At 49.7% G+C, this 115,343-nt stretch carries 102 protein-coding genes and 4 pseudogenes (2 of these 106 cut by a window edge); 43 read left to right on the top strand and 63 right to left on the bottom strand.

Features of this window, described 5'->3' with window-relative positions:
- On the top strand, nucleotides 1–1,139 hold the 3' portion of the coding sequence (gene dxs / locus ACZ5R2_RS14585; RefSeq protein ID WP_464900059.1) for a 1-deoxy-D-xylulose-5-phosphate synthase. The gene continues 727 nt to the left of window position 1, outside the view; 1,139 of the gene's 1,866 nt are visible here — the last part of the coding sequence; the start codon falls outside the window, past its left edge; the stop codon is at nucleotides 1,137–1,139.
- Nucleotides 1,140–1,285: 146 nt separating this feature from the next.
- On the opposite strand, the gene truC is transcribed toward dxs, so the two are convergent.
- Together truC and ACZ5R2_RS14595 are read right to left on the bottom strand one after the other, a co-directional pair.
- Entirely contained in the window at nucleotides 1,286–2,005 is a 720-nt protein-coding gene (gene truC, locus ACZ5R2_RS14590) for a tRNA pseudouridine(65) synthase TruC (protein WP_464900060.1), read from the bottom strand.
- On the bottom strand, nucleotides 1,999–2,316 hold the full coding sequence (locus ACZ5R2_RS14595; RefSeq protein ID WP_464900061.1) for a YqcC family protein: 318 nt from the start codon (nucleotides 2,314–2,316) through the stop codon (nucleotides 1,999–2,001). Before ACZ5R2_RS14595 ends, truC begins: the two co-directional genes overlap by 7 nt.
- Before the next feature lie 90 nt (nucleotides 2,317–2,406).
- On the opposite strand from ACZ5R2_RS14595, the gene ACZ5R2_RS14600 reads away from it, so the two are divergent.
- Nucleotides 2,407–3,447 (top strand): DUF3549 family protein, encoded by a 1,041-nt coding sequence (locus ACZ5R2_RS14600; protein WP_464900062.1) that lies wholly within the window; start codon nucleotides 2,407–2,409, stop codon nucleotides 3,445–3,447.
- Nucleotides 3,448–3,750 carry a DUF3301 domain-containing protein gene (locus ACZ5R2_RS14605; protein WP_464900063.1) on the top strand — a complete coding sequence of 101 codons (303 nt, stop codon included), beginning with the start codon at nucleotides 3,448–3,450 and terminating at the stop codon, nucleotides 3,748–3,750.
- A 57-nt stretch (nucleotides 3,751–3,807) separates the two neighbouring features.
- Here ACZ5R2_RS14605 and ACZ5R2_RS14610 read toward each other — a convergent pair whose 3' ends face one another.
- Complete coding sequence (locus ACZ5R2_RS14610) at nucleotides 3,808–4,221, bottom strand: GNAT family N-acetyltransferase (protein WP_464900064.1); 414 nt, start codon at nucleotides 4,219–4,221, stop codon at nucleotides 3,808–3,810.
- Between the two features lie 852 nt (nucleotides 4,222–5,073).
- Between ACZ5R2_RS14610 and ACZ5R2_RS14615 the strand changes: the two genes are divergently transcribed.
- Both ACZ5R2_RS14615 and ACZ5R2_RS14620 read left to right on the top strand, forming a co-directional pair.
- A complete protein-coding gene (locus ACZ5R2_RS14615; protein ID WP_464900065.1) occupies nucleotides 5,074–5,361 on the top strand; it encodes a hypothetical protein in 288 nt (95 codons plus the stop codon).
- Nucleotides 5,358–5,807 carry a YaiI/YqxD family protein gene (locus tag ACZ5R2_RS14620; RefSeq protein ID WP_464900066.1) on the top strand — a complete coding sequence of 150 codons (450 nt, stop codon included), beginning with the start codon at nucleotides 5,358–5,360 and terminating at the stop codon, nucleotides 5,805–5,807. The genes ACZ5R2_RS14615 and ACZ5R2_RS14620 overlap by 4 nt, the downstream gene beginning before the upstream one ends.
- A gap of 152 nt (nucleotides 5,808–5,959) precedes the next feature.
- Here the strand turns inward: ACZ5R2_RS14620 and ACZ5R2_RS14625 are convergent, their stop codons facing one another.
- Complete coding sequence (locus ACZ5R2_RS14625; RefSeq protein WP_464900067.1) at nucleotides 5,960–7,549, bottom strand: AbgT family transporter; 1,590 nt, start codon at nucleotides 7,547–7,549, stop codon at nucleotides 5,960–5,962.
- 331 nt (nucleotides 7,550–7,880) lie between these two features.
- Here ACZ5R2_RS14625 and tsaA point away from each other — a divergent pair, with 331 nt between their 5' ends.
- The 4 genes from tsaA (at nucleotide 7,881) to ACZ5R2_RS14645 (ending at nucleotide 10,909) form a co-directional block, all read left to right on the top strand.
- Complete coding sequence (gene tsaA / locus ACZ5R2_RS14630; protein WP_464900068.1) at nucleotides 7,881–8,588, top strand: tRNA (N6-threonylcarbamoyladenosine(37)-N6)-methyltransferase TrmO; 708 nt, start codon at nucleotides 7,881–7,883, stop codon at nucleotides 8,586–8,588.
- A 77-nt stretch (nucleotides 8,589–8,665) separates the two neighbouring features.
- Complete coding sequence (locus ACZ5R2_RS14635; RefSeq protein WP_464900069.1) at nucleotides 8,666–10,381, top strand: proline--tRNA ligase; 1,716 nt, start codon at nucleotides 8,666–8,668, stop codon at nucleotides 10,379–10,381.
- A 130-nt stretch (nucleotides 10,382–10,511) separates the two neighbouring features.
- Complete coding sequence (locus ACZ5R2_RS14640) at nucleotides 10,512–10,718, top strand: YaeP family protein (RefSeq protein WP_264874941.1); 207 nt, start codon at nucleotides 10,512–10,514, stop codon at nucleotides 10,716–10,718.
- Nucleotides 10,718–10,909, top strand: coding sequence for a DUF4250 domain-containing protein (locus tag ACZ5R2_RS14645; protein ID WP_464900070.1), 192 nt, complete (start codon nucleotides 10,718–10,720; stop codon nucleotides 10,907–10,909). The genes ACZ5R2_RS14640 and ACZ5R2_RS14645 overlap by 1 nt, the downstream gene beginning before the upstream one ends.
- Nucleotides 10,910–10,992: 83 nt before the next feature.
- Here ACZ5R2_RS14645 and ACZ5R2_RS14650 read toward each other — a convergent pair whose 3' ends face one another.
- From ACZ5R2_RS14650 to purL, 5 genes are all read right to left on the bottom strand, one after another.
- The gene (locus ACZ5R2_RS14650; protein ID WP_464900071.1) at nucleotides 10,993–11,589 is read right to left on the bottom strand and encodes a HupE/UreJ family protein; all 597 of its coding nucleotides are present in this window, start codon (nucleotides 11,587–11,589) and stop codon (nucleotides 10,993–10,995) included.
- 46 nt (nucleotides 11,590–11,635) lie between these two features.
- Nucleotides 11,636–14,122, bottom strand: a complete 2,487-nt coding sequence (locus tag ACZ5R2_RS14655) for a LamG-like jellyroll fold domain-containing protein (protein ID WP_464900072.1) — start codon at nucleotides 14,120–14,122, stop codon at nucleotides 11,636–11,638.
- Between the two features lie 298 nt (nucleotides 14,123–14,420).
- Nucleotides 14,421–15,494: a S1 family peptidase gene (locus ACZ5R2_RS14660; protein WP_464900073.1), complete on the bottom strand. Its 1,074-nt coding sequence runs from the start codon at nucleotides 15,492–15,494 to the stop codon at nucleotides 14,421–14,423.
- Between the two features lie 308 nt (nucleotides 15,495–15,802).
- Nucleotides 15,803–16,342 (bottom strand): DUF3332 domain-containing protein, encoded by a 540-nt coding sequence (locus ACZ5R2_RS14665; RefSeq protein WP_464900074.1) that lies wholly within the window; start codon nucleotides 16,340–16,342, stop codon nucleotides 15,803–15,805.
- 327 nt (nucleotides 16,343–16,669) lie between these two features.
- Nucleotides 16,670–20,563 (bottom strand): phosphoribosylformylglycinamidine synthase, encoded by a 3,894-nt coding sequence (gene purL, locus ACZ5R2_RS14670; RefSeq protein ID WP_464900075.1) that lies wholly within the window; start codon nucleotides 20,561–20,563, stop codon nucleotides 16,670–16,672.
- A 340-nt stretch (nucleotides 20,564–20,903) separates the two neighbouring features.
- Between purL and mltF the strand changes: the two are divergent.
- Nucleotides 20,904–22,340 (top strand): annotated as a pseudogene (gene mltF, locus ACZ5R2_RS14675) (membrane-bound lytic murein transglycosylase MltF); the annotation flags it as partial.
- A gap of 236 nt (nucleotides 22,341–22,576) precedes the next feature.
- Nucleotides 22,577–22,711 (top strand): hypothetical protein, encoded by a 135-nt coding sequence (locus ACZ5R2_RS14680; protein WP_438460305.1) that lies wholly within the window; start codon nucleotides 22,577–22,579, stop codon nucleotides 22,709–22,711.
- 85 nt (nucleotides 22,712–22,796) lie between these two features.
- On the opposite strand, the gene tadA is transcribed toward ACZ5R2_RS14680, so the two are convergent.
- A complete protein-coding gene (tadA, locus tag ACZ5R2_RS14685) occupies nucleotides 22,797–23,315 on the bottom strand; it encodes a tRNA adenosine(34) deaminase TadA (protein ID WP_464900076.1) in 519 nt (172 codons plus the stop codon).
- A gap of 165 nt (nucleotides 23,316–23,480) precedes the next feature.
- Between tadA and ACZ5R2_RS14690 the strand changes: the two genes are divergently transcribed.
- Both ACZ5R2_RS14690 and fghA read left to right on the top strand, forming a co-directional pair.
- The gene (locus ACZ5R2_RS14690; protein ID WP_464900077.1) at nucleotides 23,481–24,605 is read left to right on the top strand and encodes an S-(hydroxymethyl)glutathione dehydrogenase/class III alcohol dehydrogenase; all 1,125 of its coding nucleotides are present in this window, start codon (nucleotides 23,481–23,483) and stop codon (nucleotides 24,603–24,605) included.
- Between the two features lie 44 nt (nucleotides 24,606–24,649).
- Nucleotides 24,650–25,507 (top strand): S-formylglutathione hydrolase, encoded by an 858-nt coding sequence (gene fghA, locus ACZ5R2_RS14695; RefSeq protein WP_464900078.1) that lies wholly within the window; start codon nucleotides 24,650–24,652, stop codon nucleotides 25,505–25,507.
- Nucleotides 25,508–25,578: 71 nt separating this feature from the next.
- On the opposite strand, the gene ACZ5R2_RS14700 is transcribed toward fghA, so the two are convergent.
- The 5 genes from ACZ5R2_RS14700 to ACZ5R2_RS14720 all read right to left on the bottom strand — a co-directional run bounded on the left by ACZ5R2_RS14700 (nucleotide 25,579) and on the right by ACZ5R2_RS14720 (nucleotide 30,143).
- Entirely contained in the window at nucleotides 25,579–27,138 is a 1,560-nt protein-coding gene (locus tag ACZ5R2_RS14700; protein ID WP_464900079.1) for an AbgT family transporter, read from the bottom strand.
- A gap of 220 nt (nucleotides 27,139–27,358) precedes the next feature.
- Nucleotides 27,359–27,766, bottom strand: coding sequence for a hypothetical protein (locus tag ACZ5R2_RS14705; protein WP_464900080.1), 408 nt, complete (start codon nucleotides 27,764–27,766; stop codon nucleotides 27,359–27,361).
- On the bottom strand, nucleotides 27,756–29,048 hold the full coding sequence (locus ACZ5R2_RS14710; protein ID WP_464900081.1) for a hypothetical protein: 1,293 nt from the start codon (nucleotides 29,046–29,048) through the stop codon (nucleotides 27,756–27,758). The genes ACZ5R2_RS14705 and ACZ5R2_RS14710 overlap by 11 nt, the downstream gene beginning before the upstream one ends.
- On the bottom strand, nucleotides 29,045–29,662 hold the full coding sequence (locus ACZ5R2_RS14715) for a PilW family protein (RefSeq protein ID WP_464900082.1): 618 nt from the start codon (nucleotides 29,660–29,662) through the stop codon (nucleotides 29,045–29,047). The genes ACZ5R2_RS14710 and ACZ5R2_RS14715 overlap by 4 nt, the downstream gene beginning before the upstream one ends.
- The gene (locus ACZ5R2_RS14720; protein ID WP_464900083.1) at nucleotides 29,643–30,143 is read right to left on the bottom strand and encodes a GspH/FimT family pseudopilin; all 501 of its coding nucleotides are present in this window, start codon (nucleotides 30,141–30,143) and stop codon (nucleotides 29,643–29,645) included. Before ACZ5R2_RS14720 ends, ACZ5R2_RS14715 begins: the two co-directional genes overlap by 20 nt.
- Before the next feature lie 115 nt (nucleotides 30,144–30,258).
- On the opposite strand from ACZ5R2_RS14720, the gene ACZ5R2_RS14725 reads away from it, so the two are divergent.
- Nucleotides 30,259–30,669, top strand: a complete 411-nt coding sequence (locus ACZ5R2_RS14725; RefSeq protein WP_464900084.1) for a type IV pilin protein — start codon at nucleotides 30,259–30,261, stop codon at nucleotides 30,667–30,669.
- Nucleotides 30,670–30,706: 37 nt separating this feature from the next.
- Here ACZ5R2_RS14725 and nqrM read toward each other — a convergent pair whose 3' ends face one another.
- From nqrM to bolA, 9 genes are all read right to left on the bottom strand, one after another.
- Nucleotides 30,707–30,940, bottom strand: a complete 234-nt coding sequence (gene nqrM, locus ACZ5R2_RS14730; RefSeq protein WP_464900085.1) for a (Na+)-NQR maturation NqrM — start codon at nucleotides 30,938–30,940, stop codon at nucleotides 30,707–30,709.
- Nucleotides 30,941–30,948: 8 nt separating this feature from the next.
- The gene (locus ACZ5R2_RS14735) at nucleotides 30,949–31,950 is read right to left on the bottom strand and encodes an FAD:protein FMN transferase (RefSeq protein WP_464900086.1); all 1,002 of its coding nucleotides are present in this window, start codon (nucleotides 31,948–31,950) and stop codon (nucleotides 30,949–30,951) included.
- Between the two features lie 185 nt (nucleotides 31,951–32,135).
- The gene (gene nqrF / locus ACZ5R2_RS14740) at nucleotides 32,136–33,362 is read right to left on the bottom strand and encodes an NADH:ubiquinone reductase (Na(+)-transporting) subunit F (RefSeq protein ID WP_464900087.1); all 1,227 of its coding nucleotides are present in this window, start codon (nucleotides 33,360–33,362) and stop codon (nucleotides 32,136–32,138) included.
- Between the two features lie 32 nt (nucleotides 33,363–33,394).
- Nucleotides 33,395–33,991, bottom strand: a complete 597-nt coding sequence (nqrE, locus tag ACZ5R2_RS14745) for an NADH:ubiquinone reductase (Na(+)-transporting) subunit E (RefSeq protein WP_438460291.1) — start codon at nucleotides 33,989–33,991, stop codon at nucleotides 33,395–33,397.
- Between the two features lie 7 nt (nucleotides 33,992–33,998).
- Nucleotides 33,999–34,631: an NADH:ubiquinone reductase (Na(+)-transporting) subunit D gene (locus ACZ5R2_RS14750; RefSeq protein ID WP_464900088.1), complete on the bottom strand. Its 633-nt coding sequence runs from the start codon at nucleotides 34,629–34,631 to the stop codon at nucleotides 33,999–34,001.
- A complete protein-coding gene (locus ACZ5R2_RS14755; protein WP_464900089.1) occupies nucleotides 34,631–35,398 on the bottom strand; it encodes a Na(+)-translocating NADH-quinone reductase subunit C in 768 nt (255 codons plus the stop codon). Before ACZ5R2_RS14755 ends, ACZ5R2_RS14750 begins: the two co-directional genes overlap by 1 nt.
- The gene (locus ACZ5R2_RS14760; RefSeq protein ID WP_464900090.1) at nucleotides 35,388–36,632 is read right to left on the bottom strand and encodes an NADH:ubiquinone reductase (Na(+)-transporting) subunit B; all 1,245 of its coding nucleotides are present in this window, start codon (nucleotides 36,630–36,632) and stop codon (nucleotides 35,388–35,390) included. Before ACZ5R2_RS14760 ends, ACZ5R2_RS14755 begins: the two co-directional genes overlap by 11 nt.
- Nucleotides 36,633–36,637: 5 nt before the next feature.
- A complete protein-coding gene (locus ACZ5R2_RS14765; protein ID WP_464900091.1) occupies nucleotides 36,638–37,978 on the bottom strand; it encodes a Na(+)-translocating NADH-quinone reductase subunit A in 1,341 nt (446 codons plus the stop codon).
- Nucleotides 37,979–38,411: 433 nt separating this feature from the next.
- Nucleotides 38,412–38,720, bottom strand: coding sequence for a transcriptional regulator BolA (bolA, locus tag ACZ5R2_RS14770; RefSeq protein ID WP_464900092.1), 309 nt, complete (start codon nucleotides 38,718–38,720; stop codon nucleotides 38,412–38,414).
- Between the two features lie 172 nt (nucleotides 38,721–38,892).
- Between bolA and ACZ5R2_RS14775 the strand changes: the two genes are divergently transcribed.
- The 4 genes from ACZ5R2_RS14775 to ACZ5R2_RS14790 all read left to right on the top strand — a co-directional run bounded on the left by ACZ5R2_RS14775 (nucleotide 38,893) and on the right by ACZ5R2_RS14790 (nucleotide 42,577).
- Nucleotides 38,893–40,020: a methyltransferase gene (locus ACZ5R2_RS14775; RefSeq protein WP_464900093.1), complete on the top strand. Its 1,128-nt coding sequence runs from the start codon at nucleotides 38,893–38,895 to the stop codon at nucleotides 40,018–40,020.
- A 19-nt stretch (nucleotides 40,021–40,039) separates the two neighbouring features.
- Nucleotides 40,040–40,609, top strand: a complete 570-nt coding sequence (locus ACZ5R2_RS14780) for a YajG family lipoprotein (RefSeq protein WP_464900094.1) — start codon at nucleotides 40,040–40,042, stop codon at nucleotides 40,607–40,609.
- Nucleotides 40,609–41,154: a peptidylprolyl isomerase gene (locus ACZ5R2_RS14785; RefSeq protein WP_464900095.1), complete on the top strand. Its 546-nt coding sequence runs from the start codon at nucleotides 40,609–40,611 to the stop codon at nucleotides 41,152–41,154. The genes ACZ5R2_RS14780 and ACZ5R2_RS14785 overlap by 1 nt, the downstream gene beginning before the upstream one ends.
- Before the next feature lie 64 nt (nucleotides 41,155–41,218).
- The gene (locus ACZ5R2_RS14790; RefSeq protein WP_464900096.1) at nucleotides 41,219–42,577 is read left to right on the top strand and encodes an AmpG family muropeptide MFS transporter; all 1,359 of its coding nucleotides are present in this window, start codon (nucleotides 41,219–41,221) and stop codon (nucleotides 42,575–42,577) included.
- Between the two features lie 77 nt (nucleotides 42,578–42,654).
- Here the strand turns inward: ACZ5R2_RS14790 and ACZ5R2_RS14795 are convergent, their stop codons facing one another.
- From ACZ5R2_RS14795 to ACZ5R2_RS14810, 4 genes are read right to left on the bottom strand one after another with little or no spacing between them, the layout of a single operon-like run.
- Complete coding sequence (locus ACZ5R2_RS14795) at nucleotides 42,655–43,371, bottom strand: ChrR family anti-sigma-E factor (RefSeq protein WP_464900097.1); 717 nt, start codon at nucleotides 43,369–43,371, stop codon at nucleotides 42,655–42,657.
- Nucleotides 43,368–43,952, bottom strand: a complete 585-nt coding sequence (locus ACZ5R2_RS14800; RefSeq protein WP_464900098.1) for a sigma-70 family RNA polymerase sigma factor — start codon at nucleotides 43,950–43,952, stop codon at nucleotides 43,368–43,370. The genes ACZ5R2_RS14795 and ACZ5R2_RS14800 overlap by 4 nt, the downstream gene beginning before the upstream one ends.
- 48 nt (nucleotides 43,953–44,000) lie before the next feature.
- Entirely contained in the window at nucleotides 44,001–45,362 is a 1,362-nt protein-coding gene (locus ACZ5R2_RS14805; RefSeq protein WP_464900099.1) for a DUF4397 domain-containing protein, read from the bottom strand.
- A 12-nt stretch (nucleotides 45,363–45,374) separates the two neighbouring features.
- Nucleotides 45,375–45,956: an LON peptidase substrate-binding domain-containing protein gene (locus ACZ5R2_RS14810; protein ID WP_464900100.1), complete on the bottom strand. Its 582-nt coding sequence runs from the start codon at nucleotides 45,954–45,956 to the stop codon at nucleotides 45,375–45,377.
- 332 nt (nucleotides 45,957–46,288) lie between these two features.
- On the opposite strand from ACZ5R2_RS14810, the gene ACZ5R2_RS14815 reads away from it, so the two are divergent.
- The 4 genes from ACZ5R2_RS14815 to ACZ5R2_RS14830 all read left to right on the top strand — a co-directional run bounded on the left by ACZ5R2_RS14815 (nucleotide 46,289) and on the right by ACZ5R2_RS14830 (nucleotide 49,812).
- Nucleotides 46,289–47,005: an outer membrane protein OmpK gene (locus tag ACZ5R2_RS14815; RefSeq protein ID WP_464900101.1), complete on the top strand. Its 717-nt coding sequence runs from the start codon at nucleotides 46,289–46,291 to the stop codon at nucleotides 47,003–47,005.
- 111 nt (nucleotides 47,006–47,116) lie between these two features.
- Nucleotides 47,117–48,010 carry a 2-dehydropantoate 2-reductase gene (panE, locus tag ACZ5R2_RS14820; RefSeq protein WP_464900102.1) on the top strand — a complete coding sequence of 298 codons (894 nt, stop codon included), beginning with the start codon at nucleotides 47,117–47,119 and terminating at the stop codon, nucleotides 48,008–48,010.
- Nucleotides 48,003–48,611, top strand: coding sequence for a DJ-1 family glyoxalase III (locus ACZ5R2_RS14825; RefSeq protein WP_464900103.1), 609 nt, complete (start codon nucleotides 48,003–48,005; stop codon nucleotides 48,609–48,611). Before panE ends, ACZ5R2_RS14825 begins: the two co-directional genes overlap by 8 nt.
- Nucleotides 48,604–49,812 carry an aminotransferase class V-fold PLP-dependent enzyme gene (locus ACZ5R2_RS14830; protein ID WP_464900104.1) on the top strand — a complete coding sequence of 403 codons (1,209 nt, stop codon included), beginning with the start codon at nucleotides 48,604–48,606 and terminating at the stop codon, nucleotides 49,810–49,812. The genes ACZ5R2_RS14825 and ACZ5R2_RS14830 overlap by 8 nt, the downstream gene beginning before the upstream one ends.
- Before the next feature lie 78 nt (nucleotides 49,813–49,890).
- Here the strand turns inward: ACZ5R2_RS14830 and ACZ5R2_RS14835 are convergent, their stop codons facing one another.
- Complete coding sequence (locus ACZ5R2_RS14835) at nucleotides 49,891–51,054, bottom strand: XylR family transcriptional regulator (RefSeq protein WP_464900105.1); 1,164 nt, start codon at nucleotides 51,052–51,054, stop codon at nucleotides 49,891–49,893.
- Between the two features lie 151 nt (nucleotides 51,055–51,205).
- A complete protein-coding gene (xylA, locus tag ACZ5R2_RS14840) occupies nucleotides 51,206–52,525 on the bottom strand; it encodes a xylose isomerase (protein ID WP_464900106.1) in 1,320 nt (439 codons plus the stop codon).
- A gap of 370 nt (nucleotides 52,526–52,895) precedes the next feature.
- Here xylA and xylF point away from each other — a divergent pair, with 370 nt between their 5' ends.
- The 7 genes from xylF (at nucleotide 52,896) to ACZ5R2_RS14875 (ending at nucleotide 61,026) form a co-directional block, all read left to right on the top strand.
- Nucleotides 52,896–53,888, top strand: a complete 993-nt coding sequence (gene xylF / locus ACZ5R2_RS14845; RefSeq protein ID WP_464900107.1) for a D-xylose ABC transporter substrate-binding protein — start codon at nucleotides 52,896–52,898, stop codon at nucleotides 53,886–53,888.
- Between the two features lie 62 nt (nucleotides 53,889–53,950).
- On the top strand, nucleotides 53,951–55,474 hold the full coding sequence (locus ACZ5R2_RS14850; protein ID WP_464900108.1) for a xylose ABC transporter ATP-binding protein: 1,524 nt from the start codon (nucleotides 53,951–53,953) through the stop codon (nucleotides 55,472–55,474).
- Nucleotides 55,474–56,646: a sugar ABC transporter permease gene (locus tag ACZ5R2_RS14855; protein ID WP_464902380.1), complete on the top strand. Its 1,173-nt coding sequence runs from the start codon at nucleotides 55,474–55,476 to the stop codon at nucleotides 56,644–56,646. Before ACZ5R2_RS14850 ends, ACZ5R2_RS14855 begins: the two co-directional genes overlap by 1 nt.
- A gap of 16 nt (nucleotides 56,647–56,662) precedes the next feature.
- The gene (gene xylB / locus ACZ5R2_RS14860) at nucleotides 56,663–58,114 is read left to right on the top strand and encodes a xylulokinase (RefSeq protein ID WP_464900109.1); all 1,452 of its coding nucleotides are present in this window, start codon (nucleotides 56,663–56,665) and stop codon (nucleotides 58,112–58,114) included.
- 509 nt (nucleotides 58,115–58,623) lie between these two features.
- Nucleotides 58,624–59,361, top strand: a complete 738-nt coding sequence (locus ACZ5R2_RS14865; protein ID WP_464900110.1) for a hypothetical protein — start codon at nucleotides 58,624–58,626, stop codon at nucleotides 59,359–59,361.
- A gap of 199 nt (nucleotides 59,362–59,560) precedes the next feature.
- Nucleotides 59,561–60,025 carry an acyltransferase gene (locus ACZ5R2_RS14870; protein ID WP_464900111.1) on the top strand — a complete coding sequence of 155 codons (465 nt, stop codon included), beginning with the start codon at nucleotides 59,561–59,563 and terminating at the stop codon, nucleotides 60,023–60,025.
- Between the two features lie 284 nt (nucleotides 60,026–60,309).
- Nucleotides 60,310–61,026: an SDR family NAD(P)-dependent oxidoreductase gene (locus ACZ5R2_RS14875; protein ID WP_464900112.1), complete on the top strand. Its 717-nt coding sequence runs from the start codon at nucleotides 60,310–60,312 to the stop codon at nucleotides 61,024–61,026.
- 265 nt (nucleotides 61,027–61,291) lie between these two features.
- Here the strand turns inward: ACZ5R2_RS14875 and csdE are convergent, their stop codons facing one another.
- From csdE to ACZ5R2_RS14895, 4 genes are all read right to left on the bottom strand, one after another.
- Nucleotides 61,292–61,723 (bottom strand): cysteine desulfurase sulfur acceptor subunit CsdE, encoded by a 432-nt coding sequence (csdE, locus tag ACZ5R2_RS14880; protein ID WP_464900113.1) that lies wholly within the window; start codon nucleotides 61,721–61,723, stop codon nucleotides 61,292–61,294.
- A 26-nt stretch (nucleotides 61,724–61,749) separates the two neighbouring features.
- On the bottom strand, nucleotides 61,750–62,556 hold the full coding sequence (tcdA, locus tag ACZ5R2_RS14885; protein WP_464900114.1) for a tRNA cyclic N6-threonylcarbamoyladenosine(37) synthase TcdA: 807 nt from the start codon (nucleotides 62,554–62,556) through the stop codon (nucleotides 61,750–61,752).
- 80 nt (nucleotides 62,557–62,636) lie between these two features.
- Nucleotides 62,637–63,737 carry a murein transglycosylase A gene (gene mltA / locus ACZ5R2_RS14890; RefSeq protein WP_464902381.1) on the bottom strand — a complete coding sequence of 367 codons (1,101 nt, stop codon included), beginning with the start codon at nucleotides 63,735–63,737 and terminating at the stop codon, nucleotides 62,637–62,639.
- Nucleotides 63,738–63,759: 22 nt separating this feature from the next.
- Nucleotides 63,760–64,167 carry a DUF2850 domain-containing protein gene (locus ACZ5R2_RS14895; protein WP_464900115.1) on the bottom strand — a complete coding sequence of 136 codons (408 nt, stop codon included), beginning with the start codon at nucleotides 64,165–64,167 and terminating at the stop codon, nucleotides 63,760–63,762.
- 327 nt (nucleotides 64,168–64,494) lie between these two features.
- Between ACZ5R2_RS14895 and ACZ5R2_RS14900 the strand changes: the two genes are divergently transcribed.
- Both ACZ5R2_RS14900 and argA read left to right on the top strand, forming a co-directional pair.
- Nucleotides 64,495–65,007 carry a porin family protein gene (locus ACZ5R2_RS14900; protein WP_464900116.1) on the top strand — a complete coding sequence of 171 codons (513 nt, stop codon included), beginning with the start codon at nucleotides 64,495–64,497 and terminating at the stop codon, nucleotides 65,005–65,007.
- 140 nt (nucleotides 65,008–65,147) lie between these two features.
- Nucleotides 65,148–66,476 (top strand): amino-acid N-acetyltransferase, encoded by a 1,329-nt coding sequence (argA, locus tag ACZ5R2_RS14905; RefSeq protein WP_464900117.1) that lies wholly within the window; start codon nucleotides 65,148–65,150, stop codon nucleotides 66,474–66,476.
- 200 nt (nucleotides 66,477–66,676) lie between these two features.
- Here argA and recD read toward each other — a convergent pair whose 3' ends face one another.
- From recD to recC, 3 genes are all read right to left on the bottom strand, one after another.
- On the bottom strand, nucleotides 66,677–68,782 hold the full coding sequence (gene recD, locus ACZ5R2_RS14910; RefSeq protein WP_464900118.1) for an exodeoxyribonuclease V subunit alpha: 2,106 nt from the start codon (nucleotides 68,780–68,782) through the stop codon (nucleotides 66,677–66,679).
- A complete protein-coding gene (recB, locus tag ACZ5R2_RS14915; RefSeq protein ID WP_464900119.1) occupies nucleotides 68,783–72,394 on the bottom strand; it encodes an exodeoxyribonuclease V subunit beta in 3,612 nt (1,203 codons plus the stop codon).
- Nucleotides 72,395–72,638: 244 nt separating this feature from the next.
- A complete protein-coding gene (recC, locus tag ACZ5R2_RS14920; RefSeq protein WP_464902382.1) occupies nucleotides 72,639–76,118 on the bottom strand; it encodes an exodeoxyribonuclease V subunit gamma in 3,480 nt (1,159 codons plus the stop codon).
- A 228-nt stretch (nucleotides 76,119–76,346) separates the two neighbouring features.
- On the opposite strand from recC, the gene ACZ5R2_RS14925 reads away from it, so the two are divergent.
- Both ACZ5R2_RS14925 and ACZ5R2_RS14930 read left to right on the top strand, forming a co-directional pair.
- On the top strand, nucleotides 76,347–76,643 hold the full coding sequence (locus tag ACZ5R2_RS14925) for a YebG family protein (protein WP_438460262.1): 297 nt from the start codon (nucleotides 76,347–76,349) through the stop codon (nucleotides 76,641–76,643).
- An 84-nt stretch (nucleotides 76,644–76,727) separates the two neighbouring features.
- The gene (locus ACZ5R2_RS14930; RefSeq protein WP_464900120.1) at nucleotides 76,728–77,510 is read left to right on the top strand and encodes a copper homeostasis protein CutC; all 783 of its coding nucleotides are present in this window, start codon (nucleotides 76,728–76,730) and stop codon (nucleotides 77,508–77,510) included.
- A 23-nt stretch (nucleotides 77,511–77,533) separates the two neighbouring features.
- Here the strand turns inward: ACZ5R2_RS14930 and phoU are convergent, their stop codons facing one another.
- From phoU to ACZ5R2_RS14950, 4 genes are read right to left on the bottom strand one after another with little or no spacing between them, the layout of a single operon-like run.
- Nucleotides 77,534–78,244 carry a phosphate signaling complex protein PhoU gene (phoU, locus tag ACZ5R2_RS14935; protein ID WP_464900121.1) on the bottom strand — a complete coding sequence of 237 codons (711 nt, stop codon included), beginning with the start codon at nucleotides 78,242–78,244 and terminating at the stop codon, nucleotides 77,534–77,536.
- 29 nt (nucleotides 78,245–78,273) lie between these two features.
- Entirely contained in the window at nucleotides 78,274–79,092 is an 819-nt protein-coding gene (gene pstB, locus ACZ5R2_RS14940) for a phosphate ABC transporter ATP-binding protein PstB (RefSeq protein ID WP_464900122.1), read from the bottom strand.
- A 2-nt stretch (nucleotides 79,093–79,094) separates the two neighbouring features.
- Nucleotides 79,095–80,750 (bottom strand): phosphate ABC transporter permease PstA, encoded by a 1,656-nt coding sequence (gene pstA, locus ACZ5R2_RS14945; RefSeq protein WP_464900123.1) that lies wholly within the window; start codon nucleotides 80,748–80,750, stop codon nucleotides 79,095–79,097.
- 18 nt (nucleotides 80,751–80,768) lie between these two features.
- Nucleotides 80,769–82,958, bottom strand: a complete 2,190-nt coding sequence (locus tag ACZ5R2_RS14950; RefSeq protein WP_464900124.1) for an ABC transporter permease subunit — start codon at nucleotides 82,956–82,958, stop codon at nucleotides 80,769–80,771.
- A 367-nt stretch (nucleotides 82,959–83,325) separates the two neighbouring features.
- Between ACZ5R2_RS14950 and ppk1 the strand changes: the two genes are divergently transcribed.
- Nucleotides 83,326–85,434 carry a polyphosphate kinase 1 gene (gene ppk1, locus ACZ5R2_RS14955; protein ID WP_464900125.1) on the top strand — a complete coding sequence of 703 codons (2,109 nt, stop codon included), beginning with the start codon at nucleotides 83,326–83,328 and terminating at the stop codon, nucleotides 85,432–85,434.
- A complete protein-coding gene (ppx, locus tag ACZ5R2_RS14960; protein WP_464900126.1) occupies nucleotides 85,415–86,941 on the top strand; it encodes an exopolyphosphatase in 1,527 nt (508 codons plus the stop codon). Before ppk1 ends, ppx begins: the two co-directional genes overlap by 20 nt.
- 241 nt (nucleotides 86,942–87,182) lie before the next feature.
- On the opposite strand, the gene ACZ5R2_RS14965 is transcribed toward ppx, so the two are convergent.
- The 3 genes from ACZ5R2_RS14965 to phoB are packed head-to-tail and all read right to left on the bottom strand — an operon-like array spanning nucleotide 87,183 to nucleotide 90,156.
- Complete coding sequence (locus ACZ5R2_RS14965) at nucleotides 87,183–88,127, bottom strand: PstS family phosphate ABC transporter substrate-binding protein (RefSeq protein WP_464902383.1); 945 nt, start codon at nucleotides 88,125–88,127, stop codon at nucleotides 87,183–87,185.
- A gap of 25 nt (nucleotides 88,128–88,152) precedes the next feature.
- A complete protein-coding gene (gene phoR, locus ACZ5R2_RS14970) occupies nucleotides 88,153–89,448 on the bottom strand; it encodes a phosphate regulon sensor histidine kinase PhoR (protein WP_438460254.1) in 1,296 nt (431 codons plus the stop codon).
- 18 nt (nucleotides 89,449–89,466) lie between these two features.
- Nucleotides 89,467–90,156: a phosphate regulon transcriptional regulator PhoB gene (phoB, locus tag ACZ5R2_RS14975; RefSeq protein WP_438460253.1), complete on the bottom strand. Its 690-nt coding sequence runs from the start codon at nucleotides 90,154–90,156 to the stop codon at nucleotides 89,467–89,469.
- Between the two features lie 295 nt (nucleotides 90,157–90,451).
- Between phoB and rdgC the strand changes: the two genes are divergently transcribed.
- The 3 genes from rdgC (at nucleotide 90,452) to ACZ5R2_RS14990 (ending at nucleotide 93,290) form a co-directional block, all read left to right on the top strand.
- Complete coding sequence (gene rdgC / locus ACZ5R2_RS14980) at nucleotides 90,452–91,366, top strand: recombination-associated protein RdgC (protein WP_464900127.1); 915 nt, start codon at nucleotides 90,452–90,454, stop codon at nucleotides 91,364–91,366.
- Between the two features lie 267 nt (nucleotides 91,367–91,633).
- On the top strand, nucleotides 91,634–93,031 hold the full coding sequence (trhP, locus tag ACZ5R2_RS14985; RefSeq protein WP_464900128.1) for a prephenate-dependent tRNA uridine(34) hydroxylase TrhP: 1,398 nt from the start codon (nucleotides 91,634–91,636) through the stop codon (nucleotides 93,029–93,031).
- 1 nt (nucleotide 93,032) lies between these two features.
- The gene (locus tag ACZ5R2_RS14990) at nucleotides 93,033–93,290 is read left to right on the top strand and encodes a YfhL family 4Fe-4S dicluster ferredoxin (RefSeq protein ID WP_438460248.1); all 258 of its coding nucleotides are present in this window, start codon (nucleotides 93,033–93,035) and stop codon (nucleotides 93,288–93,290) included.
- Between the two features lie 128 nt (nucleotides 93,291–93,418).
- On the opposite strand, the gene ACZ5R2_RS14995 is transcribed toward ACZ5R2_RS14990, so the two are convergent.
- From ACZ5R2_RS14995 to ACZ5R2_RS15010, 4 genes are all read right to left on the bottom strand, one after another.
- Nucleotides 93,419–93,736 (bottom strand): hypothetical protein, encoded by a 318-nt coding sequence (locus tag ACZ5R2_RS14995; RefSeq protein WP_464900129.1) that lies wholly within the window; start codon nucleotides 93,734–93,736, stop codon nucleotides 93,419–93,421.
- Between the two features lie 289 nt (nucleotides 93,737–94,025).
- Nucleotides 94,026–94,886, bottom strand: coding sequence for a penicillin-insensitive murein endopeptidase (gene mepA / locus ACZ5R2_RS15000; protein WP_464900130.1), 861 nt, complete (start codon nucleotides 94,884–94,886; stop codon nucleotides 94,026–94,028).
- Between the two features lie 225 nt (nucleotides 94,887–95,111).
- Nucleotides 95,112–95,588 (bottom strand): hypothetical protein, encoded by a 477-nt coding sequence (locus ACZ5R2_RS15005; RefSeq protein ID WP_464900131.1) that lies wholly within the window; start codon nucleotides 95,586–95,588, stop codon nucleotides 95,112–95,114.
- 3 nt (nucleotides 95,589–95,591) lie between these two features.
- Entirely contained in the window at nucleotides 95,592–97,433 is a 1,842-nt protein-coding gene (locus ACZ5R2_RS15010; RefSeq protein ID WP_464900132.1) for a hypothetical protein, read from the bottom strand.
- Between the two features lie 268 nt (nucleotides 97,434–97,701).
- On the opposite strand from ACZ5R2_RS15010, the gene ACZ5R2_RS15015 reads away from it, so the two are divergent.
- On the top strand, nucleotides 97,702–98,691 hold the full coding sequence (locus tag ACZ5R2_RS15015; RefSeq protein ID WP_464900133.1) for a phosphotransferase: 990 nt from the start codon (nucleotides 97,702–97,704) through the stop codon (nucleotides 98,689–98,691).
- Here ACZ5R2_RS15015 and ACZ5R2_RS15020 read toward each other — a convergent pair.
- The 4 genes and pseudogenes from ACZ5R2_RS15020 to ACZ5R2_RS15035 form a co-directional block, all read right to left on the bottom strand.
- The gene (locus ACZ5R2_RS15020; RefSeq protein ID WP_464900134.1) at nucleotides 98,676–99,179 is read right to left on the bottom strand and encodes a GNAT family N-acetyltransferase; all 504 of its coding nucleotides are present in this window, start codon (nucleotides 99,177–99,179) and stop codon (nucleotides 98,676–98,678) included. The two genes, ACZ5R2_RS15015 and ACZ5R2_RS15020, sit on opposite strands and share 16 nt — an antisense overlap.
- 52 nt (nucleotides 99,180–99,231) lie before the next feature.
- The gene (locus ACZ5R2_RS15025; protein ID WP_464900135.1) at nucleotides 99,232–100,173 is read right to left on the bottom strand and encodes an endonuclease/exonuclease/phosphatase family protein; all 942 of its coding nucleotides are present in this window, start codon (nucleotides 100,171–100,173) and stop codon (nucleotides 99,232–99,234) included.
- A gap of 53 nt (nucleotides 100,174–100,226) precedes the next feature.
- Nucleotides 100,227–100,534, bottom strand: a pseudogene (locus ACZ5R2_RS15030) (transposase domain-containing protein); the annotation flags it as partial.
- A 123-nt stretch (nucleotides 100,535–100,657) separates the two neighbouring features.
- Nucleotides 100,658–101,995, bottom strand: a complete 1,338-nt coding sequence (locus tag ACZ5R2_RS15035; RefSeq protein WP_464900136.1) for an MFS transporter — start codon at nucleotides 101,993–101,995, stop codon at nucleotides 100,658–100,660.
- A 368-nt stretch (nucleotides 101,996–102,363) separates the two neighbouring features.
- Between ACZ5R2_RS15035 and ACZ5R2_RS15040 the strand changes: the two genes are divergently transcribed.
- Together ACZ5R2_RS15040 and ACZ5R2_RS15045 are read left to right on the top strand one after the other, a co-directional pair.
- Nucleotides 102,364–103,287: a dihydrodipicolinate synthase family protein gene (locus ACZ5R2_RS15040; RefSeq protein WP_464900137.1), complete on the top strand. Its 924-nt coding sequence runs from the start codon at nucleotides 102,364–102,366 to the stop codon at nucleotides 103,285–103,287.
- A 183-nt stretch (nucleotides 103,288–103,470) separates the two neighbouring features.
- Nucleotides 103,471–104,196, top strand: a complete 726-nt coding sequence (locus ACZ5R2_RS15045; protein WP_464900138.1) for an IclR family transcriptional regulator — start codon at nucleotides 103,471–103,473, stop codon at nucleotides 104,194–104,196.
- Nucleotides 104,197–104,292: 96 nt separating this feature from the next.
- On the opposite strand, the pseudogene ACZ5R2_RS15050 reads toward ACZ5R2_RS15045, so the two are convergent.
- Nucleotides 104,293–104,823 (bottom strand): annotated as a pseudogene (locus tag ACZ5R2_RS15050) (trypsin-like serine protease); the annotation flags it as partial.
- 443 nt (nucleotides 104,824–105,266) lie between these two features.
- Here ACZ5R2_RS15050 and ACZ5R2_RS15055 point away from each other — a divergent pair.
- Nucleotides 105,267–106,442 carry a mandelate racemase/muconate lactonizing enzyme family protein gene (locus ACZ5R2_RS15055; RefSeq protein ID WP_464900139.1) on the top strand — a complete coding sequence of 392 codons (1,176 nt, stop codon included), beginning with the start codon at nucleotides 105,267–105,269 and terminating at the stop codon, nucleotides 106,440–106,442.
- Nucleotides 106,443–106,497: 55 nt separating this feature from the next.
- Here ACZ5R2_RS15055 and ACZ5R2_RS15060 read toward each other — a convergent pair.
- The 7 genes and pseudogenes from ACZ5R2_RS15060 to queA form a co-directional block, all read right to left on the bottom strand.
- Nucleotides 106,498–107,142 (bottom strand): annotated as a pseudogene (locus ACZ5R2_RS15060) (IS6 family transposase); the annotation flags it as partial.
- Nucleotides 107,143–107,286, bottom strand: a complete 144-nt coding sequence (locus ACZ5R2_RS15065; protein ID WP_464900140.1) for a hypothetical protein — start codon at nucleotides 107,284–107,286, stop codon at nucleotides 107,143–107,145. It abuts the pseudogene before it with no gap.
- A 127-nt stretch (nucleotides 107,287–107,413) separates the two neighbouring features.
- The gene (gene secF / locus ACZ5R2_RS15070; RefSeq protein ID WP_464900141.1) at nucleotides 107,414–108,361 is read right to left on the bottom strand and encodes a protein translocase subunit SecF; all 948 of its coding nucleotides are present in this window, start codon (nucleotides 108,359–108,361) and stop codon (nucleotides 107,414–107,416) included.
- 14 nt (nucleotides 108,362–108,375) lie between these two features.
- Nucleotides 108,376–110,232: a protein translocase subunit SecD gene (gene secD / locus ACZ5R2_RS15075; protein WP_438460241.1), complete on the bottom strand. Its 1,857-nt coding sequence runs from the start codon at nucleotides 110,230–110,232 to the stop codon at nucleotides 108,376–108,378.
- Nucleotides 110,233–110,253: 21 nt separating this feature from the next.
- Complete coding sequence (yajC, locus tag ACZ5R2_RS15080; protein ID WP_438460240.1) at nucleotides 110,254–110,583, bottom strand: preprotein translocase subunit YajC; 330 nt, start codon at nucleotides 110,581–110,583, stop codon at nucleotides 110,254–110,256.
- 104 nt (nucleotides 110,584–110,687) lie between these two features.
- Complete coding sequence (gene tgt / locus ACZ5R2_RS15085) at nucleotides 110,688–111,836, bottom strand: tRNA guanosine(34) transglycosylase Tgt (RefSeq protein WP_464900142.1); 1,149 nt, start codon at nucleotides 111,834–111,836, stop codon at nucleotides 110,688–110,690.
- Nucleotides 111,837–111,998: 162 nt separating this feature from the next.
- Nucleotides 111,999–113,051 carry a tRNA preQ1(34) S-adenosylmethionine ribosyltransferase-isomerase QueA gene (gene queA / locus ACZ5R2_RS15090; protein ID WP_464900143.1) on the bottom strand — a complete coding sequence of 351 codons (1,053 nt, stop codon included), beginning with the start codon at nucleotides 113,049–113,051 and terminating at the stop codon, nucleotides 111,999–112,001.
- A gap of 284 nt (nucleotides 113,052–113,335) precedes the next feature.
- Here queA and ACZ5R2_RS15095 point away from each other — a divergent pair, with 284 nt between their 5' ends.
- Complete coding sequence (locus tag ACZ5R2_RS15095) at nucleotides 113,336–113,773, top strand: CBS domain-containing protein (RefSeq protein ID WP_464900144.1); 438 nt, start codon at nucleotides 113,336–113,338, stop codon at nucleotides 113,771–113,773.
- Nucleotides 113,774–113,824: 51 nt separating this feature from the next.
- Here the strand turns inward: ACZ5R2_RS15095 and ACZ5R2_RS15100 are convergent, their stop codons facing one another.
- The 3 genes in view from ACZ5R2_RS15100 to ACZ5R2_RS15110 are tightly spaced (each overlapping or abutting the next) and all read right to left on the bottom strand, a layout consistent with a single transcriptional unit that may run on beyond the window.
- Nucleotides 113,825–114,448 (bottom strand): CDP-alcohol phosphatidyltransferase family protein, encoded by a 624-nt coding sequence (locus tag ACZ5R2_RS15100; RefSeq protein ID WP_464900145.1) that lies wholly within the window; start codon nucleotides 114,446–114,448, stop codon nucleotides 113,825–113,827.
- Complete coding sequence (locus ACZ5R2_RS15105; RefSeq protein WP_464900146.1) at nucleotides 114,438–115,088, bottom strand: ATP-binding cassette domain-containing protein; 651 nt, start codon at nucleotides 115,086–115,088, stop codon at nucleotides 114,438–114,440. Before ACZ5R2_RS15105 ends, ACZ5R2_RS15100 begins: the two co-directional genes overlap by 11 nt.
- Nucleotides 115,054–115,343, bottom strand: partial view of an ABC transporter permease gene (locus tag ACZ5R2_RS15110; protein WP_464900147.1) — the 3' end only. Its footprint extends 1,423 nt past the window's final position; only the last 290 of its 1,713 coding nucleotides appear in the window; its start codon lies off the right edge, out of view; its stop codon occupies nucleotides 115,054–115,056. Before ACZ5R2_RS15110 ends, ACZ5R2_RS15105 begins: the two co-directional genes overlap by 35 nt.

The following is a 115,343-nucleotide window of genomic DNA, read 5'->3' on the forward strand; positions in this document are numbered from 1 at the left end:
TTGAGGAGCTCGGGTTTAACTATATTGGCCCTGTCGATGGTCACGATGTCTTGGATTTGGTCAAAACGCTTAAGAATATGCGTGATCTTAAAGGTCCGCAGTTCCTGCATATCATGACCAAGAAAGGCAAGGGCTATGAGCCAGCGGAGAAAGACCCGATTGGCTATCATGGGGTACCCAAATTTGACCCAGCCCAAAGCCGCTTACCGAAGAGTAATGGCGCCAAGCCAACCTTCTCGAATATCTTTGGTGACTTTTTGTGTGATATGGCCGCGCAAGACGCGAATTTGATGGCGATAACGCCAGCGATGCGTGAGGGATCCGGCATGGTGCGTTTCTCTAAGCAGTACCCAGATCAGTACTTTGATGTTGCCATCGCCGAGCAGCACGCCGTAACGCTAGCGACTGGTCTAGCGATTGGTGGTAACCAACCGATCGTCGCGATTTACTCGACGTTCTTGCAACGTGGCTATGACCAGCTGATCCACGATGTGGCGATCATGGACCTACCTGTGATGTTTGCCATTGACCGTGCCGGTCTAGTCGGCGCAGACGGTCAAACCCACCAGGGAGCGTTTGACCTTAGCTTTATGCGCTGTATCCCCAATATGGTGATCATGGCGCCAAGTGATGAGAACGAGTGTCGCCAAATGCTCTACACCGGTCATAAACATCAAGGGCCAAGCGCCGTGCGCTATCCTCGCGGCAGTGGCTGTGGCGCTGAGGTTGCTGCAGAATTTACTGCGCTTGAGATTGGTAAAGGGCGTATAGTGCGTCAAGGTGAGAAAGTCGCGATCCTAAGCTTTGGTACCTTCCTGCCTGAAGCAATGATTGCTGCGGAATCTCTTAATGCAACGGTGGCGGACATGCGCTTTGTTAAGCCACTCGATGAAGATCTGATTATCGAGCTTGCCAACAGCCACGATGTCCTAGTCACTTTGGAAGAAAACACCATTGCCGGCGGCGCAGGCGCAGGCGTACTTGAGTTTATGATGAGTCACAAGCTCTTAAAACCAGTACTCAATCTTGGTCTACCCGATCGCTTTGTCGCCCAAGGCTCCCAACAAGAGCTCTACACCGAACTCGGCTTAGACGCCAAAGGTATCCAAAGCTCCATCGAAGACTATCTAGCCAAATAACCCCTAAAAAAAGCAGACTCTCAGAAGTCTGCTTTTTTATGAGCTAGCAACAAGTTACTCATAGTCCCGATAATTACCCAATCTATCGCACGCACAATACCCCTCGTACCCCGCAGCGAAGCGTACCCGAACCTCGGTCCTAGTTTTTAAGGCTGTTTCCACCCAAACTCACTAAACAGACGTTGCCAAGTTGAATCAAAATTCGCCTCTAACCTAAGCTTTTTACCGTTAAATGGGTGAACAAACTCCAGCATTGAGGCATGCAAAAGCAAGCGGTGGCAATCATAGTGCTCTCGATACAAGCGATTGTGTCGACCATCACCGTGCGTGGTATCACCCACAATCGGATGGCTGAGGTGATGCATATGACGACGTAACTGGTGCTTGCGACCGGTTTTTGGCTTCATCTCAATCAGAGAATAGCGGCTGGTTGGAAAGCGTCCGGTAGAGTGCGCTACCTCGACCTTAGCCAGTGGCTGATAGGCAGTAATTGCCTCTTGAGCCTCTTTGTCCTGGTCAGCAAACTTGTCAGCAATCTTATCCAGTTCAACCTTGAGGGGATAATCCAGCACATCCCCCTGCTCTATCCAACCACGCACCACCGCGTGATAGGTTTTTTCCATCTCGTGGTTAGCAAACATCGGCATCACCTGCGCGGCGACCTCGCTCGACAAGGCAAAGACCAACACACCCGATGTCGGACGGTCAAGGCGGTGTAGAGGAAACACGTGCTGACCTATCTGATCGCGCAGGGTTTGCATCACAAACTGTGTCTCGTGCTTATCAAGCCAAGAGCGGTGGACCAGCATACCCGCAGGCTTATTAACCGCAACCAAATAGTCGTCTTGATAGATGATTTCTAGCATGCTGAAAAGGCCTTATCTATGTCACTTATCAAGGCCAGCAGCGCTTGGTGCTCTCCTGTCTGCCAGGCCTGTTCAAAGTATGGGCTTATCTCAAAACCAACTGGCAGTGGCTGTTGTGTGTTGATCATCTCGCGCATACGCACAATAAATACCCAATGTAACCACTCCTCTGGAGTAAGGGTATCAATAGCAAACGGCTGGCGGCTGGCAAGCTTTTCTTGACTGGGGGCTACGCTTTGCCAGAGACCACCTTTGCGCATAGTTTGCTCAAGCTCAAGCAAGAGCTGGGAGACGCGTTGACTACGTGACATGTTTCACCAAGTAAATTGATTCTAGACCTTGAAAATGGCGCTAAGGATACCATTTAACAAGGTAATATTCTCTTTTATTGCTGAGTGAACATGGAAACCCTGCATACCCTTACTGAACTGCTTAATAACAGTGGCTGTGACTATCAAATCTTTGACCTTGGTCGCCGTATCCAGGCGATCGATAACGAGACTTTTGCCAAGGTGGAGCAGGGCTTGCAGCCATACCCATACCCGGTTCAGCGCCACGCTCAACTGGGCATTGCTTACTGGAACCACAACAAGCAGCCGTGGATCTGGTTTATCAAGTTTGAACTCGATGAGCGCGGACTACTCAAACAGGCCAGTGTCGGCCAATTTATCAAGTATGTCCTTGAGGCGATGGGCGCGCGTCTGAGCACTGATATGAGTGAGGAACAACAGCAAAAACTGGCCAATAATCCCTTCACCTTCAAGCCTTCTGAAGACAAAATGGCCGTATTCCATAGCCTAGTGCGCTCCAAGCTCGATCTTCCCACAAGCCAATACTACGAGCATGCTCAGCACTACTTCACTGGCAATATGGGCTGGAATAATTGGCAAACGGTTGGACTGCAAGGCATTACCGATATGGCTGCGCGCCTAAACCTTAAACAAAATCGCACCGACATTACCCAGTCGCTCACTCACCTACCCAATGAGCCACTGTATGCCCTGCTTGGTGCGCTTGAGCATGTCGAACTGCCTAACAAGCTCACTACCCAACTAAACCAACTGACCCAAGCACAGATAGACAGCCACGAGCCTGATCTATTTCTTCTCTCAGCACTCGTGCGCTCACTATCGGGCGCGACGGCCAGTGATGTTGAGACACAATATCAAGCCATTCTCAACAGCCCACGCTTAAGCCACCCAGAGGTACTGATTGCCATTGCCGGGCGCTGTTGGCACTGGCTGGCAACACCAAGCACTGCTGAAAAATACCTACTTCGCTTGGCACAGGCAGGCAATCAAACCCTATTTAACCAAATCTTTGCAGACTTGGTTATGCTCCCTGAACTGCGCATTGTCCTCTTGCCGCTGCTGCACAGCAATCCATCTGCCGAGCTGGCGCAAGCACTGACGCAGTTGCAAACGCAAACAAAAGGAAGTTAGATGATAGGAGATCTGCTGGCAATATTAGGTCTGAGTTTACTGTGTTTTGCGTTTTGGCAACAGCGCCGCCAGGCCGAGCTGGCCAAAGCCGCCATCCAGCGCAAGTGCGATCAACTGGACCTGCAACTGGTCAGCATCGCCCTTGGAGCACATCGCTTCAAAACACCTACGGGACGCTGGCGTTGGCATACAGTCTATCAGTTTGAGTTTTCCGCTTTGGGTGATGATTGTTATACCGGCGAGTTAACCATGGTAGGTTTCAGGCCAATGAACTTTGTCTTACCACCGCATAGGATGCAGTAACCCAAATTGATAACCATTTAAACCGCGCTAGGTCGGGCCGCGCTAGGTCGGGCCGCGCTAGGCCGGACTGTATTGATATTCTTGGTAGGTGCCCTGCGCGTCCTGACACAGTCCGGTTTGTGCAAAACCGAGCTTGGTCAATAAGTGGCTCGCGCTATTTTGCCCTTGCCGTACGCTCGCCGTTACGCTTTGCAAGCCAAGTTGAACCACCGCCCTGGGTAGGAAGGCTTTGAGCGCCTCACTGGCGAGTCCCTGGCCCCATACATCGCGATCAAAAATAAAACTGAGTCGGGGCTGGGTGTTTAGATCCGCAATACTGATATGGCCAATGTACTCATTGGTCCGACTGAGCACCACAGCGATTGAGCAGCCGTTATCATCCTGACACATAGCATCAAACTGCTGCTTTGCCCATGCGACCGTTGTTCTTGGCCTTGCCTCGCTGTGGTTATTCGCCTTGCAATTGAGCATGACGAACTCATTTCTAAATTCATTGTTGTGATACGGAAGCAACAAAGTCCGTTGAGTTACCTGCGTCACGATAGCCTCTCGATACAAATAGTTAGGCAAAGCAAACGTGGAGCGATAAGTAAACCGAGTCGAAACATTGGGCAGTTAGACAATACCCTGCAGGGTGCTTTTAGAGTCCACAACAAATAGAAAGCCCCGATACTTGCGCATCGGGGCTAGGGTCTTACTCGCAGCAATCCAGCTACAAAATAGGCTCCATGCATCTTCCGTAATAGTGCCGATTCCTTCAGCTATCCATTCATCGCCTTGCCTAGCGGTGTCCTTGAGTATCCTTACACCTTTCATCCTAGAAAGGTTACGTCACCCTATCCCTGAGTGGTGTCCTTGGCACTCATCCTAAATGCGTTTCCTGCCTCGTCCTAAGGCGTCTTCCTGTCTTCCTTGGCTACGTCCTGTAAACCGAGTCCTTGGGCTTTCCTAACCAACTACCTTGTTTATTCACTTCGCTCCGTGAAGTGGATTTTCCTTTTGTGCTGACTCCCTGTCGACACCCTTAATCTACGCCTTTAGGGGTAGTTGCTCAATGCTCTGGCACGTAATCTTTTACTCAGCAAAACGAACCAAAACAATAAAAACCAACTATATCATTGGCTTATGAATAAGTGTCAGACAAATACGCTGATATAAACAATGAACTCTTACACTTCGTGTGAGAGATCTCTTACACGTCAACGCCCATTGCGCTATCCATCACTAGTCATCAAAATCGCTCCACTATTGGCACTAGAATCGCTATTATGACGCCCATACGTCAATTTGATTTCACCCACCAATGATTCTAAGGGAGCACCCATGCTTACCAAAGATGTGACTCAAGAGATTGAGCGAGCGATTGAACAAGTCCACGCCCTTGGCAAAGAGCCTAGTGTGGCGTTAGTTAAGGCCCGACTATCCACCAATGTGCCCATGCCGGCATTGATTGCCGCTATCAAGTCTTGGAAAAATGCCAGCCGAGTACCGAAAGTTGAGGTTGCGGCACCGAGTGAGAGTACTGATAAATTCAGCGCTCTTGAAGCTAAGGTTGCTGCACTAACTCTACGTATCGAGCAGCTCGAAGCCAAGCTTGAGGAGCAAGCATGAGTATCTGGGTCGATGCCGATGCCTGCCCAAAGGTGATTCGAGAAACCCTCGTTCGCGCGGCGGAGCGCACTGGAGTGATGTGTACGTTTATTGCTAACCACGCGATCCCATTGCCCAAGCGCGACAATATTCGCTCACTGCAAGTCTCGGCAGGATTTGATATTGCGGATAACGAGATTGTTAAGCGCTGTGAGAGCGGCGATCTGGTGATCACCTCCGATATTCCCCTCGCGGATGAGGTGATCAGTAAGGGCGCGCTTGCACTCAGCGCTCGCGGCGAGCTCTACACCAAAGAAACCATCAAGGCACGACTAAACATCCGTGACTTTATGGACACAATGCGCTCAAGCGGCATCCAAACCGGAGGACCGGCCGCACTAAGCCAAACCGAGCGACGTGAGTTTGCCAACCAGCTGGATCGCTGGCTCGCTAAACAGAAAAGATAGAGACGAGATTCGAGAGGCGAGAGGCGAGAATGTTCAGTTCGCGCTTTGGATTACTCGCACCTCGGAACGAAGTGAAACTCGCTCCTCGCTCCTAAAAAAGAAAACCTGCCAGATGGCAGGTTTTTTTGATTCAGTTACAGCGCCAAAGAACGTTAAGGCGTGTAGTAGGTTGCTGCGCCTGGGCCTACTGGTAGGCCTAGAACGAATACCCAGATGTAGAATAGTAGTGACCAACCCACAAGGAAGACCAGTGAGTATGGCAACATGGTTGCGATTAGGGTACCGATACCTAGGTTCTTCATGTAGCGTGTTGCAACGGCTAGGATCAGACCGAAATAGCTCATCATTGGTGTGATGATGTTAGTGGTCGAGTCACCGATACGGTACGCAGCCTGGATGGTTTCTGGTGCGTAACCAACTAGCATTAGCATAGGAACAAAGATAGGTGCTGTTACCGCCCACTGCGCAGACGCTGAACCAATCATCAGGTTGATAAAGCCACACATTAGGATGAAGGCGAAGAACAAAGTCGGGCCAGTCAGACCGATGTTCTGTAGGAACTCAGCGCCAGTTACCGCGATAACTTGACCAAAGTTAGTCCAACTAAAGAACGCCACGAATTGTGCTGCAAAGAACACCAAAACAATGTACATGCCCATTGATGACATGGATTTAGACATTGCGTTGATCACATCACGATCCGTCTTCATTACGCCCGTTGTACGGCCGTAAACGTAACCTGGAACAGCGAAGAAGACGAAGATAAAGGCAACGATACTTCTTAGGAATGGTGAGCCAGCAATTTGACCATCCGCTGTACGTAGAATGCCGTTTTCAGGCACGACGGTCCAAGCGATAAGTGCACTCACAACCAGCAGGGCGATACCTGCCATTTTCAGACCTTTCTTCTCGCTATCAGTCAGTTTACCCATGGTGTCACCCGATAGGTCTTCTGCTGCTTCTTCTTGGTTGTATTTGCCAAGTTTTGGCTCAACCAGTTTCTCAGTTACGAATGCACCCGCAAATGAGATAAAGAAGGTCGATACGAACATAAAGTACCAGTTAACCTCAGGACCAACACCGTAAGTCGGGTCAATCATTTGTGCTGCTGTCTCTGTAATACCAGAAAGCAGTGGATCAACCGTACCGATAAGAAGGTTAGCTGAGTAGCCACCAGACACACCAGCAAACGCAGCGGCTAGACCCGCTAGAGGGTGACGCCCCATAGAGTGGAAAAGCATCGCTGCAAGAGGGATTAGAACGACGTAACCCAACTCTGAAGCCGTGTTTGAGATGATACCGGCAAAGACAACCGTTACAGTAACCATGCGCGTTGACGCGCCCATTACAAGGCCACGCATTGCCGCAGAAAGTAGACCAGAGTGCTCAGCGATAGCAACACCAAGCAACGCAACCAATACGGTACCTAAAGGAGCAAAACCAACAAAGTTTGAGACCAGATTAGTCACGATACGCTCAAGGCCATCGGCATTGAGTAGGCTCACAACGTGGATCATGCCGTCAGCAGCACGACCAGCAGCGCCTTCTGGGCGAGGATCAACGACTGAGACGCCGAAGTAGCCTGCAATACCTGAAGTGACTACAATTGCTAAACAGAAGATAGCAAATAGTGTGATTGGGTGTGGCAGTAGGTTCCCTAAATATTCTACCGCATCAAGAAAGCGCGTAAATGGCGACTTCTTTTGTGTGTTTGTATCTTTAATTGAAGCAGATGAACTCACCTGTTCCCTCCTTAATATTCTGTTGTGGCTGCGTGCGAACGAAACACGAAGCAGGCGCAGATTACTGTACTGCGCCGAGAAAATGAAGGGTAAAAAGGAATAAATCCGCAATAAATATCCGGAAAAACCGAATAAATTACACAAAAAAACTAAAAAAGAATAAAGTTACAACATAATTAAAACAGAAAAATTACCAGGTCGATGCTTCTGTAACGCACGAAAACACTAATAATTTGGTCAACAGCAAGCAAAATTAACTGTGCTGTTTTATCCGAGGGTTAAAATTTCGATATAATGATCACACCTAATGCCATTTTTGTGAGCCTGATCAATGTTTACCATCACTCCTATCGGGGTTATTGAGAGCCCATATAAGGAAAAGTTCGCCGTTCCTCGCCAGCCAAGACTGGTTCCTGCCGCAAGTGCACGGGTAAAACTGCAAGGTGAGGCCAACTGCTTGGAGGCTGTGCGTGGCCTTGAGGCCTTCTCTCATGTCTGGCTGCTGTTCCTGTTTGATCAAAACCTAGCGGCTGGCTGGAAACCCACCGTCAGACCCCCTCGCCTTGGCGGTAATGAGCGTATCGGTGTGTTTGCCTCACGCTCGACCTTTCGCCCCAATGGCATCGGCATGTCTGCCGTCGAGGTCAATGGCATTACTCAGCAACGCGATCAGATTTACCTGGAGCTCGGCAACGTCGATCTCGTCGATGGCACGCCGATTGTCGATATCAAGCCTTATATCCCCTACAGTGACGCTATTGAAGCCGCTCAGGGAGGCTACGCAGACGCGGAGCCAGAAACCAAAGCGGTTGAGTTTAGCCCTATCGCCAGCCAGTTTCTTGAGCAGCGTCTTGATGGCGAGCAGGAAAAACTTGTTATCGGTCAGGTGCTGGCACAAGACCCAAGACCTGCCTATAAAAAGAGTAAGCCAGACAGTAAAGAATATGCGGTCAATTTGTACGATATGAACATCAAATTCCAGGTTGCGGGCAACTTAGTCACGGTTAGCACTATAGAAGACTTTAGACCAGACCAATAGACTGATATCATACACGGCTTAACTTTATTCCCTCCCGGTGAGGGGTCCATATAATATGATGAAACGGATACCATAGAATGCGTACCAGTAACTATCTTCTTTCTACTCTGAAGGAGACTCCAAACGACGCAGAAGTGATCAGCCACCAGCTGATGCTTCGTGCAGGTATGATCCGTAAGCTAGCCTCTGGTCTTTACACCTGGCTACCTACCGGTCTACGTGTGCTGCGTAAAGTCGAAAACATCGTTCGCCAAGAGATCGATAATGCAGGTGCAGTTGAGACTTTGATGCCCGTAGTGCAGCCGTTTGAGCTATGGGAAGAGACTGGCCGCAGCGAGAAAATGGGCGCTGAGCTACTGCGTTTTACTGACCGCCATGAGCGTCCGTTTGTTCTTAGCCCAACGGCAGAAGAAGTGATCACTAGCCTTGTGCGCAATGAAGTGAGCTCTTACAAGCAGTTGCCGCTAAACCTTTACCAAATTCAGACCAAGTTCCGTGATGAGCGTCGTCCGCGCTTTGGCGTGATGCGTGCACGTGAGTTCTCGATGATGGATGCCTACAGCTTCGATATCGATAAAGAGGGCCTAAAAGCCTCTTACGAAGCAATGCACACCGCTTACTGTAAAGCCTTTGATCGCATGGGTCTCGACTACCGCCCAGTATTGGCAGACACTGGCGCGATTGGTGGCAGTGGCTCGCACGAGTTTCACGTACTGGCTGAAAGCGGCGAAGACTTGATTGCCTTCTCTTCTGAGTCAGACTACGCGGCGAACATCGAAAAAGCCGAAGCACTGGCACCAGCAGCAGAAGCGCCAGCACCAACCCAAGAGATGACGCTGGTTGATACACCAAATGCCAAGACCATCGCAGAACTGGTCGAGCAGTTTGACCTGCCAATCGAAAAGACGGCTAAGACACTGTTTGTTAAAGCGTCTGAAGAAGTTGATGCCGACATCATCGCCCTAATCATCCGTGGCGACCACGAGCTTAATGAAGTTAAAGCAGAAAACCTCACACAGGTCGCCTCTCCTCTTGAGATGGCGACAGAAGAAGAGATCCGCGCACTGATCGGCGCAGGACCTGGCTCACTTGGCCCAGTAGGTCTTGAGCTACCGTTTATCGTTGACCGCACCGTTGCGGTAATGAGCGACTTTGGCGCAGGCGCTAACCTTGATGACAAGCACTACTTTGGCATCAACTGGGGTCGTGATGCAGAGCTGGGTCAAATCGAAGATTTGCGTAACGTAGTTGAAGGTGACCCAAGCCCATGTGGTCAGGGCACTATCTCACTTAAGCGCGGTATCGAAGTTGGCCATATCTTCCAGCTGGGTACCAACTACTCTGAGAAGATGAACTGTGGCGTGCTTGGCCCTGACGGCAAGAACGTGATCCTAGAGATGGGCTGTTACGGTATCGGTGTATCGCGCGTCGTCGCCGCAGCTATCGAGCAAAACAACGACAAGTATGGCATCATCTGGCCAGACGCAATCGCGCCATTCCAGGTTGCGATCGTGCCGATGAACATGCATAAGTCTGAAGAAGTGAAAGCGGCCGCTGAAAAGCTGTACGCTGATCTGACCGCGATGGGCATCGAGGTTCTGTTTGATGACCGTAAAGAGCGCCCAGGCGTGATGTTCTCTGATATGGAGCTGGTTGGCGTGCCTCACACTATCGTGATTGGCGATCGCAGTATGAAAGAAGGCAACTTCGAGTACAAGAACCGCCGCTCGGGTGAGAAAACAGCGGTTGCGATGGCAGACATCGTTGAGCATGTGAAAGCGCAGCTAAGCTAATTTTCAAAGCTTGCTTGATATCAAGGGGTTGACCATCAGTGTCAGCCCTTTTTTGTATTTACAAACTTCGATGTGTATATTGGTCGGCAGTTAAAAATACGGTCAATTAGACCTTGAAGAAGGAAACATCATGCAAGTTTACGGTTGTTGTGAATTAGTTCGCGAGCTTTACGCTCAGATTGGCAGTGGCGATCAAGCCTACATCCCACAGGCGATCAGTTGTGCGGTAAAAGCGCTAAATGAGATTGCGGCTGATGAGTCACTACCCAAAGAAGCGCGCGAAAAAGCCGCGTTTGCTGCAGCCAATCTACTGATCTCGGACTTCGAGGATAAGTAATGAACCTGGCTAACTTCGAGAGCATGGACCCGATTATGCTCATGAGCATCGTCAACATGAAACTGCGCGATGACTTCGGTGGCAACTTGGATAAGCTCGTGGCGTTCTTCGAGATTGATAAGGCGGCGCTGGAAGCCAAGCTAGCAAAAGCTGGGTTTGATTTTTTGCCTGACGCAGGCCAGTTTAGATAATTAGGTGCGGGGACGGGCTTGCCCTTCCGGGATCCAACGAGTTGAATTTTTTCAGCATGTTGCTCGCCCTCGCTCCATTTTATTTATCGATACATCATCATTAATAAAGGGATATACTCGGTTGTTAAGTAACCGCCAATACCGGCAAAGGCAGCCCCTGCATAATTTAGGCTTTCCTTAAATCTCACTTTTTTCTCCGCAACCGTTCCAAGGCCCACGCCAATTAAATGGATTAACGCAGTACCAGATAAAAATCCCATGACAAACAGTTCAGGGTTTACCAGCCTTGTAATTTGCGTTCCATGCGCATAGCCGTGAAACACACCAAAAAAGCAGGTACCGATGGCCCCAACCAAAATGGCAGGCTTGTAACTGGTAAAAATCGCAACACCAAGTACCAAGACCGAGACTGCAATCGCAAAATCAACCACGATCAAACGCACGCCAGTCAGAGCAAAATAGCCGCCAAAGACCATCGCACCAATAAAAAGCCCCGGTAGCAACCAAACAAATCGCCCACCTAATCGTGCACTGATGATCCCAACAGATAGCATCGCCATCAGATGATCAATACCCATCACTGGGTGAAGCATTGCGCTAAAAAATCCTGCATCCAGCATACGAACATGGGCGTGAGCTGGTGCTGAAAAAATGAAAAATAGAGCCAGTAAAATCTTCATATCAATGAGGTTGCCCCGAGCAAGGGCAACCTTTCCTTGTTATCAATTATTGTTGGTAGATCGCTTGGATTTCTTGCTGGGTTAGTGCGCGAGCCCACACCTGAGCATCGCTGATATACCCCTCAAAAGAGCGCTCATCCTCTTGACTGCCATCACCGATAGACCAGCCACCAGCTAGGTTTAGCTGATTACCATTTGCATCAGCATTCCAGATGATATCTGCGCCCTTCTCTTCTTGGGCAACTAGCTCACCGTCGATATAGACACTAAGTAGACGACTATCGTAAGTTGTCACAACATGAGCCCATTTATCGAGTTCACCCATTTGTGAGTTAACTCGCAAGAAGTTAAAGCCTTCATGCTCACCATATTCAGCACGTGTCATCGCACTGCCAACAGCCCACATGGTGTTATTACGAGAGCCTAGACAGAAACCATCGTGGTTACGCTGACCAATACCAAAGTAACAGCCCCAATTTGATAGACGTTTAGGCTTAAACCATGCAGAGATGGTAATCTGGTCTTGACCAAGCCATTTACTTGGATCATCGTAAAGCTCTTGGTCAACTGGAGTGATCATCAGATTCGAACGCCCATCGAAACCTGTCTCTAGCACAGTGCCACGCTCTTGATCTTCAACCCAACGAACTTTGCTCTCATCTTCAACTTGAACGGCCAGTGGTAGAAGGCTGATGTTGTCGTAGTGACCATTAAGCGGCAAATTAACCGACGATTGATAGTTGATAGGCGTCACATCGCTGTTGATGACGGTGAGCGTTTCCGTTTCTGACCAATCAGACCAACGCTGCATTTCATCTCTGTAACGTGCTTTGACGCAGTACTCGCCCTCAGGCAAAGCGTACTCTTGATAGAAATCAGTATCTTGACCTACATATGCAACCGTAATATCAACATCTTTGTTACGATCAATGCCGACATAGTCCTCGTCATCCACTGCGCCAAAGATATTCTCGATATCACGCTTTATCACCAACTCAGGCGTATTTAGGTCACACTCTTGGGTGTACGGATTTGGCTTGACCAGTGCAAACTCAGTACTGAACATCTGTGCGTCAACAGCACTATTGTACGGTGTCAGAGCAAGCTCTAAGGTGTCATTTTGCATATCAAGCTCATAGGTTGACAGCATCAGTGACGGCGCATCGGGCGCTACACCAGACTTGCTCAGACGGAACTCGTCAAGTAGCTCTGGCATCTGCCCCATTTCATGAGGATTGACAGCATTACCCGTCGTCCAGGTCTGAATAACAACCTCGTCGGTATCGTAATCAATATCGATTAACTGGAAGTTGTGGGCCTGCTGAGTACGAGAAACATCGGCGTAGTCGTTTAGACGATCTGTACCGACTAGAGTCTCATAATCGGCCGGATCATCTGATCGTTTGGTCCAATACTCGTCAAAGGAAGCACCACCACTGATGATGTGGTAACCGCTATGTTCTTCGAACGCACCACGAGCATAGTTGTGGGTGTGGGCACCAACATGCATAGCAAACTTATCGGACTTGGTTAACTCCTCGGCAAAAACACGTGCGACCAGTTCTTGCTCATCATTGCTGTTGAGTTCAGAACGCATTGGGTGATGACTCACCGCGAAAATCCAGTCAACGCTGTCATCTTGATCGGCGGTTTCCACCACTTCACGTACCCACTGGCCCTGTCGGATCATTTCATCACCGGTCATATGGCTGCGGCTGGTCTCGCTGTTAAGCATGACAAACAACACACGTCCCTTTTGGAATGCATAGTATTCCTCACTGTATTGAGGAAGCGCTTGGATGCCTTGGTAGTGCATATGATCATATTTGAAATGCGCAAAATACAGTGATGCTGTAGGGTCAGAGAAGTACTCATGGTTGCCCAGCACGGTGTAGAACGGTAGCTCTCCCGACAGGTACTTCATTTTATCAAAATGGGTATAGCGGTAGTCGTGCAGAGTTGATTCATCCACCTGGTCCCCAACATTAAGCACCAAACTCGCTGCCTTGGTCCCCTCTTCAGGATATTGCTCATCGAGTACACGCTTGGCACCTAATACCAAACGTTCAATACGATCGTCCTCTGCATACTGATGATCACCAATCACCAAAAAGCGGAAGTTACCTTGTTTACGATCATCTGGCGCCGCAACAAAACTAAACTCTTCAGAAGCCAAGTTGTCAGTAATGACACGGTAGTAATAGGTTTGTCCAGACTTAAGTCCGTCAATCATGGTGGTGTGGTAATGATATTGATAGCCTAGCCTTTGATGCTGCCCATAGACTTCATACTGGTATACACCTGGTTTGGTACCAAAAATTACTTTTGACTCACTGCCAGCATCTGTTCGCCAACTAACCACCATCGTATCGTCTTGAGCAGACATTAGGTAGGGCTCATTGATCAAGAGGTAGTCTGCTGGATCGAAAGCGATCCCATTATCAGCATTATCATTTGAGCTGGAATTACAGCCTGATAAAGCGAGAGCTAAAGTCACACTGACCGCAGCAGCTCTTAGTCTTACGTTTTTCATTTTCTCTCCAAAGAATATCAAATTAAAATCTGATATATACCAGAAAGGTATAACTTATTTTTTGGAGTTGTCGAAAATATGACAGCCAGGGAACTTAACTAAATGTTCATCCTATTGAATAAAATACATCATCTACCAATCATAATTTGGTTAAACCAGAACTACTTTTTGTTTGTTGTGTCTGTCAAAACTCATTTTCCAGGCCTTCAAATGAGCCTGAGTGCTACCTCGTTACCCTTACTTTTGAACTAGACCACTGTCCGTTTGAGTAAAGGGGTGCCATTTACGCGACCTTGTATTACCCATCCTTTTTAAATCCTCGGAATCGCCGAAAGACTGACACTATTGTAAGTAACACTATTACACCCCCCCCAAAGCTACCTGATTGGGCTTTATCATCGTATGCCTTGACCCCGGTACCTTGGTAAGAACGAGTAAAGGGATCGGCGGAAAAATCTGAATTACTCTCAGGTAAACCGTTTGGTGTGTTGTCTAAAATAAACTCAGTATGCATGGCGATATCGGTATAGCCTCCAGGAGGCATCGCATTGCAAGCGCTAGCGCCGAAGCCTACCAACCCAAGTAAGCGCAGGCCAAAACCATCATTGGCATCTTGGTGATTTTTCCATACCAAAGGACCACCAGAGTCGCCATTACAGCTATCACGAATAAAATCGGGATCCGGCATAGTCGCGCAAATCACCTTAGGCAATTCGAACGGCCATTGGTCCTGGCAGATATCTAAAGGCACACCGGTCAGCGCCGTTTGCAGCAGGTGAATAGAATCTGAGTTAACGTCCTGCCCGTGAGTCAGCCCCCAGCCAGAGACGATTAAATTCTCGTCACTTTTTCCTCCAGGCACATAGGCTAAGTCAAACTCGTTTAAGGCGGCGCGACGCTCCTCTGCAGAGGCCAGTTTTATCGCTAGCGCAGCGGGCTCCTGGTTAAGCTCTAACACTGCGATATCATTATCAAAGGTCGAGTGGTTGTAATCTGGATGAATAGTGACATTGGCTTTAGAAACATAAATCGGCGCAATAGAGGGCTCAATAGCGCTATCGATGGGAAGGAAGTCGCGCAGGTCGTTGCTGCCAGCAAACACGCTGATCGCCTGCCCTTGGCTGCTGTCGTCAGATTTCACTCCATCAACACAGTGGGCAGCCGTTAACGCATAGCGATTACCAATATAAACGGCACCGCATTTATAGTTCCAACCGTCCGTTTTCTCTACAGAGAGGAACAACTGCCATGGCAATTCACCTGCCAGACTTTGGATCCCCCCGACAATCCTAGGTTCGATAGAAATTGGGGTGGCTATCGCTCCCCCGATAGTGCTGATTAGAATCAGGCAAACAAGAGATAAAGACTTCATTACTATTTCCATATACGTCAAACATCCAGTTGTGACTAATCTTTAATCACATTGCGTATTATGCTTGATACCCAGCGAGTACTCAAAGACGTTTACTTATTAATTAGTTGAAATAGGAGAAAAAGATTTGTCTCTATTGAGTATAAAGTCGATGAAGTATACGAAGATTGCTAGGGTATTTTGTGTAAGGAAAGGATTAGGTGGTTGCTGTAAGCTCAATAAGACACAGCGAAAAGATAGAGGGGCACCATCACAGAGGGTAGATTAACTGATTAGTGCCCGATCGTCGGTATTACAACGCGAGTGAACTATGAACGCGAAGCCGCGAAGGTTTCTAACTCACTGAGGGTGGCCTGTGAAATCAGCTCCCCATCAAGATAGTAACTGACGCGCTCACCATCTTTGACGCCAATGAGTGTTGCACTGGCTCCATCACTATAGCTGATATCCATTTGCACCGTGTTGTCATCCACTTTCATCATCTGACCTTGCTCAATCGTACGTGTATTGGTCACTGGTGGAAGCGGTGCGCTGTGCAGTGAAGGGTCAATTTGATCATTGACTTCGATATAGGTGTCTGTCTTGGTATCAAAGATGTGCGGAGAGCCATTGATCGGGTTTTTCCCGGTCCAGAACTCAAGCGAGTTAACCACGATGTAGTCCGCTGCGAGTGCCACACCATACACAGGTGCCAGCAGCATATTCAGGCCACCACGAGCATAACGGTTATCGACCGCCTTGACATTCAGCTCCATGACCATGCCAGTAATTGCATTGCTACCAACACAACCCGACAACGCAAGACCACTGCTTGCCAATACCGCTAATTTGGTGAGTTTGGTGTTCACTTTAGATTCTCCCTTGATCAAAAACGGCGCGATCATAATCAAGTCTGGGGTGGGGACTGTTAGCATAGTGTCAAAGAGCAGAGGCGGAAATTCAGAGGCGAGAATCGAGAGTCGAGAGGCGAGGAGGGTAAGCGGGTGCTGCAGGATAGTCGCACCTAAAATCGCCTCTTTGAAATTGAACGTGATGAGGAAAAAAATCAAAGGCAGTTAGTGATATTCGATAAGCATCAACGATCTCCCCTCGTCTCTCGCAGCAAAGCGATCTCGCCTCTCGCCTCTTTGCCAAAGGGAAAAAAAAAGCCAGTCATCAGACTGGCGTTTTTAAAATTAACCGATGTTCTTACGAGCATTCTGGAACATGCGCATCCACGCGCCGTTCTCGCCCCATGAGTCCGGAGCCCAAGAGTTTGCTACCGTGCGGAAGACACGCTCTGGGTGTGGCATCATGATGGTTACGCGGCCATCTTGAGTCGTTAGACCTGTGATAGCGTTTGGCGAGCCGTTCGGGTTGTTCGGGTACTGCTGCGTTGGGTTACCGTGGTTATCCACGTAACGCACCGCTACGGTACCTGATGCTTCGATCGCTGCTAGGTGCTCAGCATCGCGAACTTCAACGCGACCTTCACCGTGCGATACCGCGATAGGCATACGCGAGCCTGCCATACCATCGAAGAATACCGAATCAGACTTCTGTACTTCAACTAGGCTAAAACGCGCTTCAAAACGCTCAGATTCGTTGCGGACAAAGCGTGGCCACAGGTCAGCACCTGGGATCAGCTCTTTCAGGTTCGATAGCATCTGACAGCCGTTACACACACCTAGAGAGAAGGTGTTGTCGCGGTTGAAGAAGCCTTGGAACTGGTCGCGAGCTTGTGCGTTGAACAGGATAGACTTCGCCCAACCTTCACCTGCACCAAGAACGTCACCGTAAGAGAAGCCGCCACAAGCTACTAGGCCTTGGTACTCATCTAACACCGCTTGACCGGTTAGGATATCGCTCATGTGGATATCGGTTGCTTCAAAGCCAGCACGGTCAAACGCCGCCGCCATCTCAACATGCGAGTTAACACCTTGCTCACGCAAGATAGCCATCTTCGGCTTGGCACCCTTAGCGATGTAAGGAGCAGCAACATCTTCGTTGATATCAAAGCTTAGGTTTACGTTCAGGCCTGGGTCTGAGTTATCTTTCTTCGCTTCGAATTCTTGGTCAGCACATGCTGGGTTGTCACGTAGGCCTTGCATCTTGTGCGTGGTCTCAGCCCAGATAGTACGTAGCTCGGTACGAGAGCGCTCAAGGACCACTGCATCACCTGAGGTAATCACAACATCGTCTGACGCTTCTACGCTACCGATAACGTGTGAACATGCTGCTAGGCCGTTAGCAGCAAGTACCGCTTTAACCGCATCTAGGTCGTCATTCTTAACCTGAACCACAGCGCCCAACTCTTCGTTAAATAGCGCCGCTAGTGTATCGTCGCCAAGCTGTGCGATGTCTGCTTTCAGGCCACAGTGACCAGCGAATGCCATCTCAGCTAGAGTAACGAATAGACCGCCATCGCCTTTATCGTGGTAAGCCACCAGTTTGTCATCGCGTACTAGAGATTGCATCGCATCGAAGAAGCCTTTTAGCTGCTCAGCGTTGTCAACGTCTGCAGGCTTATCACCAAGCTGCTTGTAAACCTGTGCAAGCGCCGTTGCACCTAGACGGTTTTTACCGTTACCTAGGTCAACAAGTACTAGCGAAGAGTCGCCTTTGTCAGTACGAAGCTGAGGGGTAACCGTCTTACGTACATCTTCAACACGACCAAATGCAGTAATAACCAGTGACAGTGGAGAAGTCACTTCTTTGCTTTCACCGTTGTCTTCCCATTTAGTCTTCATCGACATTGAGTCTTTACCGACTGGGATAGTTAGGCCTAGTGCTGGACATAGCTCTTCACCTACCGCTTTAACCGCTTCGTAAAGACCTGCGTCTTCACCTGGGTGACCCGCTGGAGACATCCAGTTAGCCGACAGTTTGATGTGCTTGATATCGCCGATATCCGTCGCTGCGATGTTAGTTAGAGACTCACCGACTGCAAGACGCGCTGATGCGCCGAAGTCGAGTAGAGCAACCGGAGTACGCTCACCCATCGACATCGCTTCACCATGGTAAGAGTCATAGCTTGCTGCTGTTACTGCGCAGTTTGCTACAGGAACCTGCCATGGACCAACCATTTGGTCACGTGCCACTAGACCCGTTACCGTACGGTCACCGATGGTGATTAGGAAGGTCTTCTCAGCAACCGTAGGCAGACGAAGAACGCGGTCAGCGGCTTCGTTAACTTCAATGCCGTCTCGCGTGATCGCTGGGCTATCCACTTTTAGCGTTTTAGCATCACGGTGCATCTTCGGCGTTTTGCCAAGCAGGATATCCATTGGCATATCGATTGGCGTGTTGTCGAAGTGAGAATCCTCTAGCGTCAGGTGACGCTCTTCTGTTGCCACACCAACGACTGCGTATGGTGCGCGCTCACGCTTACAGATCGCATCGAATACGTCCATATTCTCAGGCGCAACTGCCATTACGTAACGCTCTTGCGATTCGTTACACCAGATCTCAAGCGGGCTCATGCTCAGCTCGTCGTTCGGTACGTCACGCAGCTGGAACAGACCGCCACGCTCGCCATCGTCACACAGCTCAGGAAGTGCGTTCGAGATGCCGCCCGCGCCCACATCGTGGATAAAGGCGATTGGGTTTGCATCGCCTAGCTGCCAACAACGGTCGATCACTTCCTGACAGCGACGCTCCATCTCTGGGTTTTCACGCTGTACTGAAGCAAAATCTAGGTCTTCTGCCGACTGACCAGACGCCATAGAAGACGCAGCGCCGCCGCCCAGACCGATGTTCATCGCTGGACCACCAAGCACGATAAGCTTCGCGCCAACTGGGATCTCTTTCTTCTGTACGTGCTCGTCGCGGATGTTACCCATACCGCCGGCAATCATGATTGGCTTGTGGTAGCCACGCACTTCTTCGCCTGCATGAGAAGTCACTTTTTCTTCGTAGGTACGGAAGTAACCAAGTAGGTTTGGACGACCAAATTCGTTGTTGAACGCCGCGCCGCCCAGTGGGCCTTCTAGCATGATGTCTAGGGCGTTAACGATACGACCTGGCTTACCGAAATCTGTTTCCCACGGCTGCTCAAAACCTGGGATACGCAGGTTTGAGGTTGTGAAACCAACTAGGCCCGCTTTTGGCTTACCACCGATACCGGTTGCGCCTTCATCGCGGATTTCACCACCAGAACCTGTCGAAGCACCCGGCCATGGCGAAATCGCGGTTGGGTGGTTGTGCGTCTCAACCTTCATCAGGATGTGCGCATCTTCGTTGTGGTAGTTGTACTGGCGAGTCTCTGGATCTGGGAAGAAGCGACCGACTTTAGAACCCGTCATAACCGCCGCGTTATCTTTGTAAGCTGATAGCACGTGATCTGGCGTGGTTTCGAAGGTGTTCTTGATCATCTTGAATAGAGACTTGTCTTGCTCTACGCCATCGATGGTCCAGTCTGCATTGAAAATTTTGTGACGACAGTGCTCTGAGTTTGCCTGAGCAAACATCATCAGCTCGATATCGTTCGGGTTGCGACCCAGCTTAGTGAAGTTCTCAACTAGGTAGTCGATCTCATCTTCAGCAAGGGCAAGGCCAAGAGAAACGTTCGCTTCTTCTAGCGCCGCGCGACCGCCAGCTAGGATATCAACGTGAGCAACTGGTGCAGGCTCTGCAACGGTAAATAGCGCTGCTGCTTGCTCCAGCTCAGTGAATACCGCTTCCATCATGCGATCGTGGATCAACGCTTTCACTGCCTGAACTTGCTCGTCAGATAGTGCCGCTGATGTCTCAACGTAGTATGCCGTGCCGCGCTCTAGACGTTTTACTTTGTCTAGGCCACAGTTGTTCGCAATATCAGTCGATTTTGATGACCAAGGCGAGATAGTGCCTGGACGAGGCGTCACTAGAAGTAGAAGACCTTCTGGCGCGTGCTCTTCGATCGTCGGACCGTAAGTCAGCAACTTCTCAAGCTTCTCAATCTCTTGAGCGTCAAGATCCGCTGTTAGGTCTGCAAAGTGCATAAACTCGGCGTAAATACCTGTTACAGGTAGGCCTTGTTCACGACAAAGTTCCAAAAGTTTGTTTACACGAAACTCAGAAAGAGCTGGGGAACCACGCAAAATTCTCATGTGCTTAGGTCTCTTATGCAATGTATTAAGATAAAATTAGCCTAAATTCAATAACTTACTCCCGCAAGCCTTGAACTTATGTCAATGTCATCTCCCGTTTGCGGGCGCATTATAAAGGATTTAGATTTGTGATGTAACACCCAAAGCAACCGTTTGCGTCATTTTTTTTCATTTCGCTGCGCTTGGTCATTATTGGGCGTTTATTTACTTCCCGCAGCAAAGGCTTTGCTCCCCCTGCAACAGCTGTTATACACTCTTGCTAAACACTATCCTCAAGTGACCTCGAGTTGCAGACCTCAGACTTTGCTTGAGGATATAAATTCTGTTTGACGTTGGTTGTATGCTTAATAAAACTCAAGTTTTTCTCGCCACTCTGTTGTCGAGCTTATTGGTTATCACTGGTTGTCAGTATGACTCCACCCCGCGCAGTGAGCTGCAAGAGATCAAAGATCGCGGCGTATTGAGAGTGGGCACAGTCAACAACCAACTCTCTTACTATATTGGCCCTGAGGGACCTGCGGGGCTCGATTATGAGCTGGCTCGCCAATTTGCCAAAGAGCTTGGCGTGCGTCTCGAAATACGCCCTGCGTATCGGATGTCGAATCTCTACCCTGCTCTGCAAAAGGGTGAAATTGACATCATCGCGGGGGGGCTGACCCAAGCAAGCAGCCAACATACGCCCTTTCGAGCTGGCCCAGCCTACTATTATGTCAGCCAACAGCTAGTGTATAAAACTGGCACTTGGCGTCCGCGTAATCTTGATCAGCTGGTGGAGCGCTTGCCACAATTGCTCACCGACAACGATATAGAAAACACGCTAAGTATCGCCGATAACAGTGATTTTGCACGCACCTTTAGTAGCATTAAACAACTGAATCCTAGTTTTCAGTATGCGGTGGCAGAGGATACCGATGTCAGCCAGCTGCTGCTAGGGGTATCGACAGGTAAACTGCAATTTACCGTCGCAGATTCAGTGGAACTCTCGCTGTCGCAGCGCATTTATCCAGAATTAGCGATTGCCTTTGAGCTAACCGAGGACCAACCCGTATCGTGGCTACTCAGACGCTCGGATGATGAGAGCCTATACGCGCTGTTGATTGAGTTCTTTGGCTACAGCAAACAAAGTGGTTATCTCGATAAACTCGAAGAAAAATACATTGGCCATATTGGCAGCTTTGATTATGTTGATACTCGCGCGTTTATCCGTGCTTTGGATAATACCTTGCCAAAATACGCCCCACTGTTTCAACAGTACGCTAGCGAGTTCGATTGGCGCCTGCTAGCGGCACTGGCCTATCAGGAGTCTCACTGGAAGCCTCACGCCAAGTCACCGACCGGTGTGCGTGGAATGATGATGTTGACCTTACCCACTGCCAAGAGCGTTGGGGTGACCAACCGACTCGACCCAGAGCAGTCAATTCGTGGTGGTGCCGAATATCTGCGGCGCATGGTTAATCGTATTCCAGACTCAATTGCTGAGCACGAGAAGATCTGGTTTGCCCTGGCCTCTTACAACATTGGGTACGGCCATATGATGGATGCCAGGCGCTTAACCCGAGCTCAGGGAGACAACCAAAACGCTTGGGCAGATGTCAAAGAGCGACTGCCACTGCTGAGACAGAAGAAATACTATAGCCAAACACGCTATGGCTATGCTCGCGGTGACGAAGCGCAGCAATACGTTGAGAATATTCGCCGCTACTACCAAAGCATCATTGGCCATGTTGAGAAACACCCGGAGCTTGAGGGTGATGGCAACCAAGAGTTTGTGGTGATCGAACCTGTGGCCTCAGCAATCAATCGCGAAATCGGCAAGCCTGACAATAGCCCAGAAGAGCAGCGTTCAGAGGTTGCTGCAACTGACGAACTTAATTCAGCACGATCGACTGCTCAAAACCAGTAAAACCCTAAAAATCGCTAGCAATCCGCGAGCGATTTTCCTTGATTTATTGCACTAAAGCCCTAATATAGGGGTTTGTCGTTATTTTACGACTATTGAGTTTGGAGGTTAGTATGCTTAGAAGAAGACGACTATCTCAGCGCCTCAATAAAACAGTTTCCGCCAACCGTCGCAAGCGTGTGCTTGCTGCCAACAAAAAGAAACTGATCAGACGCAATAACACCTTCGTGCAAGTCTTGTCACGCTAGGGTTTTGCGCCAGATAGCATCGCGCTAGGTAGCCAAAAGACGTTGCTCGGGATAAAAAATCACACTCGGGCAACCATCCTCTCCTCTACTCCTGTTGATCTCTTTTCACCTGTTTCAGGGCTTTAATCTCTTTACGTCGACGTTTAAAAAACGCCTGCAGCTGCGCACGACATTCATCAGCAAGTAACCCACCTTGGACTTCGGCGTAATGAAAAGCCGCATCACTGTTAAACAAGTTAAGTACGGTGCCTGCCGCACCAGCTTTGAGATCGCTAGCACCGAATACCACTCGATTGACTCGGCTGTGCAAAAGCGCCCCAGCACACATTGGGCATGGCTCTAATGTAACGTACAAGGTGGTATCCAATAACCGGTAGTTCTCGAGCACCTTTCCCGCTTGTCGTAGGGTCTGGATCTCCGCGTGTGCCGTCGCATCATGGTCGATAATTGAGCGGTTGTACCCTTGAGCGATAATCTCACCACCTTTAACTAGCACAGCCCCTACCGGCACCTCGCCCTGCTCTTCTGCGCGAGCTGCCAGCTGCATGGCCTTGCGCATAAAGTGCTCGTCTTGCTCACTAAACACGTTATCTATCGGCTCCATTGTTGCCCTTTACCCTGATAATAAAACCACGTCATCATACCGCCCTCTCACCGATATCCCTAGTGTTAACACATACTCTCGCACTCTATTGCTCACCTAGGCAACGAATCACTGCCCCTGAACTATACTTGCGATCAGATGAGCCCACGACAGCAAGGATAGAAAATGACTGAACAGTTTATCAAATCTCGCGCCGCCGTAGCTTGGGGTCCCAAGCAGCCACTTAAGATGGAAGAGGTCGATGTGATGCTTCCGAAAGCTGGCGAAGTATTGGTGCGCATCGTCGCCACTGGCGTCTGTCATACCGATGCCTTTACCCTCTCAGGAGATGACCCTGAGGGTATCTTCCCTTCAATTCTTGGTCATGAAGGTGGTGGCATCGTAGAGCAGGTTGGTGAAGGGGTCACCAGCGTGGCGGTTGGCGATCATGTGATCCCGCTATACACCGCAGAGTGTGGTAAATGCAAGTTCTGCACCTCAGGCAAAACCAATTTGTGCCAAGCAGTGCGCGAGACTCAAGGTAAGGGGCTGATGCCCGATGGTACTACCCGCTTTTATATCAACGGCGAGCCGATCTATCACTATATGGGCTGCTCAACCTTCTCTGAATACACTGTTCTACCAGAGATTTCTCTGGCCAAGGTCAACAAGCAAGCGCCGCTAGAAGAAGTGTGCCTGCTTGGGTGTGGCGTGACCACAGGTATGGGCGCTGTGCTTAACACCGCCAAGGTCGAAAGTGGTGATACGGTGGCTATCTTTGGTCTTGGTGGTATCGGCTTATCAGCCATCATCGGAGCGCGAATGGCAGGGGCAAGTCGCATCATTGGGGTGGATATCAACGAGAGTAAGTTTGAACTTGCTAAGCAGCTTGGCGCAACCGATACCATCAACCCGCAAAAACTCGATAAACCAATCCAAGAGGTGATCATAGAAATGACCGATGGTGGCGTCGATTACTCATTCGAGTGTATCGGCAACGTCAATGTAATGCGCCAAGCCTTAGAGTGCTGCCATAAAGGCTGGGGCGAGTCAGTCATTATCGGAGTCGCGGGGGCCGGACAAGAGATCTCGACCCGCCCCTTCCAGTTAGTCACTGGACGTGTATGGCGTGGCAGCGCCTTTGGCGGGGTCAAAGGGCGCACTGAGTTGCCAGAGATTGTTGAGCGTTATATGGCAGGTGAGTTTGGTCTGCAGGAGTTTATTACTCACACCATGCCGCTTGAGGAGATCAACCAAGCCTTTGCCTTGATGCACAAAGGAGAGAGTATCCGTAGTGTCATTCACTACTAATACTGAACGACGATGTCTCAATGCAGAATAATTAGGATCGCAATATGCCACTAACAAAAGTAAGCCAGGCCAAGGTATTTGGCGGCTGGTATCAGCAATATCGCCATACATCAAACGTTGTGAACTGCGAGATGCGCTTTGCGATCTTCCTGCCACCTGTCGCAAGTAAGGCTGCACCTGTCCCTGTCGTATATTGGCTATCTGGCCTCACCTGCACCGATGAAAATTTTATGCACAAAGCCGGCGCCTTTCGCCGCGCCGCTGAGCTTGGGCTGGCGATCGTCGCCCCAGACACCAGCCCACGTGGTGACGATGTCCCAGACGATCCAAATGGTGAGTACGACTTTGGTCATGGGGCGGGGTTCTATCTCAATGCCACTCAACCTCCTTGGTCAACCCACTACCAGATGTACAGTTACATCGTTGATGAACTGCCGGCCTTGATCGAAAAGCATTTTCCAGTCACTGCGGAGCGCGCTATCTCGGGTCATAGTATGGGCGGCCATGGCGCCATAACCATCGGCCTACGCAACCCTGAAAAATTTTGCTCCATCTCCGCATTCAGCCCCATCGTCAACCCCTCAACTTGCCCTTGGGGCCAAAAGGCTTTTCAGCACTACTTAGGCACGGATCAGACCAAGTGGAAACAGTACGATAGTGTTGAGCTACTCCAAACGCAGCAAAGTATCAATCCGATACTTATCGACCAAGGCGAGGACGACCCATTTCTCGAGCAACAGTTACAACCGAATAAATTACTCGCCGCTGCCGAGCAGACGGGCCATGTTTTTGAGCTAAGAATGCAGCCCGGCTACGACCATAGCTACTTTTTTATTCAAAGCTTTATCGATGACCACTTAAGCTTCCATGCCGCCCACCTGTTTGCCACTGATGATGACTAGTTAAAAACACACCTAGAATGCAAAAAGCCCGTCACGAGGACGGGCTTGGACTGACTCAACTTGACGACGAATTACATCGTGTAAGTGTATGGTGCTTGAATACCTAGTGGGATACCCAGTGCCCAGTAAGCCAGTAGGAAAATAGTCCAACCGATCAGCATCGCAATCGAGTACGGCATCATTAGTGATGCTAGAGTACCGATACCTGTGTTCTTCACGTAACGCTGACAGTAAACAACCACAAGTGGGAAGAAGACCATCAGAGGAGAAATGATGTTCGACACAGAATCACCCACACGGTACGCCGCCTGAGATAGCTCTGGAGAGATACCAACAGCCATTAGCATCGGAACTAGGATAGGACCAATCAGTGCCCACTTCGCTGACGCAGAGCCAACCAGAAGGTTAACAAACGCAGTTAGAAGGATCATACCAACGATAGTCGCTTCACCAGCAAGGTTGGCCGCTTTTAGGCCTTCCGCACCGTATAGCGCCAGCATAGTACCGATGTTTGACTGAGCAAACGCCGCGAGGAATTGCGCACAGAAGAACGACATTACAATGTACGCACCCATGGTCGACATTGTGTCGCCCATCGCCTTGATCACGTCATTGCTGTTCTTGAACGTGCCAGAAACACGACCGTAAACGTAACCAGGAATAATAAATAGGATAAAGATCAGCGGAACGATTGACTGCATTAGTGGTGCAGAGAATGCCGTGATTTCACCTTCTGGTGAGCGCAGTGCTGATGACTCAGGGATAATGGCTGCGATTAGTACAGCGATACCTGCCATCATTGACCAACCCGCTGCGCGGAATGCTTTTGATTCAGTCTCAGTGAAAGTACCTAGATCCGGCGCTTCTTCTGCATCATCATCGATAGCAGTACCTGCCAGGCGAGGCTCAATCACTTTCTCAGTCACAACCCAACCGATACATACAATCAAGATTGAAGAAAGACCAGTAAAGAAGATGTTAGCTAGCGGGTTAACAATGTACTCAGGGTCAAGTACGTTTGCTGCTGTTTGCGTGAAGCCCGCGAGTAGTGGGTCGATACCCGATGGTACGAAGTTTGCCGCAAAGCCACCCGATACACCAGCAAATGCCGCTGCGATACCCGCAAGAGGGTGACGACCCGCTGCGTGGAAGATGATACCACCTAGGGGAATAACCAGTACGTAACCCGCATCCGCTGCTGTGTGTGACACGATAGCAACTAGGATCAGCATTGGCGTGATCAGTTTCGCTGGCGTGAAGTTCAGCATCTTCTTAAGGCCAGTGGTGATAAAGCCTGACGAGTCAGCAACACCAACACCCAACATAGCAACCAGTACGATACCTAGTGGTGCGAAGCCAGTAAATGTCGTGACCATGTTTGCTAGGAAGCTTGCTAGCGCTTCACCTGTTAACAGGTTTTGTACTTCTAGCGCATCACCCGTGCGTGGGTTGATCAGGTCAAAAGAGACGTTTGAAAGTGCTGCAGATGCAACCCATACGATTACCAGTGCCCAGAAGAACAAGATTGCTGGATCAGGAATTTTGTTACCTGCGCGCTCAATGAAGTTTAGAAAGCGATCCATGCCGCTCGGCTTCGGCTCAGGCGCTTTATTAATAGCTTGGTTACTCATGATTAATCCAATTTGTTTTTTGTGTTGCTTAGGTCGACTTCGATGCGAGTCATTTTACCGACGAGTATTCTAGCCAATTAGCACAAAGAAAGCACAAGTATCTGTAGTATTTTGTAATATTAGTGAGATATTTTGCAAAAAACCAATCCACGTGCAACAAGAATAGAACAAAACTGAAGCAAAATAAAAACCAACCCTCTACCTTTTGTTTTTACTTTTACTATTTTTGGTTGTGTTCGCTGTCGCGAGCAATCGCGGTGACCAAGGCAAACGTTTGCCCATTACCAAAACTATCTTGCCAATGGGCGTGAATCATGACGATTTTCACTGCCCCAGAAAAATGCTCACTAACTTGCCACTCTAGTTCTATCTCATGGTCGGTCTGTTCGCGATGAGAGGCCAGATCATGGTATTTGACCTCACTGGTAGCCCCGAGCCCCCGCCTACGCAGACTTTCAAAGCGGGTCTCAATCAGCTCTAGGGCTTGTAGACGCTTAAGTGATTGTGCTGTGCGCTGCTCAAGCTCTATATGCAGACCAATAACTCCAATCGAAGTCACTGATACCAGCAGTAGGCTGACCAACAGCTCAAGTAAGCTTGCACCAAATACACCACGCTTACTCAACATACCAGCCAGCCGGCAGCCATTGCGCCGCACCGCGCAATTGCATTTGGTTGAGTACATCTCGATCAAACCTTATCGTCGGTGAGCCGGTGAATAGGGCGATCTGGTGCTGAGTGTCTAAGAACACCCCGCCACGAATCGCGCCATTGCCAGTCTGGATAAAAGTGGCGTGCAAAGGTGTGACAGAGCTTAAATCACCAAACACTCGCTCGAAGCGTTGCTCAAGTGACTGACTAATTACTGCCTCAACATCGACAACTTGCGTCCATTGTGTTGAGTCCGCCCTATAACTCTGATTGAGATGGACAATCACCACTGTTAGATCGGTCACCAAGTCAAGCATAAACACCCCGTCTTGAACCAGGATCAGCAGCAGAGTGGCGGGCTCAAGGCGCTGGATTTGATTTAACCGCTCAACATCACTGGCACTCAGGCGGCAGCCGCCCTCAATCCAGACCTTATTGATTGCACCTGGCTGTAACTCAGTTGCAAAGCTCTGGTAGCAATCGTTGATGTTAGGCAAGCTTGCAACATGAATGAATCCATGCTCTGAGCTGTGTCTGACCTTATCGGACGCCTCACGCTCGATACCAAACAGATCCTCGAACGGGCTCAGGTTTTGCTCAAGTTTAACGTCAAGTTTTGCGCGGCGAACAATGGTTTCAGTGTTGGCTTCCAACCACACACCACTCTCGTTCAAAGAGTCGGTGTAATAGGCATCGTCACACCATTGAACGCCATGGTTATTCTCACTCTGACCCCAGCCGGTGATACCACCACTGACCAAGCGCTGCGCAACCACTGCCGCAATACAGTGATAGAAAGACGTCACGGCGTCGGGAGGACCCAAATCCACACTTGAGAATGTCAAACTTCCGGCGACAATAATATCCGCGTTACTGCGCAGCCCTGACTCTGCCTTGTAACGACCGAAGTCGAGCATTCTTTTTACCGTCATATAGCCATGCCTTGCAATTAAGGTATCAGGGACGGTTTCGTCACTGCCCAGCGTATCAAGAGCTAACGCATCAGCGGCTAGAGCCGAGCAAGACTCACTAACCAAAGGGCTAACCGTGATTTGCTTCGCCTCACGTAAATAGGCATAGCCACACTCAAGCCCCCCCTCTGCTCGCCAATAGCTTTGGGCATTAGTTAGGGTCATATTGATGCGTTTGATTTGATACAGTGCGCCCTGCGTCAAGGCAAAAGCGCCCAAGCTTGCAAGCAGCATAATTGTCCCAGTCACCAACAACACCGAAGTGCCGCGCATATACCGTTGCTTCACTGCCAGTTCCTCTGTGTAACCTGCCTTGTTAGCTCGTAGCGCACACTCGGATCGTCAACTAAGTAGATCTCTAGTGTCACCCCAACTTGAGCACTCTGAGCGACAGAACTGTTTAAGCTCAGCGACTGCAAGGTAAAATGGTCAACGCCAATCTGCTCGGGATGAAACAGGGAGTAGCAGTAGCCAAGAAGACTAGATTGTGCCGCTAATTCGATACTTAATGGGGTCGTGGAATATTTTTCACAGATCTTAAGGCTATGGGGCGGCTCAAATTTATACACAACATGGCGAATATCATCGGCATCAGAGGTTGAGACTTGATAAACGTAGCCGAGCAGTGGCGGAGATTCCTGAGCAAAAATGACTGATTCGACATCAGCAAACGTCACCGATTGCTGGCCATCACGGCGAAAACCAGCGCGCGCTAGATCTTCGATGAGCTGCTGCATCACAAATTGCCCGTTATGGGTCAGCATCACCTGCTTGGTGCGTACTGCGCTACTACCAAGCAAGCTTAAATAGAGTGTTGTCACCGCCCCAATGACGGTGCAGCCAAGGGTGGAGACCAGCAGCAGCTCAATTAATGAGCCCCCTCTAGCATGCCGTAAAGCCATACCATGCCCCTTCGACGCCACACACCACAATGCGACTCGCTGCGTAAGAGGATTTCAGCTTCAACCGGCGCTCTGGCGTGCGTTGACTAAAAATTTCCAAGCTGCCTGATTTAATTTTGCCCGTCGCGCCCATCAACTTAATCTGATTGGCGGTATAGCTAGTGCGCAGCTCTAGTCCCTCAAAGTCACTGCTTGCGAGGATACGTAAAGTCGTGCCACTCCCAAGGGTATCGCTGTCAGTCAGATGTAGCTGCCATGCCTCGTTGTTAGCGTTATCTATCGAAATATGCACCCAAAGGTCGCAATTACGATAGATTGATTCAGTCTTGGCGTAGACAAGCAGGTTGTGCAGCTCATCAGCCAGTAAAGCGACCTTTTTACGCTCTAGGCTAGAGTGCATATTTGGCAGAGCGAACGCAAGTAAGGTCACCAATAACGTGACACTAATAAGTAGCTCTAATAAGCTAAAGCCGTGATTCATCTCGAAGCTTCCCGTGCAAACCTGGTGGGGTAAAATCCCAGCCTTGCTAGTAGCCTAGTTGCAAACAACACTGGACCTTGGCAATGGAGTGATACTGAGGAAGGAGATTCACATAATGGGGTGCAATGATGGCGCAGCAGGCGCGAAAGGCGTGACCTTGATCGAGTTATTAGTGGTTATAGCAATGCTTGGCATTTTAGCCAGCGCGGCGTATCCGATATACACCGATCAAGTTTTAAAAGCCCATCGACAGCAAGCACAAACTGACCTGCTTAAGATCCAATTAGCCCTCGAACAGGGCTTTTTTGATGGCTATCAGCCTCATGGGATTGTCTCTGCGGGGGCGTGTTTGATCTGTGGTGGCGATAGTCAGCACTATCAGTTTACTATTGAGGTTGATGAGGCTGGTTATCATATTTTTGCCTCGCCACAGCATGCTCAAGGAAAGGACAAATGTGAGGGAGAGCGGTATGACCATCTATCGCTTAATGAGCGAGGAGAACACCTACCAAGCAAATGCTGGTAAGGCAGAGGTGGTCACCCTACCTCTGCCTTAGATTTGCCTAAACGATCTGATCTTTTTTCCATTCAGCGAGCTTTTCAGCACGCGCCGCTTCACGCGCCTCGCGTTTTTTGCGCGCGTCGCAGGGCTCTGGGCAGTTACACACCTTATCAATCCCAACTGCGCCAAGACCGCCACAACTGCCTTTAACCACTTTGCGCTGGACAATATAGCCAATCGCCATTGCTGCGATCACCGCTAGAAATACGGCGAATGTTATAAGAAATGTTGTCATGATTACCCCTAGTTCTGCAGTGCTCGATACGCGCTAGATGCCCGTTCTCGGTAGCCATCTTCGGTTTTAATTATCATCATGGTGGGAATATTTTCAACCTCAGCGAGCGCCATACCGTCTTCTTCACCCATCACCATAAGACCGGTCGCTAGGCCATCCGCGGTCATCGAAGATGGATGTAATACCGTTACCGATACCACGCGGTTGCTGATAGGCGCGCCTGTCTCTGGGTCAATAATATGCGAATAACGCACCCCATCCCGCTCAAAGTAGTTACGGTAATCGCCCGACGTTGCCACCGCCATATCGCCTGGCTCAATGATCTCCTGAATGGCTCGCTCATCGCTGGTCGGTTTTTCGATCGCGATACGCCACTTGATACCCTCACGATTAAGTCCTTTGAGGCGGATCTCGCCCCCGACTTCCACCATGTAATCCGCCACCTCTAATTGATCAAGGTAATCGGCAATCACATCAACACCCCAACCTTTGGCAATGGTTGACAAGTCGACGTACAACTCGGGGATTGCTTTGCTCAGCTGATTACCCTCAACGCTCAAATACTCGATACCTGTGATGGCCTTGCGCTCTGCTAACTGTTCGGCACTTGGCACCTTGTCACGGCGTGCCTCGGGGCCAAAACCCCATAGATTGACCAGCGGTCCTACCGTGACATCCAACGCCCCTTGAGTGAGACCGTTAAGACGCACGGCTTCTTTCACCACCAACGCCGTCTGCTCCGACACGACAAACGGCGTGTCTTGCTGATGCTGATTAAAGCGGCTTAACTCAGAATCCGGCCTATAGGTCGACATCTGTTGATTGACCTCTTCGAGCAGGCGGTCTATCTCGGCATGAACTGCCGCTGAGCTTGGCATTTCAGGCTGAGAAATGTATTTGATGTTGTAACTGGTACCCATGGTTGGGCCATTTAAATGCACCTGCTCTCGCGGCTGATCACAACCGACTAAGACCAGCATTGAAGCCAAGGCAACAAGCCAAATTCTCACTTGTTTACTCCTATTCCATCTATTGAGTGTATATGGCTAAAAGAGTGAAGCTCTTAGCGATACACGCTCATCACTGCATGGGCTAAATAAAACGATGGCTGACTACATGAGCCAGCCATCTTCGATAATCCATTACGCTCAGTTATTGGCAAACCTAGGGCTTACCTGTCACTTTTGCTATGGGTTTAGCCACCAAAGTCATCAAGCAGGATGTTTTCATCCTCAACGCCCAAGTCTTTGAGCATGCCGATCACCGCTGCGTTCATCATCGGTGGACCACACATGTAGTACTCACAGTCTTCCGGCGCTTCATGGTCACGCAGGTAGTTTTCATACAACACATTGTGGATAAAGCCTGTGTAGCCTTCCCAGTTGTCTTCCGGCATTGGGTCAGACAAAGCGCAGTGCCAGATGAAATTGTCGTTTTCTGCCTGAAGACCATCGAAGTCTTCGGCATAGAACATCTCACGCTTCGATCGAGCACCATACCAGAACGACATCTTACGGTCTGATTTCAGGCGCTTAAGCTGGTCAAAGATGTGCGAGCGCATTGGCGCCATACCAGCACCACCGCCGACAAACACCATCTCTGCGTCCGTCTCTTTGGCGAAGAACTCACCAAATGGACCTGAGATAGTACACTTGTCACCCTCTTTAAGTGACCAGATGAAAGATGACATGATACCTGGAGGTGCATCTGGATTATTAGGCGGCGGCGTTGCAATACGCACGTTAAGCAAAATAATACCTTCTTCCTCTGGGTAGTTTGCCATTGAGTAAGCACGAATAGTCTCTTCATCGACCTTTGACTCATAGCGGAACAGGTTAAACTTGTCCCAGTCTTCGCGGTACTCTTCCGGTACATCAAAATCAGAGTATTTCACGTGGTGAGCAGGCGCTTCAATCTGGATGTAACCACCAGCACGGAATGGCACCGATTCACCATCAGGGATCTGCAGCTTCAGCTCTTTAATGAAGGTCGCCTTGTTATCGTTAGAGACAACCGTACATTCCCACTTCTTAACGCCAAAGATCTCTTCAGGAAGCTCAATGTCCATGTCGGTTTTCACCGCCACCTGACACGCTAGGCGCTCGCCTTCGCGCGCTTCACCTTTAGTGATATGGTCAAGCTCAGTCGGTAGGATATCACCACCGCCCGATTTAACCTTAACGCGACACTGACCACAAGAGCCACCGCCACCACAAGCCGAGGAAACAAACACGCCAGCGCCCGCAAGAGAGCTGAGCAGTTTACCACCTGGCTGAGAGACGATCGCCTTCTCAGGGTCGCCATTTACAGAGATGGTGATATCACCGCTCGGTACCAGCTTGGACTTGGCAAACAGAATCACCAATACCAGCGCCAGTACGATCAGGGTAAACATCACTACACCAAGAATAATAGTATTCATTGACTATTCCTTATCGCTACGGTTTACCCGAACTAGAGTGAAACACCGGAGAAAGACATAAAGCCTAACGCCATAAGACCGACTGAGATAAACGTGATACCCAGACCACGCAGTCCCGGTGGCACATCTGAGTACTTCATCTTCTCGCGGATACCCGCAAGCGCGACGATCGCCAATAGCCAACCCACACCAGAGCCAAAGCCGTAAACCACCGACTCGACAAAGTTGTAGTCACGCTGAACCATGAACGATACGCCACCAAAGATCGCACAGTTTACCGTGATAAGCGGCAAGAAGATCCCCAGCGCGTTGTACAGCGGCGGGAAGAAACGGTCAAGAACCATCTCAAGGATCTGAACCAATGCCGCGATAACGCCGATAAAGGTGATGAAGTTAAGGAAGCTCAGGTCAACCCCAGCCACCAGCGCGTTTTCACGCAGAACGAGGTTGTACAGCAGGTTATTCACTGGTACTGCGATAGTCAGTACGACCACAACCGCAACACCCAGGCCAAATGACGTCTTAACCTTCTTTGATACCGCGAGGAAGGTACACATCCCGAGGAAGAAAGACAGCGCCAGGTTTTCGATAAAGATCGATTTAACTAATAAGCTAATATAATGTTCCATGACGACCTTACTCCTTCGCTTCGACTTGTTCAGGTTTCACAATACGGATTGCCCAGATCATGAAACCGATTAAGAAGAACGCGGATGGTGCCAGTAGCATCAGACCGTTTGGCTGATACCAACCACCGTTACTCACTAGAGGCAGTACCTCTAGACCAAACAGCTTACCCGAGCCAAACAGCTCACGGAAGAACGCAACCGTGATCAACACAAAGCCGTAACCGAGACCGTTACCGATACCATCAATCAGTGATGGTAGCGGGGCTGATTTCATCGCATAGGCCTCTGCACGGCCCATAACAATACAGTTAGTGATGATCAAACCAACGAATACCGACAGCTGCTTAGAGATGTCGTAAAGGTAGGCTTTTAGCACTTGGTCAACCACAATAACTAACGAGGCGATGATCGCCATCTGCACGATGATACGTACACTATTAGGGATATGGTTACGGATTAGAGAAACGAAGAAGTTCGACAGCGCCGTTACAAAGATAACCGCGAGTGTCATAACAAATGCTGTTTCAAGCTTGGTGGTTACCGCCAGGGCAGAACACACACCGAGAACCTGCAGCGCGATTGGGTTGTTATCCAATACAGGCGCGACGAGATTCTTTTTCATGTCTTTAGTTGCTGACATCAGTTCAAGCCTCCATCACGAACTTGAGTAAGGTACGGGCCAAAGCCCAGATCACCCAACCAGAAGTCAAAGGTTCCCTGCACGCCGTTACCAGTCAGGGTTGCACCCGATAGACCGTCAACACCGTGCTCAGAGCCAGCTGGCGCACCGCCTTTAACCACCTCAAGCGCAGGTTGGTTATTGGTATCAAACAGCTTTTTGCCCTCAAACTGTGCGCGCCAAGATGGGTTCTCCACCTCACCACCAAGTCCTGGAGTTTCACCTTGCTCGTAATAGGTAATGCCTGCAACTGTGTTGCCGTCGCCTTCAATAGCCACAAAAGCGTACATCATCGACCACAGACCATTACCGTGAACCGGCAGGATCACTTTCGAGAAGCCTTCGCCATCTCTGACCAGATAAACCACACCAGTATTGGCACGGCGCTGGATCTTAGCGTCATCTTGCTCTGCCGTGAGACGAATCGAGGTATCAGGGTCTTTGGCCGCTCTGCGCTGATCATAATCTGCAGCATCACCATCGATATATTGACCAGTCTCGAAATCCAGCAAGCGGGGTTCGATGTACTCAGCAAACAGCTCAGGGACACTGCCCTGAGCCGTAATGCCGGCGACTTCAACGATCTTGCTCTGCTTGTCCAGCACAGCATTCGCCTGTTGTTGGCTACGCAAGCCCACTGCTGCCGCTGATACGACGATTGAACAGACTAAACTCAGTCCGACGACCACGCCCAGCGTTTTTTTAATGCTATCGTTATTACTTGCCATAGCGCGCTAGTCTCCGTTTGATGTTCTTCTCAATAACGACATGGTCGAATAGAGGGGCAAACAAGTTGGCAAATAGGATCGCCAGCATCATACCCTCTGGGTACGCCGGGTTTGCCACACGAATCATGACACACATGCCACCAATCAAAATGCCGTACCACCATTTACCCTTGTTGGTAAAGGATGCCGATACAGGGTCGGTTGCCATAAAGAACATACCGAACGCAAACCCACCGAGCACTAGGTGCCAGTGCCAAGGCATGCTGAACATCGCATTGGTATCAGAACCGATCACGTTGAACAGTGTCGCTGTGGCAATCATACCGATCATGACACCAGCGATAATACGCCAAGAGGCTATGCGCATGTAGACAATCATCGCAGCGCCAATAATGAGCGCGAGCGTTGAGACCTCACCAATCGAGCCTGGGATGTTACCAATAAAGGCATCCATCCAAGTGATCGGCGCACCCGTGACGTTGTTCATCAACTGACCGTTACCGCCTTGTGCCCATTGGCTCAGTGCAGTTGCGCCCGAGTAGCCATCGGCTGCGGTCCAAACCGTATCACCTGAAATTTGCGCAGGGTAGGCAAAGAACAAGAAGGCACGACCGGCCAGAGCTGGGTTAAGGAAGTTACGCCCTGTACCACCAAAGATCTCTTTCGCAACCACCACACCAAAGGTGATACCCAGTGCCGCTTGCCACAGTGGCAGCGTTGGCGGGACGATAAGAGCAAACAGGATCGAGGTAACGAAGAAGCCTTCATTAACCTCGTGCTTACGCACCATACAGAACAGGACTTCCCAGAAACCGCCGACGATAAACACGGTGGCGTAAATCGGTAGGAAGTAGGTGGCTCCCAGCAACATCTTGCTGATCCACCCCGCATCTGCGGCGAGCGACCCGCCGAGCATTTGCGTGAGCCAGTAATGCCAATTACCAGCGATAACTTGGTCAAGTTGCTCGCCAACGTACAAGTGGTTAAGCGCAGCAATCGCTTGTCCACCTGCGTTGTACATCCCCCAGAACATCGCTGGGAAAACCGCAAACCAAACCATGATCATGATGCGTTTCAAGTCAACGCTATCACGGACGTGTGAGCTCTTCTTAGTGACAGTACCAGGGGTGTAGAACAGCGTTGCCGCTGCTTCGTATAAAGCAAACCACTTTTCGTGTTTACCACCTGGTTCAAAATGATGCTCGATGTCTTCAAGAAACTTCTTAAGAGCCATGAGAATTACCCTTCCTTTTCAATCGTGTCTAGGCATTCACGAAGCAGTTGACCGTATTCGTATTTACCCGGACATACAAAGGTACACAGTGCAAGGTCTTCTTCATCCAGTTCCAGTGCACCGAGTGCTTGCGCACTATCGATATCACCGGCACACAGATCGCGAAGCAGCAGTGTCGGTTCCATGTCAAGAGGCACTACGCGCTCGTAGTTGCCAATAGGAACCATCGCACGGTCACTTCCGTTGGTCGTAGTTGTCATATTGAACAGCTGACCCTTGAATAAGTGACCTAGGAAAGAGCGGGTTACGGAGAACCTGTTCTTACCTGGCATCGCCCAACCAAAGAGCTCCTTCTCGCGACCTTCGCGCAAGACAGAGATTTGATTATGATAGCGACCGAGGTAGGCGTGTGGACCAACGGCATGGGTCCCGGTTAAAACGGAACCTGAAATGACACGGACTTCACCCGGCATCAACTCGCTATCAGTAACATCATCTAGGCATGCTCCTAGAGTTGTACGAATCAAACGAGGATTGTTCACAACCGGGCCGCCAATTGAGATAACGCGGTCGGTGTAGAGTTCACCGGTCAGGAATAGCTTGCCAAAGGCAATCACGTCTTGGTAGCCAATGCTCCAAGCGACGTTTTCCGCGTTGACGGGATAGAGGAAATGCATGTGAGTCCCGACCAGTCCCGCAGGGTGAGGACCAGAGAACACATGTTCTTCGACATTAGACTGAGCTGAGCGCGGTAGACTGGTGCCTTTTTTACACACATATACCTTGCCCTCAGTCAGCGCCGAGAGGATATCAAGTCCGGCAACGAAAGCTTGTTGTTGCTCATTGATGATCAGCTCGGGTTCAGCAGCCAGTGGATTGGTATCCATAGCTGTGACGAAGATAGCTTGAGTAGTTGAACTTACGGCTGGAACCTTACTAAACGGTCGAGTACGCAAAGCGGTCCAAAGACCCGATTCAACCAATTGGTTTGTGATCGTTTCACGATCCAAGCCACTTAATTGACTGGCTTCAAACTTGTCGAAAACCACCTGCTCGTCGCCTGCCACCTCAATCACTACCGATTGGAGGACACGCTTCGCGCCACGGTTAACTTCAATCACTTTGCCGCTTGCTGGTGAAGTAAATTTCACGCCAGGGTTCTTCTTGTCTTCAAAAAGAACTTGGCCTTTTTTTACTTCATCATCGACGCGAACATGCATTGTTGGACGCATACCCACGTACTCTTCGCCAAGCAAGGCGACTTTGTTGATGGCTTTGCCATCACTAATCACCTGAGATGGAGCTCCCGCGATAGGAAGATCCAGTCCCTTCTTTATTGTAATCATACGCACTTGCACTATTTTATCGGGAAAAAGATTCTTATTATTGCGAACTAATAGACACGACATCAGTGTCCTGTCCCGGTCATCTCCTGCGACCGAAACTGCAACATTTAGTTTAAACTCTCATTACATTTGCATTGAGACCTTTCAGGTGGGCCATTGTAGCATCCATTGATGAAATTATTCCATGACCAAAGGCCCCCAAGGAGCGATAAAAATCGAAGGATTTCACAGAAAATGGCAATACAGGTCAACTTTTTGCGCGTTTGCGCAATATCTATACAGGACCTAAAAACAACCAAATGACCACACGGATAAATGACTCATTTTCACAGCGTGATTTAGTTAACACTTAATCAACATGGCCTGGCTGTTTTTTGACTTTGGTCGATGTCTTTTTAACCACCTACATTTGTCGCACTATTGTCCGCTACCTCTATTTCCCGCCCCCCATGCATTGGGGACTGTTGGGTGCAAAACCTTGCTCTAATCGCCACTCTTCTTCTGTGTAAGTATGCATAGCGAGTGCGTGGATATCATTGGCTAACTCATCGGCCAACGCTTGATTGACCATTCTGTGACGCGCAATGAGTCGCTGCCCTTCAAATTCTTTGGCGACAATAATCACTTTAAAGTGACTTTCCGAGCCAACGGGCACACTGTGCATGTAGCTCTCATCAATGACCTGCAGGTGGCTAGGATCAAAAATACTGTGGAGCTTGGTTTCTATTGTTTCTTGAATCATAACGACACGACCCCGTTGCTATACTGATAACTTTACTTAGCGTTTGATTGTTGATGTTCGACATCACCATAGGTTGAGTGGCGAACTTTAAGTTTAGTACATAAGGTTTTGGTTTCTTGGTCAAACAACTTTTGCGACAATAGAAACAACAATAAAAGGCACTTAATCGATAATGAAAACCGAGCTTACTCTCCACGAACAAACCCTTACCCTGAACAGATACCCTATCCGCTCAAATGAAACCCTACAAGCATGGGATGCTGGGGATGAGTACTTGATCAATCACATTGAAGAAACTGGACGAGTTACTGATAAAAAAGTATTGATCTTGAATGATAATTTTGGTGCTCTGTCATGCTATCTAAGTGATAAATGCCAGGTCACAGCCCAGACTGACTCGCACATTGCTACCAAGGCGATTGAGGCCAATCTAGCGCAAAACCAATGCACGGCAATCCAATTGCTGACCAGTGTTGACTCCCTGCCTCAAGACGTGGATTTGGTGCTGATGCAACTGCCAAAAAGTAACCGGATGCTGACTTGGCAACTGCACCAGCTCCAGCGCCATCTGCCGCAAGGAACGCCTGTGATTGCGGTGAATAAAGCCAAAGAGATCCATACCTCGACCCTCAAGCTGTTTGAGCGCTACCTCGGAGAAACCAAAACCTCACTGGCATGGAAGAAGCATCGTCTGGTGTTTTCATCGGTCAACAAATCCATCGACCAGCAGGTAGCAAACAGTTGTGACTGGCAGGTAGAGGAGTACGGGATAACCCTACGCAACCTTGCCAACGTCTACTCGGGTGAGAGCCTAGATCTTGGTGCCAGACTGATCCTCAAACATTTACCTGACAATTTAGGCCAGGCAAGAGTGATAGATTTGGGCTGTGGAAATGGTGTATTGTCTGTCCGACTTGCTCAGCTAAACCCTGGCATTTCATTAACTTGTGTTGATGAAAGCTATATGGCAGTCAAATCTGCGCAGGTTAACCTTGCCGAAAATGGCCTCACGCAACCGGTTCAAGGCGTTGCCAACAACTGCCTAGATGGGGTTGAGGCAGGCAGTGCCGACTTTATTGTTTGCAACCCCCCTTTTCATCAACAGCAAGCGGTCACCGATCATATCGCTTGGCAGATGTTTTGTGACGCAAAGCATGTTCTAAGCAAAGGCGGTAAATTGTTAGTCATTGGCAACCGTCATCTCGGCTACCATAACAAGCTGTCTCGACTGTTTACTAAAGCCCAAGTAAAAACCATCGCGAGCGACAGCAAGTTTGTCATTCTCGAAGCAACGAAATAAGCATAAAAAGGAACTTACCATGAAAAAACTGATTCTCGCCGCCTCCGTGGCCCTACTTACGGCCTGTGCCACGCCGCAGCAAGAGCAGATTGATTTCATGCCAAACTCTGTACTGAGCAACAGTGATATTGTCTCTGGCAAGAGCTACAACTTGACCAGTCGTGACTCACGCTCGGCACAATACGTTGCCCTACTCGACAGTGGTCGCTCGAATATCGAGCCGATCCATGCGAGACAAAACCTGCGTGTGAGCATCGAGAAAGTGATGGCTGAGCAGTTCGCCTCGCAAGGCTTTCGCAATGCGGTGCAGAGCGATAATGTCATCGATATCGATATCCAAGAAGCGCTGGTTAACGTGACTCAATCGGCCATGAGCCACGAGATGGTTGCGCACGTCAGTCTGGCACTCACGCTAGAAACGCCAACGGGTAAAATGGTCAAAACCTACACCGGCTCTGCGCAAAAGAAAGACTCATTCGGTGCATCTAGACAAGACATCCAAGATGTCCTCAATGACGTCACGGATAACGTACTGATTGAGATCTCCCAAGATCAAGAGCTACAAAACTATATGAAGGAACGCTTCTAATGAAACAACTACTACTTCTTTGTACTGCGCTGATAAGCAGCGCGGTTTTCGCGGGTCCAAAGGTTGAGTTTGAAACCAACCAAGGCAGCTTTGTGCTCGAGCTCAACCAAGAGAAAGCACCGATTACGGTTGAAAACTTTTTGCGCTACGTCGAGGATGGCAGCTACGAGGGCACGATCTTTCACCGCGTGATCCCAGGATTTATGGCGCAAGGTGGCGGTTTTAATCAAGAGATGCAACAGGTGCCGACGTATAGCGCAATCAAAAATGAAGCCAGCAACGGCCTAAAGAACGACACGGCAACGATTGCTATGGCACGCACCAATGCGCCGCACTCAGCAACTCGTCAGTTCTTTATCAACTACGCCGATAATGACTTCCTCAATGCCAGCACGCGCTCAGATGGCTATGCGGTATTTGGTGAGGTCGTTGAGGGCTTTGACACCATCATCAAGATTGGCCAGATCCCAACCTCGCGCTCTGGTCGCATGCAAGACGTGCCGACCGAGACCGTCGTGATCACTAAAGTCACTCTTGTTGACTAATTTTAGCTAGATTTGCCAAGCTTTCTGGGGCGGGCGTCCCGGAAAGCTTGGCGCAAGGAACACCATGTCGAGTACCACCCCAACCCCTTCTTGGTCTGAAACCATTCAGAGCTATCTTGATAAACGCCTGCTGTGGGTCTTTATGCTGGGCTGTTCCAGCGGCTTTCCCTGGGTTTTGATTGGTTCAAACATGTCAGGCTGGCTGACCGATGCCGGTCTGACACGCTCGGCGATTGGCTACTTCGGCAGCGTGTTCGTTGTCTATGCGATCAACTTCCTCTGGGCACCACTGGTCGATAGGGTCAAAATCCCTGTGCTTTACGCCAAGCTTGGCCAACGCCGCAGTTGGATATTTCTCTGCCAATCATTGGTGCTGATAGCAACCCTGTTTATCGCTGGAGTGAACCCCGCCGAGAACTTGATGTTCACCTCAATGCTGGCACTGGCGATTGCTATCGCCTCAGCCACCCAAGATATCGCCATCGATGCGTTCCGGATTGATACCTTCCCTAAAACTGAGAACTCAAAGCTGCCCCAAGCCTCTGCAATGGCGGTGATTGGTTGGTGGACCGGCTACTCACTGCCTGGTTATTTGGCGTTTATCAACGCTGACTCTATCGGTTGGAACGGGGTGTACTACGGTATGGCAATCGTCGTGTTAGTACTGATGCTGTTTACCTTGCTGGTTGGCGAGCCTCGCACCGAGCGCGAAGCACTGCAAGCCGCGGCTGAGCAGCGCCACAGTCAAGTGGTGCAATCTAAGCTCATCACCTGGCTCAGCGTGACCTTGATTGAGCCGTTTATTGATTTCTTCAAGCGTAATGGGGTACGTGTTGCCTTGACGCTACTGCTGTTCGTGTTCTTATTTAAGATTGGTGAGGCCTTCTTGGGGAGAATGTCGATAACCTTCTATAAGGAAGTCGGCTTTAGCAATGAGCAGATTGGTTACTACTCGAAATTGATCGGCTGGGGTGCCACCATGATATTTACCCTTGTCGGCAGCATGTTCAACGTTCGCTTTGGTATCGTGCGCGGCTTGATGATCGGTGGTATTGCGATGTCAGCCAGTAACTTAATGTTTGCGTGGATTGCCAAGGTGGGTCCGAGCGAAACTCTGTTCTTAGCCACCATCTTCGTCGATAACTTCACAACCGCCTTCTCGACAGTCGCCTTTGTGTCTTTCCTAACCATATTGACTGGTCAGGCTTTCTCTGCCACTCAGTACGCCTTGTTGGCCTCACTTGGCAACTTGGGGCGTACGACCCTCGCCTCGTTTAGTGGCCAACTGGCTGATTACCTCAATGATTGGTCTTTGTTTTTCATTATCACCGCAGTGATGGTGCTACCGAGCTTGATCATGCTGTACTCATTACGTGGCTACTTCAAGAAACTGATTGAAAAGGCGCATAACGATCCTACATAGTGAGTAAAAAATAGGTTAGACGAATTGAAAAGGGAGCGAATTGCTCCCTTTTTTGATGATGAAATGTGCACCGAGGTCTAAGGAAACATTCCCTTACCAAACAGATTAAACACGCGTGCCACGCCTTGAGTAAACACCATTGGCTCAGTCAGCACCGTAAGACATAAACAATCCTCCCCCACCTTGGTGTAAGGCGAGTGCTTGCGTGAGGCGTCTCTGGCTAGGTAGTCGCCCGCGTGATAGTGGCCATCCTCATCGCTATACCCACCGTGCAGAATCACCGTCGTCTCCTGCCCTTTGTGCGTGTGCTGAGGCACCTGAGCGTCTTCGTTGATGTAAAGCAAGTTGATTCTTGCGTAAGTATCGAGCTCGACTGTGGCGCTGTAGATTTTGCCGCCGTAGTTACGCCAAGCACCGATCCGATCTACGTGTCGGCCCAATCCTTTTGGCAAGGTAAACCGCTTGCCATTAGGTGTCGTCACGGTTTTGACGCTCTCTCTGCCATGTTCGACTGGCGCAGCCACGGCCTCTATCTCTAGGGATGTGATATCCGCCAGCATGGCTTGTAGTGACTCTATTGGAGAGTCTTCGATTCCCAGCCCAAGTTCCGTGTCTGCCTCGACAGCCGCGTCTTGACCGAAAATTGCACTGGCACTAGCTGCTTCCAGTTCAGCGACCTGCGCTTTACATTCGCGGCACTGTTCAAGGTGCAGTGCAATTGCAAAACCGTCGACATCACTTAAAGCCCCTTCGCTGTACAGCTTTAGCTGTTGTTGAGTGGGATGATTGCTCATAACTGATCTGCCTCAATTGAAGTTCGTAATTTCTCCACTGCCAAGCGCAAGCGGGACTTGACGGTTCCTAGTGGAATATCAAGCATGTCTGCAACTTGCTGCTGAGGAAGCTCTTCTAAATACACTGCTTTTACAACAGTACGCTGAGCTTCTGGAAGCCGATCCAAGTGCTTCACCACCTGCTCCTTAAGCATCTCGTGCTCAGGTGCGTAGTGCTCTACTAAATCGGGTGGGCAGTAGTCTGATGGCCAGATGTCCTCAGTGCTAATGTGCGAGGCACGGCCTTTATATTTCCTTAACGCGTCATAACAAAGATTTCGAGCGACGGTATATATCCATGTAGAGAGAGAGCTCTTTGTCCCATCAAATAGGTTGGCCTTTTGCCATACAATTGTCATGGTCTCCTGTACCATCTCTAAGGCGACTTGCTCTTGACCCATGTGCTTGTAAGTAAACTGCTTGAGGCGTGGGGCAAAGTGATTGAACACAATACCATATGCCTCTTTGTCTCTTGCCTTGACGCGCTGCATCAGGTCAGTCCAATCTTGGCGCGTCAAACTCTGGGTATTTGTACCTGTCATGCCCAATCCTTTTTCTTACGGGGTAGGCTCGCGCCTACCCCAACAACCTTAGTCTGTGATGTCCTGCAGCAGAACATCAAAGCCTGTACCGGCACTATCATCGATAGCAATTGCCTGATAGACCACACCGTTTTCCACGGTGACCTCGAGAGGACCGATAGCAACAGTCTCTGCATCACCGGCGACCGTAATGGTTAAGAAGTACGTACCCGCCGCGACGTAAACACCGCCTACACTTTCCTTGTACGCAAAGTTACTCAAGGCTGGATCACTTCCGTCAATCGATGAATTAGCAGTCAAGTACACATCCACGAACTCTGCAACGGGATTGGCGGCGGCGTGCACTACGTTAAGAATAGCGCTTGTTGCGACAGGACGTCGAATATCGCTGACAACTAAGGGCTCAATCTCAAGCGGCTCGGGCGTGGTCAACACTGCATAGATGCTCGTGTCATCGCCAGCCGAAACCTCAAAATCACCTGCCTCAATAAGAACCGTTTCTGTGTCTGTTACAACCACGTCAATGTCGTAGGCTGCTGGCGGTAGGTCTAGGTAGTCTGATACTGTTTTAAATTCTACGCCCTTCAGACCGTCTATCACTTCGCCATTCGCTCGCACATCAACCGCCGGTGCACCATCGACTAGATGCCCAACACGCACATCTGCAGTCTCATTTTGGTCGTAAACAAGCGTTGTATCAGTGCCATCCATTACCATGAGTTTTACCGGTGATGCCGCATCGGAGTCGGGGTTCAACACCGCCGCAACGGTCAACTCGGTATTGGCCGCTAATGCAATAGGACCAGAATCGAAAGCAACAACTTGACCGTCGGCAGTTTGCAAACGTACTCGATATGTATCCGCAGGAACATTGACGACTTCCGTAAACTCACCGTACTGAAGCGTGTCTAGTGCAGTTGCACCTTCTAGGCTAGCGTCGGGCGCGGTGACAAACACGTTGACGTCCGGAACACCAGAAGCTGCATGCACAATTTGCACATCAAGGGTCTCTGCATCAGCTTGACCTGATCTTGGGCGCTCAACAACTAGCGGAGCTACTTGGTTGTTTTCCTCATCAGCATCACCGATGACCATCACGGTATAGCGCATATCACGTGCCAATCGAAGCTCTGTTGCTGGTATGACAGTTGCCACCTCATCACCCGGAAGCTGCACATCTACTTGAACAGTATTGGTTCCTGCGTTCACGCGTAGAAAGCCGGAGGACGTTGCGTATTCGACCCCTGTCAGAATCTCTCTGTTATTGAGCAAGATATTTGCCCTTGGAGCGTCTGCCGATGCATGGACTGCCTGCAGTGAAGAGCGTGGACGATCGTCGTCATCGTCATGATGACAACCAATTAGCGTCGCTGAAGCTGCCACGAGAGCGACGATAGCTAGTTTGTTCATATTGCCTTTCCTCTAATGAGACTTCGGAGGTTCGATGGCTTGGGCAAGAAACACTAGGGCCTCGTCACTGTCGGCTTGCACCGAAAGAAAATCGAAATGACTTACCTTGAGCGGTAACAATTCCAACCAGCGCTGTGAGACCCAAACAGCATCTTCGAAATAACAGTCATCATAAAGTTCAGCGATCTGAGGAAATTGCTCGAATACCGAGCGCAAATGGGCACTCACATAAGCAAATTCATCGTCTATCCGTGCTTTAGGCCATGGTGGTAACCAGTTCACATCCGCTCTTCGTAATCCATCAGGGTCGGTGGTTACGGTCTGTGTCGCGAATGTTTTACTGCCCAATACCGTTATCCCGAGCATGCCATCGTCAAGCTCTTCGAAGTCAACAATGTTGACGTATGTTCCGTGATTTGACACATTGCGAGGAGGCGGCGCGCCCTCATCATTGATCAAGCACATGCCAAAACCTTCGTTGTTACGCAGACATTCAGTAACCAATCGCATATAGCGTGGCTCGAATATTCTGAGCTTCAAGCGACCCTGTGGAAACACCACTGATCGCAAAGGAAAAAGCATAATGTTGGCCATGAACTAGAACCTCTCTCTTTGGTCACTGAATTGCTACGTGAGGTTTTGGCAACAGATCAACCAAAGCAATGCAACAAGCAGGACGGATAATGTGATCTACATCACTTAAGCAAGTAATATAGATGCAAACAATTGCGCAATCGCTTGCTCAATATCTCATAAAGTTCCGCGCAATCGTTTTGTTTTGTGATCAAAGTCACACTTTAATTTGCAAATTGTGCACTTTACCCCTTTAAATTGAGATTTATATCGTTATCATTCTGCCCATCAATTTGGTGAGCGAAGTTTGTTCACTTTTAAAGTCCCTAACACCTTTGTAGAGAATTTCCAGTATGCGCAAATCACTTCTATCTCTAGCTATGATCGCAGCAGCCGCTGCTACTCCAGCTCAAGCAGAAAAACTGTACGACTTCGGTTCTGTATCTCTGAACCACATCGAGTGGTTTGACGCAAACCCATGGCATGAGCAACTAACTTTCGTTGAAGTAGAGTACGGCGCAGGTTACACATGGGGCTCACACTACGGCTTTATCGACCTAGAGCGTGACCACAACGGTGACAACGGCCTATCTGTTAAGCAAAACTTCACTTACAACCTAGGTGCAAGTGACTTTGCTGCTTTCGGTCAAGTATTCCACACTGAGTCTCTGGAAGATCGTTCATCGTTCTACGCTACTGACTGGGTTCTTGGTATGCAGTACAACGGCTTTGACTTTGGCAAAGTGATGTTTAAACCATTCCTAGGTGCAGTTTACTCAAACAACAACGACCAGAACGGCGACTTCAACGGCGCTATGTACGGTCACCTATTGGTTGCACCAATCAACGAGCACTTCACTATCACTAACTGGCACGAGACTCAGTTCGCGAAAGATGAGAAGTTCGATGGCGAGTCATACTCACACAACGGCGCAATCGCAGCTTGGTACCACACGCCAGTTGAAAACTTTGACCTAGGTCTACAGTACCGCTACGGCTACCACAAACTGGGCACTTACTACCAAAACGGTAACTACGGTGCAATCTTCACGGCTAAATACAACTTCTAATCCAAGTTGAATCCGAAATTGCAAAAATGGCGCTCTTTGAGCGCCATTTTTATTGGCATCCGCCCAGCGCTTGATTATCCTTAGCAGCACTATTTTCTATTCTAGGTTGCTGTGAACATTACCCTTCTCGGCCCAGGCGCGATTGGCAGCCTATGGGCATATCACCTTTGCCAAAGCGGTCATCAAGTCACCCTGTGGGGACGCGGCGCCTCTGGTAGCAATACTTTTCATCTTGATCAAAAGCCAGACATCACCCTTGCCTATAATCAATTGGAGTCACTGGCAAAGGCCGATTTAGTTTTGGTCACGGTTAAGGCCTGGCAGGTCGAAGCGGCACTCGAGCCTCTTATCGGTCACCTACACCCAGACACTATGATTGTTTTGATGCATAACGGCATGGGCACGGCTACCTGGCTGGCGGATAAGCTGGGAAATAATCCACTTTTGCTTGCAACCACTACCCACGGTGCTTTGCGCGCCTCCGAGCGCGAGATTCGCCATACCGGGCAAGGTATCACCCATATCGGTGGTATTAACCACGCCGGCAAGCAGTGTCATTTTCTCAAAGATGTCCTAGCGCATAGCTTACCCAGCGTTGCTTGGTGTGACGATATCCAGGCCGCACTGTGGAATAAGCTCGCAATAAATTGTGCCATCAACCCCATCACCGCAAAATACGCCATCACCAATGGCGAGTTGGCTAAGCCGGAGTACCATCAAGAGTTGCTCGAGGTGGTGCGAGAGGTACATCAGGTGATGATCGCTGAAGGCGTTTCTATTCAGCTTACCGAGCTTCAGGCTAAGGTTGATGATGTGGTGCGCCTGACCGCTAAAAACTACTCTTCTATGCAGCAAGATATTGAGCATGGCCGGCGCAGTGAGATTAACTACATTACCGGCTATCTACTGCGCCGAGCGAGCGCACATCAACTAGAGTTACCGTATAATCAAGCTCTTTACGAGCACATCCAGCAAATGGAAAAAGAGAATCTATCCCATGAGTAAAAAAGTCCTTGTCCCAATCGCCCCAGGCTCTGAAGAGATGGAGGCGATCACCATTATCGATATGATGGTGCGCGCGGGTTATGACGTGGTTACCGCCAGCGCCGAGTTTGAAGGCGCCTTGGTGATGAAAGGCTCACGTAATATCACCCTGACGGCTGACTGCACCTTGGTTGATATCGCAGATGGCGAGTTTGATGCCGTTATCTTGCCCGGTGGTGTGGGTGGCTCAGAGGTATTTCGTGACAGCACAGTGCTGGTTGAGATTGTGCGCCAGCAGATGTACGAGGGCAAACTGGTTGCGGCAATCTGCGCTGCGCCAGCACTGGTTCTGCAGCACAATAACCTCTACCCAGAGGCACTGATGACCTGCCACCCAAGCTTTCAAGCGCACATTCCAGAGTCAAATTGGCGCGTGAAGCGCGTCACCTATGATGTAAATCATAACCTGCTGACTAGTCAAGGGCCGGGCACGGCGCTGGAGTTTGCCATGGAGATCATTATCCACCTATCTGGCAAAGCCCACGCATGGAGCGTTGCCGAGCCGATGATCACGGTTCCCAACCTGCATTACAACAAACTGGGTGAGCAAGCCGATGCTTGATATTTATGCTGTTCGTCAGCAGTTTCCCGCGCTGAGTCAGAGCGTGAATGATACGCCATTGGTGTATCTTGACAGCGCAGCGACCACACAAAAGCCACAGTGCGTGATTGATACTATCAGTCACTATTACTCGCGCCAGAATGCCAATGTGCATCGTGGCAGTCACAGCCTTACCGCGCATGCCACCAGCCAGTTTGAGGCGGCCAGAACGACCGTCGCCGAGTTTCTTGGTGCCGGGAGTAAAGAGATCATCTGGACACGCGGCGCAACTGAGGCACTCAACCTGATTGCCCAGACCTACGCTCGGAGTATCCTTGAGCCGGGTGACGAGATATTAGTCGGCGAGATGGAGCATCACGCCAATATTGTCCCATGGCAGATTGTCGCCGAGCAAACAGGTGCCATGTTGGTCAAGATACCGATGACCGCCGAGTGCCAACTGGATATGCAAGCTTATCGCGCCCTGCTGTCGGCTAAAACCAAGATCGTTGCGGTGGCGCATATTACTAATGTGACCGGCACCCGCCAGCCCATTGAGCAGGTGATCGCCCAAGCTCATGCAGCTGGGGCAAAGGTGGTGGTGGATGGCGCGCAAGGCATTGTCCATGAGCCGCTCTCTATGTCTGAGCTCGATGCCGACTTTTATGTCTTCTCTGGGCATAAGCTGTTTGCCCCAGCGGGTATTGGCGTGCTGTATGGCAAGCTTGAGCTGCTTGAAGCCATGCCGCCATGGCATGGCGGCGGTAAGATGGTCGAGCGCGTCTCGTTTGAGCGCACCACCTTCTCACAACTACCGGGCAAATTTGAGGCCGGTACCCCTAATGTTGCGGGAGCACTAGCGCTAGCGACGGCTATAAGATGGTATCAAGGCTTTGATTTAGGCCAGATTGAGGCACATATTCATCAGCTTCACTTGCGCACCTATCAAGCACTGCAAGCGATAGACGATATTGAGGTGCTCGGCTATCAACCTGAGGCTTCTGTGCTGACTTTTGTTGTCGACGGGGTACATCATCAAGATATTGCCACCCTACTCGATCAGCAAGGTATTGCGGTGCGTGCTGGACACCACTGTGCTCACCCACTGATGGACGCGCTCAAGGTCAAAGGCACGGTCAGGATCTCTTTTGCAATCTACAACAGCTTAGAGGATGTCGAGCGTCTAATCGCAGCGATTGAGAAAGCCATGGATATGCTCTAACCAGCCTTTGGCATGGAAAAATGAGCACTCATTTGCCGAGTGCTCATCGATTTCTTAGCGGTGACGCGTTGATGCTGGTTACTCGGCCCGATAATCCTTAGGGGTTTGGTCGAGGTTTTTCTTAAATACCGAATACATATACTGCAGAGAAGGGTAACCACACAGATCGGAGATCTCGGCAATTGGCAGCGATGTGGTACTGAGCAGATTACAAGCGCGATTGAGCTTGGCATTGTGGATTTCCTGATGAATCGAATGACCCCGCTCTTGCTTAAACCGCCCTTCCATATTTGAGCGCGAGATCCCAACATAACTCAACACTTGCTCCACCTTGATCCCCTTACAGGCATTGTGGCGGATATAGTGCATCGCTTGGATCACATAGGGGTCTTTAAGGGCCTTAAAATCGGAGCTTTGCCGAGCAAACACCTCGGTCGGTGGCACCAATACCCGTGGCATCGATGTCCGCCCTCCCTTGCCCTCAAGCATATTATGCAGCATTTTTGCTGCGCGATAGCCCATCTCTTTGCACCCTTGACCCACCGAGCTGAGTGAGACTCGAGTCAGGTATTGCGCCAACTCCTCGTTATCAATCCCAATCACCGAGACCTTATCCGGTACCATCACGCCCAAGCGTTCACAGACTTGCAGCAAATGCCGTGCCCTTGAATCGGTGACCGCGATGATCCCCACTGGAGTGGGTAGCATCTCAACCCAGTCAGCGAGCCGATTCATGTCGTACTGCCAAGTTTTCGAGCAGGTTTCAGCGCCAAGAAACACTGCGCCGTGATAGCCTGCTTTTTCGACTACCTGGTTAAACGCCAGTTCGCGCTCTTTTGCCCAGCAGCGTGAAGAGTCCGACGGGGCACCGTAAAAGGCAAAGTTCTCGATGCCCTTATCTTTAAGGTGCTCAAAGGCAAGCCGCACCACCGCATAGTTGTCAGTGGCAATATAGGGCACGTTCGGGTACTGAGCCGGATCGTGATAGGAGCCGCCAACCGCAATCACTGGCACCTTTAGGGCAGAGAGTTTTGCTGCCACCTCCGGGTTATCAAAATCGGCAATGATGCCATCACCCTCCCATTCATCGAGATGCTCGAGATGAGTGACAAAATCCTCCTCAAGGAAGATATCCCACTCACACTGGGAGGCTTGCAGATACTCACCGATACCCTCTATAACCTGACGGTCGTAGACTTTATTGGCATTAAACAGCAGTGTGATACGAAAACGTTTATCCATACAAAAACAAAGCTGAATGAAATTTAATCGATTGTATCAACCTGGCTTCGAACGATGTTTGACTTAAAACTCAATTAAGCAAATCCACTAACGATGGAGCGCACAAAAAAAAGAGCTCGCCTTGGCGAGCTCGATAACAGACAGATTCGAGTTACTTGAAGACAATCCGATTCACGATGTTCTCTAGGTACTCCTGACGGCCCGATTCAATTCCCGGTGCGATGTCATTATCAAGCGCATACTGCATCACCGATTCGAGACTCATGTCGCCTGCCAAGATCTTTCTGCCCAAGCCATCATTCCAGCCTGCATAGCGCTGAGCAATGTTGTGCGACAGCTGATCGTTCTCAATCATCTTCGCCGCACGCTCTAAAGACAGTGCCATGGTGTCCATACCACCAATATGGCCATGGAACAGGTCCGCAGGGTCAACCGAAGGACGGCGCAGTTTGGCGTCAAAGTTAAAGCCACCGGTGGTAAAGCCACCAGCCTTGAGGATTTCGTACATGATCAGGGTGTTTTCCTCAACACTGGTTGGGAACTGGTCGGTATCCCAGCCAAGCTGCGGGTCGCCTCGGTTGGCATCGATAGAGCCAAACAGACCAAGCGATGTGGCCGTCGCCACCTCGTGTTGGAAGCTATGACCGGCCAGAGTGGCGTGGTTAGCCTCGATATTCACCTTGACCTCTTTCTCAAGACCAAACTGCTTGAGGAAGCCATACACGGTTGCCGTATCATAGTCATATTGGTGCTTGGTCGGCTCTTGTGGCTTAGGCTCAATCAAGATGGTGCCTTTAAAGCCAAGCTTGTGCTTGTGCTCCACCACCATCTGCATCATGCGGCCAAGCTGCTCACGCTCTTGACGAAGGTCCGTATTGAGCAGGGTCTCATAGCCCTCACGACCACCCCACAGTACATAGTTTTCCGCACCTAGGCGCTTGGCTGCGCCCATAGCATTAAAGATTTGCGTGGCAGCATAAGCAAACACTTTCGGATCGGGGTTAGTCGCCGCGCCACACATGTATCTTGGGTTTGAGAAGGCATTGGCCGTACTCCAAAGCAATTTGACGCCCGACTCTTGCTGTTTCTGCTCAAGATAGTCGACCATCTGCGCGAAATTATTCACGTACTGTTTGATATTACTGCCTTCTGGCGCGACATCGATATCATGGAAGCAGTAGTACGGCACGCCAAGCTTGGTGAAGAATTCAAACGCGGCATCGGCCTTCATCTTCGCCATCTCCATGGCATCGCCACCCTTCATCCACTGACGATCATAAGTACCCGCACCAAACACGTCCGAGCCTGGCCAACAGAAGTTATGCCAATAACAAGCGGCAAAACGCAGATGCTCTTTCATCGATTTACCCAACACCATTTTGTCGGCATCGTAATATTGAAAAGCGAGAGGGTTATCAGAAGTGCTTCCCTCATATTTAATCTTATCTATACCGCTGAAGTACTGTGTCATAAAGATAACTCCCATATGGATTTATTTAGCTGTGCAATTAATCTTTGACCTTTATCTGCGCGGCTGCAATTACGATATTTTATTTTGGATTTTATCTATTTTACTTCTGTGCTTTAGATCGCAATAGTCATTTACCTCTCGCCAATATAAATTCGCAAGTGACTGTATTTAAATAAATAAAACCTAATGTTGTTTATGTCGATCATTTACAACTCTTTAACCAAATCACAAAACAGAAAGTTAGCAAAAAAACATAAAACACTAATTAAATCTATTAAAAGAAACTGCTAAATCCATGTTGTAGAGTTTTAACCAGCTTGCAATAAAAGCAACGCGTACCCTACATGAACGTGATACAAAGGATAGTGAAATGAAAAGATTAATAGCACTTCTATGTACTACACTGATGATCATTAACACCCCAGTTTTAGCTAAGAGTCTTAAGATTGGCATGGTGATCGATGACTTGCGACTCGAGCGATGGCAAAAAGACCGAGATATATTTGTCGATACTGCAGAATCTCTCGGCGCAAAAGTATATGTTCAGTCTGCCAATGGTAATGAACAGACCCAAATATCGCAGGTCGAAAATATGATCTCACGCAGTGTTGATGTCTTAGTTATTATTCCAACGAATGGTGAAGTTCTTTCTAATGTTATTCGAGAAGCCAAGCGTGATGGTATTAATGTTCTCGCTTATGACCGTATGATCAGCAATGCCGATATTGACTTCTACCTATCCTTCGACAACGAAAAAGTCGGCGAACTGCAGGCTAAATCCTTGGTTGAAGGCAAGCCAAGCGGTAAATACTTCCTCATGGGCGGCGCACCAACCGACAACAATGCTAAGCTATTCCGTCAAGGTCAAATGAACGTGTTGCAACCTAAGATCGATGCAGGTGAGGTTGAGATCGTGGGTAACCAATGGGTTGACTACTGGCTCGCCGAAAACGCACTCAAGATCATGGAAAACGCGCTGACTGCCAATCATAACGACATCGATGTGGTTGTAGCCTCAAATGACGCGACCGCTGGTGGTGCAGTGCAAGCCCTAGAAGCTCAAGGCCTGGCAGGTAAAGTTCTGATTTCGGGGCAAGATGCTGATTTGGCTGCCATTCGTCGTATCGTCGATGGCACTCAAACCATGACCGTCTACAAGCCAATCCCGGCCTTAGCAACCCGCGCCGCTGAAATCGCCGTTGAGCTTGGTAACAACGAAGCGCCAGCGAGCAATGCGACCCTCAACAATGGCACCAAAGATGTCCCTTCTTGGCTACTTGAGCCTATTGCCGTCAATCGCACCAACCTAAAAACCACCGTGATTGCCGACAACTTCCATTCAGAAAAAGACGTTTACCGATAATTCGACCTGACGCTAGCAAAGGCGCTTAGCGCGGCTTTGCTAGTACTTATTGAGGAGTGTCTATGGCCTTACTATTGGAAATGCGCGGCATCGTGAAAAAGTTTGGTGCCGTCAAAGCCTTGGATGGCGTCAGCATCCACCTGCAAGAAGGGGAAGTGCTGTCTTTATGTGGCGAAAATGGCTCGGGAAAATCCACCCTGATGAAGGTGTTGTGCGGCATCTACCCACATGGCGATTATGAGGGCGAGATCATCTATAAAAATACGCCTATTCAGCCCAAAAAAATCTCTGACACCGAGGCCCTTGGCATCGCCATCATTCACCAAGAGCTGACCCTAGTCAAAGAGTTAAGTATTTTAGAAAACCTGTTCTTGGGCGCAGAGCTGTGTAGCCATGGCATCATGGATTACGAGCGCATGCACCTTGAAGCGGCCAAGCTATTGCAAAAAGTTCGCTTGGATGTCTCTCCGCAGACCATCGTTGGCGACTTAGGGGTCGGCCAGCAGCAGTTAGTGGAAATCGCCAAGGCGCTATCAAAAGACGCCAAGCTGCTGGTGCTTGACGAGCCGACCGCACCACTGACCGAGTCAGAGACTGATATCCTGTTGTCACTGGTCAAAGAGCTGCGCTCTAGCGGCGTGGCGTGTATCTATATCTCGCACAAGCTCGGCGAGGTCAAAGAGATTTCCGATCATATCTGCGTGATCCGCGATGGCCAACATATTGGCACGCGCCCCGCCGATGAGATGAGCACCGACGACATTATCACCATGATGGTTGGTCGTGAGATGAAACAGCTGTTTCCAAGGGAAGATCACGATATCGGTGAGGTGGTTCTCGAGGTCAAGCAGGTTAACGCGTGGGATAAAGCCAACGCCTCAATCCCCAAAGTGCGCAATGCCAGTTTTCAGCTGCGCCGAGGGGAAATTTTAGGTGTCTCCGGTCTGGTCGGTGCAGGACGAACTGAACTGATGGAGTGCCTCTACGGCTGCTACCAAGGCAAGCATCAGGGCGAGTACTTCCTTGAGGGGCAGCAACTTGTCATCAACAGCAGTAAAGAAGCGCTGAGCTACGGTATCGCTATGGTGCCTGAAGATCGCAAGCGCAATGGTATCGTGCCGATCATGGGAGTCGGAGCCAATATCTCCCTGTCGGCTATCGATCAGTTTACCCATCATGGTGTGGTGGATGACACTCGCGAAGCGAATGCGATTGCCGATTCGATTACGCGCCTGACGGTCAAAACTCCCAATACTGAGCTGGCGATAAGAAACCTTTCTGGAGGTAACCAACAAAAAGCCATCCTTGCCCGCTTTCTGATGGTTAAGCCAAGTGTGCTTATCTTGGATGAGCCGACTCGAGGCATTGATGTCGGTGCGAAATACGAGATCTACAAGTTAATGTTTAGCCTGGTTAAGCAGGGGATCAGCATCATCATGGTCTCCTCCGAGCTGCCTGAAGTGCTCGGCATCAGCGACCGCGTGCTGGTGATGCACGAGGGCGAGATCAAGGGCGATTTGATCAACCAAAACCTGACGCAAGAAATCATTTTGGACTGTGCGTTATCTGAAGGAGAGACCGCATGATGGAACAATCAACATTACTCAATAAAAAGTCTGAGGGCGGGCTGGTTTCTCAGCTAAAGCAGATGAATGTACAGCTGCTAGTAATGGCGGCCGCTATCTTAGTTATTATGCTGTTTTTCAGTGTAATGACCGACTGGGCCTACCTCACTCCGCGTAACATCTCTAACCTTTTCCGCCAAACCGCCATCACGGGGATTTTAGCGATAGGTATGGTGTTTGTCATCATCAGTGGTGAGATTGACCTCTCTGTGGGCTCGATGATGGGGCTGCTCGGCGGTGTCGCTGCCATCCTCGACGTGTGGCTTGGCATGCCCTTAATCGTCACGATTATGTTCACCCTAACGGCCGGTCTGCTGCTTGGGACCTGGAACGGCTGGTGGGTGGCCTATCGCAAAGTGCCGTCGTTTATCGTCACGCTCGCGGGTATGCTGGCGTTTCGCGGCATCCTTATTGGCATCACCGATGGCACCACGGTGGCGCCAACCTCAGAGGCGATGTCGATCATCGGCCAGAGCTATCTGCCTAACATGATAAGCCTTGTGCTTGGTGTGGGCTGCTTGGCAATGTACTTTGGCTGGCAGAAAAAGCGCAACATTCAGCGTAAAAAGTATGACCTTCCGGTGCCTAGCACTCAGGCTTCCTTGCTGAAAAATACGGCATTAGGTATCGCGATCTTAAGCATCATCCTGCTGCTTAACGATTATCGCGGCGTACCTACCCCTGTGCTCCTTCTCACCATCTTCCTAGTTGCCGGTGCGTTTATTGGTCTCAAAACCCGCTTTGGCCGCCGAATCTACGCCATCGGCGGCAACATCGAAGCCTCACGCTTATCGGGCATCGATGTCGAAAAGAACAAGCTGTCTGTCTTTGCGATGAATGGCTTTTTAGTCGCGGTGGCTGCGCTGATCCTAAGCTCGCGCCTTGGCGCTGGCTCGCCATCGGCGGGGAATATTGCCGAGCTTGATGCGATTGCGGCCTGTGTGATTGGTGGCGCGAGTCTCGCCGGTGGGGTCGGTACCGTTGTTGGGGCCGTGATCGGCGCCTTTATCATGGCTTCGCTGGATAACGGTATGAGCATGATGGATGTTCCGACCTTCTGGCAATACATCGTCAAGGGCTCCATCTTGCTGCTCGCAGTATGGATGGACAGTGCAACCAAACAGAAACGCTAAGTAAGTGAGGCAAGTTATGTATATCGGTATTGATTTAGGTACATCCGGGGTCAAGGTGATTATCCTCGATGATGGCGATAAGATCCTCGCGAGCGAGACAGAGCCACTGACTGTGCAGCGCCCTTATGAGCTGTGGTCAGAGCAAGAGCCTAAGCAGTGGTGGCTTGCGACTTGCGCAGCTATGGATAAACTCGCTAAACAGTTAGACTTATCTAAAGTGGCTGCCATTGGTCTCTCCGGGCAAATGCACGGTGCAACCTTGCTCGACGAGCACCATCGCGTGCTGAGACCGGCCATCCTATGGAACGATGGGCGCTGCTTTGAGGAGTGTCTAGAGCTTGAGGAGCTGGTGCCCAACTCAAGACAAATCACCGGCAACCTGATGATGCCGGGCTTTACCGCGCCCAAGCTCAAGTGGGTACAAAAACACGAGCCTGAGATCTTCGCCCAAGTGGCGAAGGTATTGCTGCCAAAAGACTACCTCAGATATCAGTTATCAGGAGACTTTGCTTCTGAGATGTCCGATGCCGCAGGCACTATGTGGCTGGATGTCGCCAAGCGCGACTGGAATGATGGGCTACTCAAGGCTACCGATTTAACCCGCGAGCAGATGCCCAAGCTCTACGAGGGAAGTGAGATCACAGGCACCCTACTACCTGACCTAGCCCAGCGCTGGGGCATGGATTGTGTACCTCTTATCGCTGGTGGTGGTGACAATGCCGCGGGAGCGGTTGGGGTTGGTATCACGCAACCGGGTCAAGCCATGCTGTCACTAGGCACCTCTGGGGTCTATTTTGCCGTCAGTGATGGCTTTCTTGCCAACCCAGAATCGGCGCTGCATAGCTTTTGCCATGCACTGCCAAAAACCTGGCATACCATGTCGGTGATCTTAAGCGCGGCCTCCTGCCTAGACTGGGTCGCTAAGCTCACCCACCAGCCCGATGTCGGCACCATGTTGGATGAGGTCGAAAGCGATGCTAGCCCAAGCTCAAAGCTGGTATTTTTGCCGTATCTTTCCGGTGAGCGCACCCCACATAATGACCCAAAAGCCAAGGGAGTTTTTTTCGGTCTAAGCCACGAGACCTCGCGTGCAGATATCGCCCAAGCTGTATTGGAAGGTGTGGGTTTTGCCCTTGCTGATGGTCTTGATGCCGTGCATCACACCGGCATGGTGCCAGAAGAGATCTCTCTGATAGGCGGCGGCGCAAGAAGCTCATACTGGCGTCAAATGCTGGCCGATATTTTTGACCATAGATTGGTTTATCGCTCAGGTGGAGAGGTCGGCCCCGCACTCGGCGCAGCCAGACTAGCAAGATTAGCGATCGCTGAGGGCGCCACACTAGCAGACGTATGCCCAGAGCCCGAGCTAGTCGCAATCCACGAGCCAAACCCACAGCGCACTCAAGCCCTAGCAGAGAAACGTGCAACGTATAAAAACTTATATATGTCGCTTAAAGACCTGTTCTAACCAAGTCAGGGGCAATTTGAGGCTCATCCCCGGTTGCCCCACAAACACCCCTCGCAGCAACGCGACCTCGACTCTCGAATCCCGACTCTCTCACTAGCGCACTCAAGCCCTAGCATAAAAACGCACAACGTATAAAAACTTGTATAAGTCACTTAAGGCAGATTGTAGTGGCCAAACTCACTATGCCACTACAACCAACATTCACGTCGATAATGATGGGGTTGGAAGAGCGTATTTGAGGTACTGACTAGTGGCTACTCCAGCGAAAGGCCTGTTCAGCAAAAACAGTTACTCATCGGCCCTTAGGAAGCGTGCTAACACCCCTTTGCCCTATTCGTTGCTAGGTGCTGTTAAATAATATTTGTTCTTTTGGGGCTTTTGCCCAAGTTCCTCTAATGGTGGGCCGCGTGATTGATACTAACGATATGCGATAGCTGACACAGTTTGCGAATATAAAAATTAATACAATTCGCACCATAATTGATTTTCTAAAGCGCGAGAATAGCCTGATGAAGTACGTGGTAGAAATGCTCAGCGATAGACTTGACCTAATAGACGAAGTCGCATCACTTGATGACCAGTCATGGCCGGTATTTTTGCAGAATGGCGACGCAAAGAGCTGGTCCCATTTTTATAATGAGTTAAGCGATAGCGTACTGGTTTTAACGAGTAACGATAAGCTCATTGCTGCAGGATTTACGGTTCCATTAGTGTGGGACGGCACTACAGCAGACCTGCCTGATTCTATCGAAGAAGTGTTAAACCGAGGATTGCTAGTCAAGCGCTGTAATGTTCAAGCAAACACGCTTGTGCCTATAGGAGCGCTAGTTGACCGAGAAGCTAGAGGTCAAGGTCTCAGCTCCAAGATCCTTGTAGAGATGAAGAATTTTGCTCTAGGCTCTAATATTTCGTCATTAGTCGTACCTGTAAGGCCGATGTTTAAAACCAAATATCCACTTCAGTCTATCCAAGAGTACGCACATTGGAGAAATGATGATGGGTTTCTATATGATCCCTGGCTTCGAGTACATGAACGTCTAGGTGCTGAAATCATCAAAATCACTGATTGTACTTTGGAAGTTAAGAGTTCATTAGAGAAGTGGAGTGAGTGGACAAATATGGTTTTCCCTGTATCGGGGGAATACGTCGTAAAAGGTGCCCTTTCGCCTGTAATTGTCGACAAAGAGAACAAGCAGGCTACCTATCGTGAACCCAATGTTTGGATGTTGCATCCAATGCCCAATTAATGCTCAGAGTAATGTCGACTCGACCACCGTTGGCACGTTTTTGCCCCATTTAGTGTTTAGCCTCCCACTTGTCCAACTTAAGCTCACCAGTGTTTGACCTAGTTTTTATTATGGCTGTAATCTTGGCATTTCTTTGACCACTACAAGGGCTTAACGGTTCTTGTCAGCCGTACGATTAGCTCTAAGTTATGGAGGATAAATGGCAAATCCACGAGTTTTGAAAGCTCAGGTTAAAAACGTGACCTGTGGCGATGATGTCACAATTATAGAACCGGCTAATGTTTATGGTTGCGAACTTAGAGATGGAGTGTTTGTCGGACCATTTGTTGAAATACAGAAAAATTCAGTTATTGGTAAGCGCACAAAGATCCAATCTCATACCTTTATCTGTGAGTATGTCACTATCGGAAATGATTGTTTCATTGGTCATGGTGTCATGTTCGCGAACGACCTATTTAAGAGTGGTCAACCTGACCCAAACCCAGATAACTGGGGACGCACAGTTATCGGTAACAACGTAACAATCGGCTCAAATGCCACAGTGCTATCTGTTAGTGTCTGTAATGACGTTGTCATTGGTGCCGGTAGTGTTGTAACTAAAGACATTACAGAGAAAGGTATTTACGCCGGGAACCCAGCTAAAAAGTTACGAGATTTACCGTGACGGCATATCTGACAAGCAGTCAAGATTTTAAGGTTATTTTTCTAACTAGGCAGAAGGTTGTTAGAGCAACGCCCCTAGCACGTCCTTGCCCCTTTCTGTTTTAGTTAAATCTATCATTAAAGTGGGTGAAACGATTTAGTCCTTACTTTATCTGACCTGAAGACTGAAATGCATGTTCAGATTAGTATTTCATCTGTTTCAACTCAATTCGCTCCATTGTTCTTCATGTTAATGTTTTCGTAGATGAAGCCATTTTGATTTAGATATCTATGGAGAAATTTTCAATGAAAAAAGCAGTGGTAATTGGTGCAAGCTCTGGTATTGGCAAAGAATTAGCTAGGCGACTCTCACGAGAGGGGTACTCATTAGGATTAGCTTCAAGACGACTGAATTTACTTCGTGAACTGGAAAGCACATTGGCAGGAGAGGTTTTTGTGAGGCAAATGGATATTTCCGATATTGAAGGATCCATGGCTACGTTAGTTAAACTCTTGGAAGAAATGGGTAGTGTCGATTTAATAGTTATTTCTAGTGGTATAGGGAACATAAATGAGTCACTAGATTGGGAAGTAGAACATCAGTCGATACAAACGAATGTTTGTGGTTTCTCGGCAATCGCAAATGTTGCGGTCAAACATTTTGTATCGCAAGGAACAGGTCATCTAGTTGGTATTTCATCTGTTGCCGCATTACGAGGAGGAAAGCACGCTCCTGCTTATAATGCATCAAAGGCCTATGTATCTAATTACCTAGAAGGCCTGAGAAACAAGCTAATGTCATCAAATGGAGCTATTAGTGTAACTGAAATACGGCCTGGATTTGTTGATACTGCGATGGCTAAAGGAGATGGGTTATTTTGGGTCTCTACAGTTGAAAAAGCTGTAGATCAAATTTATTCGGCAATAGTAGCAAAAAAGGCATGTGTCTATGTGACGCGCCGCTGGCGAATGATAGGTTGGATTTTAAAATTTTTGCCAAACTCTCTCTATCACCGCCTATAAAGTGTGATAAAGATTGGTGTGGTGCCTGAATGACTTTAGCTCTAGCCACCCTATAAAGGTTTTGCAATACCTCAAATAATCCGTCAACTGCTAGCTGAACGAGAACTATAGCTCTTTTTTGTCCAGAACCTTGCTGACTGAGGCTCTGATACACTTAAGGATCTATTCTAATCAAGTCACGGGCAACTGAAGGATTATCCCCGGTTGCCCCACAAACACCCCTCGCAGCAACGCGATCTCGCCTCTCGAATCTCGCCTCTTCGCGCTAAGCGCGAGCAAGCCCCTGGATTTGCTCAACAATCGCCTTAAGCCCATTACCACGTGAAGGACTAAGGTGGTCAATCAAGCCAAGCGCAGCAAAATACGCATCGATATCAAACGCCTGGATCTCTTGGCTGGTTTTGCCATCGTAAGCCGCCACCACCAGCGCGATTAAACCGCGCACAATACGCGCGTCCGAGTCGATAAAAAAACGCCACTGCTGACCATCCAAGCGGCTAAGCAGCCACACCTGACTCTCACAGCCAGCAACTGTCACCTGCTCTGACTTGAGCTCATCCGGCATCTTGGGCAGTTTTTTTCCCCATTGGATCACCTGACGATAACGGTCTTCCCAGCCGCGAAACTGCTGCATCGTCGCAACAATATCATCCGCGTTGATCTCGGTGCCAAATGGAGTGTCGGGAAAGGTGCTCATAGTAATAGGCCTGCCTTGCGATTGAATTAAGAATACTTCTGGATCAGTTTTTCGACAATTCTTGCCACAGCAACAAAGCCGAAGGTCGCGGTCACCACTGTTGCAGCGCCAAAACCACTAGCACAATCCATGCGCTTTGGCCCCTCTGCGGTCGACTTCACCCCACAAACGCTGCCATCAGGCTGCGGGTATTTGAGCTGCTCGGTTGAGAACACGCACTCAATACCAAACTTACGCTGTGGATTAGTTGGAAAATTGTGGTGACGACGCAGGGTATCTTTGATCTTCTTCGCTAGAGGGTCTTGAATCGTTTTGGTCAGATCCGCGACTTTAATCTGGGTTGGGTCAACCTGACCACCGGCACCACCAATGGTGATCACCTTGATCTTGTTGCTGCGACAATACGCCAGCAGCGAGGCTTTCGCCTTAACACTATCAATCGCATCTAGCACATAGTCATACCCTTTACTCAGATACTCATGCTGATTATCTGGCGTAATAAAGTCATCAATCAGGTTGACTTTACACTCAGGATTAATCAGCTTGATGCGCTGCTCCATCACCTCAATCTTGCTCTGGCCAACCGTGCCGGACATCGCATGGATCTGACGATTGATGTTGGTCACACACACATCGTCCATATCAATCAAGGTTATCTCGCCAATACCAGTGCGCGCAAGCGCCTCTGCCGCCCATGAGCCAACGCCGCCGATACCGATCACACACACGTGCGCCGCCCTGAGGATTTCAACTTCACTGTTGCCGTAAAGTCGGCGCGTGCCGCCAAAACGTTGGTTGTAGTTGTCCGAGGCTGGTGCATCAAGAGTGCGCATACAGGTTCCTATCACAAGCAGAAAAAGAAAGAGTGCGATTTATACGCACTCTTACTGCAAATGTCTATAGCTAAGCGTCGTTACGGCTTTACGGTTGGCAGGCTCCAAGGTGCCTGACTGGGTGAGTTTTCCAAGCCCAACTTCCATACCCGACCAAAGTGCTTGTAGTGCCCAGCCTCAGTGCCAGCGCGCGCACCCATACCATGATAGAGATCGAGGTGGTTTTGCTTCACCGCACCACCGGTATCGAGCACGATAAGCAGGCGTAATTGATGCACCCCACTCCAGCTGCCATCAGGATTAAGCAACGGCACTTCCGCCAAAATCGGCGTACCCATTGGCAGAATATCGCGATCGCCTGCCACCGATGCCATCGGTAACAGAGGAATGCCTGCGGTGCCTGTCACAGGAGCAGAAGCGCTCGGTGAGAAGAAGACAAACGAAGGGTTTTGCTCAAGCAGCTCTTGCACCACACCCGGTTCATTCGCCATGACCCAATCTTTAATTGCTTTAAGCGACATGTCTTCGCGGGCTACTTCGCCCCGCTCAATCAGGATTCGACCGATACTGACGTAAGGGCGGTTATTTTTTCCGCCATACGCAAAATACTCGAGCGAGTCATCATCTTGAAAGTGAACAAAGCCGCTGCCTTGCACCTCCATAATAAACGGGTCGATTCTATTATTGGCATAACCCAGCTCCAACTCTTGCCCGTCTAGCGCGCCTGCATAAATCTCAGCGCGGGTCGGACAGTCACTGTCGCAATCAGGCATGGCGTAAACCGGGTAGCGAAACTCCTCGTTCGCCTCATGGCGAAGCTCCATCACTGGAGAAAAATAGCCCGTAAACAGAACATTGCCTTGAGAATCTGCACCACCGAGCTGCGCAACTTGTACGCCGTAGCTTGCCAGTTCACTTGGCTCTCCCGACTGTAGCACCCAATCATTGAGCTGCTGATAAAGCTGCTGATAGGTTTTTGCCATCGAAGGGGAATTCTCAACCACCTGCTCAGCCTGGGCAGAGAACTTAGTAAAATCACGCGGGCTCTCAGACTCGATGAGGTCTACACGATTAAGAATGGTGCCAAACTCACCATCTCGGTATTGCTGGGCAAGTTCTGTATCAGGCTGCTGCGCACAGCCGCCGAGTAGGGAAAACGAGGCCAGTGCGGCCAAAGCCATAGGTTTGTTCAATGTTATTTCCTTATCTGAGCTCTTGGTTGTATTGCTCGATATTGCGATAGGTCGGGTTATATAAGGCATCCGACTCCATTATCATCTCGGTGTCTTCTTGGTTGAGGATGCGAAAACGCACGCTCTCCCCCGCGACTTGATATTCCACATAGCGACCGTTAAAGCTGAACTCGGTGGCAATCACTCGCCCGCTGCGCGAAACTCCCAGTTCATTGAGCGTAAAACTATCTCTAACATGCCGAGCGACCTCAAGCTCAACCCATCGTCCATAGAGCTTTTCTTTAGGGTACTTACTCTGCTGCACTTGCCCGTAGAGATCGGTATAAAGAGCAACAGCAATCAAACTACTGAGGGTTGCTAACAAGATTAGCGAGCGTTCGATATATTTACGTCGAAATGCCTTGTGGTTATCTATCATGTTTGTATCACTACTCTCACCGAATGAAGTCAACTAAGCGCAAAGTCAATGTTATATCAAGACTAGGATAACTGACAGTTATCACTGACCTCTTAATCTCCGCGCCAAAAAAACCACTAACTAACATTTAGTCAGTAAACCTTACCACTAATGACAAAGTGCTGTATGTAGTGACTTAATAATGTAACTATCAACAGCTACCCTTCCGAATCTTGTTAAAACCTCATTTTGAAATAACCGGAACCCCTGATCACTAAAACGGGGAGCTAGAAGCAGTATCTTCTAGCTCAAACGGTTATTTTGTACCGTAAACATGGAAATACTTCGATGAAAAAGCAATTGATGGCTTGTGTAATGACAAGCTTGATCGCCATGCCTGCTCTCGCTGAGCAAACAGCCACTGAACCACTAACCGGTCACAGAATTGGACTCGGATACTCTCAATCATCCATTGACGGTTTGGAGCTTGGAGCAGGTCTCAAGCTCGAGTATGGCTATGACATCAACGATGTTTTTGGTGTATCTGTATCTTACGAAAAATACAAAGACTCTTACAGTGACCTCATCAATCTTCGCACAATGCGCTTTGGAACCGATATCGGTTACGCTTTTCGAGTTGATGACGGTCAAAACACCCTAAAACCCTACTTCGCGCTTGGCTTAAACATGTATGAAGAAGAGTTATTAGGAATCTCGTACTCCAACTCATCACTTTACTATGGCATCGGTCTACGCTCTCACCTTGGCGAGCACTTTTACCTAACCTCAGAAGTGACTTGGTCAGACCTTGGTTACGATGATAGCCAGTATGTAGGTATTACCTTTGGTTACAAGTTCTAAACTGACTAACCTAAACATCTCAAGGAGCCAAACGGCTCCTTTTTATATGGTTAGCCTTTATGCATTGACATAATTAAACCTTGCACATTAGGGAATATAAATACAATATGTAGGCATAACTATTCACACGGAATGCAACAGTGAAGATTCGCAACACCGCCCTTGTTAAAGGATTTCGTCAGTCCACTCCTTATGTCAATGCACACCGAAACAAAACCATGGTGTTTATGATTGGTGGAGAAGCCATCGCTGACAAAAACTTTACCAACATCGTTAGCGACCTAGCCTTGCTACATAGCCTTGGGGTGCGGATTGTACTCGTGCATGGCAGTCGACCACAGATCAACACAATTCTCGCCCACCATAACTATGCTACGCCATATCACAAAGGTATCCGAGTCACCGATGAACAAGCCCTTGGGCTGGTAATGCAAGCATCTGGTCGATTACAACTCTCAGTGACCGCGCAGCTTTCACTGTGCCTAAACAACACTCCGATGGCCGGCACGCGCCTCAATGTCGTCAGTGGTAACTTTGTCACTGCCCAACCGCTTGGCGTAGAGGATGGCGTCGACTACTGCCACAGTGGTAAAGTGCGTAGAATTGATATTGAAGGCATTAATAATATGCTCGACCAAGGCTCTATTGTGCTGCTTGGCCCTGTGGCAAGTTCAGTTACTGGTGAGAGCTTTAACCTGCTCTCTGAAGACGTAGCCACACAGGTGGCTACCCGTTTAAAGGCGGACAAACTGATCGGATTTTGCTCCGAACAGGGCATCATCGATACTAAAGGTAACGCCATTGCCGAGTTATTCCCCACCCAAGCTGAGCAGTATCTTGAGCACTACCTCGGCAATGAGCCCTTCCTCTCAACAGGCTCTACTCGCTTTCTTAAAGCTGCTATCACCGCCTGCCGCGCCGGAGTGCCACGCTCTCACCTAGTCAGCTATAAGAAAGACGGTGCGCTGCTGCAAGAGCTGTTTTCATTCGATGGCATAGGCACTCAGATCGTGATGGAGAGCGCCGAACAAGTGCGTCACGCTCAGATTGATGATATCGGCGGGATACTGGACCTGATTAGGCCGCTCGAAGAGCAAGGGGTGTTGGTGCGCCGCTCACGCGAGCAGCTAGAGCGTGAAATCCACCAGTTCACCATTATCGAAAAAGATGGCCTAGTCATAGGTTGCGCTGCGCTTTACCCCTATCTCAACGACCAAATGGCCGAGATGGCCTGCATGGCGATTCACCCAGAGTACCGCGATGGCAATCGGGGGCTGGTATTGCTCAACCACATGCGCCAACAAGCACGCCAGGCTAGTATCGAGCAGATCTTTGTCCTCACTACCCACAGCCTCCACTGGTTCCGCGAACAAGGATTTGTCGAAATGAGCGTCAGCGAACTCCCGGTCGAAAAACAAAGCCTCTACAACTACCAAAGGCGCTCCAAAATACTCGCCCTCAACGTTTGAAGACAGGGGCGAGGACGCTTCGCTCGAGAAGCGAGTACGCTGCGCTTCGAGGAGCACACGCTGTATGTGTGGTGGAAGTTTGGACAACGAGCATGCTTCTGCGTAGTTTTGTTGAGGAGCTTATTAAGAAGCGAGGGGTTCACAGCGCGCTGTAAACTCCTCGCTCCTCGTAGGGCTTGCCCGTACTCGCACCTCGAACCTTATGCGAGTCTGTAGACAAGGCCGCTGGTGCGTTCGGTGCGCGTTTGTACGGCGCGATTGACTACTGCCATATCCGCGTAAAGTGCCAAGCGGGATTTAGCCCTTGTGATCCCGGTGTAGACCAGCTCGCGGGTCAAGATTGGGCTAAAGTCTGGTGGTAGGATCATGGCGGTAAAGTTGAACTCACTGCCTTGGGATTTATGGATGGTCATCGCGAATGCCGTCTCGTGCTCGGGGACGCGGCTGGGTAAGATCGCCTTGACGCTGCCGTCTGGCATCTCGAAGAAGACCTTGAGCTTGCGCTGGTCGTCCTCGATAACGGGCAGGCAGAGACCGATGTCACCATTAAATAAGCCAGAGCTTGGGTCGTTGCGTGACACCATCACTGGGCGGCCGCTGTACCACAGCTCCTCGCCTTTGCTGATCAATCCGCGTTGGTTAAGCGTGCGCTCAATACGCTCATTGAGTCCAACCACACCAAAATCCCCCTCACGCACTGCGCACAACAAGCGGCACTGAGCAAATAGATTTAGGATCGATTGTGCTTGGACCTGGGCATCATCACCGAGGCCATCGGTATCAATCGCTTTGAGGTATTGGGCATACTCTTCGGTCAGTTGCCCGAGCATCTGAGTATAATGGCTGGCACTAAGTGGATAATGCTCGATATCGGCAAACCCTTTTTGCCACACTTGGTTGACCCGACTCATCTCACCTGAGTTGATTGCCTTAGCCAGTTGACCTATCCCTGAGCGCGCATCAAATCGATAGCTTTTTTGCAGCATGCATAGGCAATCGGCCAAGCTGGTGCCTTTTTGCCGGCTCTGTTTCAGTGCGCTATAGCCGGTCAGTGATGCCAAGGTCCCAGATTGGCTATCACTGTAGCCTTGCTCATAGAACGAGAACACATCACCGAGCACCGCCCCTGCCTCGACCGATGACAACTGGTCTCGGTCACCAAGCAGGATCAAGCGAGCATGGCTTGGCAGCGCCTCGCAAAGCCGATACATCATCGGTAGGTCAACCATCGAGGCCTCATCCACCACCAAAATATCCAGGTGGAGCGGGTTGTGCCTGTGATGACGAAACTCGACGCTATTGGGGATGGCGCCGAGCAAGCGATGTAAGGTTCTCGCCTCTGTTGGGATCAGAGCCTTCATCTCAGGCGCAATCGGCAGCTTTTGGATCGCTCCACCAATCGATTCAGTAAGACGGGCCGCCGCCTTACCCGTGGGTGCGACGAGCTTAATACTCGGGCTCTCTCCATCCGCGGTTGCTTGCTCAACCAATGCCGCCAACAGCTTGGCCACCGTCGTGGTCTTGCCGGTGCCCGGCCCACCCGATATCACTGTAAAACGACGGGTCAGCGCCGCCGCCGCGGCGACTTTTTGCCAGTTAAGGCAGTGGTGCTCTGGAACAAGCACATCGAGCCCACTGAGGTCGGCGATGCTTCTCGCCCCGGTGAGCAAGCGGTCGATGGCGGCCCAGTCCAAACCTTGCTCCTCAACGATGTCTAAGTGGTCGCAGGTGAGCATCTGGCGCACCACCGCACTGTCATTGCCCTCCTCACGAGCCTTGTTCAGTGCCGTATACAGGAACTGATACTGGCGACGAAACAGGTGATCGAGCGATTGACGCAGGCGTTGTTGTTGGGTGCGATCTAGGGTCACGGTGGAAGCGAGATGCTCAAGATGACTAGCCAGCTGCAGCTCATACCACCAGTATCGCTGCAGGTAGACTCGTCCCGTCTCATAAACCAGTGGACAATCACGGCTATCCCCACTGGACACCAAAGGCGAGTGAGTCAGTACACTATGCCAATCATGCTCATCGATTGCCTGGCCAAATAAGACAGCATTCTCACCAAACAGCCCTAGTCTCCGCGCCCAATCTGGCCCATTGCCATCGGCTAATAGCGATAGACAGATATGCCCCTTGCCCACCTGACTGCTGACGATAGCAACCAATAACACCAAGCTCTCATCGGCGCCATGACGCGCTAACATCCGTGCGAGTTGAGCATCAAGCTGACGAAGATAGCCACTGGCTAATAGCCACTCTCCCCATTGAGTAAAAGTACGTTGAGTTAAAGTACGTTGCTCCACCTAGATGCTCTCCTGTTTGGTGCTTATTTCAGGGTTATGATTTTGCCTATCGTCAATCAGGTCACTCAGCTGTTCGAGCATCGCCTGTGACGGGCGGGCACGGAAAATACCGTTATCGCTCTGGCCATCCACACCGCGCAAAAAGACATAGAACACGCCACCAAAATGGGTTTGATAATCGTAGTCTGTCAGACGACTTTTCAGCAGGCGATGCAGGGCGAGGGAATAGATTTGATATTGCAGGTCGTAGCGATGGTCTGCCATCGAGTATTCGAGTGCCGACTGATGATAGTCCTCGACGCGATCGCCCAAGTGGTTCGATTTCCAGTCCAGTACATAGTATTTACCCTGATACTCAAATACCAAATCGATAAAGCCTTTGAGCATGCCTTGTACGCTAGCAAAACCCAGCTCCCCAGCTCGCTGCGACAAGCTGTCGTGCTGCTGGATCACGCGATTGAGCGCTGGTGCAGAGAGAAGCCTGATTGGCAACATAAACTCCATCTCAACCAAGCGCTGCGCAGGCTGCGTCTCAGCTAAGCGCATCTGCTCACCATCCAGCGGCGTGCTGAGTACGGTATCCACCAGCGACTGCAACACCTCAAGCCACTGCTCATCGATTGAAGACTGCTGCATCAGTTCGCTGATCACTTGGCGATTGTGCTCGCTGCTTGCCACTTGGGCGTAATCGACCTCCTCGAACAAAGAGTGCAGGAAGGTACCTGGCTGCGCGCCACGCGGGAAGTTGAAGATCGACAGCGCCGCTTCTTGCTCAGCCTCATCCAACTCATCAGCCGAGTCGACATCAAAGGTCGCATCATCGATGATCAGCTCGTTGTGACCGTGACCACCTTGCTTAATCAGTCCCGAATAACTGGTCATACGCCAACTGCGATCAATCGCCTTGGTCAGCGCCAAGGCATTCATAGGCTGCTCGGCTGGCGCAACTGGGGTGTATATTTCATCCGTTAGCTCCGGCGGCGTGCTGACTTGGACGCATCCAAGCGCCTTTACCTGCACTTGGATGGCATCAGTGAGCGCTTGAATACCGCCCGGCTGACCATCTTGAAGCAGATAGCCAATCGCACTTTGATGCACCCCGGTTGGCTCTTTGGTTGAGCGACCATTGCGCAGTGGCGCCACGCCCAGATAACACCCATAAACTGCCCGAGTCAGAGCAACATAAATCAGGCGCAAGTCTTCTGCCAAGCGCTCTTTATCGGCCGCCGCCAGCGAGTTGGGCTGGGCCAAGATATCCAACACCGTGCCATCGAGCTCGGCGTCGTAGTACTTAGCCTCACTCGCCTCTCGCGCGGCAAAGACAAACGGTAGGAAGACCAAATCATACTCCAGGCCTTTCGACTTATGGATGGTGACGATCTGCACCAGATTACGCTCAGATTCGAGGCGCTGGATCTCATCATCACTGCCACTGACGCCCTGCTGAACATCACTGATCGCCTGACTGAGCCAACGTACCAGTGCTTGATGGCTCTCAAGGTCGGCGGACGCCGCTTGCAAAAGCTCACTAAGATGCAAGTAATCGGTCAGCAGTCGCTCCTCGCCCGCCGCCAGCCAGGCTTGGGCTAAGCCACGCCGATTCAACACCTCGCGCAGCATCGGTAGAATGCCGCGGCTAAACCACAAGCGTTGATAATCTTTAAACTCCAGCAGCGCCTGCTCCCACTTATTCTCATCCTCGTTGAGAAGATCCAGCTCCTCGAGAGGCAGGTTGAAGAGCCGCGCAGACAGGGCCGCTTTGACGCTGCGTTCATCGCCAGGAGTCAGCACCGCGCTAAGCAAACGCAGAATATCAACAGCAACGGCGCGGCCAAACACGCTGTCGCGATTCGACAGATAGACACTGGCGATGCCTTGCTGAGCTAAGCTTTGCTGGATGCGGCGTCCCTCAGCGCCAGTACGCACCAGCACCGCAATATCCCCCGCTTGGATGGCTTGGCTTTTTTCGCCATTGATCAGCTCAGCCTGCCCTTGATCGGCCGCGGTCAAAATTCGTTGGATCTCACTCGCCGTCGCACTGGCCATGACATCGAGGTACTCGCCCTTACTGACGGGCTTATCTTGCACCTCTTGACACCAGTAGATCAGCGATGGCTGTTGCTCACCAGCGATTTGCCACTGGCGTAAGTGCGCCTTGGGGCTGGCTGAGACCGGCAGAAATGGAATGTCGTCATCGTAGATAAATGGGCTGCTTGGCAGCTTAAAGACCTGGTTGACGGCCGCGACCATATCCGCGCTTGAGCGCCAATTGGTGCCGAGCGTGTAGTGTGCACTGACCTGATTGCGCGCCTTGATATAGGTAAAGATATCGGCACCACGAAAGGCATAAATCGCCTGCTTGGGATCGCCAATCATGAATAGGCCACACTCAGGATGATTGAGGTAGATACGACTGAAAATGCTGTACTGCAAGGGATCGGTATCTTGGAACTCATCGATCATCGCGATCGGATAGAGCTGGCGAATACGCTCACCAAGTAGCCCCTGCTCATCGGTATCTAATGAGGCAGAGAGCTGCGTCAGTAGATCATCAAAAGACAGCCACTGCTTGCGCTGCTTGGCCTGCTGGAGTTTTTCACGACAATGAGCAATCGCATGGGCTAACAGCGGCGCTTTGAGACTAACTGGCCGCGCAATAAACGCCTCAATCGCGGCAAAAGTCGCATGACAGGGCGGCTCCCCTTTGGCGGTTTTGTCATTGAGTATCGCTTGGGAGAACTTCTCAAGCTGATCGGGGTAGCTGTAGTCCTGCGACGGTTGCGCGGCCCACGCGTCGACGGCGGCAAGCCAGGTTGGCAGAGATTTCTTACTGTAGCTGCGCTTGTTTACCCCGGAGCCCTCGATCAGTCCTTGATAGTCTGATTGATGGGTACGCCACTGCGCTTTGAGCTCATCAATCTGGGCAAGATTGCGCTCATGGCACTCGCCGAGGCTGCCGCTCATCGGCTCAACGGTCAGTGTCAGCGGCGCGCCACTAAGGTAGCGGCCAATATCAGCCAGCAAGGCACTAGGCTGTGACCATAAAGCACGCACCTGCTGCGCCAACACAATCGGTAAGCCATAGAACTGGGTGCGCCAGTAGTCTGCCACCACTTGCGCCTTGAGTTGCCCCTCATCGGTGACGAACTCATTGTTAAACCGACTGCCTGACTCAAAGGCATTTTGCGTCAGCATGCGCTGGCAAAAGCCGTGAATAGTGTACACCGCCGCCTCATCCATCTGGCGCTCGGCTTGCAGCAGCAGCGCTACCGCAGACGGGTTGTCTGCAACTTGCTCAAGCAGGGGCTGGATCACGGGATCGTCGCTGACTCCGCGGCTAAAGGCGATGCGTGCATCGTGGATCCGAGCGCGGATCCGATCGCGCAGCTCAGCGGTGGCGGCTTCGGTAAAGGTGACCACCAAGATCTGATCAACCGTCAACGGCTGTTGATGGCGGGTATCATCCTCGCCATGACCTAAGATCAGGCGCAGGTAAAGGCCCGCGATGGTGAAGGTTTTCCCTGTCCCTGCCGAGGCCTCAATAAGCCTGGCACCGTGAAGCGGAAACGTCATGGCATTCAGTGGTGTCACTTTGTGCGCAGAATCGGTCATAAAAATGTTCCTAGTAAGCCGCTTTCCTAGTTGATCAAACTGTGACCTAGGCTAGAAAAACCGAGTACATAAAATAAATTGCTAAATTTAAGCGGTTTGATGGGATCTCTCTCACGGTATCGCGCGGTTTGAATCGCTACTATGCGCGCATCGGAAAATACCCATTCCCACCGTTTTAGGTCCCTCTGACCTATGGCCGTCCAGCCCATACCCTATATAAAATAATCATAGGCTGGCGGCCGCCCTACCTCTTGTATAACTCACCCTGAACAGGCTGCCCTTGTCCAGCATAGTAATCACTGGCTGTCTGCATGCTCAGACGTGGCGCTTGCATGACCAAGCGACTGAGGGTCAGAACGTCATTCGCCAATACCTCATGCCACTCAGGGTACAAACGAGCAATATATTCGTTCTCTCCCTCGCCCGCTTTCATATAACCGCCAGCAAAGGTCTCGGCCATCTTCTTGTGCGACTTGTCCTCATCCTCAACCCATTTACCACGCGAAAATCCAGCCTCGATGGCCGCTAGGGCGGTGGCAGGGAAAAAGCTCAGTGGCTGATTAACCCCTTGAGTAAACAGACGCACCAGCTCGGTGAGGTAATTGATGCAGCTCTCGCTATCTAGCGCCGGTATCACCCAATGCACCACGCCTTCTTTGCGATCATAACCGATTAGATGGGTAGGTTTAGACTCTCCCATGCCCCCAAGACACAGGTGATCAATCCATGCGGCGAGCATATCTTGCGCGCGGATGCGGCCAACACGATAACGCACCAGACCGGACTGATAGTGCTGATGCAACCAGCCCACCAGCTCAATCGAACGACTGGCCTCGTTTGGCGTTAAACTCAGGCGAACCTCGACATCGTCGAGGGGGGCGGCGCAAACCGCCTGCAGGGCCTGCTGCAACGCCTCAATTTGTACCCGGTTGCTCTCAAACTCCATCTCACCAAAAGCGCCGACCGGCAAGGTGCCCTCGGCGCGCTTGCGAGTGACAAACAGCTCAAGCGCCTGCGCTGCCTGTTGTGGCGCAGTATCGAGCAAGGTGCCCAGCAGCTCAGACTTGATTTGAAAACTCTGCAGTCCATCGAGCGCGAATGGCTCATCATCCAGCAGTGGATTGTCCAGTTGATCAAACACCACCTGCAGGCGGCGATTGAAGAAATACTGCACCGGTAGGCGCCAAAAACGCTGCAGCTCCACCAAGTCCAATTGGTAGGGAAAAGCGACCTCAAGCCAGAAATCACGCATGGTGTGAGCACATGGCGTGCTGGCCTGCTCACGATTGACCACCGGCAACCATTCGCGCGCATAGCTGCCTTGGAGAAAGGACTGACGGCTGAACGGCACCATTGAGTAGTGGTGAGTCAGCGCCTGTAATAGCCGCTCACCCGATGAATCGACATCCAGGTGAGACTCTCCTGCTAAGCAGTAATTTTGCTGGCAGTACTCAAGTAACTCGGTCACCAACACCGAGGCCACGCGCTCGGTATTGTCCTGAATTGAGCGGCCAATGTAGCTGATGTATAAGCTCTGCTGTGCTGAGAGTAGCGCTTCCAAAAATAGGTAGCGGTCATCATCGCGACGCGAGCGATCACCCGCGCGTGTCCGTCCCTGCATCAAATCAAAGCCCTCAGGCGCCACCGTGCGTGGATAGGCACCGTCGTTCATGCCGAGCAGGCACACGGTTTTGAAAGGGATCGAGCGCATTGGCATCAGGGTGCAGAAGTTAACCTGACCGGCCAAAAAGCGCTGTGAGACCCGGCTCCCCGAGAGCTTACTATCGAGGTACTGGCGGATGATAATTGGCTCAAGCGATTGATCATAGCCGGCATCATCAAGCTGCTGGGCAAGCTGAGCAAAGGTATGACGGATCCCGTGCAGCGCCACTTCCTCTTCCAGTTCCGGGCTGAAAAAGGTTTCGAGTAGCTCACCCACGCCTTGCTGCCAATTGGCCAGTGGCTGCGCCTGACCAAGCTGCACTCTAAAGTGGGCAATACTCTCGATAAAGTGGGCAAGCTTACCGGCAAGCTCTGCTGAAAGCCCTTGCACCTCGTTATACGGCGAGACGATACCGGCACCTGAGCGGAATAGCTGCTCCTCGCCCATCATGGCATAACCCAGCAGCATCCGCTCGATGCCAAACTGCCAAGTATTTTGCTCGGTGGCGGGCAAATCAAATTCGGTCGCGGTGCTCGGCGAGAGCCCCCAACGTATCCCAGCCTGCTCCACCCAGTGTTTGGCCTGTTGAAAATCATCATAGTCGAGACCAAAGCGGCGCATGATGGCAGGCGTCTCAAGCAGCTCAAGCAGCTCTGATGCGGTGCATCGCGCCTCAGGCAGGCTCAGTAGCTGCATAAAGGCGTTGAGGATTGGGCTCTCTTTATCTGCGGTGCGATCCGAGATAGAGAAAGGAATAAAGCGATCAGCCCCCGCATTACCAAACACGGCTTGAATGGCGGGACTGTAGGCATTAATGTCCGCCACCATCACAATCACATCGCGGGGCTTGAGGTTGGGGTCACGCTCAAACATCTTCAATAGCTGGTCATGCAGGACTTCAACTTCCCGCATTGCACTATGACAAACGTGAATCGATAGCGAGTCATCATCAAGACTCACAATCTGCTTATGCTCACTTGAAGCCAGTCGCTCATCGTCTTGATGCTCCTCAAGATTGAGGATATCGGCCTGCAAGTGATGCAGCAACGAGTCGCGCTTAACGTCGACAAAGGCCTCAATCTCGTTCGACTCGAGCTGTGCCAGCAGATACAGGTTATCGCGTCCAAGCTTACCTATTGAGGCGAGCAGGCTATTGCCAACCGCATCGACATGCAGCTCATCAAGCGTATTCTGCTCAATGGTGCCCTTTAATTGCGGTGTCTCACCCTCTAATTGGCTGCGCTGCTGCTCAAGCACCAAATGCTGGCGATGTTTCGCTGCCAGCTTAGCGATGAACTTTCTATCACGCACCTCACCCCAATAATACTGACAGGGATTGGTAAACATCAGGTGCACATCAATATGCTCACCCAGCGCCTTTAGGGCATCAAGATAGCGTGGCGGCAGCGAAGAGATGCCAAAGATAAACAGCCTTTGCGGCAGGTTTTCCACCTGGCCATGGTAAGACTCAAGGCTATCAATAAAATGCTCATACAGGTTGGCACGATGATAAGGCGACTGATCGAGTGATACGGTGTAGTCATACAATGCCTGCCACAACAGTGGCTGCCAGGCATGCTCGCCATTGAGCTCCGTAACCTCCTGCCCTGCTTCCCAGCTCGCGATCCACTCGGGGCGATACACCAAGTAACCATCAAAGATATCGGCAATTTTCTCGGCTAACTGATAGAGCTTGAGCTGCTGCTGATCATCGCTCAAGTACTGCTTGAGCGGGGCAAACTCTTCCTGCTCTGACTGGCGGGGGAGAATCGTCAACAGCTTCCACACCATCGCCTCTTTGTTGAAGGCGCTGCGCTCGGGCACATCGGCCAATACCTGGGTAAACATATTCCAGATAAAGGTTGCTGGGAGTGGGAAGTCTATGTTCGCCGCAACCCCCAGCTCTTCGGCAAGCGCCATTTTCAGCCACTGGGACATCCCCGGGCTTTGAACTAAAATCTGCTCTGACTGCAGTGGGTTGGGTAAAGGGTCTCGTTTGATCAGCTCAACCAACAGGGTCTTGAGCACGTCGATTTGATTTGAGTGATATACCGTAAACAAGGGCGACTCATTCAATTGCATCCATGGTGCCTTGCAGATTAGCATAACTGCCCACTATCAACATGATCCTAAGCGTAAAACGCGACCCACTTGCTGATGTTCGCACCGATCTGTTGCACAAATACACATAGCGCTATGTCGGGTTCTTTACACCGCACACTGGACTTACGTGGTTAAAAACTGTATAAAAAGCCAGTTATTTTGACAGATCAGATTTGAGGATTGACCATGGCTGTAATCGTGAAGTACGTGGTGGAACGCAACGGAGAAGAAAAGATGACTTTTGCCTCTAAAGCCGAAGCGGACGCTTATGACAAAATGCTTGATATGGCCGATGAGCTGTTCGAGCTACTTGGTAAGAGTGAACTAATGCAAGACGAAAATACCCAAGAAGATCTTGCCATGTTCCTAGCCCAGAACAAAGAAGAGGTGCTTTACGCACTGGGTGCCAAGCGCAAGCCTGCACCGAAGAAAGCCAAAGCCGTTGAAGCGGTAGAAGAGACCAAAACAGAAGACGCGGCCTAATACGGCTATCACGTTTTGGGGATCACAACGATGAGAGCATGGCCATCCGCCATGCTCTTTTTTTATCTACTATGGTAACGCTTAATGTCGCAGCCCACTAACACCCCATGTACCCTCCCTCCGATAGAGATTGAGGTGTGCATTGATCATATTGAATCTCTCAGATACGCCATCCTTGGCGGAGCCACGCGCATCGAGCTGTGCTCATCACTCGCCCTGGGTGGCCTCACGCCAAGCTTTGGCCTAATGCGCCAAGCAGTCAGGCTCAGCAGTGTGCCTATCTATATGATGATCCGCCCACGCCAGGGGGACTTTCTCTACACGGAGGAGGATATTGCGCTGATGATGATGGATATCGAGGCGGCGGCGAGCGCGGGGGCACAGGGCATTGTTACTGGGGTTTTATCCACCGATGGCTCGATAAATCTGCGCGCAATGAAAGCCCTAGTTGGCCAAGCGCACCGCCTTGAGCTTAACGTGACTTTTCATCGTGCGATTGACCAGTGTTGTGATGCAAAGGTTGCGCTTGAGCAGCTAGTCGAGCTCGGTTGCGAGCGAGTGTTAACCTCGGGGCAAGCGAGCAATGCCTTGAGTGGTAAAGAGGTGCTCAAGGACTTGGTGAGCCAGGCCAATGGGCGGATTCAGGTGCTGGCAGGCGCCGGGGTTAATCGCGATAATGTAGCAGAGCTGGTTAACTATACTGGCGTTGATGCGGTGCACCTATCGGGGAAAACCCTGCGTGCCAGTCAGATGCGTTTTGTCGCCAGCCAAGCAAAAATGGGCGCGCAGGATGTTGATGATTTTTCGCTGCTGGTGACCAATTCAAGCGCAATTAATGCAGTTAAAGCGGCGCTCGCAAGTCGATAGCGAGCGCAATCAGATATAAGCTATCAACTATCGATATCATTCAGTGCTCGGCCCAGATCATCATCAGCCAAGTGGCGCACATCCTTACCCAGCACAAAGTAGACGATGTATTCACAGATGTTCTGACAGCGATCCCCCACCCGCTCGATGGCTCGCGCTGAATCCATAATCTGCAACAAGGCCGGAATGTCTTGCGGATGCTGCATCATCATCTGAGTCAGTTGGTCGCATACGGCGCGGCACTCTGCATCAACCTGGTCGTCTAGCTTGTGCACCTGAGCGGCAGACTCAACATCCATGCGGGCAAACGCATCCAAAGCCTGGTGAAGCATGTCGATGGCTAAGCGGCACAAAGGCTCGAGAGAAACGTGAAATTTACGCCCCTTTGATGAGGGAGTCTCAATCGCAACATAGGCGATCTTAGTCGCGACATCCCCGATCCGCTCTAGATCACTAATGGTCTTGATGATCGCCATGATCAAGCGTAAGTCCTTGGCCGTCGGCTGACGCTTGGCAATGATACGCGTACATGCCTCATCAATCGACATCTCCATTGTGTTGACCTTGTGATCGTCTTTGACCACCTTGCGTCCAAGCTCGATATCCTCTTTGTTCAAGGCTTGCAGCGCAAAAGACAGCTGCTGCTCCACCAAGCCTCCCATCGCCAGTACATGGGTACGGATCGATTCAAGCTCAACATTAAACTGTCCAGAGATATGGCGACCAAAGTTCATCTTGGGTAACGCTTCCTTAAATTAGTGAATTAGCCATAGCGACCGGTGATGTAGTCTTCGGTCTGTTTTTTGACGGGTGAAGTAAAGATCGAGTCGGTGTCAGAGTACTCGACCAAATTCCCCATATGAATAAAGGCAGTATGGTCGCTGACACGCGCTGCCTGCTGCATATTGTGGGTAACAATCACCACCGTGTATTGATTCTTAAGGTCGCTGATCAGCTCCTCAATCGTCAAAGTCGAGATCGGGTCAAGGGCCGAGGTTGGCTCATCCAGTAGCAGCACCTCTGGCTCAATCGCGATAGCGCGAGCAATCACCAAGCGTTGCTGCTGTCCGCCAGATAGGCCAAAGGCGCTGTCGTCTAGGCGATGTTTAACTTCATCCCATAAGGCCGCCGAACGCAGTGAGCGCTCAACCGCATCATCCAGCACCCGACTGTCACGGATCCCTTGCAGACGCAAACCATACACCACATTCTCGTAAATCGATTTTGGGAACGGGTTTGGTCTTTGAAAAACCATCCCGACTCGGCGACGCAGAGTGGGCACATCGACATCCGCCTCGTATACATTCTTGCCATGCAGACGCACTTGCCCCTCAACCGTACAGCCATCAACCAGATCATTCATCCGGTTAATACAGCGCAGCAAAGTCGACTTTCCACAGCCCGACGGCCCAATGAAAGCCGTCACCTGTCCCTTAGGGATGCGCATTGAGATGTCATCCAGCGCCTTAAAATTCTTGTAGTGAAGATTGAGACCTTCAATCGCAATGGCTGTTTGCTCATCAGAGAGGTTGTGGACATCGAGTGGCGGCGCATAGCCAAGCGCTTGACTGACTGAAAACATGGTTAATCTTGCCCTAAAGTTCGGTAGTACTCTCGCAAATTATTGCGAATTCGAATCGCGGTTAGGTTTAGCACCACAATCACTAAAACCAACAGGAATGAGGTAGCAAACACCAAGGGTCTTGCGGCTTCAATATTGCTGGTCTGAAAACCTAAATCATAGATGTGAAAGCCAAGGTGCATAAACTTTCTATCTAGGTGTAGGTATGGAAATTCACCATCCACAGGTAGGCTCGAAGCCAGTTTAACCACCCCAACTAACATTAGCGGTGCCACCTCGCCAGCCGCGCGGGCCACGGCAAGGATAAGCCCAGTGATCATCGCTGGGCTTGCCATTGGCAGCACAATGCGCATCAAGGTTTCTGACTGGGTAGCGCCGAGCGCAAACGAGCCATCGCGCACCGACTTGGGAATTCTTGACAGCCCCTCTTCAGTGGCGACAATCACCACCGGCAGCGTCAACACCGCTAAGGTCAATGAAGACCATAGTAGCCCGGGCGTGCCAAAGGTTGGGGACGGCAAGCGATCGGAGAACAACAAGCTATCAATACTGCCGCCCAAGGTATAAACAAAAAAGCCTAAGCCAAACACCCCATACACAATCGATGGCACCCCTGCCAGGTTGATCACTGCCACACGAGTCGCTCTGGTAAGCCAGTTGTCCTCGGCATATTCATGCAAATAGATGGCGGCGATCACGCCAAGTGGCATCACCACAATCGCCATGATCATCACCAAAAGCACAGTACCAAAAATGGCCGGAAATACCCCACCCTCAGAGTTCGATTCGCGCGGGTTTTGTGAGACAAATTTTCCCACCTCACCAAACCAATGCACCAGTTTCTCACCGCTGCTCATTTGGTTTGGAAACCAAACCGCGTAAATCTGACTGAGCGGGATTTCAACCTGGGTGGCAAACATATCCTCGACAATCAATGCCTCACGCTCAAGCACCTCACGCAAATCATCCAATTTCCCCTCCGCCTCAATCAGGCTCAGGTTAAGGCGTTGATACTCACCGCTGTGTTGCTGCCGATAATCCGGCGTGAGATCTCGATTGAGGGCACGACGGCGATGCTCACGCTGCAAGCGTTCCATTTCTCGGCTGATCGGTCGGATCTCGCTAGCCAGTATCCGTTCGATTTCCTCGCGCAGGTCAGTGGCATACTCAAGTCCATCCGACAGCTCTTGTAATGGGGTGTCGATCAGGCTGCCATCAGCGCGCCTGTAGGCCACAGGCCGCCCGAAGAAGTCACCATTACGACTTCGCTCTATCACTGCCCAATCCTCGGGAAGGCTGGTTTCAACCAGCTCGGTCTCGAGAAAGCTGATAAAATCAGAGCCATAAAGGTCGCGATTAGCCACCTTGATGCTCAAGCGGCGCACCAAGCCAGTTTCTTTGATTGCATCAGGTATTTCTGGCAGCATCTCTTGCAGATAGCTCACCGGCACTTTTTCATCGGCGTACAGCTGGCCGACAATTTGTCGGCCATCTTGAGTTTGCCACATGTGCAATTGGGCTGGCCAAAAGTAGGCCAGCCCCTTCCAGCCAATTAACAGCAGTAGGCCAAGGGTTGCAAGCAGGCTGACGCTCACCGCACCACCGGTTAGCCAAATCCACGGTGCACCTGATTTAATCCAATTTAATATTCGTTTCATGCTCAATTCTCAACTGGATCACAGGGCGCGGTATTTTTCTCGCAGGCGTAGGCGCACCCACTCAGCCAACGAATTCACGGCAAAAGTAAATGCCAACAGTAATAAGGCGATAAAGAACAGAACACGATAATGGGAGCTACCTACATCGGACTCTGGCATCTCAACCGCTATCGTGGCGGAAAGGGTTTTCATACCCTCAAAAAGGTTCCAGTCCATCACCGGTGTGTTCCCCGTTGCCATCAGCACAATCATCGTCTCACCGACAGCTCGGCCCAGTCCCATCATCACTGCAGAAAAGATACCGGGACTGGCAGTCAAAAGCACAGTGTAAATTAGGGTTTGCCACGGGGTCGCACCGAGCGCTAAGGAGCCATCAGACAAGTGCTTGGGCACCGAAAAAATCGCATCTTCGGCGATGGTAAATATCGTTGGGATCACGGCAAATCCCATTGCAATACCGACGACTAATGCATTGCGCTGATCATAGCTGATCCCATGGTCTGCCAAGGTGCGACGCACGTCACCGTCAAACAGTAAACGCTCGATATCACCGCTAATCTGCATCAAGCCCAGCACTATCACCACCAAGGCGGGCATTAAGATCATGGCATGCCAGCCGCGCGGCGTTTTTTGTCGCCAGCGGTGAGGCAGGCAGTGCCACAGACCACCAACAAAGATGGTCGAAAAGGGCAACAGCAAGAGCAAAATCACGATCGATGGCAAGTAGGTCTCAACGATGGGGGCAAACCACAAGCCTGCCAAGAAGCCAATAATCACCGTAGGAAAAGCTTCCATCAACTCAACGGAAGGCTTAACGACCTGGCGCATCTGAGGCGACATAAAGTAAGCGGTGTAAATAGCCCCCAGCACTGCAATGGGCACGGCGAACAACATGGCAAATGTCGCCGCCTTAATCGTACCGAACACAATCGGAGAGAGACTGAATTTAGGTTCAAACGTATCTGATGAAGCGGTGGTTTGCCACACATAAGCCGGCTCTGGGTAACTCTCGTACCAGACCGTATTCCACATCGAGCTAAATGAGATCTCCGGATGTGGATTCTTCACTCGGGCAATATCCAAGAAGTGATTACGATACGCCAGAACAAATTGCTCATTGTTCGACATTACCACCATCTCGGGGGCGGTTGGGTAGGCGCGCTCAAACATAACCAGCTTCTCACTGGTCGTATGGTGGCTTTGCAAGGTGCCATTAGGATAAAAACTGTAAAAACCTTTACGATTGGTATCTGGAAGCAGTAACTCCACCTCTGATGCCAGCTTGAATTCACGGATCCGTGCTAGCTTGCGACGTTGATTCTCCACGACTTCAAACCACTGTGAGACAATCCCGTTTTGATGTGATACTAACAATGAATGAGCGCCTGCCAAGAAGGTCATATCACTGGCACCGTGAGCCGGATTACTCTGACTAAGATCAACCACATCGGTCACCGAGTAATGGTTCCCGACTCGACTAAGCACCACCAACTCAGAGCGGCTGCGCACATAGGCCCTTTGGCCATCAGGGGTAATCAATAGTTGCTCAGCGTTATGAAATTGCGCAGCAATCACTTGCTGGTATCCCATCTCATCCACATCCCCCCAACGAAGCAGCAAGCTGCCATCAGACAGAAGCCCAATCAACGCAAGTTGGTCACGATGGTAGCCAAAGTGAAAATCTCTCAGTGACAGTTGGCCGAGCTCAAGACCGCGAGTTGGAGAGATTCGTTCAACACTGACCTCGGGAGCCTGATCACGCATCGGTACACTGGTGGCAAACTTGGGCTGAAACAGCGAGATCTGGCCCTTATCGTTTGCCACAGCGTGCCAGTCGCTACCGCCTTGTTGAGTGGCGAGCATGCTGGGCGCTTCAAACACAGTAAAGTTTTTTGCGGGCTGGGTGGCTGAGCGATTCAGCAACCAAAACTCTAGTTCACCCTGCTCGGTGACGAGATAGACTTGTTGCCCCTGGTCGTCAATTCCCATCGACACGGGTGTCACCGGATTTAGTGCTTGCTTACTGTATCCGGTGCGGATGTCAGCATTAGAGAAGAGCGGAAAAACCACGATACCGAGGTAAACAAAAATCAGGACCAGTGCTCCAAGCACCAGATTACCTCCAGTCGAGACGGCCGCGCGAAACAAGCGATCTTTGATCACTCGTTTAGTGTCGCGCTCACGCAAAAAAAAGTTTGCTTTTGCCATCTCTTCTACCTAACTCAATATCAACCCGTAAGACTATGTCATTTAAGTGACACTAATATGACATCGGTCACTAAACACCTAATTACAACAATCACGCCAAATACAGAAAAAACCAATAAAAAATCAATATAAATTAGATATTTAAGCTCGAGATCACAGTATTGCACGCTATAGAAAACTCTATTTAATCTATATTTAATACGAGATTTTAACTCAAATGCTATTTATCGCACACTTTGAAATATAACTGTCATAAAAAAACCATACAGTCGCCATCTATAGCCAAGTCTCTCTTGAAGGTTAAGTCCAACAAATTGCCTTGGTGTTCGTTATCAGTTTTAACGCTATCAAAATGGGAAGGAGCAGCATGAGCGCAGAAAAACTATACAGTGAAAAAGAGCTAAGTTGGTTATCGTTTAACGAGCGCGTGTTGCAAGAAGCGAAAGATAAAACCGTCCCCCTTATCGAACGCATCCGCTTTCTTGGTATCTTCTCTAATAACCTAGATGAATTTTATAAAGTGCGCTTTTCTGATGTGAAGCGTCGTATCATCATTGCTCAAGAGCAGGGCAAAGACGATAACTCCAAGCACCTACTGTCCAAGATGCAATCGAAAGCACTCAAGCTCAACCAAGAGTTTGATGAGCTGTATAACGAGCTGATCCTTGAGATGGCCCGTCGCCGGATCTTCTTGGTTAATGAAAACCAGCTGACTGAATCGCAGCAAAAGTGGATTAAGAAGTACTTTAAAAAAGAGGTTCAGCCACATATCTGCCCGCAGTTCATCACCAAAGACACTGATTTGATTCAGTTTCTCAAAGATGAATATGCCTATATCTCAGTCGAGCTCAAAAAAGGTGACGAGCGTCAGTACGCCCTGATTGAAATCCCAACCGATCAATTGCCGCGCTTTGTGATGGTACCAGAGCAGAAGGGCAAACGCCGTAAGACGATTATTCTGCTCGATAATATTATCCGCTACTGTCTCGATGAGCTGTTTGATGGCTTTGTTGAGTATGACGAGCTTCAGGGCCACTCGATGAAAATGACCCGTGACGCTGAATATGACCTGAGCAATGAGGTCGAGCATAGCCTGCTTGAGCAGATGTCAGAGGGTATCGATCAGCGCCTCAGCGCCATGCCGGTACGCTTTGTATACGAGCGCACCATGCCGCAAGATATGCTTGAAATGCTGCGCGATAAGCTACAAATCTCAAACTATGACAGCCTAATTGCTGGCGGCCGTTACCACAACTTTAAAGATTTTATTGGCTTCCCTAATGTTGGTCGTGATTATCTCGAGAATAAGCCACTACCACCAATGACCTGTGCAGACTTTGAGGGCCACAAGAACGCCTTTGACGCTATTCGCGCCAAGGATATCTTGCTCTACTACCCGTATCACACCTTTGATCACATCACAGAGTTGGTGCGTCAGTCCTCGTTCGACCCTAAAGTGCGAAGCATCAAAATCAACATCTACCGCGTGGCCAAAGACTCACGCCTGATGCACTCGCTGATTGATGCGGTGCACAATGGCAAACAGGTAACCGTGGTGGTTGAGCTTCAGGCGCGCTTCGATGAAGAGGCCAATATCGAGTGGGCAAAAGTCCTGACCGATGCTGGCGTGCGGGTTGTGTTTGGTGCACCGGGCCTGAAAATCCACTCAAAACTGCTGCTCATCAGCCGTCGCGAAGACAATGAGATTGTCCGCTACGCGCATATCGGCACCGGTAACTTCCACGAGAAAACCGCGCGTATCTATACCGACTTTTCTCTTTTGACCGCTGATGCCGAAATCACCAATGAGGTGCGTAATGTGTTTGACTATATTCAAAACCCTTACCGCCCAGTGAAATTCAACCAACTGATCGTTTCACCGCGTAACTCTCGTAAGCAACTGTATCGCTTAATTGATGGAGAGATTGCCAATGCCAAAGCCGGCAAAAAAGCAGGCATAACTCTTAAAGTCAACAACTTAGTAGACAAAGGTCTGGTGAATAAGCTGTATGGCGCAAGCAATGCCGGCGTTGAGATCAAGATGATCATTCGCGGCATGTGCTCTTTGGTGCCAGGGGTTGAGGGCATCAGTGACAACATCAAAATCATCAGCATCGTTGACCGCTTCCTTGAGCATCCGCGCGTGATCATCACTGAAAATGACGGCGATCCTCAAGTGTATATCTCATCGGCGGACTGGATGACGCGCAATATTGATCACCGGATTGAGGTGGCGGCACCGGTTAAAGATCCTGAGCTAAAACAACGTATTATTGACATCATTGACATCCACTTTACTGATACCGTAAAAGCGCGTGTTATCGATAAAGAAATGACAAACAGTTACGTTGCTCGTGGTAATCGCAAGAAAGTTCGTTCACAATTAGCGATATACGACTACCTTAAACAGGTCGAGAAACAAACGAGAAAGAAGCAGCAGAGTCTGTCACAAGCGCATGAGTCAAAACCAATCTAATACTCCGCCCCCTGGCCGCGATATCGCGGCCATCGATTTGGGCTCCAACAGTTTCCACATGGTCGTGGCGAAAGTCGTCGACCAGGATCTGCAACTTGTCAGCCGCCACAAGCAACGGGTGCGTCTGGCTAACGGCCTTGATAGTCACAAAAACCTCGACCACGCCTCGATGGAGCGTGGTCTCGAGTGTCTTGCCATGTTTGCGGAACGCCTTGAGGGCTTTGAGGCGAAAAATGTCCGAATTGCCGCCACGCATACCCTGCGCCAAGCCGCTAACGCGCATATTTTTATTGAGCGAGCGCGCCAAGTGTTGCCCTACCCGATCGAGATCATTCCTGGTGAAGAAGAGGCACGCCTAATCTATATGGGCGTTGCCCACACCCAGATTGAATCAGACACCAAGCTGGTGATTGATATTGGTGGGGGAAGTACTGAGCTTATTATCGGTACTGAGTTTGAACCTCAGCTGGTTAACAGCACGCAGATGGGTTGCGTGAGCTTTAACAATGCCTACTTTGCCAATGGCAAGCTATCGAAAAAGAATTTTGCTAAGGCGTCGATCGCCGCACAGCAGCGACTCGAGCCTATCTCACGTAAGTATCGCAAACACGGTTGGAACATTGCTCTGGGCTCGTCGGGAACCATCAAGGCGGTCAGAGAGGTATTAATCGAGCTTGGTTATGTGGATGGTCGCATCACGCTCAAACGCCTCGACAAGCTCATCGACACCTTGTGCCAGTGGGATAAGGTTGAGGACATAGACCTCAATGGTCTTAATCCTGAGCGCAAGCCGGTGTTTGCCGCGGGTGTAGCGATCTTGCATGCGATCGTCAAAGATCTAGATATCGAAACCCTGCACTTCTCTGAGGCGGCGCTGCGTGAGGGGCTACTCTACGAGATGGAGGAGCGGTTTAAGCGCTCAGATATCCGTATGCGCACCACCGAAAGCCTAGCCAAGAAACACCGCGTCGACTTTGACCATGCAGAAGCCGTTAGCCAAACCGCGATGCAACTGCTCAAGCAAGTCAATGGTGACTCTGGAGTCAGTAAAAAAGGTGAGCTGGTGGATATGCTGCGCTGGGCCGCGCTACTGCACGAGGTTGGACTGAGTATCAGTCTCCAAGGTTTCCATCGCCACTCGGCCTATATCCTGCGCCACACCAATATGCCCGGCTTTAACCAAGAGCAACAGCGCGTCCTCTCAACCCTGGCCCGTTTCCAGCGCAAGGCGCTTAAGCTCAATGAGATGGAGTCGTTCACCCTATTTAAACGCAAGCACATCATCATCTTGATCCGCCTGCTACGCCTAGCCGCCGTACTCAACGGTCAACGCAACGAAGGTCCGCTACCTGAGCTCACCCTCAAAGCCGATGGCGATGAATGGACGCTAAGCTGCGACGACCCCAACTGGCTAGAAACCAACAAACTGCTTCATGCCGATTTGCTCACAGAGCAAGGTTATTGGGCTTCGGTGGAGTGGCAATTGGAATTCGACGCTAACGCTTGAATTCAGAGGCGAGAGGCGAGAGGCGAGAGGCGAGAGGCGAGAGGCGAGAGGCGAGAGGCGAGAGGCGAGAGGCGAGAGGCGAGAGGCGAGAGGCGAGAGGCGAGAGGCGAGAGGCGAGAGGCGAGAGGCGAGAGGCGAGAGGCGAGAGGCGAGAAAATTTTCCAACCTCTGCCGACGCTGTCAAGTGCTTCACCACCTCGAGCGAAGCGTTCTCGCAGTGAAACGATCTCGCCTCTCGACTCTACAAGCGTAAGCCGACCTTCTCCAACTCCTGCTGAGCAATCTCCCCGCCTACCGACAGATAACCATCCTCTTCAACCAGCGCTTGGCCGTTGTGGGAGAAGATAAAGCGCAGGAACTCCTGCTCTATTGCGCGCAGGGGCTTTTCGGGGTGCTTGTTGACGTAGATATACAAGAAACGCGATAACGGGTACTGACCCGAGAGAATATTATCGTGCGTTGGGGCAATATAGTCGTTCCCTTTCGCCGCGACAGGCACTAAACGGGCGCCAGACACTTGATAGCCAATTCCGGAGTAGCCGATGCTGGAGATTGACGAGCTGACCGACTGTACGACCGATGAAGAGCTGGGCTGCTCGTTAACATTGGCCTTAAAGTCACCACCGCACAAGGCATTGGCTTTAAAGTAACCATAGGTGCCGGAGACGGAGTTTCGGCCAAACAGCTGCATGTGTCGCTCTGCCCAGCGATAATTAAGTCCCAACTCAGACCAGCGCTGAACTTGGCTGACTGAGCCACAGCGGAGAGTCACCGAGAAAATGCTGTCGAGCTGAGCAAAGTTCAGGCCCTGAACTGGGTTATCTTGATGAACAAAGATACCAATCGCATCAATCGCCACACGCAGCTTAGTCGGTGGATAGCCATGTTCGCGAATAAACGACTCGACCTCGCGCGTGCGCATCACTCGGCTCATCGGTCCGATTTGCGCCGTGCCCTCAATCAGGGCTGGAGGTGCAGTTGATGAGCCAGAGGCCTGGATCTGGATATTGGCGCCCGGATACAGGCGACCGAACTCCTCGGCCCATAAGGTCGTCATTCCGGCTAGGGTGTCCGAGCCGACAGAGATTAAACTGCCAGAGATCACCCTCTCTTTCTGGTACTCCACCAGCTTGGGCTTAGCCAAGCTTACAGGAGTGCAAAAGGTGGCGCTGAGCGCCACCAGAATAGTTGGGATGGATAGAACGCTTCGACTACGCAATGAGACGCACCGGAAGGGTAAATGCAAACTCACTGCCCTCGCCGACCTCGCTTTGGATAGTAAGGTGTGAGTCGTGGTGATTAAGCGCGTGCTTAACAATCGCCAATCCCAAGCCACTGCCGCCGGTATCTCGGGAGCGTGCCTTATCGACACGATAGAATCGCTCCGTCAAGCGGTGCAGGTGCTGCGGCTCGATACCATCGCCGGTATCACGCACGCTTAGGTGCGCACCTTGACTGTCCTTATACCAGCTGACATGGATCTCACTGCCATCTGGCGTGTACTTCACCGCGTTGTAAACTAGGTTTGAGATCGCGCTGCGTAGCTGATCATTGTCGCCAAACACTTTGAGTGCCGTGTCGACATTGAAATGCAGCTTGTGCTCGCGATTGCCACTGAGACTGATCGCCTCTTTCTCCAGCACCTCAAGCATACTAGGCACATCAACCACCTCATCGAGCTCAACATGGCTAGAGGCCTCAATCTTAGACAGCGTCAGCAATTGCTCAACCAGGCTATTCATGCGGCTAAGCTGCTCGGTCATCACACCATGCGCCTTAGGCCACATTGGTCCCACAACCATGTCAGGATCAGCCGTCATCTCAAGGTAACCCTGAAGCACCGTCATTGGCGTGCGCAGCTCATGCGAAACATTGGCAAAGAAGTTGCGGCGCATACCCTCAAGCTGCTTGATCTGGCTGACATCACGCACAACCATCAAAAGTTCACCCTCGGTGTAAGGCACGATACGCAGCTCGAGGATCCGCTCAACATTTAGTGGTGAGCGCATCTCTAAAGGCTCAGAGAAGTTGCCCTTATTAAGGTACTTGATAAAGTCCGGGGTACGGATCAAATTAGTTATCGGTTGCCCAGTATCATCAGGCCAGCGAAAACCGAGCAGGTGCTGAGCTAACTTGTTACACCAAACAATATTCCCTTCGCCACGAAACACCACTACCGCATCGGGCAGCGACTCGGCACCGTTACGGAAACGGCGGATCAGATTGGTCAGCTCTTTGCGCTTGCGACGCGTGCGCTGCTGCATGCGGTACACACCGTTGAACACCCCTTCCCAAGGGCCAGAGCCCGCCGGTGGTGTCAGGCGCTTATCATCATAGAGCCACGCCGAGAAGCGCACCAGATTGTTTAGATTCCAAAGCAACAAAACCGCGGTTGCCAAAAACAGCAGCCACGGCATATAACCAAAGATTGCCCCGAGGATCACCCACGGGCTATAAAAAAAAGCCAGCACCCATGCCAGCTTCTTCCACGTCAAACGTTCTACCACTTATGTCTCCAAGTGTGTTTACGCTTTTGTTGAGAAACGGTAGCCCGCGCCTCGAACAGTTTGGATCAGCTTATCGTGACCTGCAGTCTCAAGCGCCTTACGCAGGCGACGAATGTGCACATCCACCGTACGGTCTTCCACGTAAACGTTGGTGCCCCAGACGTTGTTCAGCAGCTGTTCACGGCTGTATACGCGCTCTTGGTGCGTCATAAAGAAATGCAGCATCTTAAACTCAGTTGGGCCCATGTCGATAGGATCTTCACCCGAGGTCACGCGGTGAGAAACTGGGTCTAGCTTAAGACCTTGCACGTCAATCACTTCTTCAAGTGCGGTTGGCGTAACGCGGCGGATCACCGCTTTAAGGCGTGCCACCAGCTCTTTTGGTGAGAATGGCTTGGTGATGTAGTCATCAGCGCCGACTTCAAGGCCGCGCACTTTATCTTCTTCTTCACCACGTGCGGTTAGCATCACCACCGGAATGTTGCGCGTCAACTCTTCACGCTTCATGTGCTTGATAAAGTTGATACCGCTGCCACCAGGGAGCATCCAATCTAACAAGACAAGATCAGGGTACGGTTCAGCCAATTTGTCCACTGCGGTATCGTAATCTTCCGCTTCAACAGCTTGATAGCCTTTCTGTTCAAGTACGAAGCACAACATCTCGCGAATTGGAGCTTCATCCTCAACCACCAGGATCCTTCTAGACATGTTTGAATAACCTTATAACTGAATTATTTCTAGGGTGAAACACCCTGCAACTGTGAGCATTATTACCATTCATTATGACACTTTTGTGACCCTTGCAAACAAATTTTAATATAACTGTCTCTGCAAGTTCATCTATGCCATCGTCTCAGCTAAGTGTTTGAACCAATGTCATGAAATGACCCGAATTGCACTTAAGAGCATACTGTATACCTGACCCGTTTTTCACAAATCTACTAGGACAAAGCGACATAAAAGCCCTATTATTGGAGCCCCATTTCAGAGACTGAGAACAACTATGTGGTTTAAAAACTGCCTTGCTTATCGTTTTAACCGTGACATTACCTTTAACGCTGAACAGTTAGAACAACAACTTCAAGAGTTCCGCTTCACCCCGTGTGGAAGCCAAGACAAACAGAAATTCGGCTGGGTACACGCGCTGGGCAAACATGGCGACATGATGACTCACGTTTCTGAGAACCGCATCCTGATCTGCGCCAAGAAAGAAGAAAAGATGTTGCCTGCCTCAGTGATCAAAGACTCGCTTGCGGCCAAAGTCGATGCACAAGAAGCGCAGGAAGGTCGTCCTCTCAATAAAAAAGAGAAGGACAACCTGAAAGATGACATCATCATGGATCTGCTGCCACGTGCCTTTAGCCGCAGTGCCCTTACCTACGTGCTGATCATGCCCAAAGAAGGTTTTGTTCTGGTCGATGCAGGCAGCAGCAAGAAAGCGGAAGATGTGTTAGCCCTACTGCGTAAAACCATGGGTAGCCTACCTGTTGTTCCAGCGCTGCCTGAAAAACCCATCGAAAACACCCTCACTGAGTGGATTAAAAGTGGCGACACCCCAGCGGGCTGGCAGATGCTCGACGAGGCTGAGCTTAAGTCGGTGTTGGAAGAAGGCGGTATTATCCGTTGTAAGAAACAAGAGCTGACTACAGATGAAATTCGCGCGCACATCGAATCAGACAAGATGGTGACTAAGCTGGCACTTAACTGGCAGGATCGCCTTGAGTTTGTCTTAGCCGAGGACGGCAGCATCAAGCGTCTGAAATACTCTGATGAGCTCAAAGATCAAAACGACGATATTCCACGTGAAGATCAAGCGGCACGCTTTGATGCCGACTTCTCTCTCCTGTGCGGCGAGTTCAGCGCGTTTCTACCAAGCCTATTTGAAGCGCTCGGTGGTCTTAGCCAGCCAAACGCTTAAAAAAGGGGGGCGAGGCGCGAGTTACACTTCGTTCCGGGGTACGAGTTGTCTATCTCTCGTATCCCTGTATAGCGCCTCTATATCAGTTCATACCAATCGGTATTGAACTAATTATTCAGGACTTGAGTCAACCCGCCCTGATTGCCCTTACCTGTTCGCTCACTTCAATTGCTATACTTTTAGCGCTATCTCGCGTAAAATTTGCGCCCCGGATCCCATTGGGTGGGATCGGCCTGACTTGTGATCAGAAACTAGAGAATTGAAGCAATGACAACTCAAACCCCTTTTGTACCGGAGCTTTTGTCTCCAGCTGGTAGCCTTAAGAACATGCGTTACGCATTTGCCTATGGAGCGGATGCTGTCTATGCAGGCCAGCCTCGTTACAGCCTGCGTGTGCGCAACAACGAGTTTAACCACGAGAACCTGAAAATTGGTATCGACGAGGCGCATGCGCTGGGTAAAAAGCTGTATGTGGTATGTAATATCCAACCACATAACTCAAAGCTAAAGACTTTTATCCGCGACCTTAAGCCCGTGGTCGAAATGGGTCCAGACGCGCTGATCATGTCAGACCCAGGTCTTATCATGATGGTACGTGAGGCCTTCCCTGAGATGCCTATCCACCTCTCGGTTCAGGCTAATGCAGTCAACTGGGCAACGGTTAAGTTTTGGGCGACCCAAGGGGTTGAGCGCGTGATCGTCTCGCGCGAGTTGTCATTAGAAGAGATCGAAGAGATCCGCAAAGAGTGTCCAGAGACTGAGATCGAGGTCTTTGTCCACGGCGCGCTCTGTATGGCCTACTCGGGTCGTTGCCTGCTTTCTGGTTACATCAACAAGCGTGACCCAAACCAAGGTACCTGCACCAATGCTTGCCGCTGGGAGTACAAGGTTGAGCAAGGCACAGAGAGTGACTCTGGTCAGATCGTTGAGAAATTCACACCAGAAGCTCAAACGATTGAAGTTGCCGATGAGCGCCCTGAGACCACTATAGGCCGTGGCAAACCAAGCGATGAGGTCGTCCTACTGTCTGAAAGCCACCGTCCAGAAGAAAAAATGGCAGCGTTTGAAGACGAGCACGGCACCTACATCATGAACTCTAAAGACCTGCGTGCCATTCAGCACGTCGAGCGCCTGACGAAAATGGGTGTACACTCGCTGAAGATTGAAGGTCGCACTAAGTCATTCTACTACTGTGCACGCACCGCGCAGGTTTATCGTAAAGCCATCGATGATGCCGTGGCTGGTCGCCCGTTTGATGAGTCATTGATGACCACCCTAGAGAGCCTTGCACACCGTGGTTATACTGAAGGTTTCTTGCGTCGTCATACTCACGATGCTTACCAGAACTATGACTACGGTTACTCTGTATCTGATGCGCAGCAGTTTGTTGGTGAGTTCACTGGCAAGCGTCGCGGCGCGATGGCTGAGGTTGAGGTGAAGAATAAGTTTGTGGTTGGCGATACGCTTGAACTGATGACACCAAAAGGTAATGTGGTATTCACGCTGGAAGCGATGGAAAACCGCAAATCAGAGGTGATTGACGATGCCAAAGGTAACGGTCACTTTGTTTATATCCCAGTACCTGAAGACTTGGATCTTGAATTTGCCCTGCTGATGCGTAACCTAGACTCAGGTCAGGATACTCGCAACCCAACGGGTAAGTAACATGGCACTGCTGATCACCGATAAATGCATCAACTGCGATATGTGTGACCCTGAGTGCCCGAACGGTGCCATCACCATGGGCGACTCGATCTTTGAGATCGACCCGGTGCTGTGTACCGAGTGTAAGGGGCACTATGACAAGCCAACTTGTCAGTCGGTGTGTCCAATCACTAAGTGCATTATTACCGATCCCAACCATGTTGAGACCGAAGAGCAGCTACTTGAGAAGTTCGTCATTATCCAAGGTCTTGCTGAATAATTGCGTGTGCTCAAATAGAAAAAGGCTCATCACGGATGAGCCTTTTTTGTACCTGCCCTGCGTTATTTTCTGCTAATCGTTATCGATAGGTCGGCTGGTGACATAGTTTACAGATTGATATGAGCGGCTTATGTACCAGAGACGCTCTTTGCGATCGGAAAGATGTTGCAGTAGAGCTCTTTTTCATACTGATGCTCCAACTGCTCACGCCAATTTACTGCTTGGCTGACTGGCAGCAGGAAGAAGTCTTCGCGAGACATATCCGTCACGAAAGCAAATCCGTGCTGCATCATCTCAAAGTGAACATCATGCACAAACCCCATGGTAAAGCGGGTCCGCCCCGTCAGATGGCTGACATCCTTTCTCGACATTGTGATGGCCTTGGTCTCGTTTCCGTAACGCGCCTTTAACCACCCAGCAAATTCTTTTGCACAAACCATAGTCATGGGATTGTCCTCAAGTTAATGAATCGATAGGAAGTAAGCCTTTCCTGCCTATCAACTCCTCACCTAATTCACCTCAATGGATAACCAATTCTCTACCTGGCCATTGTTAATTATTTATAGCGGTCAAGTCACAGGGTCTAGATACTGACCCATGGGCTCGCCGTATGGGGTAACAGAGTTAAACAATAAGGTGCTGATTTTTTAGTTTCATTTTAACATTAGGAAATGATCGAAAATTTCTCCATGGCAAAATTGTCTCTAATTTGAACACCTTGAAATATTTTTTTACTCAGTTACCCGCAATCAATGCCTGACACTGGGGCGGCATAATCTTTTTGTAATCACGCTTAGGACTTTTTTTTGCGGTTGACTTGGGGCGAACTACCGGCAGTGACTGAGGAAACCAACTGTCAAGTTCAGCCCCACAGCCACTGCCCTGCGGCGGTGGTCGCTGGGCACGACAATTATGACTCCCCTCCGGGCAATGTAGGCGCACATGCATGTGATAATGATGTCCCCACCACGGACGCACCTTACGCAGCCAGTCCTGATCCTCTCCAGCTTCTAGGCACAACTGCTTTTTTATCACTGGATGAACGAAGATACGTGCAACTTGCTTGCTGTTTGCAGCGATGCGAAACAAAGTCAGGTGCGAAGGCTGCCAATGTTCTGATTGAATCGTGTAGTAATCGAGATCAACCAAACTGACTGGCTGGGGCGAGGCAAGCTGCTCTTGCTGCCAAGGCTTGGCATTCATTTGCAACCAAATATCAATATCGAGACCGGTTTGGTGGCTGGTGTGGCCACTAGAGAACCGCCCACCGCGAGGTAAGGACATATCCCCTACAAGCAGACTTAACTGAGTCTGTGCATAAACCTGTTTGGCCAGAGACTCGACAAAGCCCACCGCTTCTGGGTGAGCGAAATTACGCCGCATTTGACTTCGCAGCACCTGATACCCTTCACCATCCACCGGCAAAGCCTGAGCGCCGATGACACAGCCGTTTGCATAAGTACCGATAGACTGGGCAGGGTCACCGGTTGGTGAGATAGCCAACTCCCAAGGCGAGGCGTAGCTATACAATGAAATAAACGACAAAGAAATAGACGCAGAAAAAGCCAATAACCATCCACTAGCACACTTACCCATCGCCCCCTCCTTGGCCTATAACGGTTTGGTGATGTCCCCTTATCATAGTCGTTTACGCTGGTAAGTGCGGTGAAGATAACTGCGACATCCACTGCTTTGCTGCGTAATTAGTGGCAATGATTATACAGTCTTATCTCAGATACCCTGAACTCGGTGGTGAGCAAAGTTATGGTCAGTGATACCAACTGAACACTACGCGATAGGGTAAAAAATTAATCTTGAACGCTATAAATCTATTTTAAACTCGACGTGAGTACGGATGCGGTTGAGAACCCGTCCATTGGACTGCATTTCGCTATGTTGCAGTCGCTCTGCAGTGAGGGTCTGCTGATGAGGTGAGAAGACAAGTTCTGGAGAAAAGTAGCTGCTACCGAGGTGCTGAACCTTAGCCCGGCGCAGGTGAAGATTGGCTTTGAAGTGAAATGCCGAGTCAAATTCAATATGAAAGTCACCGACATCGATACTCCCACGTCCATAGCTAACCACATTCTCAGCAGTCGACTTGCGCAGGCTGTCACGATAGTTGTCTGCGCTGATGCGGTTATATCTCTCATCGACTTTGAGGCGATAATATACCTCACCAACCCCATGACCGTTGTCACGGAACTTGGTGATAGTCACACCGCTCATGGTAAAATGCCCCTCGAAGGCATGCATCGAGGGGCTTAGCACCATCCAGAGGATAGCTAGGACAAATCGCATGGATTAGTCGTCTAGACAGCTCAGGCGGTTATCATTGTCGTCATAACCACACCAAAGAACGTTGGTTAGGTTAGAGTTAGCAGCCTCTTTAATATCTCGCATCAGGTCTGCGTACACGGCTTTGATGAAGACTTCTTGTTCAAGGTCTGCATCGTACCCAACTGACATCAGCTTATACCAATCTGTGTGGTCATTGTTCAACGCATCATCATGTTTACAAATTGTATCGCCTTTAATCATAGAGAATACTTCGTTGTATGACGCACCGCCTGTTAGGTCGTACGTATCACACTCATAACTTGCCTCAATAATAAAATCATTGCGATCAATTGATGTGCTCGCGTTATAGAAAGCGTGTAGATCTAGGTATACCGTCTCGCCATCTTCTTCTAGTTTAAAGACACTGTTTTCATCCTCTAGGTGTGCTGCAACGTCCGCAAGTAATGCTTGGTCTTCCTCTGCAAGCTCAAGCAGTAGCGCAGTTTTAACCGCTTGAGTTAGCGCTTGTTTTGCAACCGTTAGGTACTTAGCGTCACGACGATGAGTAAACAATTGATCATCGTTAAAGTACTCTAACTGATGACTATCTACCCTGTAGTACTCAACATTAAAGTCCTGTGTTACTTCTTTCCAATTACCATCTTGGTCACGAATTACAACCTCAACATTGTTCAGTTGCGCTTCCAACGGTAGGTAGTATTCATCTGATGCAACGTCATAGCTTGCCAGCGTGCTAAGTACATTCGCCGCTGCCAATGCCGCTGTGCGGATTTCTAGCGACTCTGAGTAAGACAGTGATGCACCATCGTAATTAATGTCAAACGCAGGGCTTGGCAGCGCAAGAGCTAGCTTTTCGCTGGCGTTGATTAGACGTAGCGCCGCTTCGTGCAGTAGGTGGGCAACATCTTCAGTGGTGCCTTGAGGCTTAGTTACCATATCAACGGCTGCACTCTGGTCCAGCAACTGGGCTAGCATCTCAGTGTAGTCCGAGCCAGTTACCACAATACGCTGCGCAACCTCATCTTCATTAACCACTTCAGCAATCTCAAGCAGAGCACGCAGCGCTGCTTGGTGATGACCATTTGAGTTATCAGCGGTCTCTAGGTCACTGCGAATAGCATCCAGTTCGTGTTGGATATCGGTCACTGTCGTATCACCGGTAAGAATAGCCTGAAGGTGCGCTAGAACGCGCGCTACATTATCACTGTGGTACGTGCCTTCAATCTCATCTTTAATGTCATCTTCAGCTTCTGATGGTGGAGTAACGTCGATACGGCCTTCATCAATCTCGTCACCAATAACGATAGTTTCGTCATCGATAATGATTTCTACCTCACGCACTAGCTCTTCAAAAGCATCGTCATCTTCAACAAATAGGATCTCTTCATTGATTGTTTCACCTTGAACGCCTGACACATCAAGGTTATCCGTCTCTTCAGATACACTGCTGATCGTTTGCAAAAGCGCCGAAAGGTTGGCTGCAAAGCGCAGTGGATTATCAGAGCTCTTTAGCTTGCGTTGAGGTGCCTCATAACCAAGGGTAAGACCAGAAACCTCAGTATTTACAGCAGTGATTGGCAGCAGGTTGTGGCCAATTTTAAAGTCGTTTAAGTCAAATTGACAGATTGCGCCTTCTTCAACTTTAAACTGACCTTGTGTGTTGGTCGTGCCTTTATCACCTGAGTCACACTGGTAATTAACGCCGTACACTGGCACACCAATATCATTAAATACCGCATTAATCGGCTCACTTGGCTCGACATCATCTTTCTTGTCTGAAGAGCTATTACAGCCCGCTAGCCCTAGGCTTGTACCTACCAACAACGCGATTAGTTTTTTGTTCACTTTTTTTTCCTTTGGTTACTTCCATTAATTAATCACTATATATATTAAGCACTTAAGTTCACCAAAGAAATCGCATGCTATATTATTAACCAGAAAGTTTGTAATCGAATATGACAAACACACACATAGCCACACCCTTGCACTACATATGAGTAGTTTTACTTACAATTAACCCAAAACTGACACAAAATACGATAAGGCAGGTGGTATTCTTTTATTGCCGCTTTACCAAACTAAAATGACAGCTGAATTGCATAGAGAATGCCGAATGACTCGAGACTACCTACCCTATCTAACTCCCTTTGATATTCAATCAGTTAACCAAACTGAAGTGATACAAAGCCTCTGGAGTGGTTACGGTGAACTAGTACGTCTGCACACCACAGGAAACCAGATCAAGAGTGTCATAATTAAGCACGTTAAACTGCCTGATAAGCTCAACCATCCTCGGGGCTGGAATCACTCGCTTTCGCACCAACGCAAAGTGGCGTCTTACCATGTTGAGGCTTTTTGGTACCAGCATTACGGTCAAACTGCCGACCGTCGTTGCCTAACGCCAAAGTCATTGCGAACCTACAGTACTGAAGGCGAGTGGTTAATCGTTATGCAGGATCTCAGTACGCTTGGTTTTACTGAGGTTGTGAGTCAGGCAAATCAACAGCATCTTATGACGTGTCTCAAGTGGTTAGCAAACTTCCATGCGAAGCATATTGGACACTCGGGTGAGGGGCTTTGGCCATCAGGCACCTATTGGCACCTGCAAACTCGCCTAGACGAGCTCGCTACGCTAAGTGATCAGCGACTAAAACGATCAGCAAGTCAGCTAGACCAACGGCTTACAGATGCCAAGTATCAAACCCTAGTACACGGGGATGCCAAGCTGGCAAACTTTTGCTTTACGCCTGACGGCAAAAAAGCCGCCGCGATCGACTTTCAGTATGTGGGTCGAGGGTGCGCAATGAAAGATGTTGCGCTATTTATCAGCAGTGCCGTCGCACCAGAGCATTGCGCTGAGCAGGAGCAGCCGCTTCTCGACTGTTATTTCGCATGCTTAGGTGATGCCTTAGCTTACTATCAACCACAACTCTCACCGAGCGAGGTCGAGCAAGCCTGGCGACCACTATTTGCTATCGCGTGGGCCGACTTTCAGCGCTTTATTAAAGGCTGGAGCCCTGATCATTGGAAGATAAACCCTTATACCGAGTCGCTTACTCGGCAAGCCTTGCAGCAGTTAGAAGCGTATCAAGACGATAATTGACGCTTAATTCTCGCCATATAATAAGTACTTACATATTCACCATCACGAAAACATGAGCACTGCGCCTCGCCTTCGATTTCAAAGCCAAACTTTTGATAGCAGGCGATGGCGGCTTGGTTATCACTGTTGACTTCAATCTGCACACGCTTGATCTGCAGCCAGTTATCCGCTAAATCGAGTACCGTCTCGATTAACTTACTGGCCACGCCAAGGCGATGAAACTGGTCATGAACACCAATACCAAAGGTCGCGCAGTGGGCTGTGCGTGGGTTTTGCGAGTGCTCAAAGCCGATGTTGCCGACTACTCGACCATCAATTTCAGCCACGAAGGAGTACATTCCCGCGGGCATCGACTCAAGGCGCTGCTGCCACATCACCGGGGATGGATGCGGCAACTGCAGGGTTTGCCGCTGAGCCTGCGGCTGAGAGTAGATATCACACAGAGCCGCGGCATCTGAGGTTAGGCTTGGGCGAATAACAATTTCCATAATACAACTAAATTTCCTTATTTTTCTTTACCTTATACCTAAACAAGTGAGCTTAATCAATCGACAATGTCATGCATACTGAGGCGTGATCGGAGGCAAACTGGTCGTGGCTAAAATCCGGCGATACTAGATGCTGGTCATAAACGCTCACCATCTCAACTTGAGCCTGACGCAGCGCGCTATCAGGAACACACGCTTGTGAAACTAAGATATAGTCGATGATATTGCCTGTTTCACCATAGTAATGAGTTGCCGGGCGTGTCCCATCGAGCGTGCGCTGCAAAAGATAGCTATCGGCAAGGAGTCCACTCCTGGTTAAGCAGGCGAGCTCGGGTTGTGCCAAGTCCTGATTGAAATCCCCCATCACGACACAGGCTCGCGCAAATTGACTTTGCATATTTTGTACATAGTGAGTGAGTACTTGCGCTTCACTGCCACGTTGCATGGTTGACATCCAGCGCCCCATCTCCCTCGCTTGCTCAACCAATAGCGTAGGTTGGTCTTGATTGACCTCCAGCATCGCTCGCTTAGATTTGAGATGAACCACGATAACATCGAGTAGGCCAAGCTTGGGGGTTACTATCGTGCAGTGCAAAGGGACACGACTAAAACCAAAGCCCGGCGGCGTTGCGCTAATGCGGCCAGCACCAACGCATCGACGCTCAACAATCGGCAGACGGGAGGCAAGCGCCACCGGGGGGTGCGAGTAGACGTAATCCGACTCGATGATTGGCTGAGACAAGCAAGCAAAATAGGGGTAACCTAACCTGGCACACTGAGCCTTAAGCTCACTGGGGCTAAACACCTCTTGAAAGCCAATAATATCGGCGTTCAACAGACGGATATGCCCATCTAGCCAACGCTGTTTTGCCTGCCACTGCTGCTGGTCATAGATATTGTCAAACTGGTAATAGGCGTTCGGCGGCGCTAAGTAATTGAGCAAGTTCAGCGTGGCAATGCGCAAGGTGGTATCGCCACTAGCGGTATATTGCAAGGGAGCTCCTTGGGGCTAAAACCTTCCTTTAGCCTACAACAGATAGGCTACAAACCAAGTTTTTCTCTTCCTTTGATAATACTACTGGTTGCTAAAGGCGGTAGTTCTCCCTTTGCATCAGGGAAGGCAAGTTCTAGCTTGTCACAGACACCCTGAATAGAACGGTTTCTAAGTAGGCCGATGCCAAGCACTAGCCAGACGGCTTGATCAGCTGGGAACCTTCGCTTACGAACGGACGCTCTACCCGTTTGCTTGACGGCTTCTTCGACCTACTCAAGAGGGATATGTTTAGCAAAGGCATTAAGGTGATGGTTTGGCAGAACTCTACGGTGGCTTGTAACTCTTTAGAAAATTCACACATAAAAAATCGGCCTCAACACTGTTGAGACCGATTATGAGGCCAACTAAGGATCATTCAATCGCTTTAAACGATCAGCATTATCTCATAATGAGAGGGGTTAATGTGTGTTATACTGTTATTTGACTAGACTCTATCTGCAATACGTTCGACTTTACCAATAATGAAAATATAAGCGAGAGCACCTGCGATACTGAGTCCACAGATAAAGGCTAATGGGTAGAAAAAGCTGCTGCCGCTAGCTAGAAAACCGATAACCGTTGGAGTGATAACAGCAGTCATACCACCGACAAAGTTAAATACCCCGCCAGTTAAACCAATCAAGCGCTTGGGTGCCAGTGATGAAACCAGTGACCATGCAATGGAAGCCAAGCCAGTTGCAAAAAAGGCAATCGACATAAAGATAACGACATACATAGGCTCATGGAAAAACTCTGCGCCTATGATTGAGCTGGTGAGCAGCAATCCAGTAATGATTGGCACTTTACGAGAAATCGCTAGGCTAAAGCCTTTTCTGAGTAGGAAGTCTGAAGTAAATCCAGAGCAGAGTACACCGACAAAACCACACAAGAACGGTAGTGAAGCCATAAAGCCTGCTTTGATGAAGGACATACCATGGTATTCAACTAGATAGGTTGGGAACCAAGTAAGGAAGAAAATCGTCGCACTACCAATTGCAAATTGCCCAATACAAAGACCAATGATCTGACGGCGAGTACAGATATAACGAAGATCTTTCCAAAATGCGACAGAATCACCGTCCGCTTGCTCTTGTTGGCTGTCGCTCTTTTCAGCCAAATCAATCATAGCACCATTTTCTACTAGATAATCGAGCTCAGACTGAGAGATCCCCGGACACTCTTTTGGATCATTGTAGGTAGCGTACCAGTAAACTGCCCATAGAATGCCAACCAGACCAGTTGAGATAAAGACCATTTGCCAGCCATAGGTGGTGAGTACCCAGCTTAGCACTGGAGCAAGAAAAGCTAGGCCAACAAATTGGGCTGATGTGTATACGGCAATAGAAGAAGCACGTTCGTTCTCAGGAATCCAAGCTGTTACGATACGATTGTTGATGGGATAGCTTGGCGCTTCAAACATACCAACAATAAATCGCAGGGCGATAATCAGCAGGAAGTTGGAGACAAAGCCGATGGCAACCGTTGCGATTGACCAAGCGACAAGAATAACCGTTAAAAAGTACTTAGGTTTGAATCGGTCAACCAGCCAGCCTGCTGGGATCTGGAACATAGCATAGGATAGGCCCCAAGCAGAAAAGACTAGACCAATTTGTTCTGTCGTTAGCGAGAGATCCTGCATCATACCGGGTGCTGCAATTGATAAATTAGCTCGATCGAGATAATTGATGACTACAGTGACAAATAGTAGAAAGACGATAAAAAAGCGCTTTCTAGTTTTTGTCACTATATCTTTAGTTAAAGTTTGTGTCTGATTTGTTCCCATTATCTAGCTCCTTTGAATATGGAGAATACTTTATTAAATTAAGGATTAGCAAATACGTAGGGTATTAGCTTTAATTTTAATTTAGAGATTAATACCTGCTGCTTGTTTCATGACATTATGTATTCGCTGTTATGGAGTATATTTTTCTGGCCTATATTAGGTTGTGATCTTCCTATCATTATCACTATGAGAAACCATTGTTCCACATTATGGAACATTGCTTGATATTCGTAGAAGATAACACGTAAAGGTGTATTTTATAGTTAAATCCAGCATAGCAATGACTTTGTCACTCAGTCTGGATAAGTAGTGCTTTAACCCTATGAGCTCGAGTAGAAATTTAACATATACAATAAGTTGGTACATATATGAAAAAAATGTCTGGGATTATCGTTGCTATGACAACCCCTTTTAATAGCGAAAACAAGGTAGATATCAGTGCTCTGGCTCAAACGACAGATATGCTGGTCAATAAAGGTGTTGACTGCTTGTTTCCAGGTGGCACGACGAGTGAGATGCTTAGGCTGTCACTGGATGAAAGAAAGGTGGTTGCCGAGACAGTGATTGATACAGTAAATAAGCGTTTACCAGTCTTTATGCAGGTTGGTGCTACAACGACAGAAGAAACCATCTCACTGGCTCAGCATGCCTACGAAATCGGTGCTGACGGGATTGGATTGCTCACTCCTTACTTCTTTGCGACCACTGAAGAGGAGATGGTGACCTACTTTACCGATGTAGCTCAGTCACTACCGAATGACTTTCCAATTTATCTCTATAGTATTCCACAGTACTCAGCAAATATTATTTCAGTAGAAGTCATTAAACGAGTAATCAGCTGCTGCCCTAATGTGGTAGGTATTAAATTTAGCCTTGCAGATATGGATACAACATTAGATTATATTAATATCTCTGCTGATTTTTCTGTCGTTCATGGGTATGACAAAATGGCACTGGGACTATTGACCGCTGGCTGTGATGGTATTGTTTCTGGTTGTGCTTGCTCTATTCCAGAGCCACTAGTTAATGTTTATAATGCATATAAGAAAGGTGATTTGATACTTGCTGAAAAATGGCAAAAAGTGGCAACTGAACTTAGTGAAATACTTTTATCTGGTGCTAATTTAGCTTACTTTAAAGCAGCAAGTTATTTTGTCGGTCAATCTGGTGGTCATATGCGTAAGCCGTTACTCGATTTGACTATAGAAGAACGTGAATCTCTATTTAAACATTTAGCTAACCTCTGCCAGGCTGCAGGAATTGAAATAAATAATCAATTGGAAGGGGTATAATTTCAGCACTAGGTCATCCAAATTATATTAAAACCCCTTCTTAAAATATATTGATTGAGTCAGCTGCACTTAGTTTGTGACACGCAGCTCACAATCTACAAATGATGGTCAACCAAACTAGTAATCTTTGGTTGGCCGATGTATAGTCTGCGCCAGTATTCACTTAAGTTAAGAGAGCTTTCGATGGATAGTAGAAAAGGTAATCAATCTTTGGTTAAGGCTTTAGAGGTAGTTGATGCAATTGCTGATGGCAAGCGCAGTCTGACTGGTTTAAGCCAGTACCTTGGTATGCCTAAATCCACCATGCACCGTATTTTACATGGCCTAACTGAGGCTAGATATATTCGAGAGGTTAAGGGGATTGGCTATGTACTGGGCACCAGACTTATTCAGCTTGGTAACCATGCACAGCAATATATGCCACTCAAAGAGCTGGCTCGGCCTTACCTTCAACAGTTGTCTAAGGTGACTCATGATACCGTTCATTTAGGTATTCGTGATGAGGATGACGTTTTCTATCTCGATAAAATTTCTGGCCAACGACCGATAGAGGTTGCCTCAAGTATTGGAGAGCGGCGGGCGATGGTAAGTACTGGTATTGGTAAAGCATTAATGCTCGATCTGCCCAAAACAGAGTGGCAAAGACTAAACCGTTTGGAAACAAATCTTGATTTGCAAGATACCTTGAGCAGAATGGATAACTATTCACGTTTTGACTACAGCTTTGATCTGGAGGATAACGCAGAGCGACTTCACTGCGTAGCATCACCTATCAGGAATAAACATGGCAATATTATTGCCGCCATTTCTGTCGCAAGTAAAAAAACGTATATGCCGCGCAGTCGAATGGATGACTTAGCTCATGTGGTTCGTGATTGCGCCAAACAGATCTCTCAAGGATTAATGTAACCCTCATTTGGGGAGTGCTGAGAAGTCATAAACAGTTGGCCAAGTTACAATAAACTGATTGATTGAGTAGAACTTCAGTAGGAAGGCTTATGCGACTTAACAGTAAGTGGTTCGGCGCCTTAAGATAGCCAACCAGCCTAGAGCAATAAAGACCAGCCAAGAAATACTACCACCGCTGGAAGAAGAACCGCTGGAGGTTGGTGTACTAGTACTACTTGTTTGATCAATTGTCTCACTACTATTATCGCTGGCAAAGAGAATATAGTTTGGTGTCTCAGTACCTAAAAGGACACTATCAACCCAATCTCGATAGTCGGCAACCTTGGTAAAGACAGCAGTATCATCAGAGTATTCATTTTGGCATCCGGCCCAGCCGTAACTAGTCATACCGATTTGCACATACTGGCTATCCAATAAAGGGACCCCACCTGAATCACCTGCACAGACAGCATTGCGCATTCCGCTAGCGGCATTGTACACGCCACTCGTACAAGTTTGTGAACTACCTGCTCTGATCTCACAGTTCTCAGCAGCTTGATAAGTGAGGTCTGTTTGCAGTAAATCACCACTACTATTCTCTTCATTCACTCCGTAGCCGATAGTAAGAAAAGATTCCCCTTCTGTACGATAACTCTCTGCTTCTGTCTGTGCTCAACTTTAGGCGGTTTTGGTTCTAATCTGAATTACGTAACAAAGCCGTTACTGTTCCCTAGAATCACTCTGGTTCCCCACTAAATATTATTTACTTAGACCATGTTGTGGGTGAGTAAATAACTTACTGAAGACAAATAAACAACTTAATGCATAATTTCCTTCAGAGCTAACTATTTCGATCTATATCACATTACTAAAGTTATAAATGATTGTTCCATGATGTGGGAATATAGTTCTATAAATAGAGTGTGTGATCAATTCTTCAACTTGGTTAGCCAATATTAGGCATATTATATTTCCAACAAACACTAGGTGAGCTTAAATATAGCGATGATTGTTGGAAAAGTTAAACGTATAGCTAACTATGAATAATAATTTCTAGACCCGGTTTGTTCGGGCTTTGTTGAGGATATAACGTGAAAATTACTGATATCAAACCTTACATTGTTCAATGCGGCATTCGTGATTTCTTACTCGTTAAGGTTGAGACTGATAGCGGCACTTATGGTTGGGGTGAGTCAGGCTTCTCAAGCCGTGAACGCACAGTTGCTCAGATGGTTAAGCAACTCAAGCGGTTCCTTATTGGCCAAGATCCAATGAATTCTGAGCACATTTGGCAAGAATGCTATCGCTCTCACTACTTTGAAGGTGGCCGTGTAACCACTGGTGCAATTTCTGCAATTGACCTCGCTCTACATGATATTAAGGGTAAACACCTTAATGTTCCAGTATATCAGCTGCTTGGTGGTAAGGTACGTAACAAAGTTAAAGTATTCGGCACAGTTCCAAACAAAGACTCTCAAGAAGAAGCGCTTGAGCTCGCTGTTAAGTTTAAAGAAGCAGGCTGGGATTGCATTCGCTTTGTTGGCGAAGGTATCGACCATGCTATCCAGAAAGGTACTATGGTATGGGAACCACGTGAATCTATAGGTAAGACTGCTGAGCTAGTTATCAAGGCTCGTAAGGTTCTTGGCCATGATGTGATGATCGGTTTGGAGTACCATTCACGTCTGTCAGTGGCCGAAGCTGCTAACTTCTGCCAGAAGCTACCTTCAGGAACACTGGATTTTGTTGAAGAAATCATTCGTGACGAAACACCAGAGGCTTATGAGTCACTAAGAACGATGACTGACGTTCCATTCGCGATAGGTGAAGAGTTTTCTTCTAAGTGGCAGTTCTTACCTTACATCGAACGGGGTATTCAGCAGTTCAACCGATTGGATATCTGTAATGTAGGTGGCTTTACTGAAGCGAAGAAAATCGCTGGGTGGAGCGAGGCACATTATGTTGACTTATTGCTCCACAATCCATTAGGTCCAGTGTGTACAGCAGCTTCAATCCACCTAGCGGCGTCTACTCCAAACTTCTCGCACCTTGAGTGCAGTGCATCGCCACTTGACGATGGTGTTTACGGATATAAGAATGAAGAGCTATTCCCCGTTCAACCTAAACTGGTTGGCAATAGTTACGAAGTCTCTGAGTTGCCGGGCCTTGGTGTAGAAGTCAATGAAGAACTATTACAAAACTGTAAGATAGCAGATTGGGAAGCACCACATACTGTCCGAGAAGATGGCAGTGTGCAAAATTGGTAGCTGTATGATATGTCAGGGTCAGATCTTGTCTTTTGCCCTTTAGTAAGGGCCCTCTGAAGGCAGATCTCTCCCGTACTCGAATCTTCGGGTCTTCTTTACGCAACCATAGATAAAATTGTCCTTTGTTTAACATCTTCAGTGATTCATAGCCTTGAATCGTAGCCCAAGCTCGCCTTCGAAAACCGTTTCCTGCCTCGATTAGTTTCTTTATCGGTGCGTGATCTTACTCGATACCATTATTGAGATACTTTACCTGGCGATGAACAATATCCTTTCTTAGCTTGCCTTCTTTTTTAGCCTATCAATGGCACCTGCATAGGATGAATGTTTGTCCGTATTCAGCGTGTTTGGTTGTTGCTCCTCGCTGTAGCGTTGTAGACACCGCTTGAGGAATTGATAAGCCGCATATTTGTTACGCTTAGGAGATAGGAAAAAGTCGATCGTCTGACCTTGACTTAGGTTTCGTCTAACTGCCAAGAGGAGTCTTTGTTGATAAACTGATAGCGTCGGAAGACCCTGCGTAGTTTCGGCGAGTACTCAATAAACCAGCGATAGATAGTCGAGCGTTAACAGAAATGCCGAGCTCTTCAAGCATGGCGCTAAGATGCGCATAGCTCAAAGGCGTTGAGCCATACCAACGGATGGCCCACATGATGATCTCTGGGGCAAAATGTTTCCATTTGAAGTTGGGATTATCCACTCAACGCTTACGGACGGACGCTCTACCCGTTTGTTTGACGGCTTCTTCGACCCACTCAAGAGGGATATGTTTAGCAAAAGCATTAAGGTGATGCTCTTGGCAGAACTCTGCGGTGACTTGTAACTCTTTAGAAAATTCAGACATAAAAAATCGGCCTCAACACTGTTGAGACCGATTATGAGGCCAACTGAGGATCGTTCAATCACTTTAAACGATCAGCATTACTGCGTTTGGCAGCGGTTTTTCAATCATGTATCGAAAGACAACCCGCTTACGGCAGTTCGTCCAGCTCTTCGCCTTCCTTATCGATCTGTGGTGGCATAAGGTGTTCTTTTTGAATACCCAGTTTCAGCGATAGCGCCGATGCCACGTAGATAGATGAGTAAGTACCCACAGTGATACCCAGCAGCAATGCCAGAGCAAAGCCGTGGATCATCGCGCCGCCCAGTGTGAACAGCGAGATCACCACAAACATGGTGGTACCTGAGGTGATCAAGGTACGGCTCAAGGTTTGAGTAATTGAGCTGTTGATAACCTCAGCGGGCTCACCTTTACGCATCTTGCGGAAGTTCTCACGGATACGGTCAAACACAACGATGGTATCGTTGAGCGAGTAACCGACCACGGTCAGAAGTGCCGCAACGATGGTTAGGTCAACCTCAACCTCAAGCAATGAGAACACGCCCAAGGTAATGATCACGTCGTGCGCTAGGGCTAATACCGCACCAGCAGCAAGACGCCACTCAAAGCGGATCGACACATAGATCAAGATACAGATCAGTGACACCAGGATCGCAAGGCCACCGGCCTCAGTCAGCTCATCACCTACATTCGGGCCAACAAACTCGATACGACGCATCTCAACGTCTTCACCGGTGCCGGTCTCAATCGCAGTCAAGATTTGGTTACCCAACATCTCACCTGACATATCATCGCGAGGACGCAGGCGCACCATTACATCGCGCGTTGAGCCAAAGTTCTGCACGGTTGCATCGCCAAAGCCTTGTGCATCGAGCGCTTCACGGATCTCTTCCAAGTTAGCCGGCTGATCAAAGCCGACCTCAATCAGAGTACCACCAGTGAAATCCAGGCCCCAGTTAAGCCATTTGGTGGACAGCGTAGCAAACGCCGCACCAATCATTAACAGAGATAAGATGAAGGCCATCTTCGACCAACGCATAAAGTCGATGGTTTTATCTGCTTTTAGAATCTGAAACATACTAATTCCCAGCCTTAGATCGACAGTTTGCTGATACGCTTGCCGCCATACAGTAGGTTAACCACACAACGTGTGCCTACAATTGCGGTAAACATTGAGGTCAAGATACCAATCGACAGTGTCACGGCGAAGCCTTTGATCGCGCCTGTACCCACAGCGAACAAGATAATCGCAGTGATAAGCGTGGTGATGTTGGCATCGGCAATGGTACTGAACGCGTTGGCATAACCTTGGTGAATCGCTTGCTGAGGATTGCGTCCATCACGCAGCTCTTCACGGATACGCTCAAAGATCAGCACGTTAGCATCGACCGCCATACCGACTGTCAGAACGATACCGGCGATACCTGGCAGAGTCATGGTTGCCCCTGGGATCATCGACATCACGCCAATAATCAGTACTAGGTTCACCGCCAGCGCCGCGTTGGCAATCACACCAAACTTACGGTAGTAGAACAGGGTAAACAGCATTACCGCGACCATGCCCCAAATACACGCCTGAACACCCATGTCGATGTTCTGCTGACCCATAGATGGACCGATGGTGCGCTCTTCTACAATCGAGATTGGCGCAATCAGAGCACCTGCGCGCAGCAATAGCGCTAGGTTATGCGCTTCAGCGGCAGAGTCGATGCCCGTGATACGGAAGCTACGACCAAGAGCAGATTGAATCGTCGCTTGGTTGATCACCTCTTCGTGCTTGGTCAGGATGACCTTGCCTTCTGGTGTCTTACGACCACTGTCTTTGTACTCAGCGAATACCGTTGCCATCAGCTTACCGATGTTCTGGCGCGAGAACGCCGACATCTTGTTGCCACCTTCACTATCAAGCGAGATGTTTACTTGAGGACGACCGTACTCATCCACGCTTGAGCTCGCATCGGTGATGCTTGAGCCGCCAAGGATAACGCGTTTTTTGACTACAACAGGACGACCATCGCGATCTTGCTTCACCTCACTACCGGCAGGTACGCGCCCTGCAGCAGCGGCGGCTAAATCGGCCTGGTTATCGACTTCACGAAACTCTAGCGTTGCCGTTGCACCAAGGATTTCCTTCGCACGCGCCGTGTCTTGAACACCCGGCAGCTCAACCACGATACGGCTGGCACCTTGACGCTGAACTAGCGGCTCAGCAACACCCAGTTCGTTAACACGGTTACGCAAGATAGTGATGTTCTGCTCAACCGCATAGTTGCGGATCTCTTGCAGACGCGTCTCGTTAAACGTTGCCACCAAGGCAAAGCGACCATTTGAATCGGAATCGATAAAGGTCATGTCTGGGTGGTTAGACTCAAGAACGCGCTTAGCATCAGCCAGTTGTTCGCCATCACGCAGCAAGACCTCAACCGCATCTTTGCCTTGTGGGCGAATCGCGCGGTAGCGAATACGCTCATCACGCAGCTCTGTGCGGAACGCTTCTTCTTGTTGTGAGATAAGACGAGCCATTGCTGCATCCATATCCACTTCCATCAGGAAGTGCACACCACCGCGCAGGTCAAGACCCAGCTTCATCGGTGCAGCGCCAATTGCTTCAAGCCAATTTGGCGTCGCTGGTGCAAGGTTTAACGCAACAATATTATCGCTACCCATTGCTTGTGCGACGACATCACGCGCGCTGAGCTGGGTATCGGTATCATTGAATCGAACCAGAATGGATCCATTTTCTAAAGCAATGGATTTATGAGAGAGTTGCTCTTCTTCAAGAGCACGAGTGACAGCATCCAGCGTTGACATATCTACAGAGGCACCACGTGCCCCTGTAACTTGAATAGCCGGATCTTCACCGTAAATATTAGGAAGTGCGTACAAGGCCGCAATAGCGATGGTGAAGACCACCATCAAGTACTTCCATAATGGATAACGGTTTAGCACAGCGAGGATCCTTATGCTGTTTTATAGAGACTTGATGGTGCCTTTAGGTAGCACAGCAGTCACGAAATCTTTCTTGATCACAACTTCGTTGTTAGCGTTTAGCTCAAGCGCGATGTAATCGTTGTCTTCAGCGATTTTAGTGATTTTACCCACTAGGCCACCGCTGGTTAGTACCTCGTCGCCTTTGCCCATCGATGCCATAAGGTTCTTGTGCTCTTTCACGCGCTTAGACTGTGGGCGGTAGATCATGAAGTAGAAGATAACCGCAAACATACCTAGCATGATTAGCATTTCGAAACCGCCGCCTGCTGGTGCGCCTTCTGCTGCTGCGTGAGCTTGAGAAATAAACATAAACTGTCCTCGTTATTTTTTTGTAGATAATCCAATCACATTGGGTAACGCCACCTTATTTTCAAGTCACAGCGTGGTCAAAAACAAGGTGGCGTCACAAAATCTTATGAATTTTTCGCTTCTAGCTTACCAAGAGAAGGCACCTCTTGGTTGCGACGAGCGTAAAACTCTTCAACAAACTGGTCGAAACGATCTTCTTCAATCGCGCGACGAATGCTCTCCATCAGGCGCTGATAGTGGCGCAGGTTGTGGATGGTATTCAGGCGCGCACCCAAGATCTCGTTACAACGGTCTAGGTGATGCAAGTAAGACTTTGAGTAGTTCTTACAGGTGTAGCAATCACACTCTGGATCCAGTGGTGTCGTGTCGGTCTTGTGCTTCGCATTACGGATCTTGATCACACCGCCAGTGACAAACAAGTGACCATTGCGTGCATTACGCGTTGGCATTACGCAGTCAAACATATCGATGCCGCGGCGTACACCCTCAACCAAGTCTTCTGGTTTGCCCACACCCATTAGGTAGCGCGGCTTATCCTCTGGAAGCTGCGGAGTCGTATGCTCAAGCACGCGGTGCATCTCTTCTTTTGGCTCACCGACAGCAAGACCACCAACCGCATAACCGTCAAAACCAATCTCAGTTAAGCCTTTTACCGATACATCACGCAAGTCTTCGTAAATACTGCCCTGAACAATACCAAATAGGTTGTTCGGGTTGTCTAGTTTATCGAAGTGGTCGCGCGAGCGCTGTGCCCAGCGCAACGACATCTCCATCGATTTTTTCGCTTCATCGTGCGTCGCTGGGTATGGCGTACACTCATCGAAGATCATCACGATATCCGAGCCAAGGTCTTTTTGGATCTCCATCGACTTCTCAGCGTCCATGAAAATCTTGTCACCGTTTACCGGGTTACGAAAGTGCACACCCTCTTCGGTGATCTTGCGCATCGCACCTAGGCTGAAGACCTGAAAGCCGCCTGAATCAGTCAGGATAGGTCCTTGCCAGTTCATAAAGTCGTGCAGGTCACCGTGCATCTTCATGATCTCTTGACCAGGGCGCAGCCATAGGTGGAAAGTGTTACCTAGCAGGATCTCTGCACCGGTCTCTTTCACTTCCTCTGGCGTCATGCCTTTTACCGTACCGTAGGTACCGACTGGCATAAAGGCTGGGGTTTGCACTGTGCCACGCTCAAAGGTCAATTGACCACGGCGAGCATGACCGTTGGTTTTCTTAAGTTCGTACTTTAACTTCACGAATCCTCCAATTGTCAGAGAAACAGTCTGACGGTTAAATTAGGCCAAAGCCTGCTAAGGAGCGGTCGCTTTCCATGCGAAGTAACTGGCTCTAGCCCTTACCCTAGCCTACTGCTAGCACTCGTAAACTGTGCGCAAGATTACGCGCTAATTATGACAGTTCTATTTGGTCTTTTTCTCAATGAACATAGAATCGCCATAACTAAAGAAGCGGTACTGATTATCCACCGCGTGCTGATATGCCTGCATGGTGTTCTCGTAACCGGCAAAGGCACTCACCAGCATGATCAACGTCGACTCTGGCAAGTGGAAATTGGTGATCAAGCAATCGATCAATTGGAACTGATAGCCGGGGTAGATAAAGATCTCGGTATCGCCAAAGAAAGGCACCAGCTCTGTACCTTTTTTTAGTGCATCTTGGGCGGCGCTTTCAAGTGAACGCACTGAGGTGGTACCTACCGCAATCACGCGACCACCACGCGCCTTAGTGGCTTTGATTGCATCCACCACCTCTTGCGTCACTTCAACATACTCAGCATGCATATGGTGCTCAAGCACGTTATCGACCTTGACCGGCTGAAAGGTACCAGCGCCAACGTGCAGCGTCACGTAGGCAAGCTCAGCACCTTTGGCTTTAATCTTGTCCAGTAGCACCTCATCAAAGTGCAGACCCGCGGTTGGTGCAGCCACTGCGCCTGGCTTGGTGTTGTAAACAGTTTGATAGCGCTCTTTATCTGAGTCTTCATCAGGACGGTCGATATAAGGCGGCAGCGGCATATGACCGACTTGCTCTAGAATCTCAAGCACGGTTTTATCGGATTGAAACTCAAGCTCAAACAGAGCGTCGTGACGCGCAACCATCAATGCTTGATACTCATCGCCTTCGCCAAGCAGAATCGTTGAGCCGGGTTTTGGTGATTTTGAGCAACGCACATGGGCAAGGATACGCTTGTCATCGAGCATGCGCTCCACCAGCACCTCAAGCTTACCGCCAGAGGCCTTGCGACCAAACATACGCGCCGGGATCACTCGAGTGTTATTGAACACAATCAAGTCGCCCTCGCGCACCTGCTCGAGTACATCGATAAAGCTTCCATCGGTCAACTCACCACTGTTCCCGTTCAGCTGTAGCAAACGACTGGCCGTGCGCTGTGGGTTGGGATAGCGAGCAATCAGCTCATCTGGGAGTTCAAAGTGAAAGTCAGATACTTGCATGGGAAAATCTTCTACCGTTGGGTTAATCGTCAAGCGGGTTTGTCGCAGCAGCGCAGTATACAACAAGCGATGGGGGATATCACCCTCTTAGCTTGCGCTAAGTCGAGTTAAAATGCCGCACTGTCAGGGCATGTCGAGAGGGTTAATTCAACGCCTAGATCGCGCCAATTTACCTAGCTAGCCGCAAGTTGATACAAATCATCTTCGACGCTGTAAAAAACGAACTAGCTCTCAGTTCTTGGCATTTAAACTGACTATATTTAAAGAAAAACAAGGAGACCGGTATGATAAAGGTTGAAGATATGATGACGCGAAGTCCGCATACCCTGCTGCGTTCGCACTCTTTGTCTGATGCGCGCGATATGATGAGCGCCCTAGATATCCGCCATATTCCCATCGTGGATACCGACCGCAGCCTGCTCGGTATTGTCACCCAACGCGACGTCCTTGCCGCGCAAGAATCCAGCCTACTCAATGGCTCTACGCAACTCTCTTACACCGCAGAGACGCCTTTAAGAGAGATCATGCACACCAAGTTGATGACAGTTACGCCGCAGGCTGGGCTAAAGGAAAGTGCCAAATACATGCAAAAGCATAAAGTTGGCTGCCTTCCTGTGGTCGAGAACAATCAGTTAATCGGCATCATTACCGATAGTGACTTTGTCGCCATCGCGATTAACCTGTTAGAGCTACAGGAAGACACTGAACTGGATCAGCTTTGACCGTGAGTCAGGTAAAGGCCCTCATTATCATTCCATCGAGAGCCTTTACTTTCATGACGGCTCAGAGGGCTCGGTGAGCGTGTGAAAGCCCGAATAGATGCGAGTGAATGTGGTGAAAAAGCACAGCATTGCAAACACGTAGGCGATATACGCAAAATATTGTGGCAGTAAACACATCAACACAAAGCAAGCGATGGTCTCCGTTCCTTCCGTCAACCCCGCCATGTAGTAGAGTGACTTCTGTTTGTATACTGGATTGCTGATCCCGCGCTTGCCTGCCATTACGGCAAAAGCGAGAAAGCTTGAGCCTGTGCCCATAAAAGAAAAGATCAACAGAGCGCCTGCCACGGCGTTCGCTTCCGGGTTGGCCAGAACAAAACCGAACGGAACCATAGAGTAAAAAATGAAGTCAAGGCTGATATCGAGGAAGCCGCCAGCATCCGAAATCCCCTGCCTTCTGGCTAACGCCCCGTCCAAACCATCAAAAACCCGATTCACCATAATAAAAACTAGCCCGGCCAGATAGAGCTCGAAGGCCAGCAAAGGCAGGGCGACACAGCCTAAAATAAAACCGCTGATCGTGACTTGATTGGCTTTAAACCCGATCTTATCCAGCACCGTGGCAAGCTGATCCAAAGGCCAGCGTATGACTTTGATACTTAAGCTATCCAGCATAATTTTCTACCCAAGGCCAGTTCAACATACGACTCCCTGCAGGAACGTCCTGTTCATCATGTGTGACCATCACGGTCGGAATATTTGCCTGTGCAAGTTGTTCGAATACCCAGTCCCGGAACTGCTCACGCAACATTTTGTCCAGTTTACTGAAAGGCTCATCAAGCAGCACCACCTTAGGTTTGGCCAGTAGCATTCGGGTCAAACTGATACGCGCTCGCTGTCCACCGGAGACTTGCTCTGGAAAGGAGTCTGCCAGTTTGAGTAGAGAAATATTTTCCAGAGCTTGCATGGCTTGCTGCTTACGCTCTTCCCCTTTCACGTTATCAGGAATGGCAAATGCCAAGTTCTCCCAGATAGTTAGGTGAGGGAACAGCAGGTCATCTTGAAATAAGATCCCGACCCGGCGCTGATGAGCACTGAGCTTATCCAACACCACATCGTCAAGCAGTACTTGGCCTTGATACTCAAATTCATCCGAGAGGTGGCCAGCGATGACATCAAGTAGCGTCGATTTCCCACAGCCACTTGGGCCCATTAAAGACAAGACTTCACCAGGTTTGACCTGCAAATCTAATCCGGTAAAGAGTGCCTCACCTTCCTTTTTAAGAATGGTGAGATTTTTTAGACACAGACTCATTAATTATTGAACCTTTGAACATTTTAAACTTAATTCGCCACCGAGTTGCTCGACTCAGGGTAATGGCGAAAACAAAAAACAGCAGTGGCAACAGAGCCTGCCAAAGCGCGTAGATCGCCGTGACGCGTCGATCAAAGCCACTCGATAAAGCCACCGCCTCGGTGGTCAGGGTGCTGATGCGCCCCGCCCCCAGCATCAAGGTTGGAAGATATTGGGCCAAGCTGACACTGATCCCAACCGCCCATGCAAACGCAA

This window comes from Vibrio sabulosilitoris (assembly GCF_055391395.1).

Bases quoted from the DNA above. Each gene is read 5' to 3' on its own strand.
- secF (WP_464900141.1), bottom strand. From the start codon at position 108,361: ATGTTTCAGATTCTAAAAGCAGATAAAACCATCGACTTTATGCGTTGG.
- ppk1 (WP_464900125.1), top strand. From the start codon at position 83,326: ATGAGCGCAGAAAAACTATACAGTGAAAAAGAGCTAAGTTGGTTATCG.
- ACZ5R2_RS14635 (WP_464900069.1), top strand. From the start codon at position 8,666: ATGCGTACCAGTAACTATCTTCTTTCTACTCTGAAGGAGACTCCAAAC.
- ACZ5R2_RS14620 (WP_464900066.1), top strand. From the start codon at position 5,358: ATGAGTATCTGGGTCGATGCCGATGCCTGCCCAAAGGTGATTCGAGAA.
- phoB (WP_438460253.1), bottom strand. From the start codon at position 90,156: ATGTCTAGAAGGATCCTGGTGGTTGAGGATGAAGCTCCAATTCGCGAG.
- ACZ5R2_RS14810 (WP_464900100.1), bottom strand. From the start codon at position 45,956: ATGGCCAACATTATGCTTTTTCCTTTGCGATCAGTGGTGTTTCCACAG.
- rdgC (WP_464900127.1), top strand. From the start codon at position 90,452: ATGTGGTTTAAAAACTGCCTTGCTTATCGTTTTAACCGTGACATTACC.
- ACZ5R2_RS15035 (WP_464900136.1), bottom strand. From the start codon at position 101,995: ATGGGAACAAATCAGACACAAACTTTAACTAAAGATATAGTGACAAAA.
- nqrF (WP_464900087.1), bottom strand. From the start codon at position 33,362: ATGAATACTATTATTCTTGGTGTAGTGATGTTTACCCTGATCGTACTG.
- ACZ5R2_RS15015 (WP_464900133.1), top strand. From the start codon at position 97,702: ATGACTCGAGACTACCTACCCTATCTAACTCCCTTTGATATTCAATCA.
- ACZ5R2_RS14805 (WP_464900099.1), bottom strand. From the start codon at position 45,362: ATGAACAAACTAGCTATCGTCGCTCTCGTGGCAGCTTCAGCGACGCTA.
- xylF (WP_464900107.1), top strand. From the start codon at position 52,896: ATGAAAAGATTAATAGCACTTCTATGTACTACACTGATGATCATTAAC.
- ACZ5R2_RS14870 (WP_464900111.1), top strand. From the start codon at position 59,561: ATGGCAAATCCACGAGTTTTGAAAGCTCAGGTTAAAAACGTGACCTGT.
- ACZ5R2_RS15065 (WP_464900140.1), bottom strand. From the start codon at position 107,286: ATGTCTGAATTTTCTAAAGAGTTACAAGTCACCGCAGAGTTCTGCCAA.
- tcdA (WP_464900114.1), bottom strand. From the start codon at position 62,556: ATGCGCACTCTTGATGCACCAGCCTCGGACAACTACAACCAACGTTTT.
- ACZ5R2_RS15005 (WP_464900131.1), bottom strand. From the start codon at position 95,588: ATGCGATTTGTCCTAGCTATCCTCTGGATGGTGCTAAGCCCCTCGATG.
- ACZ5R2_RS14990 (WP_438460248.1), top strand. From the start codon at position 93,033: ATGGCACTGCTGATCACCGATAAATGCATCAACTGCGATATGTGTGAC.
- mepA (WP_464900130.1), bottom strand. From the start codon at position 94,886: ATGGGTAAGTGTGCTAGTGGATGGTTATTGGCTTTTTCTGCGTCTATT.
- nqrE (WP_438460291.1), bottom strand. From the start codon at position 33,991: ATGGAACATTATATTAGCTTATTAGTTAAATCGATCTTTATCGAAAAC.
- ACZ5R2_RS14875 (WP_464900112.1), top strand. From the start codon at position 60,310: ATGAAAAAAGCAGTGGTAATTGGTGCAAGCTCTGGTATTGGCAAAGAA.
- ACZ5R2_RS14700 (WP_464900079.1), bottom strand. From the start codon at position 27,138: ATGAGTAACCAAGCTATTAATAAAGCGCCTGAGCCGAAGCCGAGCGGC.
- ACZ5R2_RS15045 (WP_464900138.1), top strand. From the start codon at position 103,471: ATGGATAGTAGAAAAGGTAATCAATCTTTGGTTAAGGCTTTAGAGGTA.
- mltA (WP_464902381.1), bottom strand. From the start codon at position 63,737: ATGGCTTTGGCCGCACTGGCCTCGTTTTCCCTACTCGGCGGCTGTGCG.
- ACZ5R2_RS15095 (WP_464900144.1), top strand. From the start codon at position 113,336: ATGATAAAGGTTGAAGATATGATGACGCGAAGTCCGCATACCCTGCTG.
- tadA (WP_464900076.1), bottom strand. From the start codon at position 23,315: ATGGAGCCGATAGATAACGTGTTTAGTGAGCAAGACGAGCACTTTATG.
- ACZ5R2_RS14690 (WP_464900077.1), top strand. From the start codon at position 23,481: ATGACTGAACAGTTTATCAAATCTCGCGCCGCCGTAGCTTGGGGTCCC.
- ACZ5R2_RS14765 (WP_464900091.1), bottom strand. From the start codon at position 37,978: ATGATTACAATAAAGAAGGGACTGGATCTTCCTATCGCGGGAGCTCCA.
- ACZ5R2_RS14850 (WP_464900108.1), top strand. From the start codon at position 53,951: ATGGCCTTACTATTGGAAATGCGCGGCATCGTGAAAAAGTTTGGTGCC.
- ACZ5R2_RS14605 (WP_464900063.1), top strand. From the start codon at position 3,448: ATGATAGGAGATCTGCTGGCAATATTAGGTCTGAGTTTACTGTGTTTT.
- ACZ5R2_RS14600 (WP_464900062.1), top strand. From the start codon at position 2,407: ATGGAAACCCTGCATACCCTTACTGAACTGCTTAATAACAGTGGCTGT.
- truC (WP_464900060.1), bottom strand. From the start codon at position 2,005: ATGCTAGAAATCATCTATCAAGACGACTATTTGGTTGCGGTTAATAAG.
- csdE (WP_464900113.1), bottom strand. From the start codon at position 61,723: ATGAGCACCTTTCCCGACACTCCATTTGGCACCGAGATCAACGCGGAT.
- ACZ5R2_RS14775 (WP_464900093.1), top strand. From the start codon at position 38,893: ATGAAAACCGAGCTTACTCTCCACGAACAAACCCTTACCCTGAACAGA.
- ACZ5R2_RS14595 (WP_464900061.1), bottom strand. From the start codon at position 2,316: ATGTCACGTAGTCAACGCGTCTCCCAGCTCTTGCTTGAGCTTGAGCAA.
- bolA (WP_464900092.1), bottom strand. From the start codon at position 38,720: ATGATTCAAGAAACAATAGAAACCAAGCTCCACAGTATTTTTGATCCT.
- nqrM (WP_464900085.1), bottom strand. From the start codon at position 30,940: ATGACAACATTTCTTATAACATTCGCCGTATTTCTAGCGGTGATCGCA.
- ACZ5R2_RS14640 (WP_264874941.1), top strand. From the start codon at position 10,512: ATGCAAGTTTACGGTTGTTGTGAATTAGTTCGCGAGCTTTACGCTCAG.
- ACZ5R2_RS15040 (WP_464900137.1), top strand. From the start codon at position 102,364: ATGAAAAAAATGTCTGGGATTATCGTTGCTATGACAACCCCTTTTAAT.
- trhP (WP_464900128.1), top strand. From the start codon at position 91,634: ATGACAACTCAAACCCCTTTTGTACCGGAGCTTTTGTCTCCAGCTGGT.
- ACZ5R2_RS14830 (WP_464900104.1), top strand. From the start codon at position 48,604: ATGCTTGATATTTATGCTGTTCGTCAGCAGTTTCCCGCGCTGAGTCAG.
- fghA (WP_464900078.1), top strand. From the start codon at position 24,650: ATGCCACTAACAAAAGTAAGCCAGGCCAAGGTATTTGGCGGCTGGTAT.
- ACZ5R2_RS15105 (WP_464900146.1), bottom strand. From the start codon at position 115,088: ATGAGTCTGTGTCTAAAAAATCTCACCATTCTTAAAAAGGAAGGTGAG.
- ACZ5R2_RS14750 (WP_464900088.1), bottom strand. From the start codon at position 34,631: ATGTCAGCAACTAAAGACATGAAAAAGAATCTCGTCGCGCCTGTATTG.
- ACZ5R2_RS14755 (WP_464900089.1), bottom strand. From the start codon at position 35,398: ATGGCAAGTAATAACGATAGCATTAAAAAAACGCTGGGCGTGGTCGTC.
- xylB (WP_464900109.1), top strand. From the start codon at position 56,663: ATGTATATCGGTATTGATTTAGGTACATCCGGGGTCAAGGTGATTATC.
- ACZ5R2_RS14815 (WP_464900101.1), top strand. From the start codon at position 46,289: ATGCGCAAATCACTTCTATCTCTAGCTATGATCGCAGCAGCCGCTGCT.
- xylA (WP_464900106.1), bottom strand. From the start codon at position 52,525: ATGACACAGTACTTCAGCGGTATAGATAAGATTAAATATGAGGGAAGC.
- ACZ5R2_RS14995 (WP_464900129.1), bottom strand. From the start codon at position 93,736: ATGACTATGGTTTGTGCAAAAGAATTTGCTGGGTGGTTAAAGGCGCGT.
- pstA (WP_464900123.1), bottom strand. From the start codon at position 80,750: ATGAAACGAATATTAAATTGGATTAAATCAGGTGCACCGTGGATTTGG.
- purL (WP_464900075.1), bottom strand. From the start codon at position 20,563: ATGAGAATTTTGCGTGGTTCCCCAGCTCTTTCTGAGTTTCGTGTAAAC.
- ACZ5R2_RS14930 (WP_464900120.1), top strand. From the start codon at position 76,728: ATGTCGCAGCCCACTAACACCCCATGTACCCTCCCTCCGATAGAGATT.
- ACZ5R2_RS14650 (WP_464900071.1), bottom strand. From the start codon at position 11,589: ATGAAGATTTTACTGGCTCTATTTTTCATTTTTTCAGCACCAGCTCAC.
- ACZ5R2_RS14950 (WP_464900124.1), bottom strand. From the start codon at position 82,958: ATGGCAAAAGCAAACTTTTTTTTGCGTGAGCGCGACACTAAACGAGTG.
- ACZ5R2_RS14785 (WP_464900095.1), top strand. From the start codon at position 40,609: ATGAAACAACTACTACTTCTTTGTACTGCGCTGATAAGCAGCGCGGTT.
- ACZ5R2_RS14645 (WP_464900070.1), top strand. From the start codon at position 10,718: ATGAACCTGGCTAACTTCGAGAGCATGGACCCGATTATGCTCATGAGC.
- ACZ5R2_RS14865 (WP_464900110.1), top strand. From the start codon at position 58,624: ATGAAGTACGTGGTAGAAATGCTCAGCGATAGACTTGACCTAATAGAC.
- ACZ5R2_RS14660 (WP_464900073.1), bottom strand. From the start codon at position 15,494: ATGAAGTCTTTATCTCTTGTTTGCCTGATTCTAATCAGCACTATCGGG.
- ACZ5R2_RS14895 (WP_464900115.1), bottom strand. From the start codon at position 64,167: ATGATAGATAACCACAAGGCATTTCGACGTAAATATATCGAACGCTCG.
- ACZ5R2_RS15100 (WP_464900145.1), bottom strand. From the start codon at position 114,448: ATGCTGGATAGCTTAAGTATCAAAGTCATACGCTGGCCTTTGGATCAG.
- phoU (WP_464900121.1), bottom strand. From the start codon at position 78,244: ATGAACTTTGGTCGCCATATCTCTGGACAGTTTAATGTTGAGCTTGAA.
- ACZ5R2_RS14760 (WP_464900090.1), bottom strand. From the start codon at position 36,632: ATGGCTCTTAAGAAGTTTCTTGAAGACATCGAGCATCATTTTGAACCA.
- ACZ5R2_RS14795 (WP_464900097.1), bottom strand. From the start codon at position 43,371: ATGAGCAATCATCCCACTCAACAACAGCTAAAGCTGTACAGCGAAGGG.
- ACZ5R2_RS14790 (WP_464900096.1), top strand. From the start codon at position 41,219: ATGTCGAGTACCACCCCAACCCCTTCTTGGTCTGAAACCATTCAGAGC.
- ACZ5R2_RS14835 (WP_464900105.1), bottom strand. From the start codon at position 51,054: ATGGATAAACGTTTTCGTATCACACTGCTGTTTAATGCCAATAAAGTC.
- ACZ5R2_RS14900 (WP_464900116.1), top strand. From the start codon at position 64,495: ATGAAAAAGCAATTGATGGCTTGTGTAATGACAAGCTTGATCGCCATG.
- ACZ5R2_RS14705 (WP_464900080.1), bottom strand. From the start codon at position 27,766: ATGTTGAGTAAGCGTGGTGTATTTGGTGCAAGCTTACTTGAGCTGTTG.
- ACZ5R2_RS14720 (WP_464900083.1), bottom strand. From the start codon at position 30,143: ATGAATCACGGCTTTAGCTTATTAGAGCTACTTATTAGTGTCACGTTA.
- ACZ5R2_RS14725 (WP_464900084.1), top strand. From the start codon at position 30,259: ATGGGGTGCAATGATGGCGCAGCAGGCGCGAAAGGCGTGACCTTGATC.
- ACZ5R2_RS14800 (WP_464900098.1), bottom strand. From the start codon at position 43,952: ATGACAGGTACAAATACCCAGAGTTTGACGCGCCAAGATTGGACTGAC.
- queA (WP_464900143.1), bottom strand. From the start codon at position 113,051: ATGCAAGTATCTGACTTTCACTTTGAACTCCCAGATGAGCTGATTGCT.
- ACZ5R2_RS14610 (WP_464900064.1), bottom strand. From the start codon at position 4,221: ATGCTCAATTGCAAGGCGAATAACCACAGCGAGGCAAGGCCAAGAACA.
- ACZ5R2_RS14680 (WP_438460305.1), top strand. From the start codon at position 22,577: ATGCTTAGAAGAAGACGACTATCTCAGCGCCTCAATAAAACAGTTTCC.
- ACZ5R2_RS14615 (WP_464900065.1), top strand. From the start codon at position 5,074: ATGCTTACCAAAGATGTGACTCAAGAGATTGAGCGAGCGATTGAACAA.
- ppx (WP_464900126.1), top strand. From the start codon at position 85,415: ATGAGTCAAAACCAATCTAATACTCCGCCCCCTGGCCGCGATATCGCG.
- tsaA (WP_464900068.1), top strand. From the start codon at position 7,881: ATGTTTACCATCACTCCTATCGGGGTTATTGAGAGCCCATATAAGGAA.
- ACZ5R2_RS14715 (WP_464900082.1), bottom strand. From the start codon at position 29,662: ATGGCTTTACGGCATGCTAGAGGGGGCTCATTAATTGAGCTGCTGCTG.
- ACZ5R2_RS14655 (WP_464900072.1), bottom strand. From the start codon at position 14,122: ATGAAAAACGTAAGACTAAGAGCTGCTGCGGTCAGTGTGACTTTAGCT.
- ACZ5R2_RS14855 (WP_464902380.1), top strand. From the start codon at position 55,474: ATGGAACAATCAACATTACTCAATAAAAAGTCTGAGGGCGGGCTGGTT.
- pstB (WP_464900122.1), bottom strand. From the start codon at position 79,092: ATGTTTTCAGTCAGTCAAGCGCTTGGCTATGCGCCGCCACTCGATGTC.
- yajC (WP_438460240.1), bottom strand. From the start codon at position 110,583: ATGTTTATTTCTCAAGCTCACGCAGCAGCAGAAGGCGCACCAGCAGGC.
- ACZ5R2_RS14925 (WP_438460262.1), top strand. From the start codon at position 76,347: ATGGCTGTAATCGTGAAGTACGTGGTGGAACGCAACGGAGAAGAAAAG.
- ACZ5R2_RS14780 (WP_464900094.1), top strand. From the start codon at position 40,040: ATGAAAAAACTGATTCTCGCCGCCTCCGTGGCCCTACTTACGGCCTGT.
- recB (WP_464900119.1), bottom strand. From the start codon at position 72,394: ATGACCGATTCTGCGCACAAAGTGACACCACTGAATGCCATGACGTTT.
- ACZ5R2_RS14825 (WP_464900103.1), top strand. From the start codon at position 48,003: ATGAGTAAAAAAGTCCTTGTCCCAATCGCCCCAGGCTCTGAAGAGATG.
- ACZ5R2_RS15020 (WP_464900134.1), bottom strand. From the start codon at position 99,179: ATGGAAATTGTTATTCGCCCAAGCCTAACCTCAGATGCCGCGGCTCTG.